The sequence below is a fragment of the Comamonas sp. NyZ500 genome, assembly GCF_016772095.1.
Lineage (GTDB): Bacteria > Pseudomonadota > Gammaproteobacteria > Burkholderiales > Burkholderiaceae_C > Comamonas > Comamonas thiooxydans.
The window spans coordinates 57,304-170,132 of sequence record NZ_JAEIJE010000003.1 but is presented as its reverse complement, the minus strand read 5'-3'; the positions used below and the strand labels follow the sequence as shown (position 1 = coordinate 170,132).

The following is a 112,829-nucleotide window of genomic DNA, read 5'->3' as shown; positions in this document are numbered from 1 at the left end:
CCGCCTGAGCCCGGTGGTCGAGGAAATCCTCTACCCGGCGCTGGAGGACTATCAGATAGACATCATGATCGGCGAAGGTCCGGCTGCACGCTCCATCAAGCTCGATCTCCAGCCATTCACGCTGGTGGGGGCGACCACGCGCGCCGGCATGCTCACCAACCCGCTGCGCGATCGCTTCGGCATCGTGGCGCGGCTGGAGTTCTATACCTCGGAGGAGCTCTCGCGCATCGTCAGGCGCAGCGCTGGACTGCTCAATGCGCCGATTGACGCGGAAGGCTGCTTCGAGATTGCACGCCGCTCGCGCGGCACGCCGCGCATTGCCAACCGCCTGCTGCGCCGCGTGCGCGACTATGCCGATGTCAAGGGCGACGGCCGCATCACGCGCGAGATTGCCGACAAGGCGCTGGCCATGCTCGATGTGGACCCCCAGGGCTTTGACATCATGGACCGCAAGCTGCTCGAAGCCGTGGTGCATCGTTTCGACGGCGGCCCCGTGGGCCTGGACAATATCGCCGCCAGCATTGGCGAGGAGTCGGGCACCATCGAGGATGTGATCGAGCCCTATCTGATCCAGCAGGGCTTTTTGCAGCGCACGCCGCGCGGCCGCATGGCCACCCAGGCCGCCTACCGGCACCTGGGCCTGCAGCCCCCCGGAGACAATGCAGCATAAAACTGGCGCAACCCAAACCAGAGACATCGAGCAAGGGCTTGGGCGGCCCCGCCGTCCCGCAGCGAAGATGTCGTCCCCCTGGGGGGAAGCCGCGCAGCGGCTCAGGGGTCAATTATTCTGCGGTCCGGCGTTCCAGAAGGCCTGTAGCACGCCGGGCAAGGCTTCGATCTGCGTGACCACCTGGTCCAGCTCCTCGGCATGCACGGCCGTGGCGAACAGCTCGGCCTCGATTTCGGTGTTGTGCGGCGGGATCTCGTGCTTTTCCACCGCGCGCACCGGGTAGTTGGCCGCCTCCAGCAGCTCCTGCATGCCCTCGCGCACATCGGCCTGGGCTTGCTGGCCGCAGATCACATAGACATAGTAGGTGGCCTCGCTGGCATGTTCGGCCACGGGATGGCGGTTGATGTAGTTGACCACGGGGCGCAGCAAGGTGTTGCTGGCCAGCACGAACAGGGTGGCAAGGCCGGCCTCGGGCAGAAGGCCCGCGCCCGCGCAGGCGCCCACGGCGGCCGAGCCCCATAGCGTGGCGGCGGTGTTCAGCCCCGTGATGTTGGCGCCTTCCTTCATGATGGCGCCGGCACCCAGAAAGCCCACGCCCGAAACCACATAGGAGATGACGCGCGTGGCGCCGTCCGCGCCAGAGACGCGCATGGCCAGGTCGACGAACACGGCCGCGCCCACGGCCACCAGGGTATTGGTGCGCAGGCCTGCCGTGCGCTGGCGTATCTGGCGCTCAAGGCCGATGATGCTGCCGCAGACAAAGGCCACGAGAAGACACAGCACCGTGTTCAGCGTGGCGAGCAGATTGAAGTTCTGTAGGGATTGCATGAAGTTCTGATTGTTATTGCCGGTTGATCAATGCCGAAATATGCGGCCGGAGCTCACCAGCCGTACTTGCGGATATAGACGCGCTTGAGCAGCGTGGTCAGCACAGCATAGGCCAGCAATATGACGATGAGCCAGGGGAAATAGCCGAGCGGCAGGGTCTGCAGCTTGAAATGTCCGGCCAGCGGGCCCATGGGCAGGAAGATGCCTATGGCCATGATGGCCGCCGTGGCGGCCAGCAAGGGCCAGGAGGCACGGCTTTGCACAAACGGGATCTTCGGCGTGCGGATCATGTGCACGATCAGCGTCTGCGTCAGCAGCCCCACCACGAACCAGCCCGACTGGAACAGGCTTTGCTCTGCGGCCGTGCTGGCATGGAAGACGAACCACATCAGCGCGAAGGTGAGCACGTCGAACAGCGAGCTGATGGGGCCGAAGAAGAGCATGAAGCGACCCAGGTCCTGAGGGTCCCAGCGCAGCGGCCTGGCCACCATTTCCTCGTCCACGTGGTCGAAGGGGATGGCGATCTGCGACAGGTCGTAGAGCAGGTTCTGCATCAGCAGCTGCATGGGCAGCATGGGCAGGAACGGGATGAAGGCCGAGGCGATCAGCACCGAGAACACATTGCCGAAATTGGAGCTGGCCGTCATGCGGATGTACTTGAGCATATTGCTGAAGGTGCGACGTCCTTCGAGCACGCCCTGCTCCAGCACCATCAGGCTTTTCTCCAGCAGGATGATGTCGGCCGCTTCGCGGGCGATGTCCACGCCGCTGTCGACGCTGATGCCGATATCGGCGGCGCGCAGCGCGGGCGCGTCGTTGATGCCGTCGCCCATAAAGCCCGTGACATGGCCGTTGGCGCGCAGCGCACGCACGATGCGTTCCTTGTGCAGCGGTGTCAGGCGGGCGAACAGCAGGTGTGACTCCACGGTGCGGCGCAGCTGCGCCTCGTCCATGGCTTCGATGTCGTTGCCGACAATCGCCTCGTCCACCTGCAGACCCACGTCGCGGCAGACCTTGCGTGCCACCAGCTCGTTGTCGCCCGTGAGCACCTTGACCGCCACACCGTGCTGCAGCAGCGCAGCAATGGCGGCCTGGGTGGATTCCTTGGGCGGGTCGAGAAAGGCCACGTAGCCGATCAGGGTCAGTTCGGCCTCGTCGGCAATGCCGTAGGTGTTCTTGTCGGGCGGCACTTCCTTCATGGCCACGGCCACCACGCGCAGGCCCTCGCTGTTCAGCCCCTCGGTGACGGCGCGCACCTGCTCGCGGCGCTCGGGCGTGAGCGGCAACAGCGTGTCTCCGTCGCGCCCGCTGTCTCGAATATGTGTGCAGACCCGCAGAACTTCCTCGACCGCGCCCTTGCAGATCAGCTCATGGTGGTGATTGCGCTCGGCCACCACCACGGACATGCGCCGGCGCTGGAAGTCGAACGGAATTTCGTCGACCTTGCGGTAGTTCTCGTTGACATGCAGCCGCGTGTGCAGCTCCACATGCTCGAGTACGGCACGGTCCAGCAGGTTCTTGAGCCCGGTCTGGTAGTAGCTGTTGAGGTAGGCGAACTGCAGCACCTCGTCGCTGGGACGGCCCTGCACATCGGTGTGACGCTCCAGCGCGATGCGGTCCTGCGTCAGCGTGCCGGTCTTGTCGGTGCACAGCACATCCATGGCGCCGAAGTTCTGGATCGCATCCAGGCGCTTGACCATCACCTTCTGGCGCGACAGCACCACGGCGCCCTTGGCCAGCGTGGAGGTGACGATCATGGGCAGCATCTCGGGCGTCAGGCCCACGGCCACCGACAGCGCGAATAAAAAGGCCTCGCCCCAGTCGCCCTTGGTGTAGCCGTTGATGAACAGCACCACGGGCACCATCACGGCCGCGAAGCGGATCAGCAGCCAGCTGACGCTGTTCACGCCCTGCTCGAAGGCCGTGGCCGTGCGGTCCTGGTGGGTGATGCGCGCTGCCAGTGTGCCGAAATAGCTCTGGTTGCCCGTGGCGACGACCACGGCCATGGCCGAGCCCGAGACCACATTGGTGCCCATGAAAAGCAGGTTGCCGGCTTCCAGCAACTGGCCGGCCTGCAGGGCAGCCAGGGTGCGTGCATCCTTTTCCACGGGCAGCGATTCGCCCGTCATGGCCGCCTGGCTCACGAACAGGTCCTTGGCGGACAGCAGGCGGCAGTCGGCCGGGATCATGTCGCCGGCCGACAGGGCCACGATGTCCCCGGGCACCAGCTCGCGCATGGGCAGCTCGGACAGCGAGGTGTCATGGCCTCCGCCGCTGTCGCGAAAGTCTGCGGCCGGTGCATCGGTCTTGCGGCGCACGGTGACGCGGTTGCTGACCAGGGCCTGCAGGCGTGCTGCGGCGCGCCGCGAGCGCCCTTCCTGGACAAAGCGCAGCAGTGTGGACAGCAGCACCATACTGGCGATGACGATGGTGGCTTTTTCGTCCTCGGTGACATAGGAGACCACGGCCAGCAGCGTCAGCAGCAGGTTGAAGGGGTTGCGGTAGCAATGCCACAGGTGCTTCCATGCGGGCAGCGGCTTTTCATGCGCCACCTCGTTGGGTCCATGGCGGAGCTGGCGCTGCCGGACCTGCTCGGGGCTCAGGCCCCGGCTCGATGTGTCAAGCTGCTGCAGCAGCGCAGCCACGGGGCTGCAGGCGGCCGATTGCAGGGCCTGTACTTGTGCCGCAGGCACTGTGACGGCTGTGGACGGGCCGCCTGCGGGCATGGGCTGGCGGCCGAAGAGGCCGGCCATGCGGTGGCTGCGCAAAAAGGCCCGGAACAGATTTTTGAGAGTCTGCATCACGGTCTCCTGTCAGTGCAGCGTCTTGCCGGAGGTGCCGAATCGTGTCCAGGGCTGCTGTGCCTGGCTGGCGCGAAACTGGTTGTCGATGCGGCTGCGCTGCTCCTGGGTCAGCAGCGACAGGGCATCGGCGCGCTGGCGGATGCTGAGATTGGCCATGGCGCTGGCCATGAGGGGCGCGGCATGGCGGTCGACCAGGTGGCGCAGCACATCGGTGCGGCGCTCGTTCAGTGCCGAGATCACGGCATGGGTCAGGCCATGGTGGCGGGTAGAGTCATTGAAGCGGGATGCGGGGCGGCTGCGTTGCAGCACGCGCAGCCAAGTGAGGCGTTGCATGGGCATACTCCTTGGGGGTGACCCGGGAGCTGCCCGCCGCTGCTAGGGCATCAGGCGCGCGACCCCGGGACGGGGTTCCAGTTCGTGCGCGCAGCCAAGAGGGTCACACGCACGGCAATGGGCTGGCAGTGCGCCGCGAAGGGCGCGCTGCAAGATCGACTAGGGTCGGGATCCATACGTGTTCCTTGGTTAAGAGTGAGTGAAAAGCGGGCCGGAGCCGGTCCGCGACGAGGCTGCTCAGCGTACGGTGCGGCTGCTCAGAAAGCTGCGGATGCGATGCGTGGGCCAACTGGTCAGTGCATCGAGCTCCAGCGTCTGCTCCAGCGCTTGCGGCAAGGCTGCCGGTGCGGCGGGCGCAGCCTGGCGGGGCATGGCGCGGGCGCGCAGCAGCAGGGGGCGCAGCTGGTGCAGAGAGCGGGTCAGGCGGTTGCTCATGGCGTTCTCCTCATCGGTTGAGGGAGCGGGCCAGGCGGCAGCGCGGCACAAACGTTCTGGCGCAGCCACGAGCCGGGGTAAGCCGGAGCGAATGGCGGCGCGAAAACTCAGTGAGGAGCAGAGCTTGCGAGCTTGAAGCTTCTAGCCGTGCTGCGCACGGCAGGGCGGCCCGAAGGTCGGGAAGCCAAACAGCAAGTTGCGAGGATCGCGAGGCAAGGGATGCGGGGCGGTCGATGACGACTCCCGATCCGGGGGAGTCTGTCAGTCGGCCAGCTTCGCAGCCATTGCGGCGTGCGATAAATCACTGGTTGAACTGGCACTGTCCACGTGGGGACTCCTGAAATTGCGATCTGGCAATTATCGGTCCAGACCGGGTTCAGGGTCAACCCTAGGTGGTTTTCAGTTGCAATTGCGCCGGGGCCTGGCGGCTTGCAGGCTCGGCCCATTGCTGCACACAGCCCCAGACGATGAGCGCCTGTGCGGCGTAATAGCTGCCGAGCACGCTCACCGATGACCAGGGCAGCGGCTGCACAAAACGATTGATGGCCAGGATGGAGTCGCTGAGCATGAAAAAGCTGGCGCCCAGTGCGGTCAGTAGTGCGGGACGGCTTTGCAGGAGTTGGTAGCGCCCCCAGGCCTGCGCCGCCATCAAGGCGATGACGCCGACATAGGCGGCCACGGGCAGACGCAGGGCGGCGGGCAGGCCATGGGTCCAGAGAAAGACATACATGGCGGCGCCGATCGCAGCCACCAGCAGCAGTGCGCGGCGGTCGGCAAACCAGGGCATATCGAACTTGAACAGCGCAACGTAGCAGACATGGGCCAGCAAAAAGCTGACCAGGCCGGGAATGAACAGACCGGTCTGCAACTGTCCGTCCAGCATCAGGAAGACATCGCCAGCCATGGAAAAAACAATAGCTGCCAGCAGCAGATGAACATGCTTTTGAGACATGTTTTGTATAGTTTTTGAGTTCTGCTTTGTGCAAGAAGCTATGTATATAAGAGCAAAAACCATGGTGGCAGGCTTGAACAGCCAATGCCATTGCTGTAGATCGAGCGCCGCCGTGGCCGTGGCCAGTGCGCCGCTTTGCAGCATCAGCGCCAGCCACAGACTGATGCGTCCCTGCATGGCCGCGCCCAGAGCCCATTGCCCGGTGAGCAGCACGCCGAACCAGATCAGATTGGCGGCCAGCGGCGACTGGTCGGCATGCCAGAGAAAGACCGAAGTGCCCGCAACCAGTGCCGCAAACTGCAGGCCGGCAAACCAGCGCAGCGCAGTGCCCATGGGCGGGGCATAGATGATGCGGTGCTCGTCCAGGTCGAAGGCGGGCTTGGGAAAGCGCTGCGCCACATCGGCTGGCCGCCAGCCCGGCGGCTTGAACCAGACGCGAAGCTTGTCCAGCCAGCTGCGTGCATGCCAGCTGTCATGCGCCAGCTGGCGGTAGACGCTGAAGTTGGCCCAGAGCGGGTCCCAGCTCTTGAGCAGGCCGCGCGTGCCGTAGATGCAGGGCTCCTCGTCGTCCTCGGTCTTGTAAGTGCCGAAGATCCGGTCCCAGACGATGAGAATGCCGCCGTAGTTGCGGTCCAGATAGCGCTCGTTGACGGCATGGTGCACGCGGTGATTGCTGGGCGCGCAGAACCAGCGGTCGAACCAGCCCAGCTTCCTGACCTGCTCGGTATGCACCCAGAACTGGTAGAGCAGGTCGATCAGCCCGACCACGGCAAACACCAGCGGCGGCACGCCGGCCAGGGCCATGGGCAGATAGAAGATCCAGCCCAGCAGCGCGCCGGAGCTGGTCTGGCGCAGAGCGGTGGAGAGGTTGTAGGCCTGGCTTTGGTGGTGCACGGCATGGGCGGCCCAGAGCACGCCCACTTCATGGCCCATGCGGTGCAGCCAGTAGTAGCAGAGGTCGTAGAACAGCAGGGCCAGCAGCCAGCCCGGCAGGCTGAGCCAGAAGGCATCGGCCTCGATCAGAGCCACATGGCTGGCCACGACGGTGTAGATGCCCAGCGTCAGCAGCTTGGTGAAGACGGCGCTGGTCTGGCTCAGCACGCCCAGGTTCAGCGAGCTGATGGCATCGGCCAGCGCATAGGCATTGCGCCCGCGCCTGAGGCTGATGATCCATTCCACGGCAATCAGTGCGAAAAAGACCGGCGTGGCCAGAACGATGACTTGGCTGGGAGAGAGCATGGGCTCCGATTCTGGAGCGGCTCGTTGTCCGGCGGCTTGGCATGAACCCTAGCGCCCGGCGCTGCAGGCTTCACGAAGTTTCAAGGGTGAATCAGGATTGCTAAGTATTTCCTGTTATGGCAGTCAGCAAGGTGCTCTGGGATAATTGCGGGCTTGCCCGTCCGCCGGAGGGCACACTCAAATTTACCGGCCAGTACAGCGACGCGGCGACCCCGGGATGGGCCTGGAGCCGTCAGCCTGTCCGCATTCTTGCTGCATGCCCATGTCCACATCCCGCCGCTCCTTTGTTGCCGCCGCTGCCTTGCTGGCCTCAGGCTTTACCGCCCCTGCCGTTTTTGCCGCCGCCGATGCCTGGCCCGCCACCAAGCCCATCACGCTGATCGTGCCGTTCAGTGCCGGTGGCAATGTGGACACCACGGCGCGCCTGATCGGCCAGAAGCTGGGCGAGCGCCTGCACCAGTCCATCGTGGTGGACAACGTGCCCGGCGCGGGCGGTGTGCTCGGGGTGAGCAAGGCCGTCAAGGCTCCGGCCGACGGCTACACCTTGCTCATGGGCTTTGACGGCCCCATCAGCATTGCCCAGCTGGTGAATTCCGCCGTCAAGTACGACGCCGAAAAGGATCTGACACCCGTGGGGCTGACCACCATCGCCCCCGTGGTCGCCGTGGCCCGTCCCGGCCTGCCGGCGCACAATCTGAACGAGCTGATTGCCCTGGCGCGCTCCAAGCCCGGATCGTTGACCTACGCCACTTCGGGCGTGGGCACCATGCTGCATCTGGCCATGGAAATGCTGCAGGAGCGTGCCAAGATCAAGCTGGTGCATGTGCCCTACCGAGGCGGCGCCCAGATCACCAGCGACGTGATGGGCGGTCAGGTCGATGTGGGCATGCTCACCACCGTGAGCGCCGTGCCCATGATCCAGCAGAAAAAGCTCGAAGGTCTGGGCGTGACATCGGCCAAGCGCATCGATGCCATCCACAGCGTGCCCACTTTTGGCGAGACGGCCGAGCTCAAGGGCTTTGACCTCAACACCTGGACGGGGCTGTTCGTGCCCGCCAAGACACCTCAGGCCGTGGTCACGCGCCTGGCCACCGAGCTCGATGCCGTGCTCAAGATGCCCGAGGTGCGCAAGCGCCTGGAAGACGGCGGCGCCACGCCCGGCTCCGGCACCCAGGCCAGCTTCGTCCAGTTCCTGAAGAAGGAAAAAGCCGGCTATGCCCAGATCGTGAAGTCGGCCAACATCCAGGCGGAATAAGCCATGGCTGCGCCTCTGAATCCCGTGCATGCCGAGATCCATCCGCCCGTGCTGCCCGAAGTGGCCGCCGTCGCGGACGAGATGCTGGCCCTGCGCCACGATCTGCATGCCCATCCCGAGCTGGCCTACGAAGAGCACCGCACCGGCGATATCGTGGCGGCAAGGCTGGCCGAATGGGGCTACGAGGTCCATCGCGGCCTGGGCGACACCGGTGTGGTGGGGACGCTGCGCTGCGGCGATCACCCGAATGGCAAACGTCTTGGCCTGCGCGCCGACATGGATGCGCTGCCCATCCGTGAAGCCACGGGCCTGTCCTATGCCAGTCGTCACGACGGCAAGATGCATGCCTGTGGCCACGACGGGCACACGGCCACGCTGCTGGCTGCGGCCAGGGTGCTGGCCGGGCGCAGGAATCAGCTCCAGGGCACGCTCAATCTGATCTTCCAGCCCGCCGAGGAAGGCCATGGCGGCGCGCAGAAGATGGTGGAGCAGGGCCTGTTCGAGCTGTTTCCCTGCGATGCGCTCTACGCCTTTCACAACGAGCCCGGCTACCCGGCCGGGCAGTTCGGCTTTCGCTCGGGCGTGATGTATTCCAGCTCGGACACGGCCATCATCACCATCCGCGGCAAGGGCGGCCATGGCGCCATGCCCCATGTGGCCGTGGACCCCATCGTCGTGGCCTCGCATCTGGTGCTGGCGCTGCAGACCATACGCTCGCGCGAGATCGATCCCAACGACATGGCCGTGGTCACCATCGGTGCCATCCATGCGGGCGATGCGCCCAATGTGATTCCCGAAACCTGCGAGCTGCGCGTGACCATTCGCGCGCGCTGCCCTGAGGTGCGCCAGCAGCTGCGCGAGCGCATCACGGCCATGGCCCATGCCCAGGCCGCAGTCCACCGCGCCACGGCCGAGGTGGACTACAAATGGCGTTATCCGCCCGTCATGAACGACAAGGCGGCTACCGATTTCGCAGTCGGTGTGGCCCGCGAATTCCTGGGCGAAGCATGGTTGATTCCCGATCTGCAGCCGCTGCAGGCCAGCGATGACTTCGCCATCATGCTCAATTCCGTGCCGGGCAACTACTTCATCGTCGGCAATGGCATGGGCGAGGGCGGTTGCATGGTGCACAACGCGGCCTATGACTTCAATGACAACCTGCTGCCCGTGACTGCCTCGTATTGGGTGAAGCTGGCCGAGAGCTATCTGGGCCGCGACTGAGTTTTGTATGAGTGAAATCAACCTCTCCGGCCAGGATCTGCCCGGCTTCGATGCCACGACCGACTACTGGCAAGCCACCGTCACCGAGGCCGATCTGAGCCAGTCGCCGCTGCCGCCCTATGCGAAGAGCTATCCGGCCCGATTGCCCGACGGCCGCTATCTGCTGCTGCCGCTGCGCGGCATGCCCACGGCCGACGGTTCCGCCCCCGACCGCTGCGTGGCGTCGCTGATTGCCAACCAGGCTTCCATTGAAGTGGTCGAGCAACTGGCGTTGCACATGGCGCAAGGCGCCGGGGCGCATGACTTCGATGTGGTCATAGGCCTGCCGACGCTGGGCCTGGCCTTTGCGCCGCTGGTGGCGCGCCACCTGGGCCGCAGCCGCTATGTGCCGCTGGGTTACTCGCGCAAGTACTGGTATCGCGACGAGCTCTCCGAGCCCGTCAGCTCCATCACCACGCCGGGCAAGGGCAAGCTGCTCTATATCGACCCCAATCAGCTGAGTCTGATCACAGGCAAGCGCGTGCTGGTGGTCGACGATGCCGTGAGTTCGGGCACGACCATGGTGTCCGGTCTCAAGCTGATCGAGCGTTGCGGCGCCGAAGTGGCCGCCATTGCCGTGGCCATGCGCCAGGGCACGCAGTGGCAGCAGAAATTGGTGCGTGCCGATGGCAGCGCCATCCCCGTGGTCGCGGCCTACGACTGCCCGCGCATGGAGCGCCGTGCCGACGGCTGGTGGCCTGAAGGCTCATAAAAAGAGAGCTTCTGGCGCCTTTCATATATGAGTTTCAGGCTGTTTATGCCTTGAAATCATTTCATGAAATGCGTTGCAAGCTCTTTTTTGTATAGCAATCAAAACCCGGAGCAGGAGCGAATCAGGTCAGCGCACCGCGCCCGTCGACGGTGAAGATGCGTTCGACCACGCCCTTGAGCCGGCCGCCGCGCACGCCGATCAGATGGTCGTGCAGATTGACCGTGGGGTCGCAGTGGCCGGGAATCAGCCACAGGCTCTCGCCCAGTGCAGGCAGCCAGCCGCCGTGGTTGCCCGCGTCGGCATCGGGGTGCAGCACGCCATGCTCGTCGCCGCCGTTGGCAAAGCGCAGCGCATTTTCGGGCGCCAGCGCATGCAGCCGGGGCAGGCCGGAGTCTATGGCATGGGCCTTGTGGCCGGCGTCGCAGACGGCGTGATCGCCGCTGAGCGACATGACCTGGGTCTTGACGTAGAGCGCATGCTCGAACAGGGGCTGGGCCGCATCGCGCTGGTTGGCCGCGTAGTCGGCGTCCATGAAGAGGAAGGAGCCGGGCTGGATTTCGCCATAGATGCCGCTGGCGGCTTCGTTGACCATGGTGCCCGTGCCGGCCCCCGTGATCAGCGGAATGGCCAGGCCGGCGCGGTCGAACTCATGGCGCGTGCGGTTGACGAGCTTGAGCGCCTGCTCGATGGCGGTCTTGCGCTCCTCGGCGCTGCGCAGATGCTGGGCGCCGCCGTGATAAGCCTGCAGGCCCGCAAAGCGCAGCACGGGCTGGGCTGCAATCGCCCGTGCCAGAACCAGGGCGGCTTCGCCGGGCTCTGCGCCGCAGCGGTTCTGGCCGACATTGATTTCCACCAGCACATCCATGGCGGCATCGCCGGCCTGCGCATCCTGCAGGGCCCGCGCCAGCCGCGTGATGCCTTCCTCGCAATCGACGGCCAGGGCCAGCCGGCCGCCCTGGGCATTCAGTGCCCTGGCCAGAGTCGCCACGCGCGCCAGCTTGGTCTGGGAGATGACTTCGTTGCTGATGAAGATATTGGTGATGCCGCCCTGGGCCAGTGCCTCGGCCTCGCTGACTTTCTGCACGCAGTGGCCGCAGGCGCCGGCATGTTCGAGCAGATGGGCGATATGCGCGCTCTTGTGCAGCTTGGCATGCGGGCGCCAGAGCACGCCATGCTGCTGGGCAAAGCGGGCCATGCGCTCGATATTGCGGTCCATGGCGTCCAGGTCTATGACCAGCGCGGGCGTGTCTATGCGTTTGACGGCCTGGCCGACCAGGGTCTGCAGATGCTCAGGAATGTGCTTCATCTCGGCTGCCTTGCTGAAGGTGTGCGGTATCTGCCCAGCCTACCAAAGACAGGCCGTCGGGCGTCCAGAGCAGGCGATTGATGGCGCAGTTGCTCAGCTCCCAGGTGCGTGGCGTCTGGAAATCCTGGCGCGTGGCCAGGCGGTACAGCACATCCATCACGCCGCCATGGGCGACCAGCACGATCTGCTCGCCCTCATGCTGGCGTGCAATCCGGTCCACGGTGGCAAAGATGCGTTCGCGCAAGGCCTGCAGCGAGTCGCCGCCGCCGGGCGGGGCATAGGCCGGGTTGCGCGTGCGCCAGAGCTGGGCGTCCTCGGGCTGGGTGGCTTCCACATCCTTGAAGGTGCGGCCCTGGAAATCGCCGAAGCAGCGCTCGCGCAGGCCGGCGGTGGTGTGCAGAGGTGCACCGGATCTCTGGGCAATCGCCTGCGCAGTGACATGTGCACGCTGCAGGTCGCTGCTGTAGATGGCGGCAATGCTCTCGTCGGCCAGCGCCTGGGCCGCCTGCTCGGCCTGCCACAGGCCGGTGTCGTTCAAGGGGATATCCAGATGCCCCTGGATGCGTCCATCGACATTCCAGGTTGTCTCTCCGTGCCGGATGGCAATGATGCGCGTGGCGTGCATGTCTTGGCTCGTTCAGCGTAGGTTGTTTTATTGAACAGTCATTGTCTTGCAAACAAAGTGTGCCTGTACCCCGGTCTGTTGTTACAGACTTTTCGACGCTCGGCCTGCATCGTGGCGCAGCCGGCAAGAAAAAAGGCCTGCAACTATGGTTGCAGGCCTTTGGGCATTGCAGCACTTGCCAGCACTTGCGTTTCAAGCGCCGGCTGCCATGTTTTTCGGTGTCAGATCAGCGATTTGGCATTGTCCAGCACAAAGTCGCAGGCCTTTTCCTTGAGGTTGCTCTTGACCTTGTCCAGGCTGAAGCTCTTGCCGTCGGCGCCCGTGACCATGCCCATCAGCCCGTTCTGGTAGCCCTGATCCTTGGGTTCTTCCTTCTGGCCCAGGCCCAGCTTGCCCAGCAGCTGATTCTTGACCTGGGCGGCCTTGTCGGCGTTGAGGTAGTTGTTCTTCATGCAGTAGGTGAGGACGCCTGCGGCATTGCTGGCCGTGCCGGAGCTCAGATTGCCCAGGCCCAGGGCGGACAGTGCCGAAGAGCCTCCGGAGCCGCCGAGCATGCCGCCCAGGCCCGAGGCGCTGGAGCTGCTCTCGGCCGCGCCGCCGCCCAGCTGACCGCGCAAGGCGTCGCCGAGGCCGCTGGCATGGGCGCTGAAGGCACCCGCGGCCACGGAGGCGCAAAGCAGGCTGGAGAGAGCAAATTTCTTCATGACTTCATCCTTTTCATGGCGAGGGCTCAGGGAAGACGCCCTGGTTCAAAGCGAGCTGCACGTTAGCACGCGGCAGGCCGGGCAACTGTTGAAGATTGCAAATCAACGTGCAGGCGCCACGGTGGCCGGGGTGGCTGGCGTGACCGGTGCGGCGGGCTGCGCGGGGGCTGCAGGTGCGCCGCTGGCAGGCTGCGCTGCCGGCGGCTGGATGACGGTGCGCACATTGCGCGGGCCCTGCGGCGGCTTGGGGAAGCCCGTCAGCGCCGCATCAAACAAAATGCCGAAGATGGCCGGGTCGTCGGTCCACACATCCTGGCGCTGGGCCGAGGTTTCGTAGACGATCTGCTGGGTCTTGATGTCGCGCATGACGATGCTCACGGCGCGGTAATACTCCAGCGGCGGCTCGTTGAACATCATGCTGCCGCCAAAGCCCCAGCCGAAGCCGCGCCCGTAGCTCATGCCCCAGCCCCAGCGCGGGCCCCAGTAGGGGTCGTAATAGGGCCAGCTGGCCCAGTCGCGCGCATAGCGGGCCATGGCGCTGATCTGCACCACCAGGCTGGCGCGCGAGTCATCGCGCGTCAGGCCGACGCGGGCCAGCGCATGCTGGGCCTGGGCTTCCACGGCCGCGAAGTTCACCTGGCCTTGTTGCGAGGGCAGGGTCTCCAGCCGGTAGGTGGCCGGCACAGGGATGGTGTTCAGTGCGGAAAAGCTCTGCACCGTGCTGTTGACCTCGCGCACCGTGCTGCAGCCGGCCAGCAGAGCCGTCGCAGTCAGGGCCACAAGGCCGATCCAGCGTAAGGAGGTTTTGCGCAGGTTCATGATGATTTCTCTGAAAACGACAAAGGCCCATGGGATGGGCCTTTGATTGGACAGCAGGGTCCGGTTTTAGTTCAAAAGTCCGCTCAGGACAGTTGTACCACTTGTACTCCGCCGGGCAGGGCTGCCATGGTTGGCAGCTCTTCATGGTCAAAGGCCATGTCGCCGTTGGGATCGGCAATGCCCGTGGCCTTGGCGTTCCTGAAGTCGTGCAGCTGGGGATCCATCATGTGCGTGGTCACGATATTGCCCATGGCGCGGAACATGCTCTCGATGCGGCCGGGGAACTTCTTGTCCCACTCGCGCAGCATATTGCCCACGGCCACGCGCTGCAGGCCGTCCTGGCTGCCGCAGAGGTTGCAGGGAATGATGGGGAAGTTCTGGTACTGGGCCCAGCGCGTCGTGTCCTTCTCGGGCACATAGCACAGGGGGCGGATCACCACATGCTTGCCGTCGTCGCTGACCAGCTTGGGCGGCATGCCCTTCATGCGGCCGCCGTAGAACATATTGAGCATCATGGTCTGCACGATGTCGTCGCGGTGATGGCCCAGGGCCACCTTGGTGCAGCCCAGCTGGTCGGCCACCTTGTACAGGATGGCGCGGCGCAGGCGCGAGCACAGGCCGCAGGTGGTCTTGCCTTCGGGCACGACGCGCTTGACGACGCTGTAGGTGTCCTGGTTCTCGATGTGGTAGTCCACACCGATGCTCTGGAGGTACTCGGGCAGCACATGCTCGGGGAAGCCGGGCTGCTTCTGGTCCAGGTTCACGGCCACGATGTCGAACTTCACGGGTGCGCGCTTTTGCAGCTTGCGCAGAATGTCGAGCAGGGTGTAGCTGTCCTTGCCGCCGGACATGCAGACCATGACCTTGTCGCCTTCCTCGATCATGTTGTAGTCGAGGATGGCCTTGCCCACTTCGCGGCACAGGCGCTTCTCGAGCTTGATCTGTTCGCGCTCGATCTTGATCTTGCCGGGCTTGGCGGCTTCTTCGCCGTTGGCGTTCTCTGCGGCCGCAGCATCGGCGGCTTCTGCCTCTTCGGCAATCCAGGGGTTGTCGTTTACTGCATTCATGGGGTTCACCATTGTCCGGTTTCGATGCGAATGGCTACTTCGCAGTCGTCAAAAATTTCCAGCTTCGCAATTTTCACACGCACGCCGCGCACGCCGGGCAGCTGCAGCAGGCGCTGGGCCAGCTTGCCGATCAGGCTCTCGAGCAGGTTCACATGCTCGGAGGTGCATTCGTCGATGATGATCTGGCGCACCTTGCGGTAGTCCAGCACATGAAGGATGTCGTCATCGCGCGGAGCCAGGGGCTGGGGGCCGAGATTGAGTTCGGCGTCGACCTGGATCGGCTGAGGCTCTTGTTTCTCATGCGCAAGAATCCCCAGGCTGGCATCAAAGCGCAGGCCGGTGAGCGTGAGAATCTGTTGTCCGGAAGTGGAAGTCATGGAAAAGGGTGCGGCCTCGGTGGGCTCACATCATCGAAAAATCGCGCTCGAAGCGCTGTAAATGTTGGCCGCCATCGACCAGCATGGTGGTGCCCGTCATGGATCGGTTTTCCAGTGCAAAGCACACGGCGGCGGCAATGTCCTCGGACGAGGAGGAGCGTCCCAGCGGGCTCATGGCGTGCAGGGTCTCGAACTTTTCCTGGCTCAGCATATGGCTGGTCAGCGTCAGGCCCGGCGCCACGCCCACCACGCGCACGCTTGGCGCCAGAGCCAGGGCCAGCATGGTGTTGGCGGCTTCCAGAGCCGCCTTGGAGAGGGTGTAGCTCAGGAAATCGGGGTTCTGGTTCCAGAGCTTCTGGTCCAGCACATTGACCACGGCACCCTGGGCCGAGGCTTCGCCGGCCGCCACACGCTCCTGCACATGGGCGTGCAGAGCCTGGGACAGCAATATGGGCGCACCCGTGTTGCTGCGCAGATGCGCTTCCAGCGCCACATAGCTGAAGCTCTGGGCATCGTCATGCTCGAACAGCGAGGCGTTATTGACCACGGCGTCGATGCGGCCAAAGCGCTCCACCACACGCGGCACCAGTGAGCGCACCGACTCCTCGTCAAAGAAATCAGCGTCAAAAGCGGCGCTGTCGCCCGACAACTGCGCGCAGGAAGCCACGGTCTGCATGGCTTGCTCGCGGGAGTCGCGATAGTGCACAGCCACTTGCCAGCCCGCGCGGGCCAGGGCCAGGGCCATGTCACGTCCAAGGCGACGGGCGGAACCGGTCACCAATACTGTGCGTGGTCGGGCGGGTGAGGACATTCGTGGAAAATGCGGGTTGTGACGACAGAACCCTCAAGTTTAACGAGCGCCTTGCAATCCCGCATTGCCAAGGAGATTGCCGCCGTGGGCGGCTGGCTGCCTTTCGACCGTTTCATGGAGCTGGCGCTCTATGCACCGGGCCTGGGCTATTACGCCAATGAGACGGCCAAGTTCGGCGCCATGCCGGAGTCGGGCAGCGACTTTGTGACGGCGCCGGAGATTTCGCCTATTTTTGGCCAGCTGGTGGCGTCCCAGTTACGGGAAGCGCTACAAAAAACGAATACCCGCGAGATCTGGGAGTTCGGCGCCGGCACGGGCGCGCTGGCGCTGCAGATCCTCGACGAGCTGGCGGCTCAGGGTGCGTTGCCAGAGCGCTACACCATAGTCGATCTCTCGGGAACGCTGCGCGCGCGCCAGAAGCTGGCGCTGGCCAAGTACGAACATCTGGTGCGCTGGGTGGATGCGCTGCCCGAGGCCATGGAAGGCGTGATCATCGGCAACGAGGTGCTGGATGCCATGCCGGTGCAGCTGCTGCAGCGCACCGCAGGCCAATGGCATGAGCGCGGCGTGGTGCTCGGCGCAGGCGGCGATGAGGCGGCTTTTGCCTGGGAAGACCGTCCCACCGAACTGCGCCCGCCTGTGGATATCGGTGGCCCGCATGACTTTCTGACCGAAATCCACCGCCAGGGCGAGGCATTTATCCACACCCTGGGCGAGCGTCTGGTTCGCGGTGCCGCTTTTTTCATCGATTACGGCTTCGGCGAGAGCGAGTACTACCACGAGCAGCGTCATATGGGAACCCTGGTCTGCCACTACCAGCATCAGGTGGACAACGACCCTCTGGTGCTGGTCGGCCTCAAGGACATCACGGCTCACGTCAATTTCACGGGCACGGCCGTGGCGGCCCAGGATGCGGGCTTCGACGTGCTGGGCTATACCAATCAGGCGCACTTTCTCATCAACTGCGGACTTGCGCCCAAGCTCGATGCGGTCGGCATCAAGGCCAGATCCATGGCCTCCAAGCTGGTCATGGAGCACGAGATGGGCGAGCTGTTCAAGGTCGTTGCCCTGTCCAAGGGTGTGGAACCCTGGACGCCGCTGGGCTTTGTGCAGGGCGACCGCACGCATCGGCTATAGCGTCTGCGTGCCAGCCGAGCTCACTGCTTTTCGAGCTTGGCGGCCTGGATGATGCTGCCCCAGTGCTTGTACTCGGTGCGCGTGAAGTCGCGGAACGCGCTTGAGCCGAGCAGGCGAGGTTCGCCGCCCAGGGCTGCGACCCTGGCCTTGAACTCGGGGCTGCTGGCCACCTTGAGCGTGGCGGCTTCAAGTCGCTGGACCACGGCGCGTGGTGTCCCCTTGGGGGCCAGCACGCCGTTCCAGGTGGCGGTGACAAAGGACGGAAAGCCGCTTTCCTTCATGGTCGGGACCTGAGGCAGCTGCGGCAGGCGTTCGGTCGAGGTCACGGCCAGCGCCTTGAGCTTGCCGCCCTGGATGAAGGGCAGTGCCGGCGTGATGTTCTCGAAAATGAAATCGATCTGGCCGCCGATCAGATCGGTGAGCGCCGGAGCGCTGCCCTTGTAAGGCGCGTGAACCAGGTCCAGTTTGGCGGCGCTCTTGAGCAGCTCGCCCGAGAGATGCACGGTGGAGCCCATGCCCGGCGAGCCGTAGCTCATGCCGGTGCGGCGCTCGCGCGCGTAGCTCACCAATTCGGCCACCGATTTGACCGGTGTTTTCGACTCGTTGACCACCAGCACATTGGGAATCGAGGTCACCAGAGCAACGTACTCGAAGTCGTCCAGGCTTTTCTCGCTGAGATTGCGGTACAGGCTGGGATTGATGGCCTGCGTGCCTGCCGTGCCGAACAGCAGGGTGTAGCCGTCATTGGCGGCGGCTGCGACGCGGCTGGCTCCGATGGCTCCGTTGGCGCCGGGGATGTTCTCCACCACGACCGGCTGGCCCAGGGCCTCGGCCAGACCCTGGCCGACCAGGCGCGCCACGACATCGGTGTTGCCGCCGGGCGAGAAAGGCACGACCAGCTTGAGCGGGCGATTGGGGAAGCTGTCGGCAGCCGCTGGCAGGGCCAGGCTGGCGCCCAGCAGCGCTGCGGTCAGAAGAAACTGTTTGCGTGAAAAGGTCTGGGGCACGGTATGTCTCGTTGTTTGTTGTTGGCGGGCCGTGACGGCAGACGCATGGGCCCGATCCCTGCATGGCGCAGGGCTTGGACATCATGGGCAGAGGGGGGAATTGAGGTCAATCAATCTTTGGGAAGCATGTCATGCATAAACGGAATGGCTGCCTGACAGCATGGGCGCGCAGGCCGCCAGGACAGTGCGCCCCTATACTTGTGGTCTCATGATTCGCTGGTTGATCGTCATTTTTCTGGCCCTGTTGCTCGTCAACGGGCTGCACGGCTGGCTGCAGCGCATAGGGCTGGGGCGTCTGCCCGGCGACTTCCGTTTCCGGCTGTTCGGCAAGGAATTTTTTCTGCCCGTGGCCAGTACGGTGCTGCTCAGTGTGGTGGCGGCGCTGATTGCCCGCTTTGTGAAGCTCTGAGAGCGTAAACACGTTCTGAGGCTGGCCGACTTGAATCTGCAGGCTTTGGCTGCACATACGGACCTGAGCCCGAGCAGTGCCTGCTGGCACCGTCAGGCATTGCCAAAGAAAGTACGACTTACGCAAAGCGGGTTCAGGCAAGGCGACTGTCCCAGGAGGCAGGCCGTTGTCGCATTCTTGTTTGCGTAAATCCTAGAAAGGTTGCCCCTGTGTCCGAATCCCTGCACTACGTCTGTCCTCATTGCCACACCACCAATCGCATTGCCAGCGACCAACTGGGCAATCAGCCCGATTGCGGCAGCTGCCACCAGCCGCTGGTGACGGGCGAGCCCGTGGCGCTGGACAACGACAGCTTTGCCCGGCACACCGGCCGCAGCCAGTTGCCCGTGGTCGTGGATTTCTGGGCCCCCTGGTGCGGCCCCTGCCGCATGATGGCGCCGGCCTTTGCCCAGGCGGCCCAGCAACTGGCGGGGCAGGCGCAACTGGCCAAGCTCGATACCGAGGCTTATCCACAGGCCGCAGCACCCTTGGGCATTCGCAGCATTCCGACCATGGTGGTTTTCAAGGAAGGCAAGGAACTGGCACGCATCTCCGGGGCACTGCCGGCCTCGGAGATCGTGCGCTGGGTGCGCTCGGTGATCTGAGCGGCGGCTTCGCGCGAGCCGGCCCGCTCACCCGGCCCCGGCCCCGGTTCGGGGCCGGTTAGCCTGGCTCAGGCGGCGATGTCCAGCACCACGCGGCCTTCGATCTTGCCTTCGTGCATGCGGGCAAAGATGTCGTTGATGTTTTCCAGCTTGTCGGTGGATACGGTGGCCTTGACCTTGCCCTGAGCGGCAAAGTCCAGCGACTCCTGCAGGTCCAGGCGCGTGCCGACGATGGAGCCGCGCACCGTGATGCCCTTGAGCACCATGGAGAAGATCGGCAGCGGAAAATCGCCGGGTGGCAGGCCGTTGAGCGAAATCGTGCCGCCGCGGCGCACCATGCCCAGAGCCTGCTCGAAAGCCTTGGGCGACACGGCCGTGACCAGCACGCCGTGGGCGCCTTCAATCTCTCTTTGCAGATAGGCCGCCGGGTCGGTGTTCATGGCGTTGACGGTGACGGTTGCGCCCAGCTGGCGCGCCAGCGCGAGCTTGCTGTCGTCGATGTCGACCGCCGCGACATTGAAGCCCATGGCCTTGGCATATTGCACGGCCATATGGCCCAGGCCGCCGATGCCGGAAATCACCACCCAGTCGCCGGGCTTGGCGTCGGTGACCTTCAGGCCCTTGTACACCGTGACCCCGGCGCAGAGCACGGGAGCGACGTCGATAAAGCTCACATTGGACGGCAGATGGCCCACATAGTTGGGGTCGGCCAGTGCGTAATCGGCAAAGCCGCCATTGACCGAATAGCCGGTATTGGTCTGAGATTCGCACAAGGTTTCCCAGCCGCCTATGCAGTGGCGGCAGAAGCCGCAGGCGCTGTGCAGCCAGGGCACGCCCACGCGATCCCCTTCCTTGACATGCTTGACGTTCTTGCCCACCGCAGCCACATGGCCCACGCCCTCATGGCCGGGAATGAAGGGCGGATGAGGCTTGACGGGCCAGTCGCCTTCGGCCGCATGCAGATCGGTGTGGCAGACGCCGGAGGCGGCAATCTTGACCAGGATCTGATCGTCTGCCGGTCGAGGGACCGGCATTTCTTCGATCGTGAGCGGCTTCCCGAAGGAACGCACCACGGCGGCTTTCATGGTCTGGGGTAAGGACATCAGAGCACCTCCTTGAAGCAAGAGGGCAAGGCCGTGGCCTGTGGGCCGGACACTTGCCCGTCAAAGAACCATACCGGTATGGAATGGGTGTTGCAGCGGGCTTCGTGACCCGCTGCATGGCCCGGGCGGAGCGAACCGCCGTAGCCGTCTCGTACTGTGCAATGGCTGCAGCATACCTTCTTTGACTTAACTCAAGCCGTGCTCATCCCTGCCTTCTGGACCTCGGCGCGCGGACGGCTAGGCGCCGTCTTCCAGATAGGCGGCAATCGCCTGCTCGCGCGCCTTGCTCACCGCGTCGCCGATGGCCTTGCCCTTGAGGCCGCGCTGCGCTGCGGCCTGGGCCACCGGGCCGGTTTCCACGGCCAGAGCCGCTTTCAGGGCATTGCCCAGGCGCTGGCGCTGCGGATAGGCCGCATCTTCAAAGCCCAGACGTCCGCGCGCGTCGCATTCGCAGGCCTGCAGGGCTTCCTCGAAGCGCTGGGGCTTGCGTATGGCATCGCAGCGCTCGAGCAGCCGCAGCAGGGCGGCGGCATTGAGCTCGTGGCTGCGGTGGATGTTGCCATGCTCGCGCGCCACGACCTCGGCCAGCTCCTTGCAGTCGTTGGGCACGCGCCAGCGCTCGCAGACCTGCAGCAGCAGGCGGGCGCTGCGCTGCTCATGGCCGATATGGCGGGGCAGCACATCGGCCGGCGTGGTGCCCTTGCCGAAGTCATGGCAGAGGCAGGCAAAACGCACGGACAGCGGTGCCTGCAAGCGCGCCGACATGTCCAGCACCATCATGGCATGCACGCCGCAATCGATCTCGGGGTGGTATTCGGCGCGCTGGGGCACGCCCCAGAGCTTGTCGAGTTCGGGCAGCAGCCGGACCAGCGCCCCGCATTCGCGCAGGATCTCGAACATGCGCGAGGGCCGCTCCTCCATCAGGCCGCGGCTGATTTCCTGCCACACGCGCTCGGGCACCAGGGCATCGACCTCTCCGGCCGCCACCATCTCGCGCATGAGTTCCATGGTCTCGGGCGCGACGGAAAAATCGGTGAAGCGCGCCGCAAAGCGGGCCAGACGCAGAATGCGTACCGGGTCTTCGCGGAAGGCATCGGTCACATGGCGCAGCACGCGATTCTTCAGATCCTGCTGGCCGTGGTAGGGATCCACCAGATCTTCGAGGTCGCCGTTGCCTGTCCAGTCTGCGGGAGCTGCGATGGAGTTGATGGTGAGATCGCGCCGCGCCAGGTCTTCTTCCAGCGTCACATCGGCGGCGGTGTGGACCACAAAGCCGCGATAGCCCATGCCGTTCTTGCGCTCGGTGCGTGCCAGCGCATATTCCTCATGGGTCCGGGGGTGCAGAAACACCGGAAAGTCGCGCCCCACGGGCACGAAGCCGCGCGCGCTCATCTGCTCCGGCGTGGCGCCAACCACCACCCAGTCCGTATCGTTGACGGGCAGGCCCAGCAATGCATCGCGCACCGCACCGCCTACCTTGAAAACCTTGAATTCACTCATGCTGCAATGGTAGTGGCTGCGAGCCGGCCTGCAGATACCGCAATCGCGGGAGCCAGGCCTCAGCGCTGCTGGCGATAGGGCTCTTCAAACTGCAGAAAGTCCTGCTCGGCCAGCGCGGCCTGAATCCATTCCTGGGTGGCTGGCAACTGGGTGACGCGCTGCACATAGGCGCGCACGGGGGCCGAGGTCGGCAGGCCGTAGCTGTTGATGCGCATGCACACCGGCGCAAAAAACGCATCGGCAATGCTGAACTGGTCGAACAGCATGGGGCCGCTGGCAGCGCTCAGCAGCGGGGTCCAGAGCTCTTCGAGTTGCTGGACATCGCTGCGCAGATCGGCATGCTCGGCCCAGAGCCGGGCGCCGGTTTCCTGCAACTGGGCTTCGATATTCATGGGGCAGAAGCTGCGCAGCGCGCCGAAGCCGCTGTGCATCTGCGCCACCAGGCTGCGCGCGCGGGCGCGCTGGGCCACGGTTTGCGGCCACAGATGCTTGTCGGGAAAACGCTCGGCCAGGTATTCGCAGATGGCCAGGCTGTCCCAGATGATCAGTCCCTCGTCGACCAGCAGCGGCACCTTGCCGGTCGGTGCGAGTGCCAGCGCCTGCAGCTTGAAGCTGGAGTCGGGCGCAAAGCTGTCAAAGCGCAGTGTGAGCTCTTCGAAGCTGATGCCGCTTTGGCGCATCAGCACCCAGGGGCGCATGGACCAGGACGAGTAATTCTTGTTGCCGATATAGAGCTTCATGGCGGACTCCTGTGTGGTTTGTCGAGCAGCTTATCAAGCTTGGGCCTGACGGTCTGTGTGTTTTGATTCCACAGTCATGTCTCGGCGGCGCGGCGGATGATGTAATTGCAGCACTATGGCAAATACTTCGACTTCTTCTGCAAGCCCGGCCGCTCAGGTGGCCGGGGCCGGTCACCACAAGGGCGCGCTGGTGCTGTTCTCGGGCGGCCAGGACTCGACCACCTGCCTGGCCCAGGCCCTGGCCATGTTCGAGCGCGTGGAGACGCTGGGCTTTGACTACGGCCAGCGCCACAGCGTGGAGATGCAGGTGCGCGCCGGCGTGCGCGAGCAGCTGGCTGAGCGCTTTCCCCTGTGGGCGCCGCGTCTGGGCGAGGACCATGTGCTGTCGCTCGACGTGCTCAAGCAGATCGGCGGCTCGTCCCTGACCGAGGATGTGGCTTTTGCCATGCAGGCCGACGGCCTGCCCAACACCTTTGTGCCGGGCCGCAATCTGCTGTTTCTGACGCTGGCCGGCGCGCTGGCCTATCGCCGCGGGCTGACGGTGATCGTCACCGGCGTCTGCGAGACCGATTACTCGGGCTACCCCGATTGCCGCGACGACACCATGAAGGCCCAGCAACTGGCGCTGAACCTGGGCCTGGAGCGCCGGCTGCGCATCGATACGCCGCTGATGTGGCTGGACAAGGCCCAGACCTGGCAACTGGCCCAGGACCTGGGCGGCAGCGAACTGGTGGAGCTGATCCGCACCGAGACCCATACCTGCTATCAGGGCACGCGCGATGCGCTGCACGAGTGGGGCTATGGCTGTGGCAGCTGCCCGGCCTGCGAGCTGCGTGCATCGGGCTGGCACAACTGGCGTGCCAGCCAGTCGGCTTGAAATTGATAGCTTCTTGCGATTGATGAAAAAGGACTTCAAGGCATTTTTGCTTTGAAGTCCTTTTGATAAATGCGGTAGATGCTACTTAATGAGGAGCATCTGCGCTATGGATCCGACTCAGGCGCTGGGCCGCGTGGCGATCTGCCCGGCCTGAATCTGCGCCGTCATCTGGCTGAGCCAGGCCTGGCTCTCGGGGCGCTCGAACAGAAAGTCCCAGATGGCATCGTGCTGGCGCGGCGTCAGGCCGAGCGCGCCATGGCGGCGCATATGTGCTTGCAGCCGCAGCACCTCGGGGTGCGTGAGCGGCAGCTGCATCACGGTCAGTGGCGGGCGCTGGCGGTAGCGGCGCTGGGGAATGTTCTTGCGGGGACGACTCATGGCAAAGCGATTCAAAGGTTAGACGGGCCAGACTACGCCGTTGTCGTTGAGGATGGCGTCCAGCGGCTGGTCATGGGCCTCGGGCTGGAAGTCATCGACATAGCCATTGGTATAGCCCAGACCCACGGTGAAGGGGCGCGGGCTCAGCTCGGCCAGCGTGCGGTCATAGAAACCGCCGCCATAGCCGAGACGGTAGCCGCCGGCCGCATAGCCTACGCAGGGGACAAACAGCAGCGTGGGCACCAGCAGTTCGGTATCCTTGGGCTTGGGAATGCCATAGGCGTCCTCCTCCATCGGGCAACCGGGGTACCAGGCGTGAAAACTCAGCGTCTTGCGCTGTTTGTCTATCACCGGCAGCCCGATCCTGCGCCTTTGTGGAGTACCCTGTAGCTCGCCATCTTCCTTCCAGCGATGCAGGGCTGGCAGCGGATCGAATTCACCCTTGATGGGCCAGTAGGCACCAATCACGGTATCGGGCCGCTCCATCAGCCAAAAGCGCATCACCTGCTGCAGCGCATCGGCGCGTTGCAGGCGATCTGGAAGGTTGAGGCGCAGTTCAATCAACTTGCGGCGTAACGCTGCTTTGTCCATCGGATAATTTCCTCCATGCACTGGCTGAAGATTTTGACACCGCTTTGTGCGGCTTCCCTGTTGACTGTAGCTGCTCCGTTTGCGCAGGCACAAAACTCGGGCGACGCCGTGTTGCTGGATATGCAAAAAGCATTCCGCAGTCGCAATCAGACGGCGCTGACCCAGCTCCTGCCTCAGGCTGCCGGTCACCCCCTCGAACCTTGGGCCGCTTACTGGGAACTCAAGAACCGTCTGGAAACCGCCTCGCCCGATGAAATCCAGGGCTTTCTGAACCGCTATGCCGGCACCTATCAGGAAGACCGCTTGCGCAACGACTGGCTGCTGCTGCTGGGCAAGCAGCGCGACTGGAACACCTTCGGCCAGGTCTATCCCAGGTTCCGCATGCGCGACGACAAGTCCGTCACCTGCTACGCCCTGCTCGCCGATGCCTTGCAAGGCCGGGGCGCGCCCAATGTGGGCCAGCAGGTGCGCGATCTGTGGATGGCGCAAAAAGATGCCGATGACGGCTGCACCACGGCCGCCGGCCAGCTGTATGCGAACAAACTGATCACCGACGCCGATGTCTGGCGCCGTGCCCGTGTGGCCACCGAAAACAATCGCCAGAAGGCGGCCCGTGATGCGGTGGCCATCGTCGCCCCCGAGGCCGCCGACCAGGTGGCACAGGTGTTTGCCTCGCCCGCCAAATACCTGGCAGGCCAGAGCAAGGCGCGCGGCCGCGAGCGCAAGGAACTGGCCCTGCTGGCCCTGATCCGCATGGCGGCCAGCGACCCCGATGCGGCCGCCACCCAGATCGAGGGCGGCTGGGGCGCTCAGCTCAACGGCGAGGAGCGCAACTGGGCCTGGGCCGTGGCCGGCAAGCAGGCCGCCTTCAAGCTCTCGCCCGACGCCAATAGCTACTTCGGCAAGGTGCGCCGCAACGAAGACCTGAGCGACGACCTGCTGGGCTGGAAGGCCCGCGCCGCCTTGCGCGCCGGCGACTGGAAGGCCGTGCGCCGCGCCATCGACGCCATGGGGCCGGAGCGCACCGACCCGACCTGGGCCTACTGGAAGGCCAAGGCCATGCTGGCGGGGCGCCCCAATGCCGAGGAAAAGGCCGAAGCCCGCCAGTTGCTGGAGGACACGGCCGGCAGCAGCAGCTTCTACGAGCAGCTGGCGCTGGAGGAAATCGGCCAGCGCATTACCGTGCCGCCCGCGCCCGCACCGTTGACGGCGCAGGAAAAGGCGGCGGCGCGCAGCAACCCCGGCCTGAGCCGCAGCCTGTATGCGATTGGCATGGGGCTGCGCAGCGAAGGCGTGCGCGAGTGGAACTATTCCACCAATCTGCACCAGCCGGGAGGCATGGAAGATCGCGAACTGTATGCGGCCGCCGATCTGGCCTGCGAGCGCCAGGTCTGGGATCGCTGCATCAACACCAGCGAGCGCACCAAGACCTTTGCCGACTGGAAGCAGCGCTTTCCCATGCCCTATCACGACACGGTGCTGGCCAAGTCGCGCAATATCGGGCTGGACCCGGCCTATGTCTACGGCCTGATCCGTCAGGAGAGCCGCTTCATCATGGATGCACGCTCGGGCGTGGGCGCTTCGGGGCTGATGCAGGTGATGCCGGCCACGGCGCGCTGGACGGCCAGAAAGATCGGCATGACGGGCTTCACGCCCGACATGATCAACGACCGTGACACCAATATCACCATCGGCACCTCCTATCTCAAGCTGGCGCTGGACGACTTCGAAGGCTCGATGGCGCTGGCTGCCGCGGGTTACAACGCCGGCCCGGGCCGCCCGCGCAACTGGCGCAACGGCCCCACGCTGGATGCCGCCATCTGGGCCGAAAACGTGCCTTTCAGCGAGACCCGCGACTATGTGAAGAAGGTGCTCTCCAACACCACCAACTATGCGGCGCTGATCACCGGCCAGCCTCAGTCGCTCAAAAGCCGTCTGGGCACCATAGGCCCGCGTCCGGCCAATGATCCCGAAACCATGAAGGACTTGCCATAAGCGGCTGTTTCGATGAGCTGATTGCTCATTAAATGATAGTAAAAAGCGCTCTGCCCGAAAGGTGTGGAGCGCTTTTTTATTGAACACTTCAAGGGCTCAAACCAAGGGCTCAAACCAAGGGCTCAAACCAAGGGCTCAAACAAGACCCGCGCCGAGGCGCGCGTGAAATAGCATGCAAAGCCACTTGTAGGTGAATAACCTACAAACAGATGGCGAATGAGACTGGTTTGCGTTTACAAAAGTACATAATTGCAACCGTCAGAGCCCATAACGTCACATACAACCTCGGCTTTGTCTCCCTTTAGCTGCCAGCCAGCTGTCCAGAAGGCCCACCGGGCCGCCGCTTCCTACCCGTATCTGTGAACGACCTGCCCGAGGCAGGTCGAGGAGTCATCATGTCCAACGCAGCTCTCAGCCGTGCCCGCCACATTCGCTGGCAACCCCGTTTACTGGCCCTGGCCGCTGCCGCCGCATGCGCCGGCAATGCTTTTGCACAAGCCAGGGAGTCCACCATGGAGGAGGTGGTGGTCTCGGCCTCCGGCTTCGAGCAGGAGCTGAAGAATGCCCCGGCCTCCATCTCCGTCGTGACGCGCCAGGAACTTGAGACCAAGAACTTCCGCGATCTGGCCGAAGCCCTGCAGGGCGTGGAAGGCATCGATGTGATGGGCGGCACCGGCAAGACCGGCGGTCTCGACATCAGCATCCGTGGCATGCCCAGCGACTACACGCTGATCCTGATCGACGGGCGCCGCCAGAACGTGGCGGGCGACGTCACGCCCAACGGCTTCGGCGCCGCACTGACCAGCTTCATGCCGCCCATGTCGGCCATCGAGCGTATCGAGGTCATTCGCGGCCCCATGTCCACGCTCTATGGCTCGGACGCCATGGGCGGCGTGATCAACATCATCACGCGCAAGGTCAGCAAGGAGTGGGGCGGCGAAGTCAGCGTGGGCGCCGGCATTCCGCAAGACAGCGAATGGGGCAACCAGTACAAGAGCAGCTTCTACATCAACGGCCCCATCAAGCAGGATCTGCTGGGCCTGGCCGTGCGCGGCAGCACCTTCAACCGCGATGCCGCCGACTGGGTGCTGGCGCCCGGTGCGGCCCAGCCCGCCGGTGCACGCAACCCCGCGCCTGCGCAAAGCCGCCAGCACAATCTGGGTGCCCGTCTGACGCTGACGCCCAATCGCTATCACGATCTCTGGCTGGATGTGGACCAGGGCCGCACCTGGTACAACAACGAAGATGGCCGCCTAGGCAATCGTGATGCTATTGCACCTCCAGATAGGAATGGCAATCCCGCTCCCCCCGGCTATCGAGATGCGCTGCGCTTCAACCGCGATCAGGTCAGCATCGGCCATACCGGCCGCCTGGGCTTCGGCACGCTGGAAAGCAGCCTGATGCATACCGAAACCGAGACCATAGGTCGCACCATCCCCGGCGCGGCCGTTCCATCGGGTGATCCGCGTGCAGGTACAGACCGCGAACTCAAGACCACCAATCTGGTACTGGACAGCAAGCTGGTGGCACCCATGGGCGATGCCCATATGCTGACCGTGGGCGGCCAGTTCTGGGATGCCAAGCTCAAGGACGGGCTGCTGTCGCAAAGCCACAAGCAGACCATGTGGGCGCTGTTCGTGGAAGACGAATGGCGTCTGCGCCAGGGCCTGACCGCCACGCTGGGCGGCCGCTATGACCACCATGATGCCTTTGGCGGCCAGTTCAGCCCGCGTGCCTATCTGGTCTGGGATGCAACGACGAACTGGACCTTCAAGGGCGGCGTGAGCCAGGGCTTCAAGGCGCCGCGCCTGAATCAGCTGATCGACGGTGTCAGCGGCGTGACCGGCCAGGGCAAGACCATCAGCATCGGCAACCCCAACCTCAAGCCCGAGACCAGCACCAATGTGGAGCTGTCGGCCCTGTATGACAACAAGGCGGGCTGGACCAGCGCGGCCACCTTCTTCCATAACGATGTCAAGGACAAGATCGCCTCGGGCGGCTCCTGCGCCACGGCGGCCATCTCCAGCTGCGCCTACAACCCCACGGCCGATTACTCCATCAATGTGGACAAGGCCAAGACCTGGGGTCTGGAGCTGAGCAGCCGCGCCCAGCTGGCCAAGGACTGGGCCGTCAAGGCCGGCTACACCTGGACCAATAGCGAGGTGATCGAGAGCGGCGTCAAGAACGGCCAGCTCGCCAACACCGCCAAGCACATTGCCAATGTGCAGCTGGACTGGACGCCGAGCAGCCAGTGGCGCCTGTGGGCGCGCGGCGAGTACCGCGGTAAGAGCCCGCGCTTCAGCGGCTCCTACGACAATCTGAGCAAGGCCAACAGGGACGTGTATGACGCCGTGGGCGATATCAAGGGCTATGCGCTGTTCCATCTGGGCGGCAGCTATCAGGTCAACAAGAGCCTGAGCATCAACGCCAGCATCTTCAATCTGTTCGACAAGGACTTCCGCAAGTATCAGCAGGTGAGCGTCAACGGCACGCCGACCTGGGTGAACAGCTATTTCCAGGGCGGCCAGAGTGTGTCCGGCGTGACGCAGGCCGGTCGTACCTTCTGGATCACGGCGAACATGAAGTTCTGAGGCTGAGCGCTTTACAAGCGGCATGAGCTTCTGAATCAGGAGCTGTCAGCGCAGTTCAATCATAGGTTTCAAACTGTTTTATGTCTGAAACCATGGACGAAAAAGCGCAGGCAGCTCCTGTTTTCATATTGCTGATTATTGTTTACACTTCTTTACAAATACCGGTTCTGCGCATGGCAGGCCAGCACTGAGTGAGGAGAAGTCGCAATGTCAGCAGCAAAAGGCCGCGTGCTCATCGCCACGCTGGGACTGGTCTGGGCCTGTGCCCTGGTGGCACAGCCCGTCTACAAATGGGTGGATGCGCAAGGGCAGACGCATTACGGCTCGCAGCTGCCGCCGCAGCAGGCGGATGCATCGCAGGTCAAGGTCTCGCCCAACGGCAGCTCCGGTGCGGGCGCGGGGCGCTTTGGCGAAGGACCGGAGACACGCAATCCCGACGGCACCAGGAAGCTGCCCAAGGGCGCTCAGGAAATGGCCGACGGCCTGGCCCAGGGCCTGAGAAAGGTCGACGGCAAGGAGGTGGCGCTGAACTGCGCGCTGGCGGTGGACAACATCCGCAGCCAGATCGAGACCATGCTGGAAAACGGCCAGAAAAACCTCAGGGGCGGCTATATCACCCAGGCCCAGTACGACAGCTCGGCGGGCAACTTCGTGAAGCTGCGCTCGCAGGCCACGGTCAGCGACTGCAAGGCCGCCACGGGCCGCTCGCGCGATATGTACCAGTGCATGACCAGCATGCACAACCACCTGGTCGGCTGCGCCGAAAAGCACAGACCTTGAGCAGCTCGGCCGCTTTCAGAACACGTTCTCAGGTCTCGGCCCACATGCGCAGCAGGTTGTGATAGTGGCCGGTCAGGCTGACGGTTTCCTCGGTTTCACCGAATTTTTCGCGCAGGCCCGTGATGGCCTGATCCATCTCGAACAGCATGGCGCGGCGTGCATCGTCACGCACCATGCTCTGGGCCCAGAAGAAGGAGCAGACCCGCTCGCCGCGTGTCACTGGCTCGACCCGGTGCAGGCTGGTGGAGGGGTAGAGGATGAGATCGCCCGCAGGCAGCTTGACCTCGTGCGTGCCGTAGGTGTCAACCACGACCAGCTCGCCGCCCTCGTAGTCCTTGGGCTCGCAGAGAAACAGCGTGCAGGACACATCGGTGCGCAGCCACTGCTCGGAGCCCGCGACGCGGCGAGCCGCGCCGTCCACATGCAGGCCGTAGGTTTCGCTGTCGCTGTAGCGGTTGAACAGCGGTGGCATGGTGCGCGCGGGCAGGGCGGCGCTGAAGAACAGCGGGCTGGCAGCCAGCGCCTGCAAGATGATGCGGCCCTGCTCCTGGGCCACGGGCGAATGCTCGGGCAGTTGCCGGTTGCGCTTGACCTGGGCGCCCTGGCTGCCCACGGTGGCGCGGCCGTCGACCCAGTCGGCGGCAGCTATGGCGGCACGCATGCTGGCGACCTGCTCGCGGCTCAGGACCTGGGGGATATGCAGCATCATGGTGAAATTTCTTTGAAATGGAGAAGCCCCGCTTGGGCGAGGCTGCAGGTCGGAAAGTGGATCGCTGTCGCTGAAGACGGCGCGACCCAGGTAAGAGACAGCGAGCAAGCGCCGCCGCGCAGCAAGGGCTGCCCCAGCGAGGCTGTCGTCCCCCTCCGGCGCTCGGCGCCAGAGAGGGGGAAGGCGCGGAGCGCCTCAGGGGGAGAACTTCCAATCAGAACTTGAAGTTTGCCGTCAGACGGGCCGAGCGTGCAATGCCGGGGAAGTAGCGGTAGCCGCTCTTGTTGATGGCCGCCACATAGTCCTTGTCGAACAGATTGAAGACATTGAGCTGGATGTCCAGATTCTTGTTCACGCGGTAGCTGGCCATGGCATCGAACACCCAGTAGGCGTCCGTGTGGTTGGGCGTGCCCACGGCACCGTCCGTGCCGCGCTTGAGGCCGCCCGCATAGCGCGCGCCGCCGCCAATCGTCAGGCCGAAGGGCAGCTGGTAGGTGCTCCACAGGCTGAAGGCATTCTTGGGCGTATAGGTCAGGCCGTTGCTGGCGTCGGCTGCCACCAGGGCGCCGGTGTCGACCTTGGTGTTCTGCACGGTGTAGCCCGCGCTCACGCCCCAGGCCTTGTTGATCTGGCCGATCACGCCCAGCTCCAGGCCCTGCACGATCTTCTTGCCGGTCTGGCCCACGGTGCCGTCGGAGTTGGTGACGATCTCGTTGGTCACCTCGGTACGGAACAGCGCGCCGCTGAGCATCAGGTTCTTTTCCATCAGCTCCCATTTGCTGCCCAGCTCCAGCGTCTTGGCCTTCTGCGGGTCCATATTCGGGTTGGCGGCATTGTTCACGGCGGCCGACAGCGCAAAGTTGCTGCCGCCCGGGGGCTGTTGCGAGAGAGCGTAGTTCATGTACACGCTGCCATTGGGCGCGGGCTTGTAGAGCAGGCCGGCCTTCCAGCTCAGCAAGGTGCCGGATTTGCTCAGGCCGTCCGAGGTGGTGGGCACCACGGTGCCAGCAGGGTTGCTGCCGCAGGGCTGGGTGGCCGAGGTGGCCGTGCAGACCGCCATGGCGTTGTACGAGGTCTTGTAGCGGTCCAGGCGCAGGCCCAGATTGGCTTGCCACTGGTCGTTGAACTTCAGCGTGTCGAAGGCATACAGCGCCACGGTGTCGGTCTTGCCCTTGCTGTCGGCGCCGTTGCGTACATAGGCAGGCAGCGTGACGCTGGCGTCGGGGTTGTATACGCTGACCCGGCTGGGTACCGAGCCCGAGGTGGCCAGGCCGTAATTGGTCTGTTCCTCGCGTGTCAGCTCCAGGCCCAGGCTCAGATCATGCTGCACGCTGCCGGTGGCAAGGCTGGTGCTCAGATTGGTCTGGTTGGTCAGGATGCGGTTGACCTGATCCTTGGTGTTGATGAGCCGCGTCATCGACCATGTGGATGGATCGGCGGGGTTGGGAGTCTGCAGCGGATTGCTGCCAAGCACGCCGCCTGCAGAATAGCCCTGTCCCATGATGGCCGAGAGCAGATAGTCCTGCTTGGTCTCGCCCCAGCGCGTGGTGTTGCGCAGCTTGGTGGTGGATGTGAAGTCATGCTCCACCTTCAGCGTCGCCATATTGGCCGTCACATCGTCGTGATCGGAGGCCGTGCCGTAGAAGTTCTTGCTGTTGACGCGCGCTGCAGAATCCAGAAAGGCGCGGCGGCCTGCATAGCCTGCAGCGTCGGGCGAGGTGTAGCCGGGCAGGCCGATGGTGGCGACGCCGCCGTCGGGCACATTGCTTTGCTTGATGTGCAACAGGTTCACGAACACGCGGGTGGGCGAGTTCAGACCGAAGGCGAACGAGGGTGCAATGCCCCAGCGGTTGTTCTCGATGCCGTTGCGGCCCGCCACATTGGCGTCCTGCGCCATGGCGTTCAGGCGCACGGCCGTGCCGGTCTCGGCATTGATGACGCGATTCAGGTCGATGCTGGCACGCTTGTAGCTGGCCGAGCCCAGGCCCAGGGAGCCGCCGAAGCTGTTGTTCAGATTGGCCTGCTTGCTCACCAGATTGATGGCACCCGTGGGGGCGCTGCGGCCATAGTCCGTGCCGGCCGGGCCCTTGGTGACTTCGACCTGGTCGATGTTGAACATATCGCGCGAGATCGAGCCTATGTCGCGTACGCCGTCCACATAGATGCTGCTGGAGCTGTCAAAGCCGCGCATATAGACGGCGTCGCCCGTGCTGGTGTTGCCGTTCTCGCCCGCGTAGAAGGTGCCGGCGCCGGGCACATTGCGCAGCGCCTCGGTCAGCGTGGTGGCGCCTTGCTCCTGCAGCAACTGCTCCTTGATGACGTTGACGGTCTGCGTGGTGTTGACCAGCGGCTGTGTGAACTTGGGCGAGGACAGCTGGCCGGGCGTGTAGCCGGTGTCGGCATTGCCCTCCACCTTGACTTCCTTGAGTGCGGTTTCTGCAGTCTGGGCCATTGCTGGCATTGCCAGGGTGGCGCCGGCCAGCACGGTGGCGCAGGCGACCAGACCGGCGGAGGAAGGCAAGCGGCCCGCGGAATGCTTGCGGCTTTGGATATAGATGTTGGATTGAGCCATGTTGAAAGGACTGGAAGTGAAGACAGTTGGCTGGCTGGTACGGGCTGTCTGCACTTGTGATGCGAGCGCGGACGAGGGTGGCGTCCGGGCGAAGTCCTGGCTGGCTAAAGCGTACTCGGGTACGAATGCAGCGGATGATAATGATTCTTAATATAACTTTGCGAAAGTTTACGGAGAATCATGTCTGGCGTTGTTGCACAGCAACATGGTCGGGATAGGCGGGCACTCGCTTCACTTCGGATATGAGAGCGGCTACCGCCTTTTCTATCTATATCTCAAGGTGCCAGGCCATTGAAATCATCTGGCAGCATGCGCTGGCTGCTTCTTTTTTGAGAGTCTTTACGGTCGCGTAGCCTGGGCGCTGTCCCTGGCCTGCAGCAGCAAATCATGCAACAAGGCCTGCTGGGCCGCAGGAAAGTCGCTGAGCAGCTCGGTGGCTATCTGCTCGCGCCGGCTTCTGAGCTGGTCGAACAACTGCTGTCCCCGGGCGCTGAGCTGCAGGCAGCGTACGCGCTTGTCGGCTTCGCTGGCAGAGCGCTCCAGCCAGCCCTTGTCCTGCAACTGGGCCAGGGTGCGAGCCATCTGGGCCTTGTCGGTGTGGCTGTGCTCGACCAGTTCCTTTTGCGTGATGCCGGGGTGGCGACCGGTGTGCATGAGGATGCGGAATTCGTTGAAGGTCAGCCCCGGTTGCACCGCTTCAAGCGACTCAAGCAGGCGCGCGCGAAACAGATGCAGCAGATCGTGCAGCACTTCGAACACATCGGCAGCGATGGATGAACTCATGGTGGGAAAGGTTGTTCGTTGACTTAGTCAACTTATTAATGGATATTTCGTGGACTTTATCAACTTAATGAAAATCATGTCCAACACCGAGACAGTGTCCATCATGCAGCGTGTACGCCACGAATTCCGCTCACGCCATGTACAGCTGCTGGCGCGCGAGCAGCTCAGCCCCGGCTTTATCCGCCTGACCGTAGGCGGTCCCGAACTGGCAGGCTTTGTCAGCGCGGGCTTTGACGACCACACCAAGCTCATCCTGCCTCAGGCCGGGATGGACAGGCCCAATCTGCCGCAGATGGTCGACGGTCGCCCCCATATAGCCGGCGAGCGCCCCACCATGCGCGACTACACGCCGCTGAACTACGACGCGGCCCGCCACACGCTGCAGCTGGAGTTCGCCGAGCATGGCTCGGGCCCGGCCGTGGAATGGGCGCGCGCAGCACCCATCGGCCAATGGCTGGGCCTGGCCGGCCCGCGCGGCAGCCTGGTCGTGCCCGCCGATCTGGACTGGCATGTGCTGCTGGGCGATGAAAGCGCCATGCCCGCCATGGAGCGCCGCCTGGCGGAACTGCCGGCCGGCAGCCGCGCCATCGTGCGGGTGCAGATCGGCAATCAGGTCGATCAACGCCACTGGTGCAGCGCTGCAGCGCTGGACCTGCAGTGGGTGAGTTCGCTGGCCGATGCGGTGGATGCGCTGGAACTGCCCGAAGGCGAGGGCTTTGTCTGGGCCGCAGGCGAGAATCGCGCCATGGCCGATCTGCGCAAGCGCATTCTGGCCAAGCCCGGTGCCAATCCCAAGCGCATGCGGATTGCGTCCTACTGGAAGCAGGGCGAGGCCGCTCACCACGAGGAACTGAGCGCGAATGACTGAAGAGACAGGTCCGCCTTCACGACTCACTGCAATACCGCGTCGCAAGCTGCACAAGCGCTACACACCCCTGGTGTTTGCCTTCTACATGGCGCTGATCATGGCCTTCTTCATGTGCTGCATCATCGTGGCTGCCAACGGCGGCCTGGGGGCAGGCTATGGATGGCGAGTGCTCAAGGCCTATGCGCTGGCCATGCCTTCGGCCTTTGCTTGCGTGGTGTTGGTGCGTCCGCTGGTCATGCGGCTGGTTGCAGCCACCGTGCAGCACTGAGCGTTCCTCACTGATTGAGCAGGACGGGGGCGCCGGTTGCATCGCGCCGCAGCTCGGCCGCGCCGCTGGCAAGCAGACTCTCGATCAGGCTTTCCAGCCATTGCTGTGCGGTCTGTGCGCCAAAGTATCTCTGGTGCAGGATGCCGAAATAAGGAGTGGCATGAACCCAGTCCTGCAGATCCTGCACTCTGATGCTTTGCCACTCCAGCAGCTTGTATTTGAGCAGTACCTTGGCGGCATAGCTGGCATGGCGTTCCGGAGCCTGGACAAAGCCTGCCAGCCGCTTTCGGGCAATGCCCAGAGCCGCCTGAACATCGCCAAACAAGCCGCCGTGTCCGGGAATGACGAGGCGGGGCTCCAGGCGCTCGATGACGTCCAGTGTCGCGGCGACCTCGTCGAAGGCGGCAATGCCTTCGATCTCGGGGAAGACCACGCCAAAGCCGTTTTCCCATAGCGCATCGGCAGAGATCAGGATGCGGCTGTCAGGCTCGAACAGAATCACAGAATGCGGATCATGGCCGGGAGCTGCATGGATCTGCCAGTCGCGGCCCGACAGGCCTACCGTGCTGCCTGGCTGCAGCAAGCCCGTGATGGCAAAGCGCGGGCATTCCTGGCCCGTGGGGGCGTAGCTGAGGGCGGCTTCGTCCCAGTTGCGCACCTGCTCGGCCTGACCTGGTGCGATAAAGGTCTGCACCTGTGGATAAGCCTGCTGTAGTGCAGCATTGCCTCCGCAATGGTCGCTGTGCAGATGGGTGTTGAGAATGCGCGCCAGCGGCTGACCTTCCAGTGTGCTGTCGATCAGTGCCAGTGTTTGTGCGGAGTGCGTGACATAGCCGGTGTCGATGACGGCAGCACCTTCGGCATCGTCGGCCTGCGCGGCAAAGACGATATTGTTGGCTGACAGCCAGCCGCGCTCCAGCACGGTCATGCCGGGCGGCAGTGGGACATGCATTGCCGGGGATGCATTCATCGGACTGGTCTCCTGTGCGGTGCTTTGTTTGCACAAGCCTAGCAGACCGCTCATCACGCAGCTGTCGCGCGGGCGAGCTGCTCAGTGCTGCTCAGTGCGATTCGGCCGAAGGCAGGATGTTGCGGCGAATCACCACAGGCTTGCCGCCAAAGCGCTGCTTGGACAGCCAGTGCGCCAGGGCCGAATCGAGATGCGTGGCGTGGCCGGGAAACCAGTCCACCAGGGCCTTGGTCAGATCGCGGCAAAGGGCTATATTGCCTTCGGCGAGCTTGACGCGGACCTCTGCCACCGACTTGAGCACGGCCGCATGTTCGTCGATATGGCAGTCGCGTGGCGGGAAGCCGGTGCTCAGCATCCACTGGTCCTCTTCGGCAAAGTGGTGCTGCAGATGGGTCTGCATGGCTTGCAGCAGACTGGGCAGCTCGCTGTCTTCGGCGGTTTGCAGCAGGGCAATCAGCTCGACGAATTCCTCGTGCAGCTCGTCCATGGGCCCGTGGCCCATGAGCAGATGGTCTCCCCAGACCAGGGTGGCGGTGTGGCTCATGGCAATGGCTTCTTGTGAATGCTTCGGAGTGTGCGCAGCTTGTCTCTGAAGACCATTATGCAAGCCGTATCGGTGGGCAGGCATCCTCCAAAAGAGGGGGCGGTCTGCCGTGCGGGCAAAGAAAAAGCCTCTTGAACCGAAATTCAAGAGGCTTTGTCTGGTGCGCGATACATGGATCGAACATGTGACCCCTGCCGTGTGAAGGCAGTGCTCTACCGCTGAGCTAATCGCGCTTTAACTGGTGGGTGATACATGGATCGAACATGTGACCCCTGCCGTGTGAAGGCAGTGCTCTACCGCTGAGCTAATCACCCGAAGACCGCAATTCTAGCAGCAACTTTGGAAGTCTTCGGGAAAACTCGTAAATTTTCTGAAAAAACTCAGTTCGAGCGCAGCTCGCGCCGCAGGATCTTGCCCACATTGGTCTTGGGCAGTTCGTCGCGGAACTCGATATAGCGTGGCCGTTTGTAGCCGGTCAACTGCTCCTGGCAGTAGCGCATGACCCGGTCTTCCGTCAGCGAGAGGTCGCTGCGCACCACATAGACCTTGATCGATTCGCCCTGCTGATCGTCCTTGACGCCCACGGCTGCGCATTCGAGCACGCCGGGGCACATGGAGATGACGTTCTCCAGCTCGTTTGGATAGACGTTGAAGCCGCTGACCACCATCATGTCCTTCTTGCGGTCGATGATGCGGGTGTATCCCTCGTCGTCCAGCACACCGATATCGCCGGTGCGCATATAGCCGTCGGCCGTGAAGGCCTTGGCGGTCTCTGCAGGCTGGTTGTAGTAGCTGTGCATGACGTTGGGGCCCTTGATACAGAGCTCTCCCGCCTGGCCGTTCGGCAGGTCGTGGCCTTCATCGTCCTTGATGGCGATCGAGATGCCGGGCAGAGGCAGGCCTATGGTGCCGGTGAACTCCTTGTTGGTCACGGGATTGTTCGTGCCTATGGCACAGGTCTCGCTCATGCCCCAGCCTTCAATCATGGCGCAGCCCGTGGTCTGCTGCCACTGACGCGCCGTGCCTTCGGATGCCGCCATGCCGCCGGCCTGGGAGATGAACAACTGCGAGAAATCGAGCTGGCGGAACTCCGGGTTGTTGAGCAGCGCATTGAACAAGGTGTTCACGGCTGGCAGCACATGGAAGGGCCGCTTCTTGAGCACCTTGACGAATTTCGGGATATCGCGCGGATTGGGGATCAGGCTCAGGCTGCCGCCCAGTCGCATGGCGAACAGGCTCACGGTGAGCGCGAAGATGTGATAGAGCGGCAAGGCCGCCACGATATGGGTCTCATTGGCCTTGACCCTGCCTTCCAGCGCAGGGGTGAACCAGGTATGGGCCTGCAGCGTGGCGGCGACGATATTGCGATGGGTCAGTACCGCCCCCTTGGATAGGCCTGTGGTGCCGCCCGTGTATTGCAGAAAGGCAATCGAGTCCAGCGTGGCCGTGCTGGGGATGAGCTTGCGTCCTGTGCCCTCGGTCAGAGCCTTGCTGAACTGGGTGACCTGGCGCTGCTGGCTGCCGGTGCCTGAATCCGAGCCAAGAGGTAGATCAAAGGCCGGCACCATCTTGGCCAGGTGGCGCACGGCAAAGGTGATCCAGCTGCCGTACAGGCCGCCGAGCAGATCGCCCATGCTGGTCAGGCAGATATGGCGGATATGGCTGCGCTCCAGCACCTGAGCCAGGGTGTGGGCAAAGTTCTCCAGAATGATGATCGCCGTGGCACCCGAGTCCTTGAGCTGATGCTCGAGCTCGCGCGCGGTGTAGAGCGGGTTGACGTTGACGCAGGTAAAGCCTGCACGCAGCACGCCGGCCATGCTGACGGCGAACTGCGGCACATTGGGCAGCATGATGGCCACGCGCGCCCCTGGTTCCAGACCCAGACTCTGCAGCCAGGCCCCCATCTGTGCGGATAGCCTGTCCAGCTCGGCATAGCTCATCCAGCGGTCCATGCAGACCGAAAACGGCCGCTCTGCATGCTGGCTGAAGGCCTCTTCGAGCAGGTGCACCAGCGAGCGGTACTGCTCGGGCTGCACATCGTGCGGCACATTGGGCGGATAGTTCTTGAACCAGGGAGCGGCAGCGTCCATAGAAGAGGTACCTTGCAGAAGCCGCTCGTCGTCCAGGGAAGAGGGCGGCGGGTTGAACAAAGAAGGCCAGCGTGCAAAACCTGCGCTGCGGCTGATTCTGCGGATGCGGTCTGTCAGGGTCTACGGGGGCTTGTCCTAGGCGTTGAGCGGCATGCTTGCTACGCTAGCGCTTGGAGGTGCAGGCTTTGAATACCTGGTTCTGGCGCTGTGTGGTGATGGGAAGCTGGCTGGCGCTGTTGCTCTGGTGCAGCTATTGGTGGCCGCGCTCAGTGGCTGTGGCACTGCTGGGCGCGGGGCTGATTGCGAGCGGAGCCGGGCTGCAGCTCGGCACGCAGATGCTGATGATGCGTGCGGTGCTGCGCGGTCGTGGATTGCAGCTGCCGCCTGCCATGGTCGCGTTGCGGGCCTGGTTTGCCGAGTGGCGCTGGGCCTGGCGGCTGTTCGGCTGGCAGATTCCTTTTGGCGAGCATGCAGAGCCCGATGGAGTGCCTGTGGATCGCGAGGGCAAGCAGGTGCAAGGGCAGGTGGGCGTGGTACTGGTGCATGGCTATTTCTGCAACCGTGGCGTGTGGACCGTCTGGCTGCGCAGGCTCAAGGCACGCGGCATTCCCTGCATGGCCGTGACGCTGGAGCCGGCTCATGGCAGTCCAGTCGATGCCATGGTGGACGATCTCGACAGATGCGTGAAAGCCATGGTCCAGCAAACCGGCCGTGCCCCGCTTCTGGTTGCGCACAGCATGGGCGGTCTGGTGGTGCGGGCCTGGCTCAAGCGGCTCGATGCCGATGAGCGTGCGCGCCATGCGGCCCATGTGGTCACCGTGGCCACGCCGCATGGCGGGGCCTGGCTGGCGCGGTTTGCGCAGCGCCTGCCGGCCGTGGAGATGCGCGAAGGCAGCGACTGGCTGCAGCGGCTGGGGCCGCCGCCCCAGGATGTGTCATTCAGCTGCTGGTGCAGCAGCAGCGACAACATCGTCTTCCCCCCCGACCTTGCGATCTTGCCGAATGCGCAGTGTCATCAGGTCGACGATGCAGCGCATATGCAGTTGCTGTTCGATCCTCGGGTCTGGCAGCACTGCCTGCAGCTGCAGGCGCAACTGCAGGCGCGACCTCAGGAGCGGTATCAGGCAGCCGAGGTGGGCGCTTCCGCAGCCGACGCCGGGGCACGGGCCTGCGGGTCCTGAATCAGGTGGATGTCGGTGGCGGAAACCAGGGCGATCTTCTGCTCGGCGCAGCGCTGCAGCAGGCCGAACAGCAGGTCGCTGCGCGTGCTGTAGACATTGCGCGAACTGGAGACATGGCCGAAGCTGGTGATGTTGACCACGCTGCCATTGATGGAGTCCACATACATTGAAGGGGCCGGGGTGCTCAGCACGGCCTCATGCTCGGCATAAAGGCCCAGCAGCACCTCGCGCAGCTTGACGATATCGGTGTTCAGCGGCACCGAGAACGCGATCGAGATGCGGCCCAGCGCGCCATCCATGGTCAGGTTCTGCACGGACTTGGTGATGAACTCCGAGTTGGGCACGATGACGGTGGATTTGTCATCGGTCTGGATCTCGGTGGCGCGCACGCTGATGCGGCGGATGTCGCCGACCTGATCGCCGATGCGCACGCGGTCGCCCAGCTTCACGGGGCGCTCGGCCAGCAGAATCAGGCCCGAGACGAAGTTCTGCGTGATGGCCTGCAGACCGAAGCCGATGCCGACGGACAAGGCGCTGGCCAGCAGAGCCACTTTTTCAAAGCCTATGCCCAGGGCCGCCAGCGTCCACAGTCCGGACAGCAAAATGCCCATATAGCGGGCCACGGTGCTGATGGAGTTGCGTGCGCCTATATCCAGCTCGGTCTTGGGCAGAAAGGTCTCCACCAGCCAGTGCTGCAAGGCACCAAACAGTGTCAGCCCCGCAACCAGCACCAGCAGGCCGCGCAAGATCGTCATGGGGCGCAGGAAGGAGTCGCCAACGGGCAGACCGTTGGTCAGCGTATCGGCCAGCACGATCAGGCTGCTGGAGTTGCCAAAGGGCGCGATCAGCGCCATCAGCCCCAGCAACAGCAGACAGACACGCGTGAAAGCCGACAACAGCACGCCGACCTGCTCCAGGCGCGAGGGCTTGAGCCCCGTGCCGGCAGCGAAGCCCTGGCCGATACGGCTCTCGCTGGAGCACAGCCAGGTAAAGACGTCGTCGGCAAACTTCATCAGCAGCGAGGTGGCCAGAACCACCACGGTGATCCAGACCATTTGTGTGGCTGCGAATACCGAGAAGTTCAGATAACCGATCAGCGCTGCGATGAGTGCGGCCAGCACCGTCAGATGCCCGCCCAGCCAGGCCAGCATCAGCCAGCGACTGGTTGCCGCAGGCCGGTAATCGTCACCATGATGAGCGGCCTTCTCGCGCTCGGCCAGTTGCTGGCGCTTGCGTTGCTTGTTGATGACCATCAGCACCGACATGATGAGCAAGGCATAGACGAGCGCAATCAGTCCGTCCAGGGCCACGCTGCTGACGGCACTGGTGCGTGCGGCAATGTCCACCGCGTTGAGCATCATGGAGAACCAGGTCAGACCGGCGGCTCCCCAGGCAAAGCGTGTGAGCGCAGGGGCGGCGATGTCGTCGATGTTGAGCAGCCGCCAGGTCGGACGCTTGGGCACCAGCAGGCAGGCGCTGACGGAGAGGAAGAAGGCGGCGACAAATGAGGATTGAATCCAGGCATCGGCCACGGTCTGCAGGCGCGGTGCAATCGCGTCTATGGAGCGCAGGCTCTCGATGAATACCAGGCTGGCCAGGCCGGGCAGGGCCGTGCCCACTACCAGCATCCAGACAGCCAGACCCGTGCGGCGCAGCCGTCCGTTGGGCGCGCGTTCGGAGGACGCAAATTTTCGGCCCGCATAGCGCAGGCCGATGCGCAGCGGAAACATCACAAACAGCGCCAGGGCGATGCCGTTCAGCGTGGCCGACCAGCCATGTTCGGCAATGGCTGCCGCAAAGCTGGCCTGGCCCTGGCGTGTCAGGGCCGCAATGCGCTGCAGGTCGGTCGGCAAATGTTCGGCAAACTGCTTCCACAGCGAGGGCGACAGCGGCGATGCCACCTTGCGGGCGATCTGTGCGTTGAACTGCTGGGTGCGGATTTTCTCGATGCTGTCCGTGGTCTGTTTGGCCTCCATGGACAACAGCTTGCCGCGCTTGAGCGCGGAGTCCAGCTCGCTGTGCTGCTGCGCCAGATCCTTGCGCTGCAGGCTCAGTTCGGGGGATTCCTCGCTGCCTTCGGCCACCGGACCCAACTGGGCAATGCGAGCGTCGATTTGCTTGAGCAGCGGCTCCAGCGCCGTGACGGCATTGTCGGCATCGCGTTTGGACTGCAGGGCTTTTTCGGACAGTGCCTGCAGCGTTTCGGAGGTGTCGGCGTCATCGAGCGACTGGCGTACCTTGTCCAGGGTGTTCGATGCCTGTTGAATCTGGGCGATGGACGTGGTCTGGATATCGCCATTGGCAGGCAGCTCGGCCGCGACGGCCAGACCTATGCAAAGTTGGAGCGCTAAAAGCCAGCGCAGCAGTTGGTTGCAGCGGTAATGCATTGTGAAGAAGTGAGTGGGCGGCAGTTTGCCTCTGGCGCTCACTATAGGTGCAATGCTGCGGTCAGGGTTTCAGGGCGCAGCCAAGTCATGCAGGGCTTGCAGCCTGGATATTCTGCGTCGGATGCTATTGAAAATGGAGCTTTATGCGCTTTTCTGGAAAGGAATAGAGCCGAATTCTCATCTGACAATTCGGCTCTTGACCTCGCGCTTGCCATGGCGCGTGCCGGTATACATCCGCTGACTAAATCAGCTGCTCGCCGGGCAGCAACTCCTTGGCGCCAATGGTGGGCAGCTGACGCAGCTGCTCGTACAGCGGCGCAAAGTCGGCATCGGCCAGGTTCAGCAGGTGGGGCATGTCATCAATCACGAAATAGGTCTGCTGATAGGTGTCGATCTTGTAGAGCGTGCGCATGGTGCGCTCCAGTTGCAGCGGCAGACGATGCGGCTGCGGGCTGTTGACGCTGTACTCCAGCTCGCCCACGGAGCTGAGAATGCCTGCGCCATAGGCACGCACGCCGCCGCTCTCACGGATCAGACCGAATTCCACCGTGTACCAGTACAGGCGCGACAGCATCTCGCAGGCGCCGAGCTCGGCGGCCTTGAGGCCGCCCTGTCCGTAGGCCTGGATGAAATCGGCCATGACGGGGTTGAACAGCAGCGGCACATGGCCGAAGAGGTCGTGAAAGATGTCGGGCTCGACGATGTATTCAAACTCCTCGGGCTTGCGTATCCAGTCCGTGACCGGGAATTTGCGCTGGGCCAGCAGCGAGAAGAACGGTACCTCGGGAATCAGACCTGGAACGCCGACGATTTCCCAGCCCGTGGCCTTGAATAGTCGCTCGTTGATTTCCTCGAAGCGTGGAATGCGCTCCTTGGCGCCCAGCGACGGCAGGGCGTCGATGAAATGCTGGCTGGCGCGGCCCGGCAGCAGCGCGGATTGGCGCTCGTAGAGGCGGTGGTAGGTGTCATGCTCGGCCTCGGTATAGGCGGCATAGTCCTGCGTGCAGGTGTAGTCGGCATGGGCACGCGTGTAGTCGCCGCGTGGCGGGCGGTCGGACTGGCCATAGACGACGGGGGCCGCGCCGATGCCGCCGGCCATGGTGGTGGTGTTCTGGATGCTGTTCATAAGGCACTCCCTGAGATGAGGGGTCGCGAAGGCTGCGACCAGAGCTCGTGGCCGGGGCGCAGCAGGGAAAAGGAGAAGCGAGCCGAAAGCTGGCTCAGTGCATCTGTATCTGGGCGCGCTTGACGAGCTGTCCATAGCGCGCATGCTCGGCCTGCACCAGGCGGGCAAAGTCCTGCAGACGCAGGTCGTCGCGCACCACGCCCATGGCGTCGAAGTACTGCTGTATATCGGGCCTTTGCAGCGTCTGGGCAAAAGCCTCCGACCAGCGCTTGGCCTGGCTGTCCGTGATGCCGGCAGTGGCGAAGATGCCGAACCAGGTGGTCAGATTCATGCCCTTGATGCTGTCGTCCAGGCTGGGCACTTCCGGCAGAGCCGGCAGCGGCGAGCGCCAGGTCACGCCAATGGCCTTGAGCCTGCCGGCCCGCAGATGAGGCAGAGCCGAGGCGATGTTGTCGAACATCAGATCGGCCGTGCCCTCGAGCAAGGCCGACAGAGCCGGTCTGGCCCCGCCAAACGGCAGGTGCTGGAGCGGAACCTGGGTCAGCGACTGGAACCACTGGCCCGCGATATGGCCGATGCTGCCGTTGCCCGCCGAGGCATAGCGCAGGGGCTGCCGGTGCTTGGACATGAAGCGCAGCAAATCCTCGGGCGTGTAGATGCGCCACTGCATGGCCAGTTCGCTGCGCATGACCAGCACATGAGGCATGCGGGCCACGAGTGTCAGCGGCTGAAAGTCGCGCAGCGGATCGTAGGGCAACTGGGGGTTGAGCCAGGGAAGGATGGCATGTGTGGCCACGGCACCCATCAGCAGCATGGGCTCGCGCGCTCCTGCTCTGGCCACCATGGCAGCACCTGTGGCGCCACCGTCGCCTGCGACATTGAGCACATTGATATTGCCCAGGGCCGTGGTTTCCTGCGTCAGCTTGCGCGCTGCCCGATCCAGCGGCCCGCCCGCCGCATAGGGAACGACCAGCGAGAGTTCGTTGCGGCTGCGGCTGGAATTCGACGGCAGGGCGCTCGCATCCCTGGCAGCATGCGCGCTGTCCGCGATCAGGGAGGTCGCCGAAGCCACCGCCAGGGTCATGGCCTGGCGGCGGGAAAGGCGCCAGGTGTCGGCAGGCGCGTCCAGCCTCGGTGCTCTGCAGTCCTCGGGGGCTGTAGCGGGGGGCTGATGGGGGCGCGACACTGGATCCTTCCGGGCGTTGAAGCTGGCTGCGCCGACTCACGTCAGGCGTGGATGCGGCAGTGCAGCATGGCGGGAAGTATAGGGACGGAAATCGGTCGCCACATGGTCCGTTTGATGGAGTGGTAACCATTGGTATCTTTTTGATGTATTGCGTAGCGACGGAGTCCACGCCGGCCATGCTGCAAGCGAGCAGACGAGGCGGGTGCAGGCCGAGGTGGCGCATGGCAGACTCCGTTGATCTGGCTCAGGTCTTGAGCACGCCGCGGCGCATCTGGTCGAGTTCCATGGTCTCGAACAAGGCCTTGAAATTGCCCTCGCCAAAGCCGCTATTGCCCTTGCGCTGGATGAACTCGAAGAAGATGGGGCCCAGCTGGTTTTCGCTGAAGATCTGCAGCAGCAGCTCGCCCGGCTGGCCGTCCACCAGGATGTTGCGCGCCAGCAGCTCGGGAATGGGTTCCTGCAGGTCCGGGATGCGCTTGGGCAGCAGCTCGTAATAGGTCTCGCTGGTGTTCAGCAGCTTGATGCCGTTCATCTGCAGACCGTCCACGGTGTCGTAGAGATTGGTCGAGCCCAGCGCGATGTGCTGTATGCCTTCGCCGTGGTACATGTCCAGATATTCCTGAATCTGGCCGGCCTTGTCGTTGCCTTCCTCGTTGATGGGAATGCGGATCTTGCCGCAGGGGCTGGTCATGGCCTTGCTCTTGACGCCTGTGGCCTGACCTTCGATGTCGAAGTAGCGGATCTCGCGGAAGTTGAAGATGCGCTCGTAGAACTCGGCCAGCTCGGCCATGCGGCCGCGGTAGACGTTGTTGGTCAGATGGTCGATATAGGTCAGGCCCAGACCCTCGGGGTGCAGATCGGCACCGGGCAGAGGCTCGAAGTCCACGTCGAAGAAGCTGATATTGCCCAGGTCACCGTCCTTGGCACCATTCTTGCCGCGCCATTTGTCGATGAAATAGATTAGCGAGTCGCCAATGCCCTTGATGGCGGGAATGCTCAGTTCGCCGGGGGCGGCCTGCTGGGCATAGCCCCAGGCACCCAGCGAGGTGGCGCGCTCATAGGCGTACTTGGCGTCGTTGACGCGGATGGCGATGGCGCAGACGCTGGGGCCGTGCAGACGCGCGAAGCGCTGGGCAAAGCTGTCGGGCTCGGCATTGATGATGAAGTTGATCTCGCCCTGGCGATACAGGGTCACGTTCTTGCGGCGGTGCTTGGCGATGGCCTGAAAGCCCATGCGCTCGAACAGCTGACCCATGGCCACGGGATCGGGGGCCGCGTATTCGACGAACTCGAAGCCGTCCGTGCCCATGGGGTTGTCCCAGGTCTGGAACTGGCTGGCGTTGCTTTGAGTCAGTGGGGCGTTCATGGCAGAGGTCTCCATCGGGTAGGGGCGCAACACATGAAGAACAGGTGTCGACGATGGATGCACTGTAGGACAGGGCGTGGACAAGCTTCATGCAAAAATGCCTTGGCTGCAAACAGATCAATGCATGAAAATTGCATAAAAAATTGATTTCATGCAATTTAAATGGTTATCAAGGGTTAACCATTAATAAAAACTGCGCTTTTTTTATAATCTGCCGCCATGAGTTCCATGCACACCATCGACAAACTGGATAAGGCAATTTTGCGCCGATTGCAGGCCAATGGCCGAGAAACTTATGACGTCATCGGGGAGCAGGTCGGCCTGTCGCCCAGCGCCGTGCTGCGCCGTGTCAAGCGGCTGGAGGAAAACGGTGTCATCGACCGCTATGTGGCCTTGGTGCAGCCCGAGACCGTGGGCCTGGGGCTGACCGCCTATATCAATGTGCGTCTGGAAAAATACACCGAAACCAGCAAGCGCAATCCCATGGATGTGTTCCGCGCCAGCGTGCAGACCTGGCCCGAGGTGGTGGAGTGCGTCTCCCTCACTGGCGAGATGGACTATCTGCTGCGGGTGGTGGTGGCGGACATGCAGCATTACAGTCGTTTCATCATGGACACGCTGCTCAAACACCCCAGTGTTCAGGATTGCAAAACCAGCTTTGTCATGGACCGGGTCAAGGTCACGACGGCCGTGCCGCTCTAAGCCTTCGTAGAGGTCCTTCATATGGACCATGACCTAGCCGGAAACAGAAGCTAAGGTGTTGAATTAGCGGAAAATCCTTACAGGATTGTTGCAATGCAATATGCGGCTTGTGAAACATCGGGTTTTTACCTATATTTCAGGCTATGAACCTCCCCAAAGACTGGTTGACATCGCCCTGGCAGGCCGGCTCAGGCTGGCTGCGAGACATGGGCAAGTCCCATGGCGCCGAGCGTCGCTCGCCGTCCTTGGTCCCCATCCGTTCGCTGAGCCCGCGCCATCGCGACCGCATCATCAAGCATCTGCTCAAGCTGGATGCGCGTGATCGCTATCTGCGCTTTGGCTATGCGGCCAACGACGAGCAGGTGCGCCGCTATGTCGAGCAGCTCGATTTCGAGCGCGACGATATCTTCGGCATCTTCAACCGCCGCCTGGAATTGATCTCCATGGCGCATCTGGCCTTTGCCGGCCACCCCGAGCATGAGAAATGCGCGGAATTCGGGGTCTCCGTGCTCAAGAGTGCACGCGGCAAGGGGCTGGGGGCACGTCTGTTTGCACGTGCAGTGCTGCATGCGCGCAGCAAGAACGTGAGCATGATGTTCATCCATGCGCTGTCCGAGAACACGGCCATGCTCAAGATTGCGCGCAACGCGGGTGCCACGGTCAAGCGAGAAGGTTCGGAGTCCGAAGCCTATCTGGAGTTGCCGCCTGCCGACTTCGAGACCCATGTCAGCGAGCTGGTGACGGAGCACCTGGGCGAGATGGACTACCAGCTCAAGAAGCAGGCCGTCAATTTCTGGGCTTTCCTGGCCGGCGTGCAGGAAGTGCGCAAGGGCGTGCAGGAAGGCCGCCATAAATCAGGCGAGTAAATCGTCTTGTGAAGCCGGCAAGGCTGCAGCCCAATAAAGACAAGCGCAAGCAGATATCAAAATAGCTTTGACTGAGTGCGCTCGGTGACAGCCGTTCATGGCTTTTGTGAGCTAGCAAGCCGTCTGTCAACACAATCCGTTATTCTTGGGGACTTGTTCGACTACCGCACGTCCTGCACTCCAAGACAGTGTCTGACCCCCATCCTGCGCGACTTCCCGAGAAGGAAGACAAGCGAAGCTTCCTGCAAAAGGTGGCTGAGTTCATCCATCCGGCACCGGAGTCTCCCGATGAACTGATCGAAACCCTGGCCGAAGCCGAAGACAACCAGGTCATCGGCACCGAGTCGCGTGTCATGCTGGAGCGCGTGATTCGCATGGCCGACATGAGCGCCGGAGAAGTCATGGTGGCCGCGCCACGCATGGATCTCATCAATATCGATGCTCCGTATGAAGAAATTCTGCACCAGGTTCTGACCACGGCGCATTCGCGCTTTCCGGTCTACCAGGGCGAGCGCGAGAACATCATTGGCATTCTCATGGCCAAGGATTTGCTCAAGCTGCAGCGCTCTCCCACCCTGAATATTCGTGCTCTGGTGCGCCCGGCCGTCTTTGTGCCCGAGAGCAAGGGCCTGAACGACCTGCTGCGTGAGTTCCGCGCCAATCGCAATCATCTGGCCGTTGTCATCGACGAGTTCGGCCGTGTGGCCGGCCTGGTGACGATTGAAGATGTGCTGGAAGAAATCGTCGGCGAGATCGAGGACGAGTTTGACATCCCCGAGGACGAGGGCGATATCTTTGCTCTGGCCGACAACAGCTACCGCGTGGCGGGCGATGCCAGCATCGAGCATGTGAGCGAGGAGTTCGAGACTTCGCTGCATGCCAGCGACCCCGATGCCGAGTTCGATACCATTGGTGGATTGATTGCCCATGAAATCGGCCATGTGCCCAAGCGTGGCGAGCAGATTCATCTGGGCGGGCTGGAGTTCACCGTGCTCCACACCAAGGGCGGCGCGGTGCGCTGGTTCAAGGTGGTGCGCGATCCTTCGCCAGACAGCTTGGTTCGCAACTGATCGCGACCTGCGCAAATCCGGGTCAGGCCTGGTGTGATGCCGGTGGAAATACTGCTTGTGCCTCTTGGTTTGCACAAATCTTGGCGATACCTCGTATGCTTGAATTCACCCAACCGCCCGGTTGGGTGTTTTGTTAGTGCCTGCTGATTCCTATGACCACCACTGCCTCTACCGTTCAGACCGCTGCTGCCAGGCCCAAAGGCTGGATGAGCTGGCTTTTGATGCTGATTGCAGGCGGGCTGCAGGCCTTCTCTCTGGCCTGGCCCTGGGCTCGCGGCCAGGGCGACGGCTGGCTGAGCTTGGCCGGAGGCTATGGCCGTCCGCTGTGGTGGCTGCAGATTCTGTCGCTGGCGGTGCTGGTTCATGCGCTGCTGGCTGCCCGTACCGCCGCTCAGGCGGCAGGCCGGGCCTGGCTGTTCGGCACGGCCTGGCTGGCGGCCACCTTCTGGTGGCTCTTCATCTCCATGCACACCTATGGCGGATTGGCGGCGCCATTGGCGGTGGCAGCCGTGTTGGCGCTGGCGGGCTTTCTGGGGGGCTATTACGCCGTGGCTGCATGGTGCTTCAAGCGTTTGGCAAAGGCGCCGGATGCATTGTCAGCGATGGTCTTTGCTGCACTCTGGACGCTGGCCGAGCTGGCGCGTGGCTGGCTCTGGACCGGTTTTCCCTGGGGCGCAGGCGGCTATGCCCATGTGGAAGGCCCGCTGGCCGTGCTGCCGCGCTGGATTGGCGTCTACGGCACGGGGTTTGTGGCGGCCTGGGCTGCAGCCTGGCTGGCGCTGCTGGTCTGGCGCATGCAGACCAGGTCGGCGTTGCTGAAATTCAGGCCGGCCCTGGCATCTGCGGTGGCCCTGGGCCTGGTCTGGGGCGGGCTGTGGTGGTCGCGTGATGCCGCCATTGAAGCATCTGGTCAGCAGCCCGGCATGAGCGTGGAGCTGCTGCAGGGCAATATTCCGCAGGATGAAAAGTTTGAAATGGGTTCGGGCGTGGTGGTGGCTCTGCGCTGGTATGCCCAGCAACTGCATGACGCCAGGGCCCAGTTGGTCGTGGCCCCCGAGACAGCCATTCCACTGCTGCCTCAGCAGCTTCCCGAAGGCTATCTGGACTTTGTGCGCGCACCTTTTGTCGCCAAGGAATCCAGCCGCGCGGCTCTGGTGGGCCTTCCGCTGGGGAATTGGGACAAGGGCTTCACCAATACGGTCGAAGGCTGGCTGCCGGGGCAGACCCAGGCCTATCAGTACGACAAGCACCATCTGGTGCCGTTTGGTGAGTTCATTCCGCCCATGTTCCGCTGGTTCACCGAACTCATGAATATTCCGCTGGGCGACTTCAATCGCGGCGCACTGGGCCAGCCTTCCATGAGTTGGGCGGGTGAGCGCCTGTCGCCCAATATCTGCTACGAAGACCTGTTCGGCGAAGAGCTTGCGGCCCATTTCGGCAATGCGGCGACGGCTCCCACGGTGCTGGTCAATCTGAGTAATATCGGCTGGTTTGGCGACTCCGTGGCCATCGATCAGCATCTGTCCATCAGCCGCATGCGCGCGCTGGAGTTCGAGCGCCCCATGTTGCGCGCAACGAACACCGGAGCCACGGTGGTGATCGATCACAAAGGGCAAGTGGTGAAAGCACTGGCGCCTTTCGAGCGTGCGGTGCTGCAGGGCCGGGTTCAGGGGCGCGACGGGCTGACGCCTTATGCGCGCTGGGTGCATGCTCTGGGTCTGTTACCTCTGACTCTGTTGTGCCTCGTGTTCTGCGCGCTGGCCTGGATCTCCTTGAGAAAGACCGAGGAAGGCGTAGTGTCCCGCACGGAATAAGCCACCTCGGCATCAGCGGCTGTGGCATTTGTGGCAGAGTCTTGGGCCTGAAAACGGGTATTGTGTCCCGGGTAGGGGCGCGAGCCTTGATAATCCCTGGTTGTACCGCCCGCAGTGGGCGCGCGCAGCGGGCGCGGGTCCCGTCACCCAAAATACAGAGTAACAGGTAGCTTGCACAGGCTGCCGCGGAGCAATTGAGAGAATGGCTGAATCTTTTTCCTACGAACAACTGATCGCGTCCGGCGAAGGCAAGCTGTTTGGTGCCGATAGCGGACGTCTGCCCCTGCCTCCCATGCTGATGTTCGATCGCATCACACATATCTCCGAGGACGGCGGTGCCCACGGTCTGGGCAAGATTGTTGCGGAACTGGACGTCAAGCCCGACCTGTGGTTCTTTGATTGCCACTTCCAGGGCGATCCCGTCATGCCCGGTTGCCTGGGCCTGGACGCCATGTGGCAACTGATCGGCTTTTACCTGACCTGGCTGCGTTTGCCGGGTCGCGGTCGTGCCCTGGGTGCAGGCGAAGTCAAGTTTACAGGTGAAGTAGGTCCCGATGTCAAACTCGTGACATATGAAATTGATATCAAGCGAGTAATCAAGCGCAAGCTGAACATGGCCATCGGCGACGCACGCCTGCTGGCCGACGGCAAGGAAATTTACGTGGCCAATGACCTGCGCGTGGGTCTGTTCCTGCGTGAAGGTGATGCCAAGGGAACGGCAGCATGAGCAAGAAGCGGGTAGTGATCACCGGCGCGGGCATTGTCTCGTGCATCGGCAATGACCTGGCAACCGTGGAGGCCTCGCTGCGCGAGGGCAAGAGCGGCATCAAGGCCATGCCCCAGTTCACGGAACTGGGCATGCGCTCGCAGGTGGCAGGCATTCCCGAGATCGATATCGAAGCGCGCATCGACCGCAAGCAGTTGCGCTTCATGGGCGATGCTGCGGCTTATTCGCAGATCGCCCTCGAAGACGCGATCAAGCAAGCGGGCCTCACGCCCGAGCAGGTGAGCAGCCCGCGCACCGGTCTGATCATGGGCTCGGGCGGCGGATCGCCCGCCAACCAGATCGAGGCAGCCGATACGCTGCGTGAAAAAGGCATCCGCCGCGTCGGCCCTTACCAGGTCACACGCTGCATGAGCTCCACGGTGTCGGCCTGCCTGGCAACCAACTTCAAGGTCAAGGGCATCAACTACTCCATCACCTCGGCCTGCTCCACCTCGGCCCACTGCATCGGTGCTGCGGCCCAGCAGATCGCCTGGGGCATGCAGGATGTGATGTTTGCCGGCGGCGGCGAAGAGCTGTCCTGGGGCATGTCGCTGCTGTTCGACGGCATGGGAGCCATGTCCAGCAAGTACAACGAGACGCCAGAGAAGGCTTCGCGTGCCTACGATGCCAACCGTGACGGCTTCGTGATCGCTGGCGGCGGCGGTGCCGTGGTGCTGGAAAGCCTGGACCATGCGCTGGCACGCGGTGCCAACATCCTGGCCGAAGTGGTGGGCTTTGGCGCAACCAGCGACGGTGAGGATATGGTCGCTCCTTCGGGCGACGGCGCCATCGCCTGCATGAAGCAGGCCATGGAAACCGTGGATGCGCCCATCGACTACATCAACACCCACGGCACATCGACCCCTGTGGGCGATATGCAGGAAGTGCGTGCCATGCGCGAGCTGTTCGGTGACCAGGTGCCTCCGTTCTCGTCCACCAAGTCGCTGACCGGCCACTCGCTGGGCGCGACCGGTGTGCAGGAGGCTATTTACTGCCTGATCATGCTGAACAAGGGCTTCATCGCAGGGTCCGTGAACGTGGAGACGCCCGATCCGCTGCTGGGCGATATGCCTCTGGTCACCCAGACCCGCGATGCCGAACTCAAGACTGTGCTGTCCAACAGCTTTGGCTTTGGCGGCACCAATGCCTCCCTGGTGCTCAAGCGCTGGGAAGGGCAGTAAGCGCCGGAGTCTTGGATCGCGAGCCCGCTTGGCCTTGAGGTAAGCGGGCTTTTTTCTGTCGTCGACTACTGTCTCCCCCATGAAGATCGCAATTCTTGACCGTGATGGCACCCTGAACCAATGGGGAGCTCAAGGTTTCATTGGCCGGCCCGATGAGTGGGTTGCAGTCCCCAGTGCGCTGGAGGCGGTTTCGCGCCTGAACCGTGCTGGCTGGCATGTGGTGGTCGCCACCAATCAACCTGGGCTGGGTCGCGGGCTGTTCGATGTGATCGAGCTCAACGCCGTGCACGCCAAGATGCACCGGGAGATGGCAGCCGTCGGCGCGCGGGTGGAGGCCGTGTTTTTTTGTCCGCACGCTCCCGATGAAGACTGCCAGTGCCGTAAACCCGGCGTAGCGCTGTTCGAGCAGATTGCCGATCGCTACGGCGCGGAAGGCCATGAAATCTGGGCCATTGGCAGCGGCGTCGAGCATTTGCAGGCGGGCAAGGCTCTGGGCGCCCATCTGGTATTCGTGGAGTCCACCGCCAGGCCCGAGTGCAGCAGCGATGCCGACCTGCCTGAAGGTAGCGAGCGCTATCCGGATCTGGAGGCCGTGGTGAATATGCTGTTGCCGTTGGGAGGCGATGAGGATGCTCAACCCCTGGATTCGGCGCCTGCCCCGCATTGAGCTCGGGTTTCAGGTCAAAATAGACTCAACTGCTTGAAAGAGCAGCGCAAGCTGCTATGTTTCTTGTTGATAACCGTGCCAAATCAATGGGCCAGACTTCAGGTCTGTGCTCACGTCATTCGATTGCTGTCATGTCCCTGATTCGCTCCGTCCTCCACATGTTGTGGATGGCTATTACCGTCATTCCCTACACTTTCGCGGTGCTGCTGGCCAAGTGGACCAGCGGCTCATCGGCCAAGGCATACAGCGCTGCCCGCGCCTGGCTCAAGCTCTCGGTGGACAGCGCCCGCGTGATCATGGGGGTCCGGTATCAGGTGCAGGGCATGGAGAACCTGCCTGCGGACCCGAATCAGGGCGTGGTGCTGCTGGTCAAGCACCAGTCCACTTACGAGACCTTTCTCATGCCTGCCATCATGCCGCGCCCGCTGGCCTATGTGTTCAAGAAGGAGCTGCTGAAGGTGCCATTCTTCGGTTGGTCCATCGGTGCACTGGACATGATCCACATCGACCGAGCCCAGCGCTCGCGCGCCTTTCACAAGGTGGTGGAGCAGGGCAAACGCCTGCTCGATCAAGGCATCTGGGTCATCATGTTTCCCGAAGGCACACGTGTCAATCGTGGCGAAGTGGGAGAGTACAAGACCGGTGCTACCCGTCTGGCCATCATGACGGGCGCACCCGTGGTGCCGATTGCCGTTACCTCGGCCAAGTGCTGGCCGCGCAAGGCCTTCATCAAAAAGCCTGGCGTGGTGGATGTGTCCATCGGCAAGCCCATTTCTTCGGTGGGCCGCAAGCATGACGAGTTGATGGTCGAGGTCGAGGCATGGATCGAGTCCGAAATGCAGCGCCTGGACCCAGAGGCCTACCGAAAATAAGGCAAAACTGCCCATGTCCACAGGCGATAGCTTGCAGCAAGCTTGGCAATGGCTGGTGCCGCCTGTGGTGGGGGATGGGCGGGGCGGGTTGATGCCGCGCAAGCGCCGGCGCAGCGGCCCTGAAACCATTGAACAGCGTTTGGATCAATCCGAGCTGGAATTTGAGAATAGTCAGCTTGTAGCGCCCGTCAATATCTCTGTGGGTGCTATTGATCCTGAAGAGAATGAGCTGCCTGCAGAGCCCACACTTCTGGTGCATCCGGAAGCCAGCCACAGCGCCCGCTTGCAAGGGCGCGAGGTGGCTTATCTGCTACGCCGTTCGGCGCGCCGCAGCATAGGCTTCAGCGTAGGGCTGCAAGGGCTTGAAGTCACCGCTCCGCAATGGGTGGCCATGCGCGAGATCGAATCAGCGCTGCAGACCAAGGCCGGCTGGATTGTGCGCAAGCTGCAGGAAGCCGGACAGCGACAGCAGATCAAGCGGGAAGCGCGCATTCTCTGGCAGGATGGAGGCGTGCTGGACTATCTGGGCCAGCCCATGAGTTTGTGGCTGACCGGGGATACGTCACAACTGCTGCGTACCCGCCAGACGCATAGAGAGCAGGGGGGCGATGGCTCGCAAAGCCTGCATCTGTCCTTGCCGACAGGGGCACCGCCTGCCCAGGTGCGCGCAGCCGTTCAGGCCTGGATACTGCGGGAGGCGCGCAGCTATTTCACGGCTCGCATGCTGCACTATGCCGCACTCATGGGTGTGCGCTGGAATGCGCTGCGCCTGACAAGTGCCAGCACGCGCTGGGGCAGTGCCAACAGCAGCGGGATCATTCGTCTGAACTGGCGGTTGATGCAGCACAGCCCGCAAATCATCGACTATGTGGTGGTGCATGAGCTCGCCCATCTGCATCATATGGATCACAGCCCGCAGTTCTGGGCCGTGGTGGCTCAGGTGCTGCCCGACTGGAAGCACTTGCGCAGAGCATTGAGAGACAGGCCCTTGCCCGTTTGGGAATAGCGGCAATGATCGAGACGAGGAATGAAATGAGCAATACAACCCAAATCCAACCCGCTGCCGGCTATGCCGGCGATGTGCCGGCGGAGCTGGCCTGGCAATGGCTGCAGGCTGGTGAAGCGGTTCTGGTCGATGTGCGCACCGATGCCGAGCGCGAATGGGTGGGCAAGGTGCCAGGCGCTGTTGCCGTGGCCTGGAAGCAGTGGCCCGGCATGGCAGCCAACCAGAACTTTGACGCCGAACTGCGAGCAGCGGTACCTGAGGGCAAGAAAGTGGTGTTGCTATGCCGCAGCGGTGTGCGCTCTGTTGCGGCTGCCCAGCGTGCTGCGGGCCTGGGAATCGAGGCTTACAACATTCTTGAAGGTTTCGAAGGCGACGTTGACGCCAACGGCCAACGAGGCCAGTTGGGTGGCTGGCGCAAGCGCGGCCTGCCCTGGCATCAGTAATGCGCAGGGCCTGGCCTGCAGCTTCTAGACCGAGCGATAGCCGCTGGGGTTCTGGCTTTGCCAGCGCCATGTGTCGGCGCACATGGTGTCCAGATCATGCTCGGCTTGCCAGCCAAGGGTTTTCAGGGCGTGATCAGGGTCTGCGTAGCAACTGGCCACATCCCCGGGGCGGCGGTCTGTAATCGTATAGGGAAGGGTCTTGCCGCATGCTTTTTCGAAGGCATGCAGCACTTCGAGCACGCTGTAGCCATTGCCTGTGCCCAGGTTGATGGTCAGCAACTCGGGCTTGGCCAGGCCGGCCAGCTTCTCGAGTGCCTTGACATGACCTCGGGCCAGGTCGACAACATGGATGTAGTCACGCACACCGGTGCCGTCCACGGTGTCGTAGTCGCCGCCAAAGATCTGCAGCTTTTCACGACGGCCCACGGCGACCTGCGCCACAAAAGGCAGCAGGTTGTTGGGAATGTCCGAAGGGTCTTCACCAATCAGGCCACTGGCATGGGCACCAATGGGATTGAAGTAGCGCAGCACGGCCAGCGACCATTGGGAGTCGGAGTGGTAGAGGTCCGACAGAATCTCTTCCACCATCAGTTTGCTGCGGCCGTAGGGATTGGTGACCGAAGTAGGGTGTACCTCATTGAGAGGCAAATATTGTGGCGAGCCATAGACTGTTGCCGAAGAACTGAACACCAGATTGCGCACATTGTGCTTTTTCATGGCGCGCAGCAGCACCAGGGTGCCGTTGACGTTGTTGTCGTAGTAGTCCACAGGCTGGGCAACGGACTCGCCCACTGCTTTTTTGCCGGCAAAGTGCACGACACTGTCAATGCCATGCTCCTGCAAGGCCTGCTCAAGCGCAGCTTGATCGCGGACATCGCCATTGATCACGGCAATAGTGCGTCCAGTGATTTGCTCCACGCGGCGGATTGCTTCAGGATGGCTGTTGCTGAAGTTGTCGAAAATCACGACTTCATGACCGTGGCTGATCAGTTCGATGGCTGTATGGCTGCCGATATAGCCGGCACCGCCTGTGAGCAGAGTTTTCATAAGCTGCAGTCTAACTTCGAGTCAAATGAGAAAAGCGCTCATGCGAGCGCTTTTTGCGGCTGTATTTACAGAGCCTGATTCAGAGCGCCGGAATGCGCAGTTTCTGGCCAGGATAGATCCTGTCCGGGTTGCTGAGCATGGGCTTGTTGGCTTCAAAAATCACGTTGTACTTGTTGGCATCACCATAGTACTTCTTGGAGATGGCCGACAGGGTGTCACCGCGTACCACATCGTGGTACTGGGCTTCTGGCTCGGGGTTGGTGACCGCCATCAGGTTGTCCACGGACTGGACATTGGCCACATTACCGCAGCACAGCGTCACTTTTTCCTTGACAGCCTGAGTGGGAGCCGTGCCATTGACTGTTACCTTGCCTTGAGAAGCATCGAATTGAACCTGCAGATCGGATACGCCCAGATTCTGGGTGTTGATATAGCTGGCGATCGCCTGAGCCGCCTTGGCATTCAAGTCTTCGGCCGGTGCGGCTGCATGTGCGTCGCTGCCGCCAAACAGTTTTTCTCCGGCTTCCTTGATGAAACTGAACAGACCCATGGTTTCGACTCCTCAAAAGTAGTGGAAGAAAGCGTTTCACTTTAACGGTAAATCGAAATGATTTCTTGCAGGATATGGACTGAGCGCTTTCTTTGACAATTTCCTGCGCACTTGTAATGAATGTGACAAGCGGCTGTCTGTCACAGAGAAAAGTGCTGATAATCCGCCGCATGACATTTTTGGCCATAGACATTGGCAACACCCGTTTGAAGTGGGCCATGTATGAAGATCAACGCCCTGGTGCTGCCTTGCTGGCCCATGGAGCGGAGTTCCTGGAGCATATAGAGCGCCTGGCAGAAGGTGCCTGGGCCGGGCTGCCAGCTCCCGAGCGCATGCTGGGCTGCGTGGTTGCCGGTGAGACGGCAAGGCGCAGGGTGCACGAGCAGATCGAGCTCATGCTGGGATGGAATCTCGAGCCTCAGTGGGTAGTCCCCTCCATCGCAGAAGCAGGGGTGACCAATGGCTATGACCATCCTTCCAGGCTGGGTGCGGACCGATGGGTGGCCATGATTGGTGCACGTCACCACATGTTGCAATTGGGCGAGGCCCGGCCCTTGATCACGGTTATGGTGGGCACGGCAGTGACGGTCGATGCCATGGATGCGCAAGGCCGATTTCTGGGCGGCCTGATCATTCCCGGGCATGGCATCATGCTCAGGGCCCTGGAAGGCGGTACTGCGGGCCTGCACGTGCCGACCGGTGAAGTCAGATGCTTTCCCAAGAACACCAGCGATGCGCTGACCAGCGGCGGCACCTATGCCATCGCAGGTGCGGTGGAGCGCATGTATCAGCATCTGGCAGAACACTGCGGTGCAGAGCCGATGTGCATCATGGCGGGCGGTGCCGGCTGGAAAATGTCTCCCAGCATGACCAGGCCTTTTGAGCTGATCAACAACCTGATTTTTGATGGCCTGCTGGTGATGGCTGAAAAGCGCTGGGGCTGAGTGTGCTGGCTTGATGGCCGTGGGTTGGGCTTTTCTATCGCTATCACTGAAATTTAGAGGCAGCTCTCTATGATTTTCGTAACCGGCGGTGCAGGCTTTATCGGCGCCAACTTTGTTCTCGATTGGCTGGCACATGTGAATGAGCCCGTGGTCAATATCGACAAACTGACCTATGCGGGCAATCTGGGGAATCTGGCCAGCTTGAAGGGCGATGCCCGTCATGTGTTTGTGCAGGCCGATATCGGCGACAGTGCACAGCTGGCGCAATTGCTGGCGCAGCACCAGCCTCGCGCCGTGGTGAACTTTGCGGCCGAGTCGCATGTGGACCGCTCCATTCATGGCCCCGAGGATTTCATCCAGACCAATGTGGTGGGCACTTTCCGCCTGCTGGAGGCGGTGCGTGCCTATTGGAATGGCCTGGAAGGCGAGGCCAAGTCCGGTTTTCGCTTTTTGCATGTCTCCACCGACGAGGTCTATGGGACGCTTGCGCCGACCGATCCTGCATTTACCGAAGAGCACAATTACGAGCCCAACAGCCCGTACTCGGCCAGCAAGGCGGCTTCTGACCACCTGGTACGGGCCTGGCATCACACCTACGGCCTGCCGGTGCTGACGACCAACTGCAGCAACAACTACGGCCCGCTGCATTTCCCCGAAAAGCTGATCCCGCTGGTCATTGTCAATGCGCTGGCCGGCAAGCCGCTGCCCATCTACGGCGACGGCATGCAGGTGCGTGACTGGCTGTATGTGCGCGACCATTGCAGCGCCATCCGCCGTGTGCTGGAGGCCGGCCAACTGGGCGAGACCTATAACGTGGGCGGCTGGAACGAGAAGGCTAATATCGATATCGTCAAGACCGTGTGCAGCTTGCTCGACGAGCTGCGCCCGCGCGCCGATGGCAAGGCCTATGCCGAGCAGATCACCTATGTGACCGACCGTCCCGGCCATGATCGCCGCTATGCGATCGATGCGCGCAAGCTCGAGCGCGAGCTGGGCTGGAAGCCGGCCGAGACCTTCGAGACCGGCATTCGCAAGACCGTGCAGTGGTATCTGGCCAACCCCGAGTGGGTGGCCAACGTGCAGTCGGGCGCCTACCGTGACTGGGTGCAAAAGCAGTACACCGGCGAGGCTTCGGCATGAAGCTGCTGCTGCTGGGCAAGAACGGTCAGGTCGGCTGGGAGTTGCAGCGCAGTCTCGCCCCTTTGGGAGAGGTGATTGCGCTGGATCGCCAGAGCGTGAATGTGGATGGGAATGGCCTGTGCGGTGATATCGGCGATCTGCAGACACTGGCGCAGACCATTCGCAGCGTGCGCCCGGATGTGATCGTCAATGCCGCAGCGCATACGGCAGTGGACAAGGCCGAGAGCGAGCCGGATCTGGCCTTGCGCCTGAATGCCGAAGCCCCCGAAGTCATGGCGCTGGAGGCCAAAAGCCTGGGCGCCCTGCTGGTGCACTACAGCACCGACTATGTCTTCGACGGCTTTGGCAGTGCGGCACGCAAGGAGGGTGATGCAACCGGGCCGCTATCGGTCTACGGTCGCACCAAGCTGGAGGGCGAGCAGCGGATTGCGGCCACGCATTGCCGTCATCTGATTTTTCGCACCAGCTGGGTCTATGCAGCGCGTGGCGGCAACTTTGCCAAGACCATGTTGCGCCTGGCGCAGGAGCGCGAAGCGCTCAGCGTGATCAACGATCAATGGGGTGCGCCCACCGGCGCCGATCTGATCGCCGATGTCACGGCCCATGCCGTGCGCCATATGAGCGCTCATGAAGGCGATGGCGGTCTCTACCATCTGGTTGCGGCAGGAGAAACCAACTGGCATGCCTATGCCAGCCATGTGATCGAGCGCGCCCAAAGCCTGCGACCGGATCTGGACTGGAAGGTGCAAAGCATTGCTGCCGTGCCGACCACGGCCTTCCCGACTCCGGCCGCGCGGCCCTTGAACTCGCGCCTGGATACGCAAAAGCTGCAAGCGGCCATGCAACTGCATCTGCCCGCATGGCAGCAAGGTGTGGAGCGCATGCTGCGCGAAATTCTGTAATTTTCAAATAACTCGCTTCCAACGCTTATCGGTAAAGCGTTGGAAGCCATCCATTGATTCATCATGACGACACAGCGCAAAGGCATCATTCTGGCTGGCGGCTCCGGCACCCGCCTGCACCCCGCCACCCTGGCCATCAGCAAACAGCTGCTGCCCATCTACGACAAGCCCATGATCTACTACCCGTTGAGCACGCTGATGCTGGCGGGCATCCGGGACATTCTGATCATCAGCACCCCGCAGGACACGCCCCGCTTCCAGCAACTGCTGGGCGACGGCAGCCAGTGGGGCCTGAACCTTCAGTATGAGGTGCAGCCCAGTCCGGATGGCCTGGCCCAGGCTTTTTTGATTGCCGAGTCTTTTCTGGGAGGGAACTCTTGCGCGCTGGTGCTTGGAGACAATATTTTCCACGGCCATGATCTGCAGACCTTGGTCAAAGTTGCCAATCAGACCCAGGGTGGAGCGACGGTGTTTGCCTATCATGTGCAGGAGCCCAGCCGCTACGGGGTGGTGGAGTTTGACCAGCAAGGGCAGGTGCTCTCGATAGAGGAAAAGCCGGTCGAGCCAAAATCCAATTACGCAGTGACGGGGCTGTATTTCTACGATTCGCAAGTGGTCGAGATTGCAAAGACCCTCAAGCCCTCTGGCAGAGGCGAGTTGGAAATCACAGACATCAATCGTATTTATCTGGAAAGAGGTCAGCTCAATGTGAAGCTGATGGGGCGAGGCTATGCCTGGCTCGACACTGGCACCCATGACAGTCTGCTGGAGGCAGGTCAATTCATTGCCACCCTCGAGCAGCGTCAGGGGTTGAAGGTGGCGTGCCCGGAAGAAATCGCATTTCGTGCCGGCTGGATTGACGCCGCTCAGCTCGCCGAACTGGCAAGGCCGTTGCTCAAGAACGGCTACGGACGGTATCTGATGCAATGTCTGGAGGCTGGAGTGCGATGAAGGTCGTTCCGACTGCGATCCCTGAGATCAAGCTGTTCAAACCCACGATTCATCGGGATGGGCGAGGGCTTTTCGTGGAAAGCTTTCGCCAGGACCTCTTCAACCAGGCCACGGGCACGAACTACGAGTTCATTCAGGACAACCACAGCCGCAGCAGCAAGGGCGTGCTGCGTGGACTGCACTACCAGCTGCCGCCCCATGCCCAGGGCAAGCTGGTGCGTGTGATCTCCGGTGCGGTGTTTGATGTGGCCGTGGATATCCGCCGCAGCTCGCCCACTTTTGGGCAATGGGTGGGTGCGGAGCTGAGTGCCGAGAATCACCGACAGCTCTGGATTCCGCCGGGCTTTGCCCATGGCTTTGTGGTGCTCAGCGATACGGCGGACCTTGTATACAAGGCCGCAGCCTATTATGCGCCCGAGTCGGATCGGGGGCTGCTCTGGAATGACCCCGACATAGCTATTGCCTGGCCCCAGCTCGATATCGAGTTTTCCTTGTCCGAAAAGGACCGGAATCAGCCTGCATTCAAGCAGGCCGAACTGTTCGATTAAGTCTGGTCTGATTCGGCCATCTGCAGAAACGGCTGAATCAGCTGCGCATCGCGCCGTTCGCGCAGGCAGTACAGGTATTCGGGAAGACTGGGAACCTCGCCTTGCAGGTCGAGAACGACGAGTTCAGGGTGGGCCGATGCTTCGTGCCGCGCAAAAATGCTGATGCCCATCTGACGGATCACGGCTTCGCGTATGGACTCGCGGCTGGCAATTTCCAGGATCCGCTGCGGGCTGACCTGGGCGGCTTCCAGCATCTGCTCGGTCAGCTGCCGGGTCATGGAGCCGCGCTCGCGCAGGATCAGCGTGTTCTTTGCCAGATCCTCGATGGCTACGGACTTCTGCCCGGCCAGCGCATGCTGCCGGTGCACGACCAGGGCCAGCGGGTCGCGCCCCAGCTCCAGGCGCAGCAGGCGCGGATCGGTGTCCAGATGCGAAGAGGTTGCCAGATCCACCTGGTACTCGGCCAGCGCCTGAATCATCTGGCGCGAATTGCCGTTGACGATGCTCACCTCCACCAGCGCATATTGCTGCTGATAGCGCTTGACGATGTCCAGAACATAGTAGGGGGCGGTTGCACCTATGCGCAGCTGGCCCTGGTTGACATGGCCCGACTGGCGCAGCGCCGATTCGATCTGGGCCGACTGCAGCAGCAGCTTCTCTATTTCCGGCAGCAGCTTCAGGCCCGCATCGGTGATGGCCAGCCTTCCGCTCTGGCGCGTGAACAGTTCGACCTCATATTGCTCCTCCAAGGCCTTGATCTGCGCCGTGACCGTGGGCTGGCTCAGCCCCAGTTGGCGCGCTGCCTGGGTGATGCTGCCGAGGCGGGCAACCCAGAAAAAGGATTTGAGCTGTGTGGCAAACATGACAAGGTCTTCAAGAAAGCGGTGCCCGGATTTCAACATGAACGCAGCAGCCGGTAATGCGGATGAGCAGCTTTGATTTCAATAGCTTCTTGCGCATATAAGCAATGTCTTTTAGGTGGTTTTATAAAGAAATATGAGACAGATAAGGCGTAAGTTGCTTTTGAATCAATAGCAGCGCGATGACTACAAAGTTTGCTGATGACGCCTTTGCCAGATTTCAGTTCTGTGACACAGGCGTTTCACAGTGAATTTCTACAGTTCCCTCATGTCGCAAACGGCCGCGTTGGTCGGGCGGCAACGATCAATCCAAGGGACTGTTATCCATGCGCCACGCTTTTGCACCCGCCACTCGCCGCTTCACCTTGATCGCCTTTTCCACGGTTGCCACGGCCTTGCTGGGCCTGGCATCCGCGGCCCACGCCAGGACCGATCTGCTGGTGTATTCGGCCCTGGAGGCCGATCAGATCAAGGCCTACAAAGCGGCTTTTGAAAAAGCCCATCCCGACATCGAGCTGAGGTTCGTGCGCGACAGCACGGGCATCATCACCGCCCGTCTGCTGGCCGAAAAGGCCAATCCCCAGGCCGATGTGATCTGGGGCGTGGCCGCCACTTCGCTGATGCTGCTGGACAAGCAAGGCATGCTGCAGCCCTATGCGCCCAGAAACCTGGCCAGGGTGCGCTCCACCATGCGCGATCCGGCAGCCACGCCGACCTGGGTGGGCATGGATCTGTGGTCGTCCGCCGTCTGTTTCAACACCGTGGAGGGCGGAAAGCGCAAGCTGCCCACGCCTGCCAGCTGGGCCGACCTGACCAGGCCCGAATTCAAGGGCTCGATCACCATGCCCCACCCGGCGTCCAGCGGCACGGGCTATCTGATGGTGGCCGCCTGGCTGCAGATGATGGGCGAGGACAAGGGCTGGGCCTATATGGATGCGCTGCACCAGAACATCGGCATCTACACGCACAGCGGCTCCAAGCCCTGCCGCCAGGCCGGCGCGGGCGAGTTCCCTGTAGGCCTGAGCTTTGAATACCGGGCCAACAAGACCAAGAAGGATGGTGCGCCCATAGACATCGTCTTCCCCAGGGAAGGCCTGGGCTGGGATGTGGAAGCCACGGCCATTCTGAAGACCAGCAAAAAGCAGGACGCGGCCAAGGCCCTGGCCGACTGGGCGGTGACGCCTGACGCCAACAAGCTCTACGCCGCCAACTTTGCCGTGCTGGCCCTTCCCGAGGCCCAGGAAAAGCACGAGTTCATTCCGGCCGATCTGGAAAAGCGCCTGGCCAGGAACGATTTCAACTGGGCAGCGGCTAACCGCGATCGTATCTTGGCCGAATGGTCGCGTCGGTACGAAGCCAAGGCGGAGAAGAAATAACACCCCCTGAGGCGCTTCGCGCCTTCCCCCTCTCTGGCGCTGAGCGCCGGAGGGGGACGACAGCCTCGCTGTGGGGCTGCCCTTGCTCGCTGTCACTGGCGAAACGGGTCTGCACATGCAGCGGTGGGCATTTCGAGCGATACAGATCGGAACGACCTTCGGATTGTTTGCACGTTGAAAGAGATACATGCTGCGCATAGAACATATCGCCAAGCAGTACAAAGACACCCCGGTGCTGCGCGACATTGGCCTGTTGGTGGAGGGCGGCGAGTTCGTCAGCCTGCTGGGCCCTTCGGGCTGCGGCAAGACCACGCTGCTGCGCATTCTGTGCGGCATCGAGCAGGCCGACGCGGGCCGCATTCTGTTTCAGGGCGAGGACATCACGCGCTGGCCCGCCGCGCGCCGGGGCTTTGGCGTGGTGTTCCAGAGCTACGCACTGTTTCCTAACCTGACGGCGGCCCAGAATGTGGCGTTTGGTCTCAGGGGCCAGCCTGCGGCGCAAGTGCAGGCCCGGGTGCAGGAGATGCTGGCTCTGGTAGGTCTGGGTGCGCAGGCGCAGCGCTATCCGGCGCAATTGTCGGGCGGCCAGCAGCAGCGCATTGCGCTGGCCCGCGCACTGGCGCCGCGCCCGCGCCTGCTGTTGCTGGACGAGCCGCTGTCCGCGCTCGATGCCCAGGTGCGCACCGAGCTGCGCAGCGAAATTCGCCAGTTGCAGCGCCAGCTGGGCATTGCCTGCGTGATGGTCACGCACGATCAGGAAGAAGCGCTCTCCATGGCCGACCGCGTGGTGCTGATGCACCAGGGCCGTATCGAGCAGCAGGGCTCGCCCGAGCAGCTCTACGCCAAGCCGGTCAGCCACTTTGTGGCCGGTTTTGTGGGCCGCATGAATTTGCTGCCCGCCGTGGCCGAGTCGGGCGACGCGGTGCGCGTGGGCGAGGGGCGGCTTGAATGCAGCACTGCCGGCTTTGAGGTCGGTGATGCCTTGCTGGTAGGTGTGAGGCCCGAAAGCGTGGTGCTGCACCCGGCCCAGCCCGCAGCACTGCCCAATCTGTTTCGCGCGCGGGTGGTCGAGACCTCGTTCCTGGGTTCGCTGGTCCTGGTGCGCGTGTTCAGCCCCACGCTGCAATGCCAGATCGATGTGCAATGGCCGCTGCGCCATGACGCGCGTCTGCCCGACTGGCTGCAGGGCGAGGTGTTGCTGGAGTTGCCGGCTGCCGCGCTGCAGTCGCTGGCAGCGCCAGAGATTTTGCGAAAGGCGGCATAAGCATGGATGCCTCTTCTTCTGCGCTGCCCGTGGGGAGCTATGCGCCTGCAGCGGAATCACGTCGGCAGCAAGACACCGGCCCTGTGGCGCCGCGGCAAACGCGTTTTTTCGATTGGGAAAAGCTGTGGCTGGGCCTGTCGGTGCTGGGCCTGCTGGGCGCGCTGCTGGTGGCCATTGCACTGCCCGTGGGGGCGCTGCTGGGCCACAGCTTTGTGTCGGCCGATGGCAAGTTCTCGGGCCTGGCCCAGTACCTCGCCTATGCACGCACGCCGGGCGTAGGCCAGTCGCTGTTCAACAGCCTGTGGCTGTCTGCCTTCAGCAGCACCTTGTGTGTGGCCCTGGCCTATGGCTATGCCTATGGCGTGATGCGCAGCTGCATGCCGCTGGCCAAGTTCTTTCGCGCCATCGCCCTGGTGCCTCTGCTGGCGCCGTCGCTGCTCATGGCCATCAGCCTGATCTATCTGTTTGGCGCCCAGGGTCTGCTCAAGAGCTGGCTGCTGGGCGGCACGGCCTACGGCCCGTTTGGCATCATTCTCGGCTCGGTGCTGTGGACGTTTCCGCATGCGCTGATGATTCTGTGCACCACGCTGGCCTCGGGCGATGCGCGCCTGTATGAGGCCGCCGCCACGCTGGGCGCGGGGCGCTGGCGCAGCTTCTGCCAGGTCACGCTGCCAGCCAGCCGCTATGGGCTGATGATTGCCTGGATTGTGGTGTTCGTTCTGGTGGTCACCGACTTTGGCGTGCCCAAGGTGATTGGCGGCAACACGCAGATGCTGGCCACCGATATCTACAAGCAGGTGATTGGCCAGCAGAACCTGTCCATGGGTGCCGTGGTGGCCATGCTGCTGCTGGTGCCTGCGGGCCTGGCCTTTGCGGCCGAGCGCCATTTGCGTGCCCGGCAGGCCGCTGCCATGAGCGTGCGGGCCGTGCCTCTGGTGCCGCAGCCCTGTGCGCCGCTCGACCGTGCGCTGCTGGTGTATTGCAGCCTGATGGCTTTGGCGCTGCTGGCGGTGATGGGCGTGGCCGTGCTGGCATCCCTGGTCAGCTTCTGGCCCTATAACCTGACGCTGACCTTCAGGAACTACCAGTTCGACCTGATGGATGGTGGCGGCTGGGCCAGTTACGCCAACTCGCTGACCATGGCCGTGGCCACGGCGGCGACAGGCGCGCTGCTGAGCTTTCTGAGCGCGTATCTGGTGGCCAAGCCCACGGGCTGGGGCCGCGCGCGCCAGTGGCTGCACGCGGTGGCCACGCTGCCCATGGCGGTGCCCGGGCTGGCGCTGGGTCTGGGCTATATCCTGTTCTTCAATGCGGGCGGCAATCCGCTGCACTTTCTGTACGGGTCCATGGGCATTCTGGTGCTGTGCACGGTCGCGCATTTTTTCTCGGTGGCGCACATCACCCAGCTCACCGCCTTGCAGCAACTGGATGCCGAATACGAACGCGTGGCCGATTCCATGGGCCTGCCGTTCTGGACGCTGCTGTGGCGCGTGCACCTGCCCGTGTGCCTGCCTGCGGTGATGCAGGTGGCGGGCTACTTCTTCGTGAATGCCATGACCACGGTGTCGGCCGTGGTCTTCTTGTACTCGCCCGAAACCACATTGGCCTCGGTAGCCGTGCTGGCCATGGATGACGCGGGCGATATCGCTCCCGCCGCCGCCATGGCCACGCTGATCTTTGCGACCGCAGCCGCCGGTCGCCTGCTGATTGCGCTGCTGGATGCCTGGCTGCAGCGGCGTACCCAGCACTGGCGCCAGCGCTGAGGACTTTCTCCACATCACTTGATTCTCCGAACGTCTGTCGCTGCATCGCCTTGGCGCTGCGGCAGGGACTTGGCTTGTCTGCTTTTTCTGTAACGCTATGAAAAACTACGATCTGATCGTCGTCGGCGCCGGCATTGTCGGCCTGGCCCATGCCTATGCCGCAGCAACGCGCGGCCGCTCTGTGCTGGTGATAGAGCGCGACGCTGCCTGCCTGGGCGCCTCGATTCGCAACTTCGGCTTTGTCACCATCACGGGCCAGCGCGCCGGCGCCCATTGGCGGCGCGCCATGCGCTCACGCGATGTCTGGGCCGAGATTGCGCCCAAGGCTGGTATCGATGTCCTGCATGCCGGCCTGTGGCTGACGGCGCGCCGCCCTGCTGCGGCAGCGGTGCTTGAGGCATTCATGCAAACCGAGATGGGCGCGGGCTGCGAGATGCTGACGCCCGCCCAGGCTGCGGCGCGTCATCCGGCGCTGCGCACCGAAGGGCTGCAATCCGTGCTCTACAGCCCGCACGAGCTGCGTGTGGAGTCGCGCACCGCCATCTCGCAATTGGCACTGTGGCTGCAGCAGGATCTGGGAGTGGATTTCCGCTTTGGCGAAAGCGTGACGGAAGTGGCAACGCCGCGCGTCACCACCTCGCGTGGCAAGTACCACGCAGAGCGCGTGGTGGTCTGCAACAACGCCGATCCAGGCGGGCTGTTTGCAGGCGAATGGACTGACAACCAAGTGCAGCTGTGCCAGTTGCAGATGCTGCGTGTCAAGCCGCAAACAGGCTTCAAGCTCGAAGGATCGGTCATGGGGGATCTGAGCCTGGTGCGCTACGAAGGCTATAGCGCGCTGCCCGAAGCCGCAGCATTGCGCGCCGAGCTGGAGCGCGAGGAGGCGCAAAGCCTGAAGCACGGCATCCACCTGATTACCGTGCAAAGCGCCGACGGTTCGCTGGTGGTCGGCGATTCGCACCACTACGGCCACGCGCCCCAGCCCTTTGCCAGCGAAGCCGTCGACCAGCTCATGCTGCGCCATATGCACGAGGCGCTGCATATCGACAAGGCCCAGGTCGTGGAGCGCTGGACGGGCATCTATCCCTCCAGTGCCGAAGCCCCTTGCTTTGTCAAAGCGCCAGATGCAGCGACACGCGTGGTGGCAGTGACCAGCGGCTCGGGTGCGAGCACGGCGTTTGGCCTGGCCGAAGAGGTGTGGAAGGCCTGGTAGCTGCTACGGATTGAATAGCTGCTGACGCTTGTAGGTTCTCGAATTTCAAGAAAACAAAATCAAAATCTATATCTATAAAGCGCAAATAGCTATCAAAAAATGAGCTTCACTGCTGCACAAACAGCGGCGCAATCAGCATGACGAGCAGGATGGCGGCCAGTACGGCCAACAGGATCTTGACCCAGCTGTAAGGCCGCTCGCCCGCAATCTGGCCGGTATAGCCATTGGCCACGATCTGGTAGGTCTTGCTGCCATAGGTGTAGCCGACCAGCCAGACCGGCACCAGCGTGTGCTTGAAGCTGCGGCCCGAGTATTGGCGCTGGACCTGCAGATTGCGCTGAGTGTCTCCCGGCACCTCGCGCGAGCACATGCTGCGCAGCTGGCTGTCCATGTCTTCCTCGTTGATCCTGGCGGCCTTGGAGAGGTCCACCTGGTAGCGCTCCACCGTCCAGCCGCGCACGAACTCCGGGCTGTAGGGCTTGAGGTCGGTGGTGGTCGGGAAGGGCTCCACCTGGCGCAGCAGATGGGCGTGCACGCCCACGGTGCCCGGCACCAGCTCATCGTCGAAGAAATGCTGCAAGCTGCCCGATGCCGGCTCCCAGCGCACATGCTGGACCTGGCGGGTCTGCAGATTGCCGTTGCCGTCGCGATAGGACTCGGTGGTGTAGTAGTAATAGCCGGCCTCTGCCCACCACTGCGCGCTGGCATGGGCGTCAAAGGTCCAGTAGGGCAGATAGACGCCGTGCAGCGTGTCCGTCAGCGCGGCGCTCTTGAGCTTGCTGGGCGCAAACCAGCGGCTGCCATACCACTGGCGGATCTTGTCGCGAATCTGTCCGTCGCTGATCTTGAACGGCAGGATGCTCTGCGGCGTGATGGCGTCGCTGCGCTCCTCATGGGCGACGATGGCCGGCGAGCCGCAGAAGTCGCAGCGCTGGGCCACGTTCTTGCCGAGAAACACCGAGATGGCGCGGCAGTTCTGGCACTGCACCTCATAGCGCTCGTCCGATCCCCAGCCGCGACCGCTGGCCGGGTTGCGCAAGGCATCGGCCAGATCCTGCTCCACGACGGCGCGTCCCAGCTCGGGCTGCGTCTGCTCGCTCCAGGGAACGACGGTGCCGCAGTATGGACATCTGAGCGACTGGGCCTTGGCATTCCACTCCAGATTGCCGCCGCATTCGGGGCAGACATGCTTGCCCACCATGGAAGGGGGCGCCGTCTGGGAGACAGGGGTGAATGAAGAACCGGAAGAGCGAGAAGAGGAAGCGGGTGTGGCCACGGCAAAAACGGGTTCAGGCGGCAACAGCGGCGGGATGGGTTTCGTAGAAGGTCACGCAGTTGCCATCCTCGTCGAGAAGACTGAATTCCTGGGTGCCCCAGGGCTGCTGGCGCAGACCGCCATTGGGGTGAACCGCATTCTCGGCCAGGCATTGCGCATGAAGGGCGGCAATTCCCGCCACCTGAATGCGGCAGCTGGTCTGCCTGGGAATCTCCGGGTCCTGGCAGGCCCAGAAATGCAGCTCCAGGCCGCCCAGCGAGACGATGGCGTACTCGCCGGGCTGGGCGTGGACGGTTCTGGCGCCCAGCACGCGGGCGTAGAAAGCCACGGTGCGCGCCATGTCCAGCGATGCCAGCACCGGAGTGGTGCTGATGAAAACCGGTTTGTGTTCATTCATGACGTGCACCCCGATGCCATGGATTGCGGATCAGCCGCGCAGGAACTCGTCCAGCGCAGCCTGGGCGATGCGCCACTGGCTGCCGATCTGGCGGGCCTTGAGGTTGCCGGCCTGGATTTCGGCCAGCACATCGGCCTCGGCCACGCCCAGCACCTGGGCAGCCTGGGCGGGAGTCAGCACCTGCAGACCGGCGGCGGCCGGGGCGGCAGGCGTCTGTGCGGCTTGCGCCGCGGCCGGCGAGAAGGGGTCTGCCACAGCAGCGGCCGGGGCGCCTGCAGCGCCACCGCCTTGCATGCCCTTCATCATTTCCTGAGCCATGCCGAAGCCCATGGCCATGGTGGCCGGAATGGTGGCCGCCGCAGCGCCTTCGCCGCCATTGGCCATGGCCTGGCCCATCTGGTACTTCACATAGTCGTTGAGGTTGCCGATGGCGCCCATGCTGGAGCGCTTGTCGATGGCCTGCTCCACTTCGGGCGGCACGGAAACGTTCTCCAGCAGGAAGCTGGTGATTTCCAGGCCGTATTTCTCGCTGACGGCCGGGTTGATGAGCTGCAGCAGCGCGTCGCCCAGCTCGCTGTAGCGCTGGGCCACATCGAGTGCCGGCACCTGGGCCTTGGCCAGGGCCTCGGAGAAGATGCTGACGATGCGCGAGCGCATGGTGTCGGCAAACTCGTCGATGCGGAAGTTCTGGTCCGTGCCCGCCACTTCCTTGAGGAACAGGGCGGCGTTGGTGATGCGGAAGTCATAGGTACCGAAGGCGCGCAGGCGGATCACGCCAAAGTCCTTGTCGCGCATCATGATGGGGTTGGACGTGCCCCATTTGTTGCCCGTGAACAAGCGCGTGTTGATGTAGTAGACATCGCACTTGAAGGGGGAGTTGAAGCCGTACTTCCAGCCGCGCAGCGTGGACAGAACCGGGATGTTCTGCGTGGTCAGCAGATAGCGGCCCGGGTTGAACAGGTCTGCGAACTGGCCTTCGGAGACGAACTGCACCTGCTGCGACTCACGCACGATGAGCTGGGCGCCGTTCTTGATTTCCTTGTCTTCATCGGGCCAGCGATACGACAGCGTGTCGCGCGAATCATCGGTCCATTCGATGATTTCGATCAGTTGCTTGGTGATGATTTTCATGAAATCCATGACGTGCTCCGAATGAGGATGACGGGAAAGGAATCATTCTAGGAGGCAAACCGCGGCAGCCGATTCCGGGATGCATGGCAGTTGCGCGGAAATTGTTAAAAAGTGAGCGCACTACGCTAGCTATCCAATGGTTTCATGGGCGATTGATGCTGCAACTGTCTATTCATGGGTGGTAAGTGCTAGCGTTTTGCTTTTCACATTTTGAAATCACCGGCTGGGCCGTTTCGTGAAAATGCCCGCTGTGGGGCCGCGCAGACAGACTACGCCCGTGATCAGTGGCACAGACTTAGAATCTACCGCTTATGCGGTCGATACCGCCCAGAACACCTCTTAATGAAGATGCCGCCCGCAATCGCCAGTGATTGCAGACGCGCGAACGTATACAAGTCATGCTGACCTTCCAACAAATCATTCTGAAACTGCAGTCCTACTGGGCCGAACAGGGCTGTGCATTGCTCCAGCCCTATGACATGGAAGTCGGCGCCGGTACCTCGCACACCGCGACCTTTCTGCGCGCCATCGGTCCCGAGCCCTGGAAGGCAGCCTATGTGCAGCCCAGCCGTCGTCCCAAGGACGGCCGCTATGGCGAGAACCCCAACCGCCTGCAGCACTACTACCAGTTCCAGGTTGTTCTGAAGCCTGCGCCCGACAACATCCTCGAGCTCTACCTGGGCTCGCTCGAAGCCCTGGGCTTCGATCTGAAGAAGAACGACATCCGCTTTGTCGAGGACGACTGGGAAAACCCCACGCTGGGCGCCTGGGGCCTGGGCTGGGAAGTCTGGCTCAACGGCATGGAAGTGACCCAGTTCACCTATTTCCAGCAGGTCGCCGGCATCGACTGCAAGCCTGCCACCGGCGAAATCACCTACGGTCTGGAACGTCTGGCCATGTATCTGCAGGGCAAGGAATCGGTGTACGACCTGGTCTATACCGACGGCCTGTCCTACGGCGACGTGTTCCACCAGAACGAGGTGGAGCAGTCCACCTACAACTTCGAGCATTCGAATGCCGAGTTCCTGTTCAGCGCCTTTGCAGCTCATGAAGGTACGGCCAATCAGCTGATCGACGCCCAGCTGGCGTTGCCCGCCTATGAGCAGGTGCTCAAGGCCGCTCACACCTTCAACCTGCTGGACGCCCGTGGCGCCATCTCGGTGACCGAGCGCGCTGCCTATATCGGCCGCATCCGCAACCTGGCCCGCGCCGTGGGCAAGAGCTATCTGGACAGCCGCGCGCGCCTGGGCTTCCCCATGGCGCCCAAGGCCCATGCCGACGAGGTGCTGGCCGAGCTGGCCAAGGCCGCAGAGCAGGCAGCCAAGAAAGCCGCATAAGCGGCTTCAGGCTTCATTTCGACCCATATCCCAAAATTTCAGCGGCCAGCCTGGATCTAGCAAGCGCTGGCGGCTATCAAGATCATCATGAACGCATCGAATCTACTGGTTGAACTGTTTGTCGAAGAGCTGCCGCCCAAGGCACTGCAAAAGCTCGGCGATGCTTTTGCCGCTGTCATCTTCGAGCAGCTCAAGGCCCAGGGACTGCTGGCATCGACCGAGTCGCGCCTGACGGCCTACGCGTCGCCCCGCCGTCTGGCCGTGCACATCACCGAAGTGCTGCCCCAGGCCGAAGACAAGGCTGTCTCGCAAAAGCTGATGCCTGTCTCCGTGGCGCTGGATGCCGAAGGCAAGCCCACGGCGGCACTGCTCAAGAAACTGGCGGCCCTGGGGGCCGACGAATCCGCAGTGACCGCTCTGAAGCGCCAGGGCGAAGGCAAGGCCGAAGCCCTGTTCTACGAATCCACGGCCAAGGGCGTGCTGCTGACCGATGGCGTGCAAAAGGCGCTGGACGAAGCCCTGGCCAAGTTGCCCATCCCCAAGGTCATGCGCTACCAGTTGCAGGACGGCTGGACCAGCGTGCACTTTGTGCGCCCGGCCCACGGCCTGGTCGTGATGCATGGCACCCAGGTGCTGATCGGCGTGAAGGCCCTGGGCCTGACCGCCGGCGCTGCCACGCATGGTCACCGCTTTGAAGCCGCTGTGGACCCCGTGGTCATCCAGAACGCCGACAGCTATGCCGAGCAACTGCGTGAAGAGGGCGCCGTGATCGCCAGCTTTACCGAGCGCCGTGCCGATATCGCCCGCCAACTGCAGGCGGCTGCCGAACGCATTGGCGGCGACGTGCGCCCCATCGACGCCCCGGCCCTGCTGGACGAGGTTACGGCCCTGGTCGAGCGCCCCAATGTGCTGGTCTGCGAATTCGAGAAGGAATTCCTGGCCGTGCCCCAGGAATGCCTGATCCTGACCATGAAGGCCAACCAGAAGTACTTCCCGCTGCTGGACGCCAATGGCAAGCTGACTCATCAATTCCTGATCGTCAGCAACATCCAGCCCCAGGACGCGTCGGCCGTGGTCGGCGGCAACGAACGTGTGGTGCGCCCCCGTCTGGCCGACGCCAAGTTCTTCTTCGACCAGGACCGCAAGAAGACCCTGGCCAGCCGCGTAGAGCAACTGGACAAGGTGGTCTATCACAACAAGCTGGGCACCCAGGGCGAGCGCATCGCGCGCGTACGCGCCATCGCCAAGAGCATTGCCCAGCAGCTGGGCAACTCCGAGCTGGGCCGTCTGGCCGATCAGGCTGCCATGCTGGCCAAGACCGATCTGGTCACCGACATGGTGGGCGAGTTTCCCGAGCTGCAAGGCATCATGGGCCGCTACTATGCCCAGAACGACGGCCTGGATGTGGCCGTGGCCGATGCCATCGAAGACCACTACAAGCCCCGCTTTGCCGGCGACGAACTGCCGCGCGGCGATGTAGGCGTGATCGTGGCCCTGGCCGACAAGCTCGAAACCCTGGTCGGCATGTTCGGCATCGGCAACCTGCCCACCGGCGACCGCGATCCCTTCGCCCTGCGCCGCCATGCGCTGGGCGTGATCCGCATGCTGGTCGAAAAGGATCTGGAGCTGGATCTGGAAACCCTGCTGGTCAGCACCTTGCCCGCCTTTGGCGACAAGATCCAGGACGCCACGCCCCAGCTGGTCGAATTCATCTACGACCGTCTGGCCAATATGTTCCGCGAACAAGGCTACAGCGCCCAGGAAGTGGAGGCCGTGCTGGCCCTGCAGCCCCAGCGCCTGTCCGACGTGCAAAAGCGCCTGGAAGCCGTGCGAGCTTTTGCGACCCTGCCCGAAGCAGCGGCCCTGGCCGCGGCCAACAAGCGTGTGGGCAATATCCTGAAGAAGGCCGAAACCGACGTTCAGCCCCATGTGAATGAGGTACTGCTGGCAGAGCAAGCCGAAAAAGATCTGTATGCGGTGCTGCAGCAGGTGGCGCCCAAAGCCCAGCAACAGTTTGCAGCAGGTGATTACACCGCCAGCCTGCAAACCCTGGCAGCATTGCGTGCCTCGGTCGATGCGTTCTTCGAGCAAGTCATGGTCAATGCCGAAGATCCGGCTCTCAAGGCAAACAGACTGGGCTTGCTGGCTTTGCTCCATGAGGCCATGAATCGGGTGGCGGATTTGGCGAGGCTAGCTGTTTGAACGTGGCTTTTTGAGCTATCAACGAGGAGATGCCGATAATGGGGCATCTCCTTTTTATTTTATGAAATGAAAGTTCATAAGGTTGTTGTTAGCGAGTGCTGCGAAAAATAATAGATTCATTGAAAAATGGCAGGAGCAATAAGGTCTTCACAGGCTGAATTGAATATAAAGGCTGAAATTGATAGCAAAACAAATATTTCAGTATTTTCTCTCGAAGGCAGTTCCGGGAATAATCAACTTTTCCGCAATTGCCATTTACACGCGAATCCTTTCGCCTCATGATTATGGCGTCTACTCCATTGCGCTGATTACATCCACCTTTCTGGCATTGGTCTGTTTTCAATGGGTGCAGCTATCTCTTTTGAGATTCTATGCAGAAAATATTCATCAGGAAGATAAGTTCCTTAGAACGATTTTCTATTGCTTTTTAATTTCGGCCCTGCCTTTGATTGTCGCGGCTCCGGTAATCTACGAATTCCTTCCTTCACTGAAGTCATGGCCGGTTCTGGCTTTGGTGGTCGCCTTGGCGGTGGCGCAGGCTTGGTTCGACCTTACGGCGGAAATAGCGCGCGTGAAGCTGGAACCCCTGCGCTATGGTGCAATGGCTTTCACACGTTCCATGCTCAGCCTGAGTGTGGGTGTGGCGATGGTCATGATGGGGGGTGTTTATTACGGCCCCTTGACCGGGCTTGCTCTGGGATCCTGCGCTGCAGCCTTGACCTTTGGAATGCAGTCCACGCGTGGCAAGATGAATATTCATGCGGGATCGCGCCTGGATGTGGTTTCTTATCTTCATTACGGGCTTCCACTCACTTTGACCTTTGCCTTGGCCATGGTGATTGCCGGCACTGACAGATTGATGATTGGCAGCCTGCTGAGCGAGTCGGATGCGGGTAGCTATGCAGCTGGCTTTGATTTCATCTGGCAGTTGATTACTTTGGCGATGGTGGTCATCAATCTGGCTGTCTATCCCCTCACGCTCAATGCGTATGCAAAGCAGGGCGATGCAGGAGCCCAGACTCAGTTGGCTCGCAATGGTCCGCTGTTGCTGGCAGTTTCCTTGCCATTGGCGTGTGCGCTAGGCATGCTCGCACCTCAATGGAGCGAGTTGGTGCTGGGCAGCGCCTTCAGGGATGTGGGGCGTGCGATCGCTCCATGGATTGCCGCTGCCGCTGTTTTGGCTGGGATACGCGCATATCATTTTGATCTGGCTTTTCAGATCAAGGCGCGCACCAAATATCAGGTGGTGATTGTAGCCATCGCAGCGATAGTCAATATCGCCTTGAATTATTGGTGGATTCCTATTTTTGGAGTAATGGGGTCTGCCTATGCCACCTTGATGGCCTATGTCATCACTTTAGGGCTGAGCATGTACTTGGGACGAAAATTTATAAAAATTCCTTTTTTGAACAGGGAAACAGTAAAAATATTATTCGCTGCCTTGTGCTTTTTCGCCATCTTATGGGGTGCGAAGAATACTTCAGGATATGTTTTCTGGATATCAGCAATATCTGGTGGATTAGTCTATATATTGATATTGCTGGGGGGGAATTTTATGGGTGGCAGGGATTATTTGCAGCGGAGATTTATGAATGCAAGAGAAATATGAGAGAGTTGCTCTCTTCGTCCCCTCGTTGGGCGGAGGCGGTGCAGAGCGTGTCATGGTTCTGCTGGCAAATGGACTGATCGAAGAGGGATTAGATGTAGACTTGCTTGTTGTAAATACGAGACAAGGGGCTCATGCGTCTGCATTGTCGGAAAAGGTAAACCTGATAGATTTTAAAAAATCTCGCACTTTGGCTGCATTGCCAGAAATGGTGAGATATCTGAAGAAAAGCAGGCCTCGAGTTATGATTTCTGCATTGGATTATGCCAATGTAGTAAATCTGGTTGCAAGGAGATTGTCCGGTGTTTCAACGAAATTGATCATCACTGAGCACAATACATTATCTGTAGCAAGCCAAGGAGATTTTCGCGGGATGGGGCGTATCTTGCCTTGGTTGATGAAGTTGACCTATCCTTGGGCAGACCAGATATTGGCGGTATCCCAAGGTGTGGCCGATGATCTGGCGAACAAGCTGAATATCAAACGTTCCAAGATTGCTGTGGCATATAACCCTGTTGTGACCGAGCAATTGAGCCTGCTGTCGGCTCAAGAAGTGCAGTGGCCATGGCCCAGGGTTCAGGGAATCCCTTTTATCTTGGCAACAGGCCGTTTGGCTGCAGCTAAGGATTTTTCAACTTTGCTGAAGGCATTCTCCATTCTGAGAAAGAAACGGCCGGCCAAGCTGCTTATTTTGGGAGAGGGTGAAGAGCGTGGCATGCTTGAGCAAAAGATCGCTCAGTATGAGTTGGGGGAGGATGTGGCTCTACCTGGATTCGTGAGTAATCCTTATGCGTGGATGGCGTCGGCAGATCTTTTCGTTATGTCCTCGCGCTGGGAGGGGCTTCCGACGGTATTGATTGAAGCCATGGCATGTGGCGCTCCTGTCGTCAGCACGGACTGTCCCAGTGGGCCGGCAGAGATCCTTGAAAATGGAAAATGGGGTCGACTGGTTGCTGTGGGCGATGGCGCGGCCTTGGCAGAGGCCATGGATGCGTCGATTTTAGATGCTGATCGCCACCCCGGTCTTGCAAGGGCACAGGATTTCAGTGTTAAGAAGTCTGTGATGAAGTACATGCAATACATCAAAATATTGTCATCCTGATGGATATTTACATATGAATAATACTGGGAAGAGTTTTGGCGGTTTCCTGGCGTTGGCTTTGTTCATGCTATTCATGTGTGCTGTCCCATGGGTTTCTATATATGAATCAATATATCAATTTCCGTATGAGGATAGAAGTGTTTATTCGCATTATTTTTTATTTGAAGAAAGTATCTTTAGTTATGTGAGATTTTCAGGGATCAAGGATTATTTTATTAATGAATTTTTGTGGCATTATTCTGTTATTTCGTTGATTAATAATGGGGTTGACCTTGAGGTAATTTTCTTTTGTGTTTCTTTCTTTTCATTGCTCATGCCGGCTATGCTAGTATTGAAATATGGAAAGCCATGGATGCTGATATTTCTCGTCAATCCATTGATTGTTGATTTTTCATTTTCGCAACTGAGATCTGCTTTAGCTGTTTCTATTCTAATTTTGGCATTTTTCTTGAAGGATAGGTATAGATATATTGCTATCGGAGTGGTGCTTGTGGCCATGCTGGTTCATACTGCATCTATTATTTTTCTATCTATTTATATATTTATCGTATTTATGGATGAATTTTCCCGAAAATTTAAATTGGGAAAATCGATCTACTTGATTTTTATATTGATGTTTGGTGCATTGATTTCTATTGCTTTGGGACCATTGAGAGAGTGGATACTCATTGTTTTGGGTGATAGAAGAGCTGAATATCCTGATATGAGAAGCTCGTTTCAATACTCGCTTTTTTGGATGTTGATGCTTTTTGCAATGATATTCAATTATAAAGAAATGATGAAGTCTTTCTTTGGTAAGTACAGCTATGTTGTTCTGTCTATAGTTACATTCAACGTTTTGCACGGTGGATATTCCACCAGATTTCTTGCAGCCGCGTTGCCTATTTTTATTTTGACAATATTTGATTTTGAGCGCTGGTGGAAGATATGCATGGTCTCGATGTTTATTATTTATATAACTCTTCAGTGGTTTTTTTTGGTTAAGAGTTCTATAAAATGCTAATTATTCACATAATTACTGGTCTTGGAGATGGTGGGGCAGAAGCTGTTCTATATCGCCTGTCCACTTCTGATAAAGAAAACTGCCACAAGGTAATTTCTTTAATGAATGGGGGTAAATATGGGGTTTTGCTAAAGGAAGCTGGTGTCGAGGTAGAGTGCTTGAATATGCCAGCCGGAAGTTTGACTCCGGGTGGATTGAAGCTTCTGTGGCAACTATTGCGAAATGAAAAGAAGGTGCATGCCGGAACTGATATGGCTGTTCAGACCTGGATGTATCATGGCGATCTGGTGGGTGGATTGGTCGCTAGAACTTCTGGCATCAAGAATATAGTCTGGGGGATTCATCACAGTATTCTGGAAAAGGGAAAGACCAAGGCGTCGACCCGATGGATTGCCAAGATCAATGCAATGTTGTCCCATTGGATTCCCGAAGTCATTGTCTGCTGCGCTGAAAAATCACGGCTAATTCACGAAGAGATAGGATTCTCTTCGAGGAAGATGAAGGTCATACCTAATGGCTACGATCTTCAGAAATTTTCGCCGAACCCTGCAGGCGCCAAACTTTTGAGGCAGGAGTGGGGTATTCCTGAAAACATGCCTTTGCTGGGGATGGTGAGTCGCTTTGACCCGCAAAAGGATCACGACAATCTGATCAAGGCATTGGCTCTTTTGAGGAGTCAGGGCCTAGAGTTTCGATGTGTGCTGGTAGGGAGCGGCATGGATGCCGCCAATCAAGAGATCACAAGCAAGCTTCTGCTCAATGGCTTGCAAGAGCATGTGCACCTGCTGGGCCAGCGAAGCGATATTCCTGCCGTGATGAGTGCGCTGGATCTGCATGTGCTTTCCAGTTCAGCCGAGGCTTTCCCAAATGTGATTGCCGAAGCCATGGCATGCGAGACTCCTTGTGTGACCACGGATGTCGGTGATGCCGCGTTGATGGTAGGCGATACGGGCTGGGTGGTGCCGCCGGGCAATCCGCAGGCTCTGGCTGCAGGCATTCAGGATGCTGTGTCGGCCATGGCGCAGGCTGAAGCCTGGCTTCTGAGACAGGCTGCCGCCAGAGCTCATGTATCAAACAGCTTTGGGCTGGATCGTATGCTGGCATCCTATCGGGATGCATGGGAAGGACGCGTGTGAAATTGGTCTTGCTTGGTACGGTTTCTGCCAGTGTTTTCAACTTCCGGACATCCCTGATCAAGGAGTTGGTGGCGAGAAATCACACGGTATATGTGTTCTGTGTGGACTATGACGATGTCTCCCGAGAAAAAATTGTGGCTCTTGGAGCCATACCTGTGGACTACTCTCTCAACAGAGCAGGACTCAATCCAATCAGGGATCTCGTTGATACCTGGAAGCTGTTTAGGCAACTGAAGAAGATCGCCCCCGATGTGGTGCTGTCCTATTTTGTCAAGCCGGTGATCTTCGGCTCCATTGCTGCCCGAATGGCTGCGGTTCCTTGCAATATCGGCATGCTTGAGGGTCTGGGATATGTATTCACCGATCTACCGACCGGGCTGAAGCGCAAGCAGAGAATCCTGCGCTGGGTACAGGTATTTCTTTATGGCCTGGCTCTCCCCGGACTGGATCGCCTGATTTTCCTGAATCCAGATGACTCCGCAGACCTGTTGAGTCGCAACGGCCTAAAGGCAAAGAATGTCAGCATTTTGGGCGGTATCGGAGTGGATCTGGAAAAGTATCCATATATACCGTTGGACTCCCAAAAATCGCCAAGCTTCATCTTTGTAGGCAGGCTTTTGGCGGAAAAGGGTATCAACGAATATGTGGCAGCCGCCAGAAAGGTGAAGAGACTGCATCCAGAGGCCCGCTTTGTGGTGCTGGGCGGTCTGGACGAGGAAAATCCGGGTGGGCTTTCACGCCTGGAGCTGGACGATTTGATTGCATCCGGCGTCGTCGAATATCCGGGCCATGTGAGCAGCGTAATACAGTGGCTGACAGATGCCAGCATTTTTGTACTGCCCTCCTATCGTGAAGGCGTTCCCTGCAGCACTCAGGAGGCCATGGCTGTTGGGCGTGCAGTAATTACCACCGATGTGCCGGGCTGCCGCGAAACCGTTGTCGATGGTGTCAACGGCTATCTGGTTCCGCGTTGGGATGCCGAGGCTCTGGCGCAGAAAATGCTTTGCCTTGTCCGCGATCCTGCTCTGGTCGCAAGAATGGGTGAGGAAAGTCGGCGTCTTGCAGAGCAGCGGTTCGACGCCGAAAAGGTCAATGCCCGGCTTATCCAGATGTTGCTTGATTAATTGCGACGAGGCGGAATCCAGCGGAAATAGGCCAGCTTGCTGTAGAACGCCAGATAGCAAATAACGCTAATGAAAAAGCAACTGGCCGTCAGCCATTTGTTTTGGTAGGTTAATACCGCCATCAGGCAGGGCACGGCCGCATACATCCAGAGGAAGGGTGAAGTCAAGCCATTCTGGATAGGTTTGGAAAAGCTGGAGAATGCTTTCTTGGCCCAGCGCTTGTTGGCCAGCATATGCAGATGCACGCCATCCGGCTGGCTGGGGTGGTAGCCTTCTCGAATCGTCTTTCTGACAAAACTGAATCCGACCTCAATAATCGGGTAGGAGCAGATCAACAGACTGGTCCAGGGTGAAACAGAGGTGTTGCGCTCGGGTAGGAGAACTGAAATCCATGCCAGCATGAACCCCAGAAAATAGGCACCGCCGTCACCCAGGAATATTTTTCCTGCCGGCCAATTCACTAAAAAAAATCCCATGACGGCACCTGCAATAATGAGGCAGGTGAAGGCCAGTGGGATATCTCCCACTTGGCGTGCGATAAATCCAAAGGCAGCAAGCATGATAATGGCTGTACCTGCCGTTAGGCCATTGAAGCCGTCGATGATATTAATGGCGTTGGCAACGCCGCCGACGGCAAAGGCGGTAAATATGACGGAGATAAGTGTAAAGCTCAAAAGCCAATCTACCCCCCAAATATCCACATGCGTCAGAGAGGTGCCTGTAATACCCCAGCCCAGCACACCGGAAGCCATGGTGGCGAGCAGGCGCACCTTGACGGAGACTTTTTTTGTGATGTCTTCCATGAGGCCGAAAACAAAGGCTGGCATGCCTGCAAGCAGTATGGCACTGAGAATGGCGCGTTTTTCTGCTGCTGCCATACCGTGGCTGGATACTGCATAGCCTACGAATACTCCGATGGCAATCGCAATACCGCCAATTCGAGGTGTGGGGTTGGTATGGAATTTTTGCAAGCCGTCCGTTGTATCCATGGACAGACTGCCATGCCATTTTTTGGTGGTAACCAGTAACACGCAGGTGATAAAGGAGGCAAAACCTGCAAGGAACGCGTCGTACCTGAATAACTCTTGAACAGAGAAAATAATCGAATTCATGGAGTGAGTGGACGTGGAATTGTTTTATATCGTGGGAGGCTGACTCGGGGAAGTTGGCATCTTGCTCGTCTCCAAGAGCATTTGCGGCACAATGCAGCCCATCTGACTTGAACATTGTCCCATGGGACAGAGCCTTGATCTATGACCACCATTGACCCCACCACCCAAATCGCCCCCCGCGACAAAGCTGAAATCCTTGCGCAAGCGCTGCCCTACATCCGCAAGTTCCATGGCAAGACCATGGTCATCAAGTATGGCGGCAATGCCATGACCGATCCTGCCTTGCAGGCGGACTTTGCGGAAGATGTGGTGTTGCTCAAGCTGGTGGGGATTAACCCTGTGGTGGTTCATGGTGGTGGGCCTCAGATTGAAGCGGCGCTGGGTCGTCTAGGCAAGAAGGGTGAATTCATTCAGGGCATGCGCGTCACGGATGAAGAGACCATGGAAGTGGTGGAGTGGGTGCTGGCCGGCGAGGTGCAGCAGGACATCGTGGGTCTGATCCATCAGGCCGGCGGCAAGGCCGTGGGCCTGACGGGGCGAGATGGTGGCTTGATTCGTGCCAAGAAGCTCAAGATGCTGGATAACAAGGATCCGAGCATCGAGCACGATGTGGGTCAGGTGGGCGATATCGTTGCCATCGACCCCAGTGTGGTGAAGGCGCTGCAGGACGATGCTTTCATTCCAGTGATCAGCCCTATCGGTTTTGGTGAGGAGAACGAAAGTTACAACATCAACGCCGACGTGGTTGCAAGCAAACTCGCAACAGTGTTGCAAGCTGAAAAGCTGGTGCTTTTAACCAACACTCCGGGCGTTCTGGACAAGGCCGGCAATCTGCTGACGGATCTGACGGCGCGCGAGATTGATGCGCTGTTTGCCGACGGTACGATTTCCGGCGGCATGCTGCCCAAGATTTCGGGCGCTCTGGACGCTGCCAAGGCGGGTGTGAATGCGGTGCACATCATCGATGGACGCGTGCCGCATTCCATGCTGCTGGAAATTTTGACGGACCAGGCGTATGGCACGATGATTCGCAGCCATTGATGAGCCTGTCTGGCCCTGACATGTGGTTGCTCTTCTCGAGTGACTTTTCACATATGGCGTTAACATCGCCGCAGGGCTTTCCCGGGTGGAGTCGCGCTCAGGACTCCGCTGCAAGCCGCCTTTGGGCGGCTTTTGTTTTTGAGCGAGGTAGGACTTTATGCGTTTGCTTCTGGTGGAAGATGATGTGATGGTGGCCAGCGGTATCAAGCTGGGTCTTTCCGATGCCGGTTATGCGGTGGACTGGGTGGGCAGTGCCGAGCGTGCACTGGAAGTGCTGGCCCAGGAAGCGTTCGATGTGGCGGTGATCGATATCGGCCTGCCGGGCATCAACGGCCTGGAGCTGACGCGTCGCCTGCGCAGCAGCGATGTGGAAAGCAAGGCCATGCCGGTGTTGATCCTCACGGCGCGCGATGCGTTGCAGGACCGGGTGCAAGGCCTGGACTGGGGTGCCGACGACTATATGGTCAAGCCCTTCGAGCTGCCCGAGTTGCTGGCGCGCCTGCGTGCGCTGATGCGCCGCTCCCAGGCAGCAACTTCTGCTGTCCTGAACTTTGGCTGTATCGAGCTGGATACGGCGGGCCGCCGCGCCGGCGCACGCCAGCTGCCGCAGGAAGGCGAAACTGAAGGCAAGCTGCTGCCCATCGATCTGGGGCCACGTGAATGGACGGTGCTGGAGTATCTTTTGCTCAATGCCCCCAAGCCCGCCAGCAAGGAAAAGCTGCTGCAGGCCCTGACCGGTTGGGACCGTGAAATCACGCCAAATGCCGTGGAAGTTTATGTGTCCCGCCTGCGCAGCAAACTGGAGCCGCATGGCGTGGCCCTGCGCTCCATTCGGGGCTTCGGTTATCGGCTGGAGTTGATGCCTGAATCTGTTTGATTCTCTATTTGATAGCTGTCTGCGATTGATTGATATGGAATTCAGTTATTTATATATCTGAATCGGTTATTAATGAAGCGCTTGCAGCTATGAAAATTGAATACTCCGATTTCTCATTCAATAAACATTAATGACCGCCAATCTGCGTTTTCGGCTGCTGGTTCTGCTTTTGGTGCCGCTGATGCTGTTGGCGGCCATGGGTGGCTGGTTCAGCTACAGCGCCGCCGATGAGGCCTCCACCCAGCATGACCAGCGTTTGTTGCGCTTGCTGCCGGCCCTGGCCGATTCGGTGCTCGCGCCCTCGATTGCGGACGGCACGCCGCCGCTGGTGTCGCTGACGCCAAGCGTCGAAGACTTTCTGCGCAATCAGGGCGATGAAGCAGGCTATGCCGTGGGCGATCTGCAGGGCAATGTGGTGGCAGGCGATACCTGGATCAACTTCGATGTGCCGGCGACCGGCACGGCGGAATTCCATAGCCAGGAGCATGACGGTGTGACCTATCGCGTTGCCGTGCTCAAGGCCGAAACCTATGGCGCCGGCGAGATGGTCGTCATGCTGGCCGACAGCAGCGATGTGCGCCAGCAATGGGTGCGCCAGTTGCTGATGCATGTGCTGCTGCCCAATCTGCTGCTGATTGCGGGCGCGGCCGTGGCCATTTACTGGTCGGTGAGCCGGGCCTTCAAGCCGCTGCACAAGCTGACTCAGGCGGTGGAGCGCCGCTCGCCGCGCGATCTGAGCCCGATCGACGAGCAGACCTCGCCAGCCGAGGTCCGCCCGCTGGTGCGCTCGCTCAATCGCCTGTTCTCCCTGGTCAATGCCCAGGCCGAAGGCCAGCGCCGTTTCGTCGCCGATGCAGCCCATCAGCTGCGCACGCCGCTGGCGGCCTTGCAGACCCAGGTGGAGGCCTGGGCCCTGAGCGGGCAGGAGGCCAGGCGCCTGGCCAAGCGTACGGGTGAGCAGGCGCAGGTCGTGCTCACGGTGGAGCAGATCGAGCAGCTGCGCGATGCAACCCGGCGCACCTCCCAGCTGGCGCGTCAGCTGCTGGCCCTGTCGCGTGCCGATGCGCGCAATGCCGAGGTGCAGCCGTTGCAGGAGGTGGACCTCAAGGAACTTTGCGAGAGCATGCTCGAGACCTTTATCGATCGTGCCTCGATCAAGCATCTGGACTTTGGCCTCGAGGTCGAGCCTGCATCGGTCTGGGGCCATAGCTGGTTGCTGCGCGAACTGGTTTCCAACCTGGTGGAAAACGCCATCAAGTACACGCCCAGGGGCGGCAGCGTCACCTTGCGCTGCGGTCTGCGCCCCCGGCCCGTGGGCACGGACGATGCCACCTTGCTGCAGATGGCGGGTGTGCAGCAATGGGCTTTTGTCGAGGTTGATGATGACGGGCCCGGCGTACCCGAGGAAGAGCGCAGCCAGATTACCCAGCGTTTCTATCGCGCCCAGGGAGTGATTGAAGAGGGAACCGGTCTGGGCCTGGCAATTGCCGATGAAATAACGCAATTGCATCAAGGTGTGCTGAGTTTTTCAGATGGAAGTTTCGGTAAAGGCCTATTAGTAAGACTTGAAATTCCGGTTCAATCAGTTTCAGAAGGCAGTCATGAGGTATCTGAAGCTCTCAAAGGTTAATTTCTCGGTTACGCTTGCGTGTTGGTGAGAGCGGGGGTGAAAGTTCGGGGTGGAGACCGCAAGCCTGCTGTGTATTAAGGTTGGTTTGACGCACCTGACACCTACCGGTAAGGATAGTCGTGTGCTTAACAGTGCAACTGGCTGTGAGAAAATTGCTAATAAATACTGAGTCGCCTATGTCTGAGTCTGAAGTCCTGTCGCCTGTTTCCAATATTGAAAATCCCGCGGAGGACAGTCCTGCCGCTCCTGCCATGGCTCCTGCGCGCAAGCGCCCCAAGCCCGGCGAACGCCGCGAGCAAATCCTGCAGGCATTGGCCTCCATGCTGGAAAAGCCCGGTGCCGACCGTATCACCACGGCAGCTCTGGCTGCCCACCTGAGTGTGAGCGAGGCGGCCCTGTACCGTCACTTCGCCAGCAAGGCCCAGATGTTCGAGGGACTGATCGAGTTCATCGAGCAGTCCGTCTTCACGCTGGTGCAGCAGATTGTGGGCCGCGATGTGCCCGAGGCCGCGCATGATCCGGTCACGAGCGTGCGCAATGCCAACCGCGTGGTGGCATTGCTGCTGCAGTTTGGCGAAAAAAACCCCGGCATGGTGCGCGTGATGGTCGGCGATGCCATCGTTTTCGAGCACGAGCGTCTGCAGACCCGCATGAACCAGTTCTTTGACCGCATCGAGTCCACCTTGCGCCAATGCCTGCGCCCTGCCGCCGGCGCCATGGGCTCTGCTGCACCGACGGCCGAAGCATCGGTTGCTGCCAGTGTGCTGACCTCGTTTGCGCTGGGACGTCTGCAGCGCTATGCCCGCTCGGGCTTCCGCCGTCTGCCCACCGAACACCTGGATGCCAGCCTGGCCATGATGGTCGTGGTCTGAGTCGCTCCTCAGGCACTCTTTCAGGAACGCCGCAGTCTCAGGACTGGCGGCGTTTTTTATTGCGCATTGAGGCAGCTGAGTCGGCAAAAGTCCTGACAGGGAAAGGCTAAGTATTTACCCTTGATGGATTCAAAACCGGCCGGAAATTGTGCAAAATAGAACGAACGTTCGTTTTATTGAGAGTTTCATGGCCTCGTCCTCCGCTTCCCGTTCTTCAACTTCGCCCGCAGGTCGGGATGTGGCGCACCCGGCTGGCCGCGGGGGGGCTGCGAGCAGGAAGACCAGCGCAAAGTCTCGCAAGCTGCACGCCGAGGCGCAAGCTGCGGTTAGCCCCAGTAAGGCCGTGGAAGGGGCTGCCACCAAGTCTGCGGGCCGATCGCTCGCAAAAGGTCAGCAAACCAAGGCCACGATTGTCGAGGCCGCGCTCAATCTGGCCACCCATATCGGCCTTGAAGGCCTGTCCATTGGCGCGATTGCCGAACTCACGGGCATGAGCAAGTCAGGTGTGTTTGCCCATTTCGGCTCGCGTGAGGAATTGCAGATTTCCGTGGTGCACGAGTACCACGACCGTTTCGAGCAGGAAGTCTTCTACCCTGCCATCGAGGCGCCGCGCGGCATTCCGCGTCTGCGAGCGCTGTTTGGCAACTGGATGAAGCGCACCTCCATAGAGATCGACTCCGGCTGCATCTATATCAGCGGAGCAGTGGAGTTCGACGATCGCACGGGCCCGGTGCGCGATGCGCTGGCCGAGTCCGTCGGCACCTGGCTGGCCGCCATGCGCCGCACCATTGTGCAAAGCCAGGAATGTGGCGATCTGCGTGCCGATGCCGATGCCAGCCAGTTGCTGTTTGAAATTCACGGCCTGATTCTTGCCCTGCATTACGAGGCGCGCTTTCTGCATAGCGAAGGCTCGATAGAGCGGGCTCATGCAGGCTTCAACAACATTCTGGCGCGCTATGCCAGCCAGCCGCCAGCTGCCTGACGCCATTCACGACCCGCGTCAGTTCCAACCCCAAAAAAGCAAACCGTTCAACGCGCAACCATCACAGGAGACGACAAATGCCCAGCTACAACCCGCCACTGCGTGACATGCAATTCCTCATGCACGAGGTCTTCAAGGTCACCGAGACCTATCAGCAGATTCCCAAGTACGCGGAGGTCGATGCCGACACCATCAACGCGGTGGTCGAAGAGGCGGGCAAATTTGCGGCCAATGTCACGTTTCCCTTGAATATCTCCGGCGACGAAGAGGGCTGCACGCTGAACAAGGAGACCCACGAGGTCACCACGCCCAAGGGCTTCAAACAGGCGTATGCGCAGTTCATCGAGGGCGGCTGGCCGGCACTGTCCTGCGATCCTGAGTATGGCGGCCAGGGCCTGCCCTTCGTGCTCAATTCGGCGCTGTATGAAATGCTCAATAGCGCCAATCAAGCCTGGACCATGTATCCCGGTCTCTCGCATGGCGCCTATGAGGCCCTGCATGCCTACGGCACGCCGGAGCAGAAGAAGACCTACCTGGGCAAGCTGACCAGCGGCGAGTGGACCGGCACCATGTGCCTGACCGAGCCCCATTGCGGCACCGACCTGGGCCTGCTGCGCACCAAGGCCGAGCCGCTGGCGGACGGCAGCTATCGTGTCACCGGCAACAAGATCTTCATCTCGGCCGGCGAGCATGACTTCACCAGCAACATCGTGCACCTGGTGCTGGCGCGTCTGCCCGATGCGCCTGTCGGCTCCAAGGGCATCAGCCTGTTCGTCGTGCCCAAGTTCAAGGTGAAGGCCGATGGTTCGCTGGGCGAGCGCAACCCGATTTTCTGCGGTGCGCTGGAGCACAAGATGGGCATTCACGGCAATGCCACGGCCCAGATCAATATCGACGGCGCCATCGGCACCCTGGTGGGCGAGCCCAACAAGGGTCTGCAAGCCATGTTCGTGATGATGAACGCGGCCCGTCTGGGCGTGGGCAACCAGTCGCTGGGGCTGACCGAAGTGGCCTACCAGAATGCGCTGGCCTATGCCAAGGACCGCCTGCAGATGCGCAGCCTGTCGGGCGTGAAGGCCAAGGACAAGCCGGCCGACCCCATCATCGTCCATCCCGATGTGCGCCGCATGCTGCTCACGGCCAAGGCCTATGCCGAAGGCGGCCGCGCGCTGTCCACCTTCTGCGGCCTGCTGCTGGACAAGGAGCTGCACCACCCGGACGAGAAGGTGCGCAAGGACAGCGGCGAGCTGGTGGCCCTGCTGACGCCCATCGTCAAGGCCTTCATCACCGACAACGGCTGGACGGCGACGATGCTGAGCCAGCAGGTCTTCGGCGGCCACGGCTTCATCAAGGAATGGGGCATGGAGCAGTTTGTGCGCGATGCGCGCATCAACATGATCTATGAAGGCACGAACGGCATCCAGGCGCTGGATCTGCTGGGCCGCAAGATCCTGGGCAACCAGGGCGCGACGCTCAAGAAGTTCGGCAAACTGATCGCTCAACTGGTGGAGGAAGAGGGCGTCAACGAGAAGATGAGCGAGTTCATCACGCCCATTGCCGTGCTGGGCGAGCAGATGACCAAGTTCACCACCGAGATCGGCTTCAAGGGCATGCAGAACCCCGACGAAGTCGGCGCTGCGGCCGTGGACTATCTGCGTGTGGCGGGCCATCTGGTCTTCGGCTACCTGTTTGCCCGCATGGCCCAGGTGGCGCTGCGCGAGATCGCGGCGGGCAATGCAGATCCCTTCTACCTGGGCAAGCTGCAGACCGCGCGCTTTTACTTCGCCAAGCTGTTCCCCGAGACGGCGACGTTGATGCGCACCGCGCGCGCCGGCAGCCAGTCGCTGATGGACAGCGACGCGGCCCTGGCCTGATGTTCCGCAGGCGCATGCTGTAATGCTATTGAAAGAGTAGCTGTATGCGCCTATTCATCCCTTGTTTTGAATATAAAGGACTAGGAAATGAAGAAGATCAAAGCGGTAGCAGCTCTGGTATTGATAGCGGGAAGCATGTCGGCCGCCTGGGCGCAGATGTCGCCCGTGGGCACCTGGCGCAGCATGGATGAAAAGGAAAACACGCCCAAGGCGCAGGTGAAGATCACCGAGGCCGGAGGCGTGGTCACGGGCAAGGTCGAGGCCCTGCTGCGCAAGGGCGCGGACCCGAATGCGCTGTGCACCGAGTGCAAGGAAGAGCTCAAGGACAAGCCCGTGGTGGGCATGACGCTGATCAGCGGCGTCAAAAAAGTCGAGGGCAAGGATGTCTGGGAAGGCGGCAGGATTCTCGATCCCGAAAACGGCAAGACCTATACCGTGCGCCTGACGCCCGTCGATGCAGGCCAGAAGCTGGAAGTGCGCGGCTCCATCGGTCCTTTCTGGCGTACCCAGACCTGGATCCGCGTTCAGTAAATCTCAAGACAGAAAACAGCCAGCGCCTCAGTCCCATGCTTTGTCCGTGGCAAGGCCGCTGGCCCTTAATGGAACATAGCTCATGTCCCGATTCAATGTGAAAAAAGTCGCCGTGCTGGGCGCGGGCGTGATGGGTGCGCAGATCGCCGCCCATCTGGTCAACGTCAAGGTGCCGGTCATTTTGTTCGACCTGCCCGCCAAGGAAGGCTCCAAGAGCGGCATTGCAGAGCGTGCCATTGCCAATCTGAAGAAGCTCAAGCCTTCGCCGATCGGTGTGGCCGATGATGTGGAGCTGATTCAGGCGGCCAACTACGAAGAGCATATGAAGCTGCTCAAGGGCTGCGATCTGGTGATCGAGGCCATTGCCGAGCGCATGGACTGGAAGCTGGACCTGTATCACAAGATCGCTCCCTTCGTCGCCAAGCACGCGCTGCTGGCGTCCAATACCTCGGGCCTGTCGATCACCAAGCTGTCCGAGGCCTTGCCCGACGCCATCAAGCCGCGCTTTTGCGGCATCCACTTCTTCAACCCGCCGCGCTATATGCAGCTGGTGGAGCTGATCAACACGCCCACCACGCAGGCCGAGGTGCTGGATCAGCTCGAAGCCTTTGTCACCAGCACGCTGGGCAAGGGCGTGGTGCGAGCGCACGACACGCCCAACTTCATCGCCAACCGCATCGGTATCGCCGGCATGCTGTCCACGATGAAGGAGGTCGAGAACTTCGGTCTGTCCTTCGACGTGGTGGACGACCTCACGGGCAAGAAGCTGGGCCGCGCTTCCTCGGGCACCTTCCGCACTGCCGACGTGGTGGGCCTGGACACCATGGCCCATGTCGTCAAGACGCTGCAGGACAATCTGAGCCTGGAGACCGACCCCTTCTATGGCAGCTTCGGCACGCCGCCCGTGCTGGCCAAGCTGATCGAGCTGGGCAACCTGGGCCAGAAGACCAAGAAAGGCTTCTACAAAAAGGTGGGCCGCGACATCTTCCAGTTCGAGCTCGACAGCGAGGACTACATTCCCGCAGGCGGCAAGGCCGACGAGGTCTACGGCCGCATGCTCAAAAAGCCCGCTGCAGAGCGCCTCAAGCTGCTGCGCAATGCCGAGGGCAAGGAGGGCCAGTTCCTCTGGGCCATTTTGCGCAACAGCTTTCACTATGCCGCCGTGCACCTGCAATCCATTGCCGATTGCGCACGCGATGTGGACCAGGCCATGCGCTGGGGCTTCGGCATGAAGCAGGGCCCGTTCGAGCTGTGGCAGGAAGCTGGCTGGCTGGAGGTAGCTAAGATGGTGCAAGAGGATATCGATGCAGGCAAGGCGCTGTGCAAGGCGCCGCTGCCCCAATGGGTCTTCGAAGGTCCGGTGGCCGAGGCCGGCGGAGTACACACGGGCAATGGTTCGTGGAGCCCTGCGCAGAACCAGTTCGTGCCGCGCCGTGTGCTGCCCGTGTACGAGCGCCAGCTCTTCCCCGAGAGGCTGCTCGGTGAAACCGATCTGCCCGACTGGCAGACGGCAGGCACGACGATTGCCGAAACCAGGGCGCTGCGCACCTGGACGCTGGACGAGGATGACAGCCCCTCCGGTAAGCGGGTCTTGATTGCCAGCATCAAGAACAAGATGCATGCCATCAGCCCCGAAGTCATGGAAGGCCTGATGGAGGCGGTGGATACGGCCGAGAGCGACTTCGACGCCATGGTCATCTGGTCCGGCGATGCGCCCTTCAGCGTGGGCGCCGACCTGGAGGCCACCATGCCGGCCTTTGTGATCGGTGGTGCCGACGCCATCGAGAGCATCGAGAAGGAGCTGCAGAACCTGATGCTGCGCCTGCGTTATGCACAGGTGCCCGTGGTGTCTGCCATTCACGGGCTGGCGCTGGGCGGCGGCTGCGAGATGGCGGTGTACTCGGCACGCCGCGTGGCCCATATGGAAAGCTATATCGGTCTGGTGGAAGTCGGCGTGGGCCTGGTGCCCGGCGCGGGCGGCCTGACCTATATCGCGCGCCGCGCTGCAGAAAATGCAGCCACCAGCACCGGCAAGGATTTGCTGCCCTTCCTGACCGAAGGCTTCACGGCCGCGGCCATGGCCAAGGTGGGCACCAGCGCGCTGGAGTCGCGCAAGCTCGGCTATCTGCTGGACAGCGACATCGTCGTGGCCCACAAGGACGAGGTGCTGTTTGTCGCCATCAACGAGGCCAAGTCCATGGCAGCCAGCGGCTGGCGTGCGCCGCACAAGCGCAGCTTCCCGGTGGCCGGGCGCAGCGGTCAGGCCACGATCAAGGGCTCGCTGGTCAATATGCGCGACGGCGGCTTCATCAGCGAGTTCGACCAGCATATTGCGGGCCTGATCGCCAATGTGGTCTGCGGCGGCGATGTCGATGCCGGCACGCTGGTGGATGAGGCTTATCTGATGAGCCTGGAGCGCAAGGCCTTCTGTCATCTGATTGCCCACCCCAAGACCCATGAACGAATCCTGGGCATGTTGAACACCGGCAAGCCGGTTCGCAACTGATTGGATATGAGCATCCCCCTGAGTCGCTGCGCGCCTTCCCGCTTCTCTCGCTTTGCGGGAAGGGGGACGCCAGCAACGCTGCGGGGCGGCCCTTGCTCGCTGGCTGCTGGTATGCGCCGCGAAGCAATTGAAGCCTTGCACACAGGTTAAAGAGCTAAGAGACAACCAAGGAATTTGGTCATGAAACAAGTACAAGACGCCTATATCGTTGCGGCCACGCGCACTCCTATCGGTCGCTCGCACAAGGGTTTTTTCCGCAACTACCGCCCCGACGATCTGCTGGCCACCACGCTCAAGGCGGCGCTGGCCCAGGTACCTGGCCTGGACCCCAAGGCGATCGAGGACATCGTCTGCGGCTGCGCGATTCCCGAGGCCCAGCAGGGCCTGAACGTGGCGCGTATCGGTGCAGTGCTGGCGGGACTGCCCACCAGCATCGGCGGCATCACCGTCAACCGTTTTTGCGCCTCCGGTCTGTCGGCCGTGGCCATGGCGGCGGACCGTATCCGCGTCGGTGAAGCCGATGTGATGGTTGCCGCCGGCGTGGAGAGCATGAGCATGGTGCCCATGATGGGCAATGCGCCCAGCCTCTCGCCCAGCATTTTCGAGCGCGACGGCGATGTGGGCATTGCCTACGGCATGGGCCTGACGGCGGAGAAGGTGGCCCAGCAGTGGAAGGTCTCGCGCGAGGCGCAGGATGCGTTTGCACTCGAATCGCACCGCCGCGCGATTGCCGCGCAGCAGGCCGGCGATTTCGCTGCCGAGATCACGCCGATCGAAGTCACCGACCGCACGCTGAACATCGCCACCGGCGAGACCGTGGCCAGCACGCGCACCGTGAGTCTGGACGAAGGCCCGCGCCCCGATACCAGCCTCGAAGGTCTGGCCAAGCTGCGCACCGTGTTTGCGGCGCGCGGCACGGTCACGGCGGGAAATAGCTCGCAGACCAGCGACGGTGCGGGCGCGCTGATCCTTGCCAGCGGCGATGCCGTCAAGCGCTTTGGTCTGACGCCGCTGGCGCGCTTCGTCAGCTATGCCAGCAAGGGCGTGCCGCCCGCCATCATGGGCATTGGCCCCATCGAGGCCATTCCCGCCGCGCTGCGCTATGCGGGTCTCAAGCAGGACGATATCGACTGGTACGAGCTCAACGAGGCCTTTGCGGCCCAGTCCCTGGCTGTCATTAACACCCTGGGTCTGGACCAGAGCAAGGTCAACCCCATGGGCGGTGCGATTGCGCTGGGCCATCCCCTGGGGGCGACCGGTGCCATCCGTGCCGCCACCGTGGTCCATGCGCTGCAGCGCAAGCAGCTCAAGTACGGCATGGTGACCATGTGCGTGGGCATGGGTCAGGGCGCGGCAGGCATCTTCGAGCGCGTCTGAACGCCGCAGCCGCCATGCAGACCGCCCAGTCGCAAGCCTCCGTACAAGTTCCGGTGCAAGCTGCCGTGCAATGGACGGAGATGGCCTTGCCCATCTCCGTGGGTTCGGCCCATCTGGTGCTGCGCCAGTGTCAGCCCAGGGCGGCAGCGCCGCTGGCGCAGGTGGTGGTGGCCGGCGCCATGGGCGTGCAGCAAAGCTATTACCAGGCCTTTGCCCGCTGGCTGGCGGAGCAGGGCTATGGCGTCACCACCTTCGACTACCGTGGCCATGGCCTGTCGCTGCAAGTGCCGCTGCGCGACGCCAGGGCCGACTTGCTGGACTGGGCTAAGGACTGCGAGCTGGTGGCAGCGCAGCTCAAGCAGCAGTTTCCCCAGCAGCCGTTGATCTGGATCGGCCATAGCGTGGGCTCGCAACTGCCGGGCCTGGCTTCCATCCCTCTGCCCATCAACGGCTTGCTGTCCGTGGGCAGCGGCAGCGGCTACTGGCGCGATAACGCGGCGCCAACCAAGCGCATGGTCAGGCTGTTCTGGTGGGGCGTCGCTCCGCTGGTCACTGCTTTGTACGGCGCGTTTCCGGGGCGCAAGCTGGGCATTGTGGGCGATCTGCCGGCAGGCGTGATCTGGCAATGGCGTCGCTGGTGCCTGAATCCTCTGTACGCCATGGGGGTGGAGGGGCGCTGGGCGGCCGAGGCCTATGCGGCAGCCCACTACCCCTTGCATGCGCTGTATTTCGAGGACGACGAAATGATGTCGCTGGCCAGCGTGCAGTCTTTGGTGGACTGGTACAAAAGTGCGCCCAGCACGCTGGAGCGTGTCGATCCGGGCCTGGCTCCGTCCGGACGCATAGGCCATCTGGGGTATTTCAAGGAAGAGATGCGTGAGCTACTGTGGCAGCCCCTGTTGCCCTTGCTGCAGAGCTGGCGCGACGGTGACCGTGGCCCAGGCAAACCCTTGTTCGGGCCGCTTGAGTCACCTGTTTGACGGCTTTCATTCCCGCCCTTGGGCAACACTGCCAATCATGAGCACAGACCTCCACCCCTTTGATCGTGCCGTAGCGCTGAGCGCTACGGGCGTGCCCAATCAGTACCAGGGAACGGCTTCGCCCGATTACTGGAATATGGTCGGCCCTTACGGCGGCATCACGGCGGCCAGCCTGGTGCAAGCGATTCAGCAACACCCTCAGTGTCTGGGCGATCCGCTGTCCATCACCGTCAACTATGCGGCAGCCGTGGGGCCGGGTACGTTTGAGATCGACGCCAACCCGGTGCGTACCAACCGCTCCACCCAGCACTGGCTGCTGACCATCACCCAGCCCGATGCTCAAGGCCAGCCGCAGGTCGTGACCACGGCCACGGCCGTGACGGCGGTACGCCGCCAGACCTGGAGCGTCAGCGATATGCCCATGCCCGAGGTCCGGGCTGCTGCCGAGGTGGAGCGAGTGCCGCCGCTGTTCAAGGCCTCCGAGTGGCTGACCCGCTACGAGATGCGATTTGTGGACGGAATCCTGCCGCGTGATGAGGACGGGGCAGAGCGCGACAGTCTGACGCGACTCTGGGTGAGGGACAATCCGCCGCGTCCGCTGGATTTCGCGTCGCTGGCTGCAGTCTCCGATGTGTTCTTTCCACGGGCGTGGTTGCGCCGCGCCAAGCGCGTGCCGGCGGGTACGGTGTCCATCACGGTCTACTTCCATGCCGGACGCGAGGAACTGGCTGCAGCAGGTGACGGATTGCTGCTGGCGCAGGCGCGAGGGCAGGAGTTCCGCAACGGCTTTTTTGACCAGACGGCCCAGCTGTGGAGCCAGTCCGGTCAGATGCTGGCAACCAGCCACCAGATTGTTTACTACAAGGAATAGCGCGCCGAAACCAGCAAGCTGTTCACATCATTCACAAGGCAAGACCATGAGCAATACCCAGGATAGCCAGGACATCCTGGTGCACACCGAAGAGGGCGTGTGCACCATCACCTTCAACCGTGCGGCGAAGAAGAACTCCTTCACCGAGGCCATGTACACCCAGATGGCGGATGCATTGGCCGCCGCCAAGGTCGACGCAGGCGTGCGCGTGGTGGTGTTTCAGGGCGATATCGCCATCTTCAGCGCAGGCAACGATATTGCGGACTTCCTGAAGCAGGCCTCAACCCCCGGTGCAATGGGGGCCGATGCGCCCGTGTGGCGTTTTCTGCAGGAAGTCTCGGCCTTCCCCAAGCCTCTGATTGCTGCCGTCTGTGGTCCGGCCGTGGGCATTGGCACCACGCTGCTGCTGCACTGCGATCTGGTCTATGCCGGCGATAACGCCGCATTCTCGCTGCCCTTCATCAACCTGGGCGTATGCCCCGAAGCGGCATCCAGCCTGCTTCTGCCCCAGATGCTGGGTTATCACCGTGCCGCCGAAGCCCTGCTGCTGGGCGAGCCCTTCATGGCAGAAGCCGCGCTGGAGGTGGGCCTGATCAACCGCGTGGTACCGCCCAGCGAATGCAATGCCCTGGCACAGGCCCAGGCCAGGAAGCTGGCGCGCAAGCCCCTGTCCTCGCTGATCGAGACCAAGCGCCTGATGAAGGGCGGCCAGGCCAAGGCAGTGGGCGAGCGTATCGTGGAAGAAGGCGCGGTCTTCGCCCGCATGCTGCGCGAGCCCGCGGCCAAGGAAGCACTGACGGCCTTCATGGAAAAACGCCACCCTGACTTCAGCCAGTGCTGACGTCAGACATTGCGGCAGCAAGACGAGCGCAGCGATGGGGGGCGGTTTCGCCAAAAACGCCACCCTGACTTCAGCCAGTGCTGAAGTCAGACATTGCGGCAGCAAGACGAGCGCAGCGATGGAGGGCGATTTCGCCAAAAACGCCACCCTGACTTCAGCCAGTGCTGAAGTCAGACATTGCGGCTGCAAGATGAGCGAAGCGATGGGTGGCGGTGTTACCCAAAGCGCCATCCGGATTTCGGCATGTGTCGAATCCGGGCCAGCTTGTACCAGTGCCGATCTGAGAATCGCCCCTTGCCGGGCGATTTTTCTTTGACCTCTTTTCAGGGTTGCCTATGACATCCAGGTCCGTATCGTCCCGTCATTCAGCGCAGGAGATTGCCGAGCCCGTGCAGTTCGAGCCTGAGTTCATCTCCGGCTTGCGAGAGATCTTTGAAACGCGCGTGGCCTTCAACCAGACTATCGGTCTGAAGATCGGCGAGATCACGCCCACGCTGGTGCAGGGGCATATCGCCATGCGACCTGATCTGATCGGGCATTCGGCCTATCAGCGCATTCATGGAGGCGTGATCAGCGCCGGCCTGGACTCCATGGGCGGGCTGGCTGTGATGGCGGCCATTGCGGCCAAGCATATGGACGATACGCCCGCGCAAAGACTGCATCGTTTTTCCCGGCTGGGCACCATCGATCTGCGTGTGGACTACATGCGCCCCGGCATCGGCAAGGAATTTCTGCTCACGGCCAGAGTGCTGCGCCTGGGCTCGCGGGTGGCGAATACTCAGATGGAGTTTCTGTCGGTGGATGGTGAGTTGCTCTCTACCGGCACGGCGGCCTATATCGTCTCTTGACGATCTCTGAAACGAGAGCGTAAAGCGCCGGCGAAATATGGGCGGGCAGCAAAAAGTGCCTCAAAGACAGGCAAGTGAACGCTTGCCCGGATGCTGCCAAATCTTTCATTGTGTGAGATCAGGCAATGCATGCAAGTAACTGAAACTTGTGAAAGCTTTGCTTACCGTTATTGCGAGATGACGGTAAATGTTGCTACTTATGCTGCATAGGATGGCACTTTCTGACTAGGAGATTCCCGCCATGGCTGTGCAAAACCCGTTCTTCGGCAAACGCGATAACGATAACTTTCCTTCACGCAGTTCCGTCACCGGGCTTTCGACAGCGAATACCGCTGCGACATCTGGCGCCAGCTCCCTGAGTAACGCGGGCCTTGGCACGGCCCCATCCAGCCCCATGCGTGCGGCTGCGACTGCTGCTCCCACCGCGCCTATTGCGGAGGAAAACGGTGGCAGCAAGCTGACCGTCGGTCCGAACATCAAGCTCAAGGGAGTGGAAATCACGGACTGCGATACCTTGGTCGTGGAGGGAACGGTTGAGGCGACCATGAACTCCCGCGTCATCAAGATTGCCGAGCAGGGGGCGTTTCACGGTACGGCCGAGATCGATATTGCAGAAATCCACGGCAAGTTCGACGGCACTCTCACGGTGCGCGAAAAGCTGGTGATCTATGGCTCCGGCAAGGTCAGCGGCACGATCCGCTATGGCAAGGTGGTGATCGAAGAGGGTGGCGAGTTGACGGGGCAGATCGAAGCGGGAACCCGTTCCGGCACCAGCAGTTCCAGCAATGCCTCCGCTTCCGCCTGGAGCAAGAGCAGTGCCGGTAGCAGCACGGCGACGGCTGCAGCCAGCAGCAGTGAAACCACGGGTAGCGCTGCTGTCGCCTGAATCTCTGCGCACAGCCCATGAAAAAAGCGACCTCTAGAGGTCGCTTTTTTCATGCTCGATGCATGGATCAGCTCTTGGCGGCCGCCTGAGCCTGGAGTTTCTCGCGCCAGGCACGTGTCTGCTCGGTATCAGGCAGAGACTGGGGCTTGCCGGTGGCATCAATGGCCACATAGGTCAGGCGGGCCTCGGTCACCTTCACATATTTGCCCTGGTCGGAAAAGCGCTCGGCAAAGACTTCCACATCCACAGCGACCGAGGTGCGACCCACATGCTGCACGCCCGCGTAAAAGGACAGAATGTCGCCCACGCGCACGGGCTGCTTGAAGATGAACTCGTTGACGGCCACGGTCACCATGCGGGTGTGGCTGATGCGCTGAGGCAGCACCGAGCCGGCCAGGTCCACCTGCGCCATGACCCAGCCACCGAAGATGTCGCCATTGGCATTGACATCGGCAGGCATGGGCACGACTTTGAGGACCAGTTCCTTGTCGGCGGGCAGGGCAACGCTGGGAAGGTCGGGCGAACGGGGAGGCATGGAAATCTGTGACACGAATGGAAAGATTGAATTGTCCCTCAACATCGGGTTTCTACCATGTTGGCGAGAGAAAGCCACTAACGACGGTTCGGGCAAGTAAGTAGGGGGTAACTATGGGACGGTGTTTGTGGTGGATCTGTGGATGCCTGAGTGTCGTGCTGGCGGCTTGCAGCAGCCATCCGGTAAAAGCCCCAATATCGGGCAGAGACGATGTGACATCGGCAAGGTCGCTCAAGCCGCCTGTGCAGGCCGTGCAGCCCTCTTGCCATCCGGAACCCTTGACCGGCGCGGCAGCGCTGGCCGGACCTTTCACTGCAATGAATCCCAGGCAGGCCTTGCAGGCCGGTGCGCTGAATGCGCGTGTCTGCTGGGCTGGCGGGCTGCGCACCATAGCGGCGGTCGGCGAGCAGCGCGATTGCATGGTTCTGTTGCATGCCGAGTTCAGCGAACAGGGCTTTCTGTCCTGGCCACGCGAGGCCAGCTTCTTCAAGGCCTGCGGTGCTGGCCCGTATGACAGGCAGTTGCTGCAGCCCTTCACCCTGGTCTGGGTGAGCGCAAAAGTGACGGGACAGGCAGAATTCGCGGGTACCCCGATTCCCGTCATAGAAATAGACGCCCTCTACCGCGGCTCCGACTGCCAGCAGGGCGACACAGCCCCACAATGCGTTCACAGTTACCTGCAACCCCAGAAGAAGCCGCAGTAGCGGCAAACCAGTCAGACGGAGCCACGCTGCGTCGCCTCTTTCCCTATATCTGGCGCTACAAATGGCATGCGCTGGCGGCGCTGGCGTTCATGATCTGCGCCAAGCTGGCCAATGTGGGCGTGCCCATCTTGCTCAAGCATCTGGTCGATGCGCTGGATATCAAGCCCGGGCAGGCACAGGCCGTGCTGGTGGTCCCCGTGGGTCTGCTGGCGGCCTATGGATTGCTGCGGTTTTCCTCCACCATGTTCACCGAGCTGCGCGATCTGGTCTTTTCCAAGGCCACGCAAGGGGCATCACGCTCGATTGCGCTGTCGACCTTCGAGCATCTGCATGCGCTGAGCCTGCGCTTTCATCTGGAGCGCCAGACCGGAGGCATGACGCGCGACATCGAGCGCGGCGTGCGCAGCACCGAGTCGCTGATCTCGTATTCTCTCTACTCCATCCTGCCCACGCTGATTGAGATGGCGCTGGTGCTGGGCATTCTGGCCGTGCGTTTCGACATCTGGTTTGCCGTCATCACGCTGGCAGCGCTGGTGTTCTATATCGGCTTCACGGTCACCGTGACGGAGTGGCGCACCCGCTTCAGAAAAGAGGCCAATGCCCAGGAGTCGGCGGCCCATACCAAGGCCATCGATTCTCTGCTCAATTACGAGACCGTCAAGTATTTCAACAACGAGCAGTTCGAATCTGCGCGCTACGACGAGAACCTAGAGAACCTGCGCCGCGTGCGGCTCAAGAGCCAGACCACGCTGTCCATGCTCAACTGCGGCCAGCAGCTTATCATCGGTGCTGCGCTGGTGGCCATTCTGTGGCGTGCCACGCAGGGCGTGGTCGACGGCAGGCTGACGCTGGGCGATCTGGTCATGATCAATGCCTTCATGATTCAGCTCTACATCCCGCTGAATTTCCTGGGCGTGATCTACCGCGAGATCAAGCAAAGTCTGACCGACCTGAACCGCATGTTCACGCTCATGGACAAGGAGCGAGAGGTGGCCGATGCGCCCGGTGCCCAGTCCTTGCAGATCGACAATCCGCCGCCCGAAGTGCGCTTTGAGAACGTGCAGTTCGCCTACGACAGCGCGCGGCCCATACTGCATGATGTGAGCTTCACCATTCCTGCGGGCAAGACCGTGGCCGTGGTCGGTCCCTCGGGGTCGGGCAAGAGCACGCTGGCGCGTCTGCTGTTTCGCTTCTACGACGTGCAGGGCGGCCATGTGCGCATTGCCGGGCAGGACATCCGCACGGTGACCCAGAGCAGCGTGCGCCACTGCGTGGGCATTGTTCCGCAGGACACGGTGCTGTTCAATGACACGGTGGCCTACAACATCGCCTATGGGCAACCGGGCGCCACGCAGGAGCAGGTGGTTGCAGCGGCCAAGGCCGCACGCATCCATGACTTCATCGAGCGCACGCCCCAGGGCTATGCCACGCGTGTGGGCGAGCGCGGCCTCAAGCTCTCGGGCGGTGAAAAGCAGCGTGTGGCCATCGCGCGTACCCTGCTCAAGAATCCGCCGATCCTGATCTTCGACGAAGCGACTTCGGCACTGGACAGCGCCAACGAACGTGCCATTCAGAACGAGCTGCGCAGCGCGGCGCAGGGCAAGACATCGCTGGTCATTGCCCACCGCCTGTCCACCGTGGTCGAAGCGCATGAAATCCTGGTCATGGACAGCGGCCGCATCATCGAGCGCGGCACGCACGAGGAGCTGCTGGCCGCCGGAGGGCGTTACTCCAGCATGTGGAATATGCAGCTCAATCAGCAGGAGTCATCGGAGATTCCCGCCTGAGTGCGGCCTCTCGCCAGACGTTTGACAAGCCACCTTCGGGTGGCTTTCTTTTTGACTGCTTTGCTTATATGTATACATGTTGTTAGGTGTTTACCCTTTGATTTGCAATTAAATCGCTGTTTTTTGATTTTTATGTATACATTTCTTCCGTCTACCAAGAACTAAATACCCCGCGAGACATGCCACCCTCTATTGCCACCGCTGCTGCAGCGGAAGAAAACCATTCCCAGGTCGTGAAGGCGCAGCTGCAGCTGCGCGAAATGATTCTTGCCGGCGAGATGGCGGCCGGCGAGCGCATCTCCGAGCTGGTGCTGGCCGAGCGTCTGGGTATCTCCCGTACCCCCATACGTGCAGCGCTGATGCGGCTTGAGCAGGAGGGCATGCTGGAGGCCACGTCCGGCGGGCGCGGCTACAAGGTGCGCGTGCTGTCCGAAGCCGATGTCTCGGACGCCATCGAGCTGCGCGGCACGCTGGAAGGTCTGGCAGCGCGCATGGCGGCCGAGCGCGGGGTCGATGAAGCCCTGCTGGCGAGAGCCGCGCGCTGTCTGGATGCCATCGACCGTGTGCTGGATGCCCAGAACTGGGGCGACGAAGCGTTTTCCGCCTATGTGGCCTTGAACTCCGAATTTCACGACATCTTGCTGGAGATGTCGGGCAGCAGCTTCATGCAGCGCGAGCTGGAGCGGGTCAAGCGCCTGCCCTTTGCCTCCCCCTCGGGTTTTGTGGTGGCCGACTCCGAGTCGCCGCGCGCGCTTCGCAGCCTGATCCTCGCGCAGGAGCAGCACCGTGAAGTGATTGACGCCATCGAGCACCGCGAAGGCGCGCGTGCCGAGGCGCTGATGAAAGAGCACTCACGCATTGCGCGGCGCAACCTGCGCGAAGCCATGCGCTCGCCCGAGACCACGCGCGTACCCGGTGCGCAACTGATTCGCGCCAGCCGCTGACGGCCGGTCCGAGGCCGTCGCTCGGCGCGGCGGACCGCGCCCGCACCCAGACCCTGACGACAAATACAAGGAGACACCCACGATGAGCAAGCAAGCACAGCCCACCTATCCTCGCAACACCTGGTATGTTGCTGCCACTGCGGCCGAAGTCACGGACAAGCCGCTGGGGCGCCAGATCTGCGGTGAGCGCATGGTTTTCTACCGCGCTCTGGAAGGCAAGATGGCTGCCGTAGAGGACTTCTGCCCGCATCGAGGCGCACCGCTGTCGCTGGGCCGCGTCTGCGAAGGCAAGCTGGTCTGCGGCTATCACGGGCTGGAGATGGGCTGCGACGGCAAGACGGTTGCCATGCCCGGCCAGCGCGTGCGCGGCTTTCCTGCCATCAAGAGCTATCCGGTGGAAGAGCGTTACGGCTTTGTCTGGGTCTGGCCGGGCGACAAGGATGCGGCCGATGCAGCGCTGATCCCGGATCTGCAATGGCATGACAACCCCGAGTGGGCCTATGACGGCGGGCTGTTCCACATCAAGGCCGACTATCGCCTGATGATCGACAACCTCATGGACCTGACCCATGAGACCTATGTGCATGCCAGCAGCATCGGCCAGGCCGAGATCGACGAGACGCCCTGCAAGACCGAGGTCATGGGCGACAGCGAGGTGGTCACCAGCCGCTTCATGGAGAACATCGAGGCACCTCCGTTCTGGAAGATGGCTCTGCGCAGCAACGGTCTGGCCGATGACGTGCCTGTGGACCGCTGGCAGGTCTGCCGCTTCACTCCTCCCAGCCATGTACTGATCGAGGTCGGTGTGGCACATGCCGGCAAGGGCGGCTATGACGCAGCGGACGAGCACAAGGTCTACAGCATGGTGGTGGACTTCATCACTCCGGAGACCGACGGCAGCATGTGGTACTTCTGGGGCATGGCGCGCAAGTTCAATCCCGGCGATGCATCGGTGACGGCGGCCATCAAGCAAGGCCAGCACAAGATCTTCAGCGAAGACCTGGAGATGCTGGAGCTGCAGCAGCGCAACCTTGAGGACTATCCGCAGCGTCAACTGCTCAAGCTCAATATCGATGCCGGCGGCGTGCAGTCGCGCAAGATCATCGAGCGCCTGATCGACGAAGAGAAAAACGAGTCGCGCGTTGCGGCGCTGGCTTGAACGGCCGCAGGCGGGGCAGATCATGTCTGTAGATGGAGTAATCTTGCAGCTCCCCGAATCGGAGTCAGCGATGCCCATAGGCAGCGCTGCCCTTGCTACGCTGCTGCATGGAATCGCCCACCACACCCAACCCGCTTTCCCTGGATCTCTACGACCAGCCAGGTCATCTGATTCGACGAGCCCAGCAGATTGCTGCGCTGCTGTTTCGAGAAGTGCTGGGCCCCGATGTGACGCCGGTTCAGTACGCCATCCTGCGCATGCTGCAAGAGTCTCCCGGCATCGACCAGGTGACGCTGGCGCGTCTTGTCGCACTGGACAACTCGACCACGGCCGATATCGCTGCGCGTCTGGAAAGCAAGGGATGGATTCATCGCGAGCTGCTGCCAAGGCGTCAGCGCCGTTTGAGCCTGACCACCGAGGGCGAAGCCATGCTGGCCGCGTTTGTGCCCAATGTCTACGAGCTGCAGCAGCGCATGCTTTCGGCGCTGGAGCCCGAGGAGCAGGCGGAGTTCAAGCGCCTGCTGCGCAAGTTCGTGCAGTTGCACGACAGCACTGAAGCCGGCGAGCAAGCGGTGATCAACGGCTAACAGCCCGTTCTGGCGCGGCGGCTTCATCACGATCACGCCGGCCAGCGCCGGCGGTGAACCGGCACGACTAGGGAATCCACTTGTGCTGGATCAAGATTTCATTCAGTAAACTGAATGTGATTCAGTATGCTGAATGAATGATAAAAAACAAGGAGACAACGATGGAACAGGATTTGCGCGCGCATCTGGACCAGCGGCCCATGACGACCTTCCAATGGTCGGTCATCGCGGTATGCATGGCCCTGAACATGATTGATGGTTTTGACGTGCTGGTGATGGCCTTCACGGCTTCGGCGGTGTCGGCGCACTGGAAGCTCAGTGGCTCGGAACTGGGCTTTTTGCTCAGTGCCGGCCTCTTCGGCATGGCCGCAGGTTCGCTGCTGCTGGCGCCCATGGCCGACAAGCTGGGGCGCCGTCCCCTGATTCTGCTGTGCCTGGCCGTGTCCGGGCTGGGCATGCTGGCTTCGGCCTGGAGCCAGACGCCCACGCAGCTTGCGGTGCTGCGCGTGATCACGGGCCTGGGCGTGGGCGGCATTCTGGCTTGCAGCAATGTGATTGCCAGCGAATATGCCTCGCTGCGCTGGCGCAGTCTGGCAGTCACGCTGCAATCGACCGGCTATGCGCTGGGCGCGACCATTGGCGGCAGTATCGCGGTCTGGCTGCTCGCGCACCATGGCTGGCGTTCCGTCTTCCTGTTTGGCGGTTGCTCCACGCTGGCGGTGCTGGTTCTGGCCTGGTTTGCCTTGCCCGAGTCCCTGGACTTTCTGCTGGTCAAGCGGCCCGCCAATGCGCTGCAGCGTCTCAATGGACTGATTCGCAAGATGGGCCTGCCCGCACTGGGTTCCCTGCCTCAGGCCGTGGCGGCAGGCAGCGGTGAAGGCAAGCGCATGGGCCCTTTGCAACTGCTGTCTCCCAGGCTGCTGCGCCCCACCTTGCTGGTCTGGCTGTCCTTCTTCTCGGTGATGTTCGGCTTTTATTTCGTGATGAGCTGGACGCCCAAGCTGCTGGCGGCCTCGGGGCTGACGCCCGAGCAGGGCGTGACCACGGGCGTGCTGCTGAGTCTGGGCGGCATTCTGGGCGCGACCTTGCTGGGCCTGCTGGCGGCGCGTTTCGCGATTCACCGTGCGCTGGCGGTCTTCATGCTGGTGACGGCAGTGCTGCTGTGCTTTCTGGTGGGTAGCTCCGGCGCGCTGTGGATGTCGTACACGCTGGCCTTTCTGATTGGTGTGTTTGTGAATGCTTGCGTGGCCGGCCTCTATGCGATTGCGCCTGTGGTCTACGGCAGCGATGTGCGCGCCACGGGCGTGGGCTGGGGCATAGGCATCGGCCGCATCGGGGCGATTGTGTCGCCGCTGGTGGCCGGTGGCCTGCTGGATGCGGCCTGGTCGCCCGATCAGCTGTACCTGGGTTATGGCCTGGCGTTTGTCCTGGCTGCCGTCATCGTGTCCATGCATCGCATTGCAGGCCCGCAGGCTGCGCACAGGCGCGCTGCATCCGAGACAGTGGCTGCCGCTCATTGACCAGGGAGATTTCGATGAACCAGATTTCCCAACCCACGAGCGCGGCCCTGCCGGCCTTTCCGCTGGATCAATGGTATGTGGCAGGCTTTGCCTGGGAGCTCAAGGACCAGCCGGTGGCGCGCACCTTGCTGGGCCAGCCCGTGGTCTTGTTCCGCACGGAAGATGGCCGCGTCGCGGCGCTGGAGGATCGCTGCTGCCACCGCGAGCTGCCGCTGTCCTGCGGCACGGTGGAGGCTGCGGGTCTGCGCTGTGGCTACCATGGTCTGCTCTTCAGTCATGAGGGGCGCTGCCTCGAAATACCGGGCCAGGAACGGATTCCGGCCAAGGCCTGCGTGAAGTCCTTCGAGCTGCGCGAGCGCGACCAGATTCTCTGGATCTGGATGGGCGCGACGCCGGATTCCGTGCCGGGCACGGAGCCACCGGCCTATGCCGTGCACAGCGACCCGCAATATCGTTTTGGCGGCGGCGTCTACCACTATGACGCACCGTATCAGCTGATTCACGACAATCTGCTGGACCTGAGCCATCTGGGCTATGTGCACCTCAAGACCATAGGCGGCAATGCCCGCGTGCATATGAACGCGGATCTCAAGGTCAGCCAGGACGGGGACAGCGTGAAGGTGGTGCGCTGGATGCCGGATTCGGACCCGCCGCCCACCTATGCGCAGGCCTGGCCTTTTCAGGGCCGCATCGACCGCTGGCAGGAAGTGGAGTTCCACCCCTCGCATGTGCGTATCTGGACCGGTGCCATGGATGCCGGCCAGGACAGGCTGGACAACCCGGCGCGCGAAGGATTCCATATGCGCGGCTTTCACGGCGTGACGCCGGAGACGGAGACCAGCGCGCATTACTTCTGGACGATTGCGACCAATCCGCATCCGCAGATGCAGGACACGACACAGCTGGTGATCGATCAGACGGCGGCCACTTTCGAAGAAGACAAGGTGGTCATCGAAGCCCAGTTCCGCAACCAGCAGCGGTTTGGTTCACGCGCCGTGGTGGATATCCACGTGGATGTGGGGCCCAACCGTGCGCGGCGCGTGATCGAGCGCTTGCGCCAGGCCGGCGTGCAAGCCTCGCAGGCGCTGGCCTAGCGACGCACAAGCAAAAGAGAAGTACCCGAGATGAAGACTGAAACCACGTTCGAGGTGCGCATTGCGCACAAGCAGGAGCAGGCAGCCGGTATCTGCAGCCTGGAATTGCGGGCTCTGGAAGGCAGCAGCCTGGCGCCGTTCAGTGCGGGTGCGCACATCGATGTGCACCTGCCCGGAGGGCTGGTGCGCCAGTACTCGCTGAGCAACGATCCCGCCGAGCTGGACCGTTATGTGATTGCCGTGCTGCGCGAGCCCGCCTCGCGCGGTGGCTCGGCGGCCGTGCATGAGCAGCTGCAGGCCGGCCAGCAAATCACCATCAGCCTGCCGCGCAACCATTTCGAGCTGCATGCGCCGGCCCGCAAGCATTTGCTGCTGGCGGGCGGCATAGGCATCACGCCGATTCTGGCGATGGCGCGCAAGCTGGCGCGCGACGGTGCGGATTTCGCACTGCACTACTGCGGCCGCTCGCGTGAGCGCATGGCGTTTGCCCAGACCATAGAGGCTGCGCAATGGGCTGACAAGGCGCAGATCCATGTGGATGACGTGAATGGAAAGTCGTCGCTGGGCTTGAGCGAATTGCTGCAGCAAAGAGAGCAGGGGCAGCATCTGTATGTGTGCGGACCCAAGGGCTTCATGGACGCCGTGCTCGACACGGCGCGAGCGGCGGGCTGGCCTGCCGAACAGCTGCACTACGAGTTCTTTGCCGCCGAAGTGGAGCACCGCGCCGACGACGAGAGCTTCGAGGTGGAGGTCGCCAGCAGCGGCCAGGTGGTGCGTGTCACGCCCGCGCAGACCGTGGTGCAGGCGCTGGAGTCCATCGGAGTCTGCGTCCAGACATCGTGCGAGCAGGGCGTCTGCGGCACTTGCCTGACGCGCGTCATCTCTGGTCAGCCCGATCACCGCGATATGTATCTGACGGAAGACGAGCAGGCTGCCAACGACCAGTTCCTGCCCTGCTGCTCGCGCGCCAGGTCGGCTCGCCTGGTGCTGGATCTGTGATGAACGGATCGGGCAGGTTTTGACCATGCACGGGCAGGGCTGGCGCAGCCTGCTCAAAATAGGCGTTTTCCATGAAAGCGCCGCGTTCCCGCCATGAAGCCTGCCCTGCTAGTCCTGAATCTCCAGGTCCCCGCCCATCTGCAGCAGATGGAGCAGACCTTTGCCGACTTTGATGTGATCTATGCGCCCGAGGCCGATCAGGCCGAGGCCGCAATCGCCGCCCACGGAGCTCGCGTGCAATGCGTGTGCACGATTGGCGCAACGGGCCTGTCGGCCGCGCAGATGCAGCGCATGCCCGGGCTTGCTCTGGTCTGCGCCATGGGCGCGGGTTACGAGAACATCGACGTGGCCTATGCCAAGGCGCACGGGATTGCCGTCGGCAACGGCGTGGGGACCAATGACGACTGCGTGGCCGACCACGCCATGGGTCTGCTGATCGCCGCAGTGCGCGGCATCGTCAAGCTGGACAAGGCCACGCGTGCCGGCATCTGGCGCTCGGCCCTGCCGCTGCCGGCCAATGTCTCGGGCAAGCGCCTGGGCATCGTGGGGCTGGGCCAGATCGGCGCCAAGATCGCCAGGCGCGCGGCCGCCTTCGATATGCCCGTCGGCTATCACAACCGCAAGCCGCGCGAGGGCGCCGACTACCGCTACTTCGACGATCTGCTGGCGCTGGCTGCCTGGGCCGATGTGCTGCTGGTGGCCACGCCGGGAGGCGCTGGCACGCGCCATCTGATCAATGCAGAGGTGCTCGATGCGCTGGGCGAGAAAGGCGTGCTGGTGAATATCGCGCGCGGCTCGGTGGTCGATACCGCAGCGCTGGCCGACGCCGTGCGTGCAGGCCGTCTGGCCGGTGCCGGACTGGATGTCTACGAAAGCGAGCCGCTGCCGCCGCGGGAACTCATCGATCTGGACGCCGTGGTGCTGACGCCCCATGTGGGCGGCTGGTCGCCCGAGGCCGTGCAGAACTCGGTGGATCGCTTCATCGCCAATATGCGCTGCCATCTGGATGGCAAGCCCTTGGTTTCGCCCATCTGAGTGCTATTGAATTGAAAGCTGCTTGCGATTGATGTGGTTGTATTTCAATTTGATTTGATGTTGAAATTCACTTATATCAGGCGCTTAAAGCTTTGATATTCATAGCAAAAAAATCCCCGCCACGGCAAGCCGTGCGGGGATTTTTACTATCTGCGGCGCCATGAAGCTGGCGCGGACCAAACCAGTGACACCAAGCAAGGGCCGCCCCGCAGCGAGGGTGTCGTCCCCCTCCCGAAGAGAGAGGGGGAAGCCGCGGGGCCGCCTAGGCGTAGCGGCTCAGGGGGAGCTTATTTCTGGCTGGCGGCAATGGCCTTTTCGGCCTTGTCGACCAGCGGTGCGCCGATCTGGCTCTTCCACTTGTCGAACACGGGGCGCGTGGCCTTCACAAAGGCTTCGCGCTCGGCAGCGTTAGGCGTGGTCACGGTCACGCCCAGGCCTGCCAGGTCCTTGAGCAAGGGCTTGTCGGCCTCGACCAGGCCCTTGCGAGCGATGGCGATTTCTTCCTTGGCGGCATCCAGCGCGGCTTGCTTGACGATGGCCTGGTCAGCCGGTGTCCAGCTGTTCCAGATGTCCTTGTTCACCACGAAGATCAGCGGATCGTTCATGTAGCCCCACATGGTCAGATGCTTCTGGCCCACGGACTGCAGCTTGGCCGCCATGTACACGCCGATGGGGTTCTCCTGGCCGTCCACGGCGCCGCTGGCCATGGCGGGCTGGGCATCGGCCCAGCTCATCTGCGTGGGGTTGGCGCCCAGGGCCGTGAAGGTGTCCAGGAACAGGGGCGAGCCCACGACGCGAATCTTCATGCCCTTGAGGTCGGCGGGCGTCTTGATGGCGTGCTTGGAGTTGGAGATTTCGCGGTAGCCGTTCTCACCCCAGGCCAGAGGCACGACGCCGCCTTTTTCCAGGGTCTTGAAGATTTCCTGGCCCACTTCGCCCTGGGTCACGGCATCCACGGCCTTGAAGTTGGGGAAGAGGAAGGGCATGGAGAACAGGTTCAGCGACTTGACCTGGGGCGACCAGTTGATGGTCGAGCCCACGGCCATGTCGATCACGCCCTGGCGCAGCGCGGAGAACTCACGCGTCTGGTCGCCCTGCACTAGCGAGGTGCCGGGGTAGAGCTTGATGTTGATGCGGCCCTGGGTGCGTTCGCGCACCTTGTCGGCCCACAGCTCGCCACCCTTGCCCCAGGGAAAGGCCGTGCCCAGCACCAGGGACATGCGGTATTCGCTCTTGTACTTGGCCTGGGCCATGGCCATGGGCGATGCAAAGGCCAAAGCGGCGGCTGTCGCCACGGCGGATGCGAGGAAGCTACGAAGTTTCATTTGGTTTGTCTCCCTTTTAGAAACGAAAAAATGCTTTGCTTGTTAGATGCATTGCACATTGAATACGCACGGCCCATCTCAGTAGACACCGCGCAAGGGCCGAAGCTGGCCGCGCCGCCCCGCCGCGCTGGTGTCGTCCCCCTCCCGAGAAGCGAGAGAGAGGGGGAAGTGGTGGGGCCGCCTAGACATAGCCGCTCAGGGGGTCAATAGCCAAGTCTTGCGGGCAGCCACAGTGCGAGCTGCGGGAAGGCAATGACCAGAATCATCACGGCGAACATGGACAGCAGCATCCAGCCTACCCAGCGCACGGTGGACTCCATGCGCACGCCCGCGATGCGGCAGCTGACCATCAGGTTCACGGCCAGCGGCGGCGTGAACTGGCCCAGTGCCACCTTGAGCGTGAGGATCACGCCAAACCAGACGGGGTCCCAGTGGTAGTGATTCATGATGGGCAGCAGCAGCGGCACAAAGATCAGGAAGATCGAGATGCCGTCGAGGAACATGCCCACGGTGATCAGCAGCAGGATCAGCAGACCCAGCACGCCGTATTCGCCGAGACCGGAATTCACGATGGCATTGGCCACGGGATCGATCACGCCCAGGGTGGACAGCGAGAAGGCAAAAATGCCGGCCAGCGACACCACCAGCAGGATCACGGCCGACAGCTCGCCGGCTTCGCGCAGAATCGGGAACAGGTCGCGCAGGCCGATGGTGCGGTGAATCACCATGCCGACGAACAGCCCGTAGAACACGGCAACCACGGCGGCTTCGGTGGGGGTGAACCAGCCCATGCGCATGCCGCCCAGGATCAGCACCGGAGCGGCCAGGCCCCAGGAGGCCTCGCGCAGGCTTTTCCAGAAGGGCGGGCGGGGCATGGAGGCTTCGAGCGCACCCATCTTGTGCTTGCGCGACATCCACACGGCGGGAATGATGAGCGCGATGCCGGCCAGCACGCCTGGAATCATGCCGGCCGCGAACAGGGCCGGCACCGAAGCACCGGGCACCAGCACCGAGTAGATGATGAAGGCCACCGAAGGCGGAATCAGAATGTCCGTCGCTGCGGCCGCTCCGACCACGCTGGCCGAGAAGCTCTTGGGATAACCGGCGCGGCTCATGGCGGCGATCATCACGCCGCCCACGGCCGCCGCATTGGCCGGCCCGGAGCCGGAGATGCCGCCCAGGAACATGGCCACGGCAATCGCCACCAGCGGCAGCATGCCGGGGCCGCGGCCTACGATGGCCACGGCAAAGTTCACCAGCCTCAGGGCAACGCCCGAGCGGTCGAAGATGGAGCCCACCAGCACGAACATGGGAATCGCCAGCAGTGGATATTTGCCCAGCCCGGCATAGAAGTTCTGCGGCACGGCCAGCAGACCGAACCACTGTGTATCGGCATTGGCCAGGGCAATCGCCGCCGCTCCGGCCAGACCGAGGGCGGCGCCTATGGGCACGCCAATGAACATCAGGCCCAGAAAGGCCACGAACAGCAAGGTGGCGATCATGCGATCTCCTTGCTGTGGTCTTTTTCCACGGGCTCGTCGGGGAAGGCTCCGGGCTTGCCCTGGCGGATGAACAGGCCGATGGCGCGTGCAGTGATCAGTGCCGAGACCACGGGCAGCCAGATCGAATACCACCATTGGGGCAGGCCGATGCCGGGCGAGGTCTCCTCGAAACGGAAGTCGTCCCAGACCACGCGCACGCTGAGCACGGCAATGATGGCAAACAGCAATGCCACCATCAGAGAGCCGAACCGGGCCAGTGCCTTGCGGCGCTGGACGGAGCCGCTGTCCGAGAAAAACTCGATGCGGATATGCTGATTGCGCGCCACGGCGGCAGAGCCTGCGACCAGGGCCAGCAAGATCATCAGAAAGACCGAGATTTCCTCGGTCCAGGCGAAGGAGGAGTTGGTGAAGTAGCGCACCAGCACATTGGCAAACGTGATCAGGGCCAGAGCGGCCATGATGATCACGGTCAACCAGTCTTCAATGCGCAGGGAGCGAGGCTCGTCCGGGCGCGCGCCGGCATCGGCGGCACCATCGGTCTCGGGAGGAGTGGAGGACATGAACGCGGAAAGTCAGAAAAACACACAGGAGTCAGGGCAGCTCGCCTGAATGGCGTGATCCGCGCGCACTCGATGAGAATGCCCTTATGTTCACGACTTACGCAAAACGGGTTCCGGCAAGACGATTGCCTCAGGAGGCAGGCCGCGTTGCATTCTTGTTTGCGTAAGTCCTTATGTTGTTCCTTGACCTTCACGGCGTTGTGCGCCGGGATGGCTTGGAGCGAGTAGACACACCGGATAGATGTGAGCAAATATTATCAAGGTATCTATGTCGCAGGGCTTACGTCCGGCGGCAGGCATTACCCTAGGGTCTGGCGACCAAGGCATGGCTCATCGTCGAGTCTGTGTTTTGTCCCGTTTACTAGCCAACAAGGATTACCTCCGTTGCACAGCTTTGGTGCAGGGCAGCGGATAATGAGAGTCTATGGAAACCAAATGGCTTGAAGATTTTGTCAGCCTTGCTGAAACCCGCAGTTTCAGCCGCTCGGCCCAGCTGCGCCACGTTACGCAGCCTGCGTTCTCGCGCCGCATCCAGGCGCTGGAGGCCTGGGCGGGAACCGATCTGGTCGACAGAAGCTCGTATCCGACGCGACTGACGCCAGCAGGCAAGACCATGTACGAGCAGGCGCTGGAGATACTGCAGTCCTTGCAGAGCACCCGCACCATGTTGCGTGCCCACGTCAGTGCGGGCAAGGGCATGGTGGGCTTTGCCGTGCCGCATACCTTGGCGTTCACGTTCTTCCCGAACTGGGTTTCGGCCGTGCACGAGAAGTTCGGCCCCTTCCGCAGCCGTCTGTTCGCACTCAATGTGCATGACGCGGTGATGCGTCTCGTGGAAGGTGGCTGCGATCTGCTGATTGCTTACTACCACTCTTCGCAGCCCTTCCAGCTGGACCCTTCGCGCTATGAGATGGTGAGCCTGGGGCATGAGGTGCTGGCTCCCTACTCCAAGCCGGACGAGAACGGCAACCCCATCTTTGCCCTGCCCGGCCGCCAGGGCCAGCCCTTGCCATACCTGGGCTATGCCGCTGGCGCTTATCTGGGGCGGGTGACGGAGCTGATCCTCAAGGAGGCGGCCGAGGCCGTGCACCTCGAGCGCGTCTATGAAACCGATATGGCCGAAGGCCTCAAGGCCATGGCGCTGGAAGGTCATGGCGTGGCCTTTTTGCCCTATAGCGCGGTACGCGGCGAGCTGGAGTCCGGTCGACTGGTGCGTGCAGTGCCGGAAGGTGTGACCGGTTTTCAGATGGACATGGAAGTGCGGGCCTATCGGGAAAAACCCACGGGCGATGCCCCTCAGGGAGGAGCGGCTGCGCTATGGAACTTCCTCAAGGAGCAGGGCGAGATTGCGGGTGGCGAGGTCAAGGCTGTGTAACCCGATCGAGTGTTGCTTTTCTTCCAAAAGGGCCAGTTGGCCCTTTTTTTGCTTGTGTGACCAGCTTGCCGTGATTTCAGGTGTTTTACTGGTGAAAACCCTAATGTTATGCATCGGGTTAATACTGAATATGCAAGTTGCGCATAAGGATTTTTGCCATCGGCATTGGCTTGTGAAATCACGAAAGCATTAGAGTTCGCAGCTTGCACAAAAAGAG

103 protein-coding genes and 2 tRNA genes (1 of these 105 running past the window's edge) are annotated in these 112,829 nt (G+C 61.8%); 64 read left to right on the top strand and 41 right to left on the bottom strand.

Features of this window, described 5'->3' with window-relative positions; genetic code table 11:
• Nucleotides 1-670: the 3' portion of a Holliday junction branch migration DNA helicase RuvB gene (gene ruvB / locus JAO85_RS06505; RefSeq protein WP_012839966.1), read on the top strand. It extends 425 nt beyond the left edge of the window; only the last 670 of its 1,095 coding nucleotides appear in the window; its start codon lies beyond the left edge, outside the window; its stop codon occupies nt 668-670.
• Between the two features lie 108 nt (nt 671-778).
• Here the strand turns inward: ruvB and JAO85_RS06500 are convergent, their stop codons facing one another.
• The 5 genes from JAO85_RS06500 to JAO85_RS06480 form a co-directional block, all read right to left on the bottom strand.
• Nucleotides 779-1,498 carry an MgtC/SapB family protein gene (locus JAO85_RS06500; protein ID WP_012839965.1) on the bottom strand — a complete coding sequence of 240 codons (720 nt, stop codon included), beginning with the start codon at nt 1,496-1,498 and terminating at the stop codon, nt 779-781.
• A gap of 53 nt (nt 1,499-1,551) precedes the next feature.
• Nucleotides 1,552-4,299, bottom strand: coding sequence for a magnesium-translocating P-type ATPase (mgtA, locus tag JAO85_RS06495; RefSeq protein WP_054073799.1), 2,748 nt, complete (start codon nt 4,297-4,299; stop codon nt 1,552-1,554).
• A gap of 12 nt (nt 4,300-4,311) precedes the next feature.
• Nucleotides 4,312-4,635 carry a hypothetical protein gene (locus JAO85_RS06490; protein WP_034354709.1) on the bottom strand — a complete coding sequence of 108 codons (324 nt, stop codon included), beginning with the start codon at nt 4,633-4,635 and terminating at the stop codon, nt 4,312-4,314.
• Nucleotides 4,636-4,872: 237 nt separating this feature from the next.
• Nucleotides 4,873-5,070 (bottom strand): hypothetical protein, encoded by a 198-nt coding sequence (locus JAO85_RS06485; protein WP_012839962.1) that lies wholly within the window; start codon nt 5,068-5,070, stop codon nt 4,873-4,875.
• A 388-nt stretch (nt 5,071-5,458) separates the two neighbouring features.
• Nucleotides 5,459-7,261 (bottom strand): lysoplasmalogenase family protein, encoded by a 1,803-nt coding sequence (locus JAO85_RS06480; RefSeq protein WP_202787733.1) that lies wholly within the window; start codon nt 7,259-7,261, stop codon nt 5,459-5,461.
• A gap of 262 nt (nt 7,262-7,523) precedes the next feature.
• Between JAO85_RS06480 and JAO85_RS06475 the strand changes: the two genes are divergently transcribed.
• Genes JAO85_RS06475 through JAO85_RS06465 form a run of 3 tightly spaced genes read left to right on the top strand, consistent with a single transcriptional unit; the run spans nt 7,524 to nt 10,488 of the window.
• Nucleotides 7,524-8,516 carry a tripartite tricarboxylate transporter substrate binding protein gene (locus JAO85_RS06475; protein ID WP_202787732.1) on the top strand — a complete coding sequence of 331 codons (993 nt, stop codon included), beginning with the start codon at nt 7,524-7,526 and terminating at the stop codon, nt 8,514-8,516.
• Nucleotides 8,517-8,519: 3 nt separating this feature from the next.
• Nucleotides 8,520-9,737, top strand: a complete 1,218-nt coding sequence (locus JAO85_RS06470; RefSeq protein ID WP_054073802.1) for a M20 aminoacylase family protein — start codon at nt 8,520-8,522, stop codon at nt 9,735-9,737.
• 7 nt (nt 9,738-9,744) lie between these two features.
• Nucleotides 9,745-10,488: a phosphoribosyltransferase gene (locus JAO85_RS06465; protein ID WP_202787731.1), complete on the top strand. Its 744-nt coding sequence runs from the start codon at nt 9,745-9,747 to the stop codon at nt 10,486-10,488.
• Nucleotides 10,489-10,609: 121 nt separating this feature from the next.
• Here the strand turns inward: JAO85_RS06465 and JAO85_RS06460 are convergent, their stop codons facing one another.
• The 7 genes from JAO85_RS06460 to JAO85_RS06430 all read right to left on the bottom strand — a co-directional run bounded on the left by JAO85_RS06460 (nt 10,610) and on the right by JAO85_RS06430 (nt 16,197).
• Nucleotides 10,610-11,794 (bottom strand): DSD1 family PLP-dependent enzyme, encoded by a 1,185-nt coding sequence (locus JAO85_RS06460; protein WP_202787730.1) that lies wholly within the window; start codon nt 11,792-11,794, stop codon nt 10,610-10,612.
• Complete coding sequence (locus JAO85_RS06455; RefSeq protein ID WP_003068775.1) at nt 11,778-12,419, bottom strand: histidine phosphatase family protein; 642 nt, start codon at nt 12,417-12,419, stop codon at nt 11,778-11,780. The genes JAO85_RS06460 and JAO85_RS06455 overlap by 17 nt, the downstream gene beginning before the upstream one ends.
• A 221-nt stretch (nt 12,420-12,640) precedes the next feature.
• Nucleotides 12,641-13,123 (bottom strand): DUF2501 domain-containing protein, encoded by a 483-nt coding sequence (locus JAO85_RS06450; RefSeq protein ID WP_046460605.1) that lies wholly within the window; start codon nt 13,121-13,123, stop codon nt 12,641-12,643.
• 102 nt (nt 13,124-13,225) lie between these two features.
• Nucleotides 13,226-13,942 carry a DUF4136 domain-containing protein gene (locus tag JAO85_RS06445; RefSeq protein WP_202787729.1) on the bottom strand — a complete coding sequence of 239 codons (717 nt, stop codon included), beginning with the start codon at nt 13,940-13,942 and terminating at the stop codon, nt 13,226-13,228.
• Nucleotides 13,943-14,025: 83 nt separating this feature from the next.
• Complete coding sequence (gene ttcA, locus JAO85_RS06440) at nt 14,026-15,021, bottom strand: tRNA 2-thiocytidine(32) synthetase TtcA (RefSeq protein WP_202787728.1); 996 nt, start codon at nt 15,019-15,021, stop codon at nt 14,026-14,028.
• Complete coding sequence (locus JAO85_RS06435) at nt 15,015-15,386, bottom strand: dihydroneopterin aldolase (protein ID WP_003050921.1); 372 nt, start codon at nt 15,384-15,386, stop codon at nt 15,015-15,017. Before JAO85_RS06435 ends, ttcA begins: the two co-directional genes overlap by 7 nt.
• Before the next feature lie 25 nt (nt 15,387-15,411).
• Entirely contained in the window at nt 15,412-16,197 is a 786-nt protein-coding gene (locus JAO85_RS06430; protein WP_202787727.1) for an SDR family oxidoreductase, read from the bottom strand.
• Nucleotides 16,198-16,206: 9 nt separating this feature from the next.
• Here JAO85_RS06430 and JAO85_RS06425 point away from each other — a divergent pair, with 9 nt between their 5' ends.
• Nucleotides 16,207-17,334, top strand: coding sequence for a class I SAM-dependent methyltransferase (locus JAO85_RS06425; protein ID WP_187427529.1), 1,128 nt, complete (start codon nt 16,207-16,209; stop codon nt 17,332-17,334).
• Nucleotides 17,335-17,354: 20 nt separating this feature from the next.
• Here JAO85_RS06425 and JAO85_RS06420 read toward each other — a convergent pair whose 3' ends face one another.
• Entirely contained in the window at nt 17,355-18,341 is a 987-nt protein-coding gene (locus JAO85_RS06420; RefSeq protein WP_202787726.1) for a tripartite tricarboxylate transporter substrate binding protein, read from the bottom strand.
• A gap of 208 nt (nt 18,342-18,549) precedes the next feature.
• Between JAO85_RS06420 and JAO85_RS06415 the strand changes: the two genes are divergently transcribed.
• Both JAO85_RS06415 and trxC read left to right on the top strand, forming a co-directional pair.
• A complete protein-coding gene (locus JAO85_RS06415; RefSeq protein WP_012839950.1) occupies nt 18,550-18,750 on the top strand; it encodes a DUF2905 domain-containing protein in 201 nt (66 codons plus the stop codon).
• Between the two features lie 209 nt (nt 18,751-18,959).
• Nucleotides 18,960-19,394, top strand: coding sequence for a thioredoxin TrxC (gene trxC, locus JAO85_RS06410; RefSeq protein ID WP_202787725.1), 435 nt, complete (start codon nt 18,960-18,962; stop codon nt 19,392-19,394).
• A gap of 68 nt (nt 19,395-19,462) precedes the next feature.
• On the opposite strand, the gene adhP is transcribed toward trxC, so the two are convergent.
• The 3 genes from adhP to JAO85_RS06395 form a co-directional block, all read right to left on the bottom strand.
• Nucleotides 19,463-20,497: an alcohol dehydrogenase AdhP gene (gene adhP, locus JAO85_RS06405; protein WP_034354660.1), complete on the bottom strand. Its 1,035-nt coding sequence runs from the start codon at nt 20,495-20,497 to the stop codon at nt 19,463-19,465.
• A 237-nt stretch (nt 20,498-20,734) separates the two neighbouring features.
• Nucleotides 20,735-21,997, bottom strand: coding sequence for a multifunctional CCA addition/repair protein (locus tag JAO85_RS06400; RefSeq protein ID WP_202787724.1), 1,263 nt, complete (start codon nt 21,995-21,997; stop codon nt 20,735-20,737).
• A 59-nt stretch (nt 21,998-22,056) separates the two neighbouring features.
• Nucleotides 22,057-22,737 (bottom strand): glutathione S-transferase family protein, encoded by a 681-nt coding sequence (locus JAO85_RS06395; RefSeq protein ID WP_003050937.1) that lies wholly within the window; start codon nt 22,735-22,737, stop codon nt 22,057-22,059.
• A gap of 115 nt (nt 22,738-22,852) precedes the next feature.
• Between JAO85_RS06395 and queC the strand changes: the two genes are divergently transcribed.
• Entirely contained in the window at nt 22,853-23,614 is a 762-nt protein-coding gene (gene queC / locus JAO85_RS06390) for a 7-cyano-7-deazaguanine synthase QueC (RefSeq protein ID WP_003067983.1), read from the top strand.
• Nucleotides 23,615-23,731: 117 nt separating this feature from the next.
• On the opposite strand, the gene JAO85_RS06385 is transcribed toward queC, so the two are convergent.
• Together JAO85_RS06385 and JAO85_RS06380 are read right to left on the bottom strand one after the other, a co-directional pair.
• Nucleotides 23,732-23,992, bottom strand: a complete 261-nt coding sequence (locus tag JAO85_RS06385) for a hypothetical protein (RefSeq protein ID WP_012839944.1) — start codon at nt 23,990-23,992, stop codon at nt 23,732-23,734.
• Between the two features lie 18 nt (nt 23,993-24,010).
• The gene (locus JAO85_RS06380; protein ID WP_003067985.1) at nt 24,011-24,583 is read right to left on the bottom strand and encodes a 5-formyltetrahydrofolate cyclo-ligase; all 573 of its coding nucleotides are present in this window, start codon (nt 24,581-24,583) and stop codon (nt 24,011-24,013) included.
• 15 nt (nt 24,584-24,598) lie between these two features.
• Between JAO85_RS06380 and JAO85_RS06375 the strand changes: the two genes are divergently transcribed.
• From JAO85_RS06375 to JAO85_RS06365, 3 genes are all read left to right on the top strand, one after another.
• Nucleotides 24,599-26,578, top strand: a complete 1,980-nt coding sequence (locus JAO85_RS06375) for a lytic transglycosylase domain-containing protein (RefSeq protein ID WP_202787723.1) — start codon at nt 24,599-24,601, stop codon at nt 26,576-26,578.
• A gap of 395 nt (nt 26,579-26,973) precedes the next feature.
• Nucleotides 26,974-29,169 (top strand): TonB-dependent receptor domain-containing protein, encoded by a 2,196-nt coding sequence (locus JAO85_RS06370; protein WP_202787722.1) that lies wholly within the window; start codon nt 26,974-26,976, stop codon nt 29,167-29,169.
• A gap of 207 nt (nt 29,170-29,376) precedes the next feature.
• Nucleotides 29,377-29,949: a DUF4124 domain-containing protein gene (locus JAO85_RS06365; RefSeq protein ID WP_202787721.1), complete on the top strand. Its 573-nt coding sequence runs from the start codon at nt 29,377-29,379 to the stop codon at nt 29,947-29,949.
• Nucleotides 29,950-29,977: 28 nt separating this feature from the next.
• On the opposite strand, the gene JAO85_RS06360 is transcribed toward JAO85_RS06365, so the two are convergent.
• The 3 genes from JAO85_RS06360 to JAO85_RS06350 form a co-directional block, all read right to left on the bottom strand.
• Complete coding sequence (locus JAO85_RS06360; RefSeq protein WP_202787720.1) at nt 29,978-30,658, bottom strand: Fe2+-dependent dioxygenase; 681 nt, start codon at nt 30,656-30,658, stop codon at nt 29,978-29,980.
• Nucleotides 30,659-30,872: 214 nt separating this feature from the next.
• Nucleotides 30,873-33,230: a catecholate siderophore receptor Fiu gene (locus JAO85_RS06355; protein WP_202787719.1), complete on the bottom strand. Its 2,358-nt coding sequence runs from the start codon at nt 33,228-33,230 to the stop codon at nt 30,873-30,875.
• A gap of 339 nt (nt 33,231-33,569) precedes the next feature.
• Nucleotides 33,570-34,013, bottom strand: a complete 444-nt coding sequence (locus JAO85_RS06350) for a MarR family winged helix-turn-helix transcriptional regulator (RefSeq protein WP_202787718.1) — start codon at nt 34,011-34,013, stop codon at nt 33,570-33,572.
• A gap of 67 nt (nt 34,014-34,080) precedes the next feature.
• Here JAO85_RS06350 and JAO85_RS06345 point away from each other — a divergent pair, with 67 nt between their 5' ends.
• Complete coding sequence (locus tag JAO85_RS06345; protein WP_202787717.1) at nt 34,081-34,881, top strand: siderophore-interacting protein; 801 nt, start codon at nt 34,081-34,083, stop codon at nt 34,879-34,881.
• The gene (locus JAO85_RS06340; RefSeq protein ID WP_202787716.1) at nt 34,874-35,149 is read left to right on the top strand and encodes a DUF2798 domain-containing protein; all 276 of its coding nucleotides are present in this window, start codon (nt 34,874-34,876) and stop codon (nt 35,147-35,149) included. The genes JAO85_RS06345 and JAO85_RS06340 overlap by 8 nt, the downstream gene beginning before the upstream one ends.
• A gap of 7 nt (nt 35,150-35,156) precedes the next feature.
• Here JAO85_RS06340 and JAO85_RS06335 read toward each other — a convergent pair whose 3' ends face one another.
• The 5 genes from JAO85_RS06335 to JAO85_RS06315 all read right to left on the bottom strand — a co-directional run bounded on the left by JAO85_RS06335 (nt 35,157) and on the right by JAO85_RS06315 (nt 38,753).
• Entirely contained in the window at nt 35,157-36,119 is a 963-nt protein-coding gene (locus JAO85_RS06335; protein WP_202787715.1) for an MBL fold metallo-hydrolase, read from the bottom strand.
• A gap of 91 nt (nt 36,120-36,210) precedes the next feature.
• Nucleotides 36,211-36,663, bottom strand: coding sequence for a bacteriohemerythrin (locus tag JAO85_RS06330; protein ID WP_054073818.1), 453 nt, complete (start codon nt 36,661-36,663; stop codon nt 36,211-36,213).
• Between the two features lie 158 nt (nt 36,664-36,821).
• A tRNA-Val gene (locus tag JAO85_RS06325) sits at nt 36,822-36,896 on the bottom strand.
• Between the two features lie 6 nt (nt 36,897-36,902).
• Nucleotides 36,903-36,977 (bottom strand) — tRNA-Val (locus tag JAO85_RS06320).
• Nucleotides 36,978-37,043: 66 nt separating this feature from the next.
• Entirely contained in the window at nt 37,044-38,753 is a 1,710-nt protein-coding gene (locus JAO85_RS06315) for an AMP-binding protein (protein WP_202787714.1), read from the bottom strand.
• Nucleotides 38,754-38,938: 185 nt separating this feature from the next.
• Between JAO85_RS06315 and JAO85_RS06310 the strand changes: the two genes are divergently transcribed.
• On the top strand, nt 38,939-39,934 hold the full coding sequence (locus JAO85_RS06310; protein WP_202787713.1) for a triacylglycerol lipase: 996 nt from the start codon (nt 38,939-38,941) through the stop codon (nt 39,932-39,934).
• On the opposite strand, the gene JAO85_RS06305 is transcribed toward JAO85_RS06310, so the two are convergent.
• The 4 genes from JAO85_RS06305 to hppD form a co-directional block, all read right to left on the bottom strand.
• Nucleotides 39,874-42,321, bottom strand: a complete 2,448-nt coding sequence (locus JAO85_RS06305; RefSeq protein ID WP_012839932.1) for a DUF3772 domain-containing protein — start codon at nt 42,319-42,321, stop codon at nt 39,874-39,876. The two genes, JAO85_RS06310 and JAO85_RS06305, sit on opposite strands and share 61 nt — an antisense overlap.
• A gap of 241 nt (nt 42,322-42,562) precedes the next feature.
• On the bottom strand, nt 42,563-43,447 hold the full coding sequence (gene phhA / locus JAO85_RS06300) for a phenylalanine 4-monooxygenase (RefSeq protein WP_012839931.1): 885 nt from the start codon (nt 43,445-43,447) through the stop codon (nt 42,563-42,565).
• Between the two features lie 94 nt (nt 43,448-43,541).
• Nucleotides 43,542-44,576 carry a tripartite tricarboxylate transporter substrate binding protein gene (locus JAO85_RS06295; protein ID WP_202787839.1) on the bottom strand — a complete coding sequence of 345 codons (1,035 nt, stop codon included), beginning with the start codon at nt 44,574-44,576 and terminating at the stop codon, nt 43,542-43,544.
• A gap of 301 nt (nt 44,577-44,877) precedes the next feature.
• Nucleotides 44,878-45,999: a 4-hydroxyphenylpyruvate dioxygenase gene (gene hppD / locus JAO85_RS06290; RefSeq protein WP_012839929.1), complete on the bottom strand. Its 1,122-nt coding sequence runs from the start codon at nt 45,997-45,999 to the stop codon at nt 44,878-44,880.
• 219 nt (nt 46,000-46,218) lie between these two features.
• On the opposite strand from hppD, the gene JAO85_RS06285 reads away from it, so the two are divergent.
• From JAO85_RS06285 to JAO85_RS06240, 10 genes are all read left to right on the top strand, one after another.
• Nucleotides 46,219-46,701 carry an Lrp/AsnC family transcriptional regulator gene (locus JAO85_RS06285; protein WP_034354614.1) on the top strand — a complete coding sequence of 161 codons (483 nt, stop codon included), beginning with the start codon at nt 46,219-46,221 and terminating at the stop codon, nt 46,699-46,701.
• Nucleotides 46,702-46,844: 143 nt separating this feature from the next.
• Nucleotides 46,845-47,567, top strand: coding sequence for a GNAT family N-acetyltransferase (locus JAO85_RS06280; protein WP_034354611.1), 723 nt, complete (start codon nt 46,845-46,847; stop codon nt 47,565-47,567).
• 188 nt (nt 47,568-47,755) lie between these two features.
• Nucleotides 47,756-48,637: an HlyC/CorC family transporter gene (locus JAO85_RS06275; RefSeq protein ID WP_003068015.1), complete on the top strand. Its 882-nt coding sequence runs from the start codon at nt 47,756-47,758 to the stop codon at nt 48,635-48,637.
• 152 nt (nt 48,638-48,789) lie between these two features.
• The gene (lnt, locus tag JAO85_RS06270; RefSeq protein ID WP_202787712.1) at nt 48,790-50,451 is read left to right on the top strand and encodes an apolipoprotein N-acyltransferase; all 1,662 of its coding nucleotides are present in this window, start codon (nt 48,790-48,792) and stop codon (nt 50,449-50,451) included.
• A gap of 202 nt (nt 50,452-50,653) precedes the next feature.
• On the top strand, nt 50,654-51,178 hold the full coding sequence (fabA, locus tag JAO85_RS06265) for a bifunctional 3-hydroxydecanoyl-ACP dehydratase/trans-2-decenoyl-ACP isomerase (protein WP_003068017.1): 525 nt from the start codon (nt 50,654-50,656) through the stop codon (nt 51,176-51,178).
• The gene (gene fabB, locus JAO85_RS06260) at nt 51,175-52,398 is read left to right on the top strand and encodes a beta-ketoacyl-ACP synthase I (RefSeq protein ID WP_003068018.1); all 1,224 of its coding nucleotides are present in this window, start codon (nt 51,175-51,177) and stop codon (nt 52,396-52,398) included. The genes fabA and fabB overlap by 4 nt, the downstream gene beginning before the upstream one ends.
• Before the next feature lie 79 nt (nt 52,399-52,477).
• Nucleotides 52,478-53,065 (top strand): HAD-IIIA family hydrolase, encoded by a 588-nt coding sequence (locus JAO85_RS06255; RefSeq protein WP_003068019.1) that lies wholly within the window; start codon nt 52,478-52,480, stop codon nt 53,063-53,065.
• A gap of 131 nt (nt 53,066-53,196) precedes the next feature.
• On the top strand, nt 53,197-53,937 hold the full coding sequence (locus JAO85_RS06250) for a 1-acyl-sn-glycerol-3-phosphate acyltransferase (protein ID WP_003068020.1): 741 nt from the start codon (nt 53,197-53,199) through the stop codon (nt 53,935-53,937).
• A gap of 13 nt (nt 53,938-53,950) precedes the next feature.
• Nucleotides 53,951-54,943: a M48 family metallopeptidase gene (locus JAO85_RS06245; RefSeq protein WP_202787711.1), complete on the top strand. Its 993-nt coding sequence runs from the start codon at nt 53,951-53,953 to the stop codon at nt 54,941-54,943.
• 26 nt (nt 54,944-54,969) lie between these two features.
• Nucleotides 54,970-55,386, top strand: a complete 417-nt coding sequence (locus tag JAO85_RS06240) for a rhodanese-like domain-containing protein (protein WP_003068022.1) — start codon at nt 54,970-54,972, stop codon at nt 55,384-55,386.
• Nucleotides 55,387-55,410: 24 nt separating this feature from the next.
• On the opposite strand, the gene galE is transcribed toward JAO85_RS06240, so the two are convergent.
• Together galE and lysM are read right to left on the bottom strand one after the other, a co-directional pair.
• Nucleotides 55,411-56,433, bottom strand: coding sequence for a UDP-glucose 4-epimerase GalE (galE, locus tag JAO85_RS06235; protein ID WP_202787710.1), 1,023 nt, complete (start codon nt 56,431-56,433; stop codon nt 55,411-55,413).
• A 79-nt stretch (nt 56,434-56,512) separates the two neighbouring features.
• Entirely contained in the window at nt 56,513-56,983 is a 471-nt protein-coding gene (gene lysM, locus JAO85_RS06230) for a peptidoglycan-binding protein LysM (protein ID WP_034354587.1), read from the bottom strand.
• 170 nt (nt 56,984-57,153) lie between these two features.
• On the opposite strand from lysM, the gene JAO85_RS06225 reads away from it, so the two are divergent.
• From JAO85_RS06225 to rfbC, 5 genes are all read left to right on the top strand, one after another.
• Entirely contained in the window at nt 57,154-57,927 is a 774-nt protein-coding gene (locus JAO85_RS06225; protein ID WP_202787709.1) for a type III pantothenate kinase, read from the top strand.
• 69 nt (nt 57,928-57,996) lie between these two features.
• Complete coding sequence (gene rfbB, locus JAO85_RS06220; protein WP_202787708.1) at nt 57,997-59,067, top strand: dTDP-glucose 4,6-dehydratase; 1,071 nt, start codon at nt 57,997-57,999, stop codon at nt 59,065-59,067.
• Nucleotides 59,064-59,969: a dTDP-4-dehydrorhamnose reductase gene (gene rfbD / locus JAO85_RS06215; RefSeq protein WP_202787707.1), complete on the top strand. Its 906-nt coding sequence runs from the start codon at nt 59,064-59,066 to the stop codon at nt 59,967-59,969. Before rfbB ends, rfbD begins: the two co-directional genes overlap by 4 nt.
• A 63-nt stretch (nt 59,970-60,032) precedes the next feature.
• Nucleotides 60,033-60,920 carry a glucose-1-phosphate thymidylyltransferase RfbA gene (gene rfbA, locus JAO85_RS06210; protein ID WP_057093628.1) on the top strand — a complete coding sequence of 296 codons (888 nt, stop codon included), beginning with the start codon at nt 60,033-60,035 and terminating at the stop codon, nt 60,918-60,920.
• Nucleotides 60,917-61,468, top strand: coding sequence for a dTDP-4-dehydrorhamnose 3,5-epimerase (gene rfbC, locus JAO85_RS06205; protein ID WP_202787706.1), 552 nt, complete (start codon nt 60,917-60,919; stop codon nt 61,466-61,468). Before rfbA ends, rfbC begins: the two co-directional genes overlap by 4 nt.
• Here rfbC and JAO85_RS06200 read toward each other — a convergent pair.
• Nucleotides 61,465-62,331, bottom strand: a complete 867-nt coding sequence (locus JAO85_RS06200; protein WP_202787705.1) for a LysR substrate-binding domain-containing protein — start codon at nt 62,329-62,331, stop codon at nt 61,465-61,467. The two genes, rfbC and JAO85_RS06200, sit on opposite strands and share 4 nt — an antisense overlap.
• Nucleotides 62,332-62,654: 323 nt before the next feature.
• Between JAO85_RS06200 and JAO85_RS06195 the strand changes: the two genes are divergently transcribed.
• The 4 genes from JAO85_RS06195 (at nt 62,655) to JAO85_RS06180 (ending at nt 67,944) form a co-directional block, all read left to right on the top strand.
• The gene (locus JAO85_RS06195) at nt 62,655-63,704 is read left to right on the top strand and encodes a putative 2-aminoethylphosphonate ABC transporter substrate-binding protein (protein WP_202787704.1); all 1,050 of its coding nucleotides are present in this window, start codon (nt 62,655-62,657) and stop codon (nt 63,702-63,704) included.
• A 187-nt stretch (nt 63,705-63,891) separates the two neighbouring features.
• On the top strand, nt 63,892-64,968 hold the full coding sequence (locus JAO85_RS06190; protein WP_202787703.1) for an ABC transporter ATP-binding protein: 1,077 nt from the start codon (nt 63,892-63,894) through the stop codon (nt 64,966-64,968).
• A gap of 2 nt (nt 64,969-64,970) precedes the next feature.
• A complete protein-coding gene (locus tag JAO85_RS06185) occupies nt 64,971-66,731 on the top strand; it encodes a putative 2-aminoethylphosphonate ABC transporter permease subunit (RefSeq protein WP_202787702.1) in 1,761 nt (586 codons plus the stop codon).
• 97 nt (nt 66,732-66,828) lie between these two features.
• On the top strand, nt 66,829-67,944 hold the full coding sequence (locus tag JAO85_RS06180) for a TIGR03364 family FAD-dependent oxidoreductase (RefSeq protein WP_202787701.1): 1,116 nt from the start codon (nt 66,829-66,831) through the stop codon (nt 67,942-67,944).
• A gap of 106 nt (nt 67,945-68,050) precedes the next feature.
• Here JAO85_RS06180 and JAO85_RS06175 read toward each other — a convergent pair whose 3' ends face one another.
• From JAO85_RS06175 to JAO85_RS06165, 3 genes are all read right to left on the bottom strand, one after another.
• Nucleotides 68,051-69,145 carry a TFIIB-type zinc ribbon-containing protein gene (locus JAO85_RS06175; RefSeq protein WP_202787700.1) on the bottom strand — a complete coding sequence of 365 codons (1,095 nt, stop codon included), beginning with the start codon at nt 69,143-69,145 and terminating at the stop codon, nt 68,051-68,053.
• Nucleotides 69,146-69,233: 88 nt separating this feature from the next.
• Nucleotides 69,234-69,617 (bottom strand): VOC family protein, encoded by a 384-nt coding sequence (locus JAO85_RS06170; protein ID WP_054073841.1) that lies wholly within the window; start codon nt 69,615-69,617, stop codon nt 69,234-69,236.
• A gap of 30 nt (nt 69,618-69,647) precedes the next feature.
• Nucleotides 69,648-70,757 (bottom strand): SPFH and helix-turn-helix domain-containing protein, encoded by a 1,110-nt coding sequence (locus JAO85_RS06165; RefSeq protein WP_012839909.1) that lies wholly within the window; start codon nt 70,755-70,757, stop codon nt 69,648-69,650.
• A gap of 389 nt (nt 70,758-71,146) precedes the next feature.
• Between JAO85_RS06165 and glyQ the strand changes: the two genes are divergently transcribed.
• From glyQ to JAO85_RS06130, 7 genes are all read left to right on the top strand, one after another.
• Nucleotides 71,147-72,085, top strand: coding sequence for a glycine--tRNA ligase subunit alpha (gene glyQ, locus JAO85_RS06160; protein WP_003068041.1), 939 nt, complete (start codon nt 71,147-71,149; stop codon nt 72,083-72,085).
• A gap of 87 nt (nt 72,086-72,172) precedes the next feature.
• Nucleotides 72,173-74,287, top strand: a complete 2,115-nt coding sequence (gene glyS, locus JAO85_RS06155; RefSeq protein WP_202787699.1) for a glycine--tRNA ligase subunit beta — start codon at nt 72,173-72,175, stop codon at nt 74,285-74,287.
• Nucleotides 74,288-74,465: 178 nt separating this feature from the next.
• The gene (locus JAO85_RS06150; protein ID WP_202787698.1) at nt 74,466-75,896 is read left to right on the top strand and encodes a lipopolysaccharide biosynthesis protein; all 1,431 of its coding nucleotides are present in this window, start codon (nt 74,466-74,468) and stop codon (nt 75,894-75,896) included.
• A complete protein-coding gene (locus tag JAO85_RS06145; RefSeq protein WP_039050053.1) occupies nt 75,880-76,995 on the top strand; it encodes a glycosyltransferase in 1,116 nt (371 codons plus the stop codon). The genes JAO85_RS06150 and JAO85_RS06145 overlap by 17 nt, the downstream gene beginning before the upstream one ends.
• Nucleotides 76,996-77,008: 13 nt before the next feature.
• Nucleotides 77,009-77,998: a hypothetical protein gene (locus JAO85_RS06140; RefSeq protein WP_202787697.1), complete on the top strand. Its 990-nt coding sequence runs from the start codon at nt 77,009-77,011 to the stop codon at nt 77,996-77,998.
• Nucleotides 77,992-79,134, top strand: coding sequence for a glycosyltransferase (locus tag JAO85_RS06135; protein ID WP_039050051.1), 1,143 nt, complete (start codon nt 77,992-77,994; stop codon nt 79,132-79,134). Before JAO85_RS06140 ends, JAO85_RS06135 begins: the two co-directional genes overlap by 7 nt.
• A complete protein-coding gene (locus JAO85_RS06130) occupies nt 79,131-80,258 on the top strand; it encodes a glycosyltransferase family 4 protein (RefSeq protein ID WP_202787696.1) in 1,128 nt (375 codons plus the stop codon). Before JAO85_RS06135 ends, JAO85_RS06130 begins: the two co-directional genes overlap by 4 nt.
• Here the strand turns inward: JAO85_RS06130 and JAO85_RS06125 are convergent.
• A complete protein-coding gene (locus JAO85_RS06125) occupies nt 80,255-81,370 on the bottom strand; it encodes a glycosyltransferase (protein ID WP_202787695.1) in 1,116 nt (371 codons plus the stop codon). The genes JAO85_RS06130 and JAO85_RS06125 overlap by 4 nt on opposite strands.
• 141 nt (nt 81,371-81,511) lie before the next feature.
• Between JAO85_RS06125 and argB the strand changes: the two genes are divergently transcribed.
• The 14 genes from argB to JAO85_RS06055 all read left to right on the top strand — a co-directional run bounded on the left by argB (nt 81,512) and on the right by JAO85_RS06055 (nt 97,486).
• Nucleotides 81,512-82,411 (top strand): acetylglutamate kinase, encoded by a 900-nt coding sequence (gene argB, locus JAO85_RS06120; protein WP_003068053.1) that lies wholly within the window; start codon nt 81,512-81,514, stop codon nt 82,409-82,411.
• Between the two features lie 157 nt (nt 82,412-82,568).
• Complete coding sequence (locus tag JAO85_RS06115; RefSeq protein ID WP_003068054.1) at nt 82,569-83,288, top strand: response regulator transcription factor; 720 nt, start codon at nt 82,569-82,571, stop codon at nt 83,286-83,288.
• A 130-nt stretch (nt 83,289-83,418) separates the two neighbouring features.
• Nucleotides 83,419-84,918: a sensor histidine kinase gene (locus JAO85_RS06110; RefSeq protein WP_034354523.1), complete on the top strand. Its 1,500-nt coding sequence runs from the start codon at nt 83,419-83,421 to the stop codon at nt 84,916-84,918.
• Nucleotides 84,919-85,094: 176 nt separating this feature from the next.
• Entirely contained in the window at nt 85,095-85,790 is a 696-nt protein-coding gene (gene slmA, locus JAO85_RS06105) for a nucleoid occlusion factor SlmA (protein WP_003081301.1), read from the top strand.
• 187 nt (nt 85,791-85,977) lie between these two features.
• The gene (locus tag JAO85_RS06100) at nt 85,978-86,772 is read left to right on the top strand and encodes a TetR/AcrR family transcriptional regulator (protein ID WP_122974662.1); all 795 of its coding nucleotides are present in this window, start codon (nt 85,978-85,980) and stop codon (nt 86,770-86,772) included.
• A gap of 77 nt (nt 86,773-86,849) precedes the next feature.
• Nucleotides 86,850-88,646 (top strand): acyl-CoA dehydrogenase C-terminal domain-containing protein, encoded by a 1,797-nt coding sequence (locus tag JAO85_RS06095; RefSeq protein ID WP_012839898.1) that lies wholly within the window; start codon nt 86,850-86,852, stop codon nt 88,644-88,646.
• A gap of 87 nt (nt 88,647-88,733) precedes the next feature.
• Nucleotides 88,734-89,177, top strand: a complete 444-nt coding sequence (locus tag JAO85_RS06090) for a DUF2147 domain-containing protein (protein ID WP_012839897.1) — start codon at nt 88,734-88,736, stop codon at nt 89,175-89,177.
• Nucleotides 89,178-89,259: 82 nt separating this feature from the next.
• On the top strand, nt 89,260-91,683 hold the full coding sequence (locus JAO85_RS06085) for a 3-hydroxyacyl-CoA dehydrogenase/enoyl-CoA hydratase family protein (RefSeq protein ID WP_202787694.1): 2,424 nt from the start codon (nt 89,260-89,262) through the stop codon (nt 91,681-91,683).
• A 180-nt stretch (nt 91,684-91,863) separates the two neighbouring features.
• On the top strand, nt 91,864-93,060 hold the full coding sequence (locus JAO85_RS06080; protein ID WP_039050044.1) for an acetyl-CoA C-acyltransferase: 1,197 nt from the start codon (nt 91,864-91,866) through the stop codon (nt 93,058-93,060).
• 14 nt (nt 93,061-93,074) lie between these two features.
• Nucleotides 93,075-94,040, top strand: a complete 966-nt coding sequence (locus JAO85_RS06075) for an alpha/beta fold hydrolase (RefSeq protein WP_202787693.1) — start codon at nt 93,075-93,077, stop codon at nt 94,038-94,040.
• A 37-nt stretch (nt 94,041-94,077) separates the two neighbouring features.
• Nucleotides 94,078-94,911, top strand: a complete 834-nt coding sequence (locus JAO85_RS06070; protein ID WP_034391059.1) for an acyl-CoA thioesterase II — start codon at nt 94,078-94,080, stop codon at nt 94,909-94,911.
• Between the two features lie 46 nt (nt 94,912-94,957).
• Nucleotides 94,958-95,752, top strand: coding sequence for an enoyl-CoA hydratase (locus JAO85_RS06065; protein ID WP_039050041.1), 795 nt, complete (start codon nt 94,958-94,960; stop codon nt 95,750-95,752).
• Nucleotides 95,753-96,087: 335 nt separating this feature from the next.
• Entirely contained in the window at nt 96,088-96,600 is a 513-nt protein-coding gene (locus JAO85_RS06060) for a thioesterase family protein (RefSeq protein WP_046460552.1), read from the top strand.
• A 241-nt stretch (nt 96,601-96,841) separates the two neighbouring features.
• On the top strand, nt 96,842-97,486 hold the full coding sequence (locus tag JAO85_RS06055; protein ID WP_087863498.1) for a polymer-forming cytoskeletal protein: 645 nt from the start codon (nt 96,842-96,844) through the stop codon (nt 97,484-97,486).
• A 67-nt stretch (nt 97,487-97,553) separates the two neighbouring features.
• Here the strand turns inward: JAO85_RS06055 and JAO85_RS06050 are convergent, their stop codons facing one another.
• Entirely contained in the window at nt 97,554-98,021 is a 468-nt protein-coding gene (locus JAO85_RS06050) for an acyl-CoA thioesterase (RefSeq protein WP_003068067.1), read from the bottom strand.
• Nucleotides 98,022-98,233: 212 nt separating this feature from the next.
• On the opposite strand from JAO85_RS06050, the gene JAO85_RS06045 reads away from it, so the two are divergent.
• From JAO85_RS06045 to JAO85_RS06005, 9 genes are all read left to right on the top strand, one after another.
• Nucleotides 98,234-98,725: a hypothetical protein gene (locus JAO85_RS06045; protein WP_003068069.1), complete on the top strand. Its 492-nt coding sequence runs from the start codon at nt 98,234-98,236 to the stop codon at nt 98,723-98,725.
• Entirely contained in the window at nt 98,683-100,512 is a 1,830-nt protein-coding gene (locus JAO85_RS06040; RefSeq protein WP_012839889.1) for an ABC transporter ATP-binding protein/permease, read from the top strand. The genes JAO85_RS06045 and JAO85_RS06040 overlap by 43 nt, the downstream gene beginning before the upstream one ends.
• A 179-nt stretch (nt 100,513-100,691) precedes the next feature.
• A complete protein-coding gene (locus JAO85_RS06035) occupies nt 100,692-101,456 on the top strand; it encodes a GntR family transcriptional regulator (protein WP_012839888.1) in 765 nt (254 codons plus the stop codon).
• 82 nt (nt 101,457-101,538) lie between these two features.
• Nucleotides 101,539-102,615, top strand: coding sequence for an aromatic ring-hydroxylating dioxygenase subunit alpha (locus tag JAO85_RS06030; protein WP_063663816.1), 1,077 nt, complete (start codon nt 101,539-101,541; stop codon nt 102,613-102,615).
• A 107-nt stretch (nt 102,616-102,722) separates the two neighbouring features.
• Nucleotides 102,723-103,202: a MarR family winged helix-turn-helix transcriptional regulator gene (locus tag JAO85_RS06025; protein WP_003051093.1), complete on the top strand. Its 480-nt coding sequence runs from the start codon at nt 102,723-102,725 to the stop codon at nt 103,200-103,202.
• Nucleotides 103,203-103,363: 161 nt separating this feature from the next.
• On the top strand, nt 103,364-104,722 hold the full coding sequence (locus tag JAO85_RS06020) for an MFS transporter (protein WP_202787692.1): 1,359 nt from the start codon (nt 103,364-103,366) through the stop codon (nt 104,720-104,722).
• A 14-nt stretch (nt 104,723-104,736) separates the two neighbouring features.
• Entirely contained in the window at nt 104,737-105,816 is a 1,080-nt protein-coding gene (locus JAO85_RS06015) for a Rieske 2Fe-2S domain-containing protein (RefSeq protein WP_202787691.1), read from the top strand.
• 30 nt (nt 105,817-105,846) lie between these two features.
• Entirely contained in the window at nt 105,847-106,815 is a 969-nt protein-coding gene (locus JAO85_RS06010) for a PDR/VanB family oxidoreductase (protein WP_202787690.1), read from the top strand.
• A 93-nt stretch (nt 106,816-106,908) separates the two neighbouring features.
• Nucleotides 106,909-107,850, top strand: coding sequence for a 2-hydroxyacid dehydrogenase (locus JAO85_RS06005; RefSeq protein ID WP_046460557.1), 942 nt, complete (start codon nt 106,909-106,911; stop codon nt 107,848-107,850).
• Between the two features lie 287 nt (nt 107,851-108,137).
• Here the strand turns inward: JAO85_RS06005 and JAO85_RS06000 are convergent, their stop codons facing one another.
• The 3 genes from JAO85_RS06000 to JAO85_RS05990 all read right to left on the bottom strand — a co-directional run bounded on the left by JAO85_RS06000 (nt 108,138) and on the right by JAO85_RS05990 (nt 111,237).
• Complete coding sequence (locus JAO85_RS06000) at nt 108,138-109,175, bottom strand: DctP family TRAP transporter solute-binding subunit (RefSeq protein WP_012839881.1); 1,038 nt, start codon at nt 109,173-109,175, stop codon at nt 108,138-108,140.
• A gap of 203 nt (nt 109,176-109,378) precedes the next feature.
• The gene (locus JAO85_RS05995) at nt 109,379-110,677 is read right to left on the bottom strand and encodes a TRAP transporter large permease (protein WP_003068086.1); all 1,299 of its coding nucleotides are present in this window, start codon (nt 110,675-110,677) and stop codon (nt 109,379-109,381) included.
• The gene (locus tag JAO85_RS05990; protein ID WP_003068089.1) at nt 110,674-111,237 is read right to left on the bottom strand and encodes a TRAP transporter small permease; all 564 of its coding nucleotides are present in this window, start codon (nt 111,235-111,237) and stop codon (nt 110,674-110,676) included. The genes JAO85_RS05995 and JAO85_RS05990 overlap by 4 nt, the downstream gene beginning before the upstream one ends.
• A 424-nt stretch (nt 111,238-111,661) precedes the next feature.
• Here JAO85_RS05990 and JAO85_RS05985 point away from each other — a divergent pair, with 424 nt between their 5' ends.
• On the top strand, nt 111,662-112,612 hold the full coding sequence (locus JAO85_RS05985) for a LysR substrate-binding domain-containing protein (RefSeq protein WP_039050033.1): 951 nt from the start codon (nt 111,662-111,664) through the stop codon (nt 112,610-112,612).
• The last annotated feature ends 217 nt before the right edge of the window (nt 112,613-112,829 follow it).

Coding starts and splice junctions, on each gene's coding strand:
- JAO85_RS06500 (WP_012839965.1), bottom strand. CDS start 1,498: ATGCAATCCCTACAGAACTTCAATCTGCTCGCCACGCTGAACACGGTG.
- mgtA (WP_054073799.1), bottom strand. CDS start 4,299: ATGCAGACTCTCAAAAATCTGTTCCGGGCCTTTTTGCGCAGCCACCGC.
- JAO85_RS06490 (WP_034354709.1), bottom strand. CDS start 4,635: ATGCAACGCCTCACTTGGCTGCGCGTGCTGCAACGCAGCCGCCCCGCA.
- JAO85_RS06485 (WP_012839962.1), bottom strand. CDS start 5,070: ATGAGCAACCGCCTGACCCGCTCTCTGCACCAGCTGCGCCCCCTGCTG.
- JAO85_RS06480 (WP_202787733.1), bottom strand. CDS start 7,261: ATGCTCTCTCCCAGCCAAGTCATCGTTCTGGCCACGCCGGTCTTTTTC.
- JAO85_RS06475 (WP_202787732.1), top strand. CDS start 7,524: ATGTCCACATCCCGCCGCTCCTTTGTTGCCGCCGCTGCCTTGCTGGCC.
- JAO85_RS06470 (WP_054073802.1), top strand. CDS start 8,520: ATGGCTGCGCCTCTGAATCCCGTGCATGCCGAGATCCATCCGCCCGTG.
- JAO85_RS06465 (WP_202787731.1), top strand. CDS start 9,745: ATGAGTGAAATCAACCTCTCCGGCCAGGATCTGCCCGGCTTCGATGCC.
- JAO85_RS06460 (WP_202787730.1), bottom strand. CDS start 11,794: ATGAAGCACATTCCTGAGCATCTGCAGACCCTGGTCGGCCAGGCCGTC.
- JAO85_RS06455 (WP_003068775.1), bottom strand. CDS start 12,419: ATGCACGCCACGCGCATCATTGCCATCCGGCACGGAGAGACAACCTGG.
- JAO85_RS06450 (WP_046460605.1), bottom strand. CDS start 13,123: ATGAAGAAATTTGCTCTCTCCAGCCTGCTTTGCGCCTCCGTGGCCGCG.
- JAO85_RS06445 (WP_202787729.1), bottom strand. CDS start 13,942: ATGAACCTGCGCAAAACCTCCTTACGCTGGATCGGCCTTGTGGCCCTG.
- ttcA (WP_202787728.1), bottom strand. CDS start 15,021: ATGGTGAACCCCATGAATGCAGTAAACGACAACCCCTGGATTGCCGAA.
- JAO85_RS06435 (WP_003050921.1), bottom strand. CDS start 15,386: ATGACTTCCACTTCCGGACAACAGATTCTCACGCTCACCGGCCTGCGC.
- JAO85_RS06430 (WP_202787727.1), bottom strand. CDS start 16,197: ATGTCCTCACCCGCCCGACCACGCACAGTATTGGTGACCGGTTCCGCC.
- JAO85_RS06425 (WP_187427529.1), top strand. CDS start 16,207: ATGCGGGTTGTGACGACAGAACCCTCAAGTTTAACGAGCGCCTTGCAA.
- JAO85_RS06415 (WP_012839950.1), top strand. CDS start 18,550: ATGATTCGCTGGTTGATCGTCATTTTTCTGGCCCTGTTGCTCGTCAAC.
- adhP (WP_034354660.1), bottom strand. CDS start 20,497: ATGTCCTTACCCCAGACCATGAAAGCCGCCGTGGTGCGTTCCTTCGGG.
- JAO85_RS06400 (WP_202787724.1), bottom strand. CDS start 21,997: ATGAGTGAATTCAAGGTTTTCAAGGTAGGCGGTGCGGTGCGCGATGCA.
- JAO85_RS06395 (WP_003050937.1), bottom strand. CDS start 22,737: ATGAAGCTCTATATCGGCAACAAGAATTACTCGTCCTGGTCCATGCGC.
- queC (WP_003067983.1), top strand. CDS start 22,853: ATGGCAAATACTTCGACTTCTTCTGCAAGCCCGGCCGCTCAGGTGGCC.
- JAO85_RS06385 (WP_012839944.1), bottom strand. CDS start 23,992: ATGAGTCGTCCCCGCAAGAACATTCCCCAGCGCCGCTACCGCCAGCGC.
- JAO85_RS06380 (WP_003067985.1), bottom strand. CDS start 24,583: ATGGACAAAGCAGCGTTACGCCGCAAGTTGATTGAACTGCGCCTCAAC.
- JAO85_RS06375 (WP_202787723.1), top strand. CDS start 24,599: ATGCACTGGCTGAAGATTTTGACACCGCTTTGTGCGGCTTCCCTGTTG.
- JAO85_RS06370 (WP_202787722.1), top strand. CDS start 26,974: ATGTCCAACGCAGCTCTCAGCCGTGCCCGCCACATTCGCTGGCAACCC.
- JAO85_RS06365 (WP_202787721.1), top strand. CDS start 29,377: ATGTCAGCAGCAAAAGGCCGCGTGCTCATCGCCACGCTGGGACTGGTC.
- JAO85_RS06360 (WP_202787720.1), bottom strand. CDS start 30,658: ATGATGCTGCATATCCCCCAGGTCCTGAGCCGCGAGCAGGTCGCCAGC.
- JAO85_RS06355 (WP_202787719.1), bottom strand. CDS start 33,230: ATGGCTCAATCCAACATCTATATCCAAAGCCGCAAGCATTCCGCGGGC.
- JAO85_RS06350 (WP_202787718.1), bottom strand. CDS start 34,013: ATGAGTTCATCCATCGCTGCCGATGTGTTCGAAGTGCTGCACGATCTG.
- JAO85_RS06345 (WP_202787717.1), top strand. CDS start 34,081: ATGAAAATCATGTCCAACACCGAGACAGTGTCCATCATGCAGCGTGTA.
- JAO85_RS06340 (WP_202787716.1), top strand. CDS start 34,874: ATGACTGAAGAGACAGGTCCGCCTTCACGACTCACTGCAATACCGCGT.
- JAO85_RS06335 (WP_202787715.1), bottom strand. CDS start 36,119: ATGAATGCATCCCCGGCAATGCATGTCCCACTGCCGCCCGGCATGACC.
- JAO85_RS06330 (WP_054073818.1), bottom strand. CDS start 36,663: ATGAGCCACACCGCCACCCTGGTCTGGGGAGACCATCTGCTCATGGGC.
- JAO85_RS06315 (WP_202787714.1), bottom strand. CDS start 38,753: ATGGACGCTGCCGCTCCCTGGTTCAAGAACTATCCGCCCAATGTGCCG.
- JAO85_RS06305 (WP_012839932.1), bottom strand. CDS start 42,321: ATGCATTACCGCTGCAACCAACTGCTGCGCTGGCTTTTAGCGCTCCAA.
- phhA (WP_012839931.1), bottom strand. CDS start 43,447: ATGAACAGCATCCAGAACACCACCACCATGGCCGGCGGCATCGGCGCG.
- hppD (WP_012839929.1), bottom strand. CDS start 45,999: ATGAACGCCCCACTGACTCAAAGCAACGCCAGCCAGTTCCAGACCTGG.
- JAO85_RS06285 (WP_034354614.1), top strand. CDS start 46,219: ATGAGTTCCATGCACACCATCGACAAACTGGATAAGGCAATTTTGCGC.
- JAO85_RS06280 (WP_034354611.1), top strand. CDS start 46,845: ATGAACCTCCCCAAAGACTGGTTGACATCGCCCTGGCAGGCCGGCTCA.
- lnt (WP_202787712.1), top strand. CDS start 48,790: ATGACCACCACTGCCTCTACCGTTCAGACCGCTGCTGCCAGGCCCAAA.
- fabA (WP_003068017.1), top strand. CDS start 50,654: ATGGCTGAATCTTTTTCCTACGAACAACTGATCGCGTCCGGCGAAGGC.
- fabB (WP_003068018.1), top strand. CDS start 51,175: ATGAGCAAGAAGCGGGTAGTGATCACCGGCGCGGGCATTGTCTCGTGC.
- JAO85_RS06255 (WP_003068019.1), top strand. CDS start 52,478: ATGAAGATCGCAATTCTTGACCGTGATGGCACCCTGAACCAATGGGGA.
- JAO85_RS06250 (WP_003068020.1), top strand. CDS start 53,197: ATGTCCCTGATTCGCTCCGTCCTCCACATGTTGTGGATGGCTATTACC.
- JAO85_RS06245 (WP_202787711.1), top strand. CDS start 53,951: ATGTCCACAGGCGATAGCTTGCAGCAAGCTTGGCAATGGCTGGTGCCG.
- JAO85_RS06240 (WP_003068022.1), top strand. CDS start 54,970: ATGAGCAATACAACCCAAATCCAACCCGCTGCCGGCTATGCCGGCGAT.
- galE (WP_202787710.1), bottom strand. CDS start 56,433: ATGAAAACTCTGCTCACAGGCGGTGCCGGCTATATCGGCAGCCATACA.
- lysM (WP_034354587.1), bottom strand. CDS start 56,983: ATGGGTCTGTTCAGTTTCATCAAGGAAGCCGGAGAAAAACTGTTTGGC.
- JAO85_RS06225 (WP_202787709.1), top strand. CDS start 57,154: ATGACATTTTTGGCCATAGACATTGGCAACACCCGTTTGAAGTGGGCC.
- rfbB (WP_202787708.1), top strand. CDS start 57,997: ATGATTTTCGTAACCGGCGGTGCAGGCTTTATCGGCGCCAACTTTGTT.
- rfbD (WP_202787707.1), top strand. CDS start 59,064: ATGAAGCTGCTGCTGCTGGGCAAGAACGGTCAGGTCGGCTGGGAGTTG.
- rfbA (WP_057093628.1), top strand. CDS start 60,033: ATGACGACACAGCGCAAAGGCATCATTCTGGCTGGCGGCTCCGGCACC.
- rfbC (WP_202787706.1), top strand. CDS start 60,917: ATGAAGGTCGTTCCGACTGCGATCCCTGAGATCAAGCTGTTCAAACCC.
- JAO85_RS06200 (WP_202787705.1), bottom strand. CDS start 62,331: ATGTTTGCCACACAGCTCAAATCCTTTTTCTGGGTTGCCCGCCTCGGC.
- JAO85_RS06195 (WP_202787704.1), top strand. CDS start 62,655: ATGCGCCACGCTTTTGCACCCGCCACTCGCCGCTTCACCTTGATCGCC.
- JAO85_RS06190 (WP_202787703.1), top strand. CDS start 63,892: ATGCTGCGCATAGAACATATCGCCAAGCAGTACAAAGACACCCCGGTG.
- JAO85_RS06185 (WP_202787702.1), top strand. CDS start 64,971: ATGGATGCCTCTTCTTCTGCGCTGCCCGTGGGGAGCTATGCGCCTGCA.
- JAO85_RS06180 (WP_202787701.1), top strand. CDS start 66,829: ATGAAAAACTACGATCTGATCGTCGTCGGCGCCGGCATTGTCGGCCTG.
- JAO85_RS06175 (WP_202787700.1), bottom strand. CDS start 69,145: ATGGTGGGCAAGCATGTCTGCCCCGAATGCGGCGGCAATCTGGAGTGG.
- JAO85_RS06170 (WP_054073841.1), bottom strand. CDS start 69,617: ATGAATGAACACAAACCGGTTTTCATCAGCACCACTCCGGTGCTGGCA.
- JAO85_RS06165 (WP_012839909.1), bottom strand. CDS start 70,757: ATGGATTTCATGAAAATCATCACCAAGCAACTGATCGAAATCATCGAA.
- glyQ (WP_003068041.1), top strand. CDS start 71,147: ATGCTGACCTTCCAACAAATCATTCTGAAACTGCAGTCCTACTGGGCC.
- glyS (WP_202787699.1), top strand. CDS start 72,173: ATGAACGCATCGAATCTACTGGTTGAACTGTTTGTCGAAGAGCTGCCG.
- JAO85_RS06145 (WP_039050053.1), top strand. CDS start 75,880: ATGCAAGAGAAATATGAGAGAGTTGCTCTCTTCGTCCCCTCGTTGGGC.
- JAO85_RS06140 (WP_202787697.1), top strand. CDS start 77,009: ATGAATAATACTGGGAAGAGTTTTGGCGGTTTCCTGGCGTTGGCTTTG.
- JAO85_RS06135 (WP_039050051.1), top strand. CDS start 77,992: ATGCTAATTATTCACATAATTACTGGTCTTGGAGATGGTGGGGCAGAA.
- JAO85_RS06125 (WP_202787695.1), bottom strand. CDS start 81,370: ATGAATTCGATTATTTTCTCTGTTCAAGAGTTATTCAGGTACGACGCG.
- argB (WP_003068053.1), top strand. CDS start 81,512: ATGACCACCATTGACCCCACCACCCAAATCGCCCCCCGCGACAAAGCT.
- JAO85_RS06115 (WP_003068054.1), top strand. CDS start 82,569: ATGCGTTTGCTTCTGGTGGAAGATGATGTGATGGTGGCCAGCGGTATC.
- JAO85_RS06110 (WP_034354523.1), top strand. CDS start 83,419: ATGACCGCCAATCTGCGTTTTCGGCTGCTGGTTCTGCTTTTGGTGCCG.
- slmA (WP_003081301.1), top strand. CDS start 85,095: ATGTCTGAGTCTGAAGTCCTGTCGCCTGTTTCCAATATTGAAAATCCC.
- JAO85_RS06100 (WP_122974662.1), top strand. CDS start 85,978: ATGGCCTCGTCCTCCGCTTCCCGTTCTTCAACTTCGCCCGCAGGTCGG.
- JAO85_RS06095 (WP_012839898.1), top strand. CDS start 86,850: ATGCCCAGCTACAACCCGCCACTGCGTGACATGCAATTCCTCATGCAC.
- JAO85_RS06090 (WP_012839897.1), top strand. CDS start 88,734: ATGAAGAAGATCAAAGCGGTAGCAGCTCTGGTATTGATAGCGGGAAGC.
- JAO85_RS06085 (WP_202787694.1), top strand. CDS start 89,260: ATGTCCCGATTCAATGTGAAAAAAGTCGCCGTGCTGGGCGCGGGCGTG.
- JAO85_RS06080 (WP_039050044.1), top strand. CDS start 91,864: ATGAAACAAGTACAAGACGCCTATATCGTTGCGGCCACGCGCACTCCT.
- JAO85_RS06075 (WP_202787693.1), top strand. CDS start 93,075: ATGCAGACCGCCCAGTCGCAAGCCTCCGTACAAGTTCCGGTGCAAGCT.
- JAO85_RS06070 (WP_034391059.1), top strand. CDS start 94,078: ATGAGCACAGACCTCCACCCCTTTGATCGTGCCGTAGCGCTGAGCGCT.
- JAO85_RS06065 (WP_039050041.1), top strand. CDS start 94,958: ATGAGCAATACCCAGGATAGCCAGGACATCCTGGTGCACACCGAAGAG.
- JAO85_RS06060 (WP_046460552.1), top strand. CDS start 96,088: ATGACATCCAGGTCCGTATCGTCCCGTCATTCAGCGCAGGAGATTGCC.
- JAO85_RS06055 (WP_087863498.1), top strand. CDS start 96,842: ATGGCTGTGCAAAACCCGTTCTTCGGCAAACGCGATAACGATAACTTT.
- JAO85_RS06050 (WP_003068067.1), bottom strand. CDS start 98,021: ATGCCTCCCCGTTCGCCCGACCTTCCCAGCGTTGCCCTGCCCGCCGAC.
- JAO85_RS06040 (WP_012839889.1), top strand. CDS start 98,683: ATGCGTTCACAGTTACCTGCAACCCCAGAAGAAGCCGCAGTAGCGGCA.
- JAO85_RS06035 (WP_012839888.1), top strand. CDS start 100,692: ATGCCACCCTCTATTGCCACCGCTGCTGCAGCGGAAGAAAACCATTCC.
- JAO85_RS06030 (WP_063663816.1), top strand. CDS start 101,539: ATGAGCAAGCAAGCACAGCCCACCTATCCTCGCAACACCTGGTATGTT.
- JAO85_RS06025 (WP_003051093.1), top strand. CDS start 102,723: ATGGAATCGCCCACCACACCCAACCCGCTTTCCCTGGATCTCTACGAC.
- JAO85_RS06020 (WP_202787692.1), top strand. CDS start 103,364: ATGGAACAGGATTTGCGCGCGCATCTGGACCAGCGGCCCATGACGACC.
- JAO85_RS06015 (WP_202787691.1), top strand. CDS start 104,737: ATGAACCAGATTTCCCAACCCACGAGCGCGGCCCTGCCGGCCTTTCCG.
- JAO85_RS06010 (WP_202787690.1), top strand. CDS start 105,847: ATGAAGACTGAAACCACGTTCGAGGTGCGCATTGCGCACAAGCAGGAG.
- JAO85_RS06005 (WP_046460557.1), top strand. CDS start 106,909: ATGAAGCCTGCCCTGCTAGTCCTGAATCTCCAGGTCCCCGCCCATCTG.
- JAO85_RS06000 (WP_012839881.1), bottom strand. CDS start 109,175: ATGAAACTTCGTAGCTTCCTCGCATCCGCCGTGGCGACAGCCGCCGCT.
- JAO85_RS05995 (WP_003068086.1), bottom strand. CDS start 110,677: ATGATCGCCACCTTGCTGTTCGTGGCCTTTCTGGGCCTGATGTTCATT.
- JAO85_RS05990 (WP_003068089.1), bottom strand. CDS start 111,237: ATGTCCTCCACTCCTCCCGAGACCGATGGTGCCGCCGATGCCGGCGCG.
- JAO85_RS05985 (WP_039050033.1), top strand. CDS start 111,662: ATGGAAACCAAATGGCTTGAAGATTTTGTCAGCCTTGCTGAAACCCGC.